The sequence below is a fragment of the Limnohabitans sp. Rim11 genome (assembly GCF_001269365.1).
Classification (GTDB): Bacteria; Pseudomonadota; Gammaproteobacteria; order Burkholderiales; family Burkholderiaceae_C; genus Limnohabitans_A.
The window spans coordinates 286,637-400,733 of sequence record NZ_CXOM01000003.1; the positions used below are offsets into that span (position 1 = coordinate 286,637).

Sequence of the window (114,097 nt, forward strand, 5' to 3'; positions counted from 1 at the left end):
GAGCGTCAACGCATTTCCATTGCACGTGCATTGCTCATCAACCCCCGCATATTGATTTTGGACGAAGCCACTTCGGCGGTAGATACCGAAACTGAAAAAGAAATTCAAAACGCATTGGACAACTTAGTCCGCGGCAGAACCACCATCGCCATTGCACACCGATTGTCCACGCTGCGCAAAGCAGACCGCCTGGTGGTCATGGACAAAGGCTTGATTGTGGAAGAGGGCACGCACGATGTGCTGATTGAAAGCAAGGGCGCTTACTGGCGTTTGTACAAGGCCCAGCAAAGGCAGGCTGAGTCTGAAGGCGCTGTCTTAAGAGAAACGGCGACAGCATGAGTGCCGAAGCTTTAAATATTCAATTTGATCAAAGCCCATCGGGTCGGTGGTTTTATGTCTCTGCTGAAGGTGTTCGTCACGATCACGTTTTGGCTGTTCGTTCTTTTCCGGTGGCTGCGCCCGATGAGGGCATTGCTTTGGTGGACGTCGATGGCAAAGAGTTGCTTTGGATTCCGCAACTCAGTCACGTCGCCGAACAAGCGCGAGCCAACATTCAAAAAGCCATCATGCAGCGTGAGTTCATGCCGCAAATTCTCAAGTTGTATGGCGTCAGCAGTTTTGTGACGCCCAGTACATGGGACATCGAAACAGACCGCGGACGCACTTCATTGCTGCTGAAAGGCGAAGAGGATATTCGCCGTTTGTCCGGGACTGTTTTGCTGGTGACTGATGGTCATGGCGTGCAATTTCTCATTCGAGATTTGGCGCAAATGGACCGCTTCTCTAGAAAGCTCTTAGACCGCTTTTTATGACTTGCTTCGGCAGTCGGCGTGCACATCCAGTTTGGCTTGGTACACCTCGGTGCTGACGCCCATTAAGCCCAGCACGGAGTGAAAATAGTTGTCGTGTGTCAGTGGGGTTTCTGTCTTGTTTTTTAAGCAAGCACGTTGCAGTCCTGTTTGTTTTTCAAACGTGGGCGACCACCAGGTGATCCAAGGCACACGCTTTTGTACATCGGGCGCCACGCGGTAGGGTAGGCCGTGTAAATACAGGTTGTTTTCTCCCAATGACTCGCCATGGTCAGACACATACAACATGGCCGTTGCAGATTGGGACTCCGATTTTTTGAGCCACTGAATGGCTTGCGCTAAAAAGTGATCGGTATAAAGAATGGTGTTGTCAAAAGAGTTGACCACTTGTTCGCGCGAACATTCTTGAAGCGCGTTGCTCTTGCATTCGGGCTGAAATTTTTTGAAATTGTCAGGCACACGCTTGTAGTACGCAGGGCCATGGCTGCCCATTTGGTGCATGACCACTACCACGCCTTTGGCTCGGCGATCGGCTGGCAAAGCCTGAATGCGTTCGTCCAATTGATGCAGCATGATTTCGTCAAAACACTCGCCACCCCTGCACAAGGAAGGATGTTGGAGCTCTTTGGTCAGGGCTTGCGGTACGCGTTCGCAAACGCCTTTGCAGCCCGCTTGATTGTCAATCCACAGCACAGCCAGGCCGGCATGATGGAGGATATCAATGAGACTTTCGTAATTGTTTTTGCGAGACTCAAAGTCCTCTTTGCCCAAGTGAGAAAACATACAGGGGACAGAAGTCGCGGTACTGGTGCCACATGACATGACGCTGCGCAAGCTCACAATGTTTTCTTTGGCCAGCTCTGGCGTGGTGTTGCGTTCGTAGCCATTGACGCCAAAATTGCCCATCCTAGCGGTTTCCCCCAAGACTAACAAAAGCATAGGTGGCTTCTCGGTGGGTTTTAAAGTAGCCAACTTGGCATCTTGACCCACAGGCAGCACAGTCTTGTTGTCGCGCTGGAAGGGCTTGGCGGCAACCAAGCCGATGGCATAGTAACTGTTGAGCGGATTGATCAAGTAGCGCAACTGGGTGTGGTTGCGCATGACGGACGAGAAGTCCTGAAAAATTGCCAGCAAGGAGGCTACAAGGACCGCAAGTGAGGCAACGAACAAGAGGGCGTTGCCAATCAACTGCTGACCCAAGCGAAGCGATTTGATGGGTGTTTTCCAAAGTGCCCAGCTAGGCAAGACGCCCAAGATTGCAAAGCTCACCAACATGCGCCAATTGAACAAGTCCAAGGCTTCATGGGTATCCGTTTGAATCACGTTGGTAATCATGGTGCTGTCAATCACGATGCCATAGCTCATCATGAAATAAGCGCCACTGGCTGCACTTAAGAAGAAAACAGTGAGGACTGGTTTTAGGAACTTGCCCCAGTTGAACAGACTCAGCAGGGTGGTTAGCGCGGCAATGATGATGACGCCAAAGCCAATGGCAAAGCCCAGACCTCGAAGACCATTCACTTCAGGCAGTTGGTGTACTTGCTGCCACAGGGCGTAGTTGCCAGCGGTGGCAAGCCACAGACTGCCCAATAGCGCTACCCAAGCGGGATGCCATGCATTGGATTTGGAGGATTGAGATCTTTGGCGTTTGGATGTCATAGCCTGAAGTTTATCGCTTCAAACGCTCATCCTGGCCAAACAGAGGCATGCTCAGGCACCACAGCACGCATTTTGAGTTCTCTCTCAATTCGCTGGCGCAGGGCATCTGAGGCTTCACGCTCGCCATGAACCACATAAACTTGCGCTGGCGCTTGTGGCATTCTTTTCAACCAGGCCAAGAGTTGACTGCAATCGGCGTGGGCCGAAGCCGAACTCAGTTGAACAATTTCTGCTGCCACAGGCAGGTCTTTACCATGCAGTCGAATGGTGGCTGCACCACTGGCTAATGTTGCCCCGCGCGTGCCAGGCGACTGAAAGCCGGTCAGGATGACCATGTTGCGATGGTTGCCTACATGGTTGCCCAAATGATGCAACACGCGCCCACCCGTAGCCATGCCACTGGCTGACAAGATCACCATGGGGCCGTGTCGTTTAACCAAAGCTTTTGACTGTTCGGGTGTTGCGATCAGGGTCGCCACACGGTCCATGGCTTGCACTTCAGCTGCGTTCAGTCGGTGCTCCCCCATGTGGCGCTTGAACAGGGCCGTGGTGTGAATGGCCATGGGGCTGTCAAGGAAAATGGGCAAGCCATGAGGAATTGCACCTTGCGCTTTGAGTTGTGCAATGCTGTGCAAAATGGCTTGTGCCCGACCCACTGCAAATACGGGAACCACTGCCACACCACCGCGTGCAGAAACTCGCTTTAAGGCTTCCCCCAATTCTTCGTTGACGTTTTCTTCGGGGTGATTGCGATTGCCGTAAGTTGATTCAATTAGCACGGTATCGGCCTGTGGGGGTGCATCGGGAGGATTCATCAAGCTGTCGTCGGGTCGCCCCAAGTCGCCTGAAAAAAGGATGCGCCGACCTGCAACTTCCAGCAACAAACTGGCGGCACCCAAAATGTGTCCTGCGCTGCTGAACTTGGCATTCCACCCCTTGATGGGCTGAAACCATGCGTTGAGTTTTTCCACATGAAACTGTTGCAGGCAGTACTTGGCATCTTGCTTTGTGTACAGCGGCAATGCTGGGCTGTGTTTGGAATAGCCGTGTTTGTTGGCAAAGTAGGCGTCTTCCTCTTGAATGTGCCCACTGTCTGGCAACAAGATGCTGCACAAATCTCGCGTGCCTGACGTGCTGTGAACTTTGCCTTCAAAGCCATTGCGGGCTAGAAGCGGCAAGTAGCCACTGTGGTCCAAGTGGGCGTGCGTCAGAATGACTGCGTTGATATCTTTGGGTGGGGTCGGGCAAGGGTCCCAATTGCGCAAGCGCAATTGTTTGTAGCCCTGAAACAAACCGCAGTCGACCAACAGCTTTTTGCCATCATGCTCTACGCAGTACTTGGAACCCGTGACGGTGTCGGCACCGCCTAAGAAACGAATGTTGAGTGTCATGAATCCATGTTAGGCCGATGGCCCAACATGGACTTGATTTGGATCAAGAGAAGCGATGACTTCGATGCCGACTTAAGCGCCAAACAAACCTTTGAGTTTGTCTGTCCAACTGTTGCCCGTAGGCATGTGCTTGGCGCCGCCTTTTTGCAAAGACTCTTCAAACTCTTTGAGCAGCTTGCGCTGATGCTCTGTCAGTTTGACTGGCGTCTCCACTGTAATGTGACAGTACAAGTCGCCAGGGTAGCTGGAACGCACGCCCTTGATGCCTTTGCCGCGCAAACGGAATTGCTTGCCCGTTTGGGTGCCTTCGGGAATATCGATGGCCGCTTTGCCACTGAGTGTGGGCACATCGATTTCACCGCCCAATGCGGCTTTGCTAAAGCCGATGGGGACAGAGCAATGCAGGTCGTCGCCATCGCGCTCAAAGATGTCGTGCTTCTTGAGGCGAATCTCAATGTACAAGTCGCCAGGCGGTCCGCCGTTGGTGCCGGGCTCACCGTTACCGGTGCTGCGAATGCGCATGCCGTCGTCAATGCCTGCAGGAATTTTGACTTCGAGTGTTTTTTGCTTTTTGAGCTTGCCTTGGCCACTGCACGAAGGGCAGGGGTCGGAGATGATTTTGCCGGAGCCGCGGCAGTGGGGGCAGGTTTGCTGCACACTAAAAAAGCCTTGGCGCATTTGCACAGTTCCCGAACCTTGGCAGGTGCCGCAGGTTTTGGCGCTGGTGCCTTTCTTGGCGCCGGTGCCATCGCAAGGATCGCATTCTTCCCAGCCGGGAATTCGAATTTGCGCGTCTTTACCTGCCGCCGCTTCTTCCAATGTCACTTCCATGGCATAGCTCAAATCGCCGCCACGAAACACTTGACGGCCACCACGGCCCCCGCCGCGTTGCTGACCAAAGATGTCACCAAAGATGTCGCCAAAGGCTTCACCAAAACCGCCAAAGCCCTCTGCACCGCCGCCAGGGCCGCGCATGTTGGGGTCAACACCGGCGTGGCCGTACTGATCGTAGGCAGCGCGTTTTTGCGCGTCCGACAACATCTCGTAGGCCTCTTTGACCTCTTTGAATTTGGCTTCTGCGTCTTTGGCGTCGTCACCCTGATGACGGTCCGGGTGGAACTTCATCGCCAGTTTGCGATACGCCTTTTTGATCTCTTCTTCAGAGGCGTTCTTGGCTACACCCAATACTTCGTAAAAGTCTCTTTTGGCCATCGTTTTTTGCTACTGTTTGAACAAGAACGCCGCGAAAGCGATTTCCTTAAGGATACGCTGACGCGGCGGCTTGGGCTATTGCCCTTGAATGAAAGGCTTAGCCTTTTTTAACTTCTTTCACTTCTGCATCGACCACGTTGTCGTCTGCAGGTTTGGCGTCGGCACCTGGGCCGCCCGCTGCGCCACCGGCAGCCGCTTCTTTGGCTTGCATGTCGGCGTACATTTTTTCGCCCAGCTTTTGGCTGACAGTCATGAGGGTTTCGGTTTTGGCTTCGATGGCTTCTTTGTCTTCGCCCTTCAAAGCTTCTTCCAATTCCTTCACAGCGGCTTCGATTTTTGTTTTTTCGTCGCCTTCAATTTTGTCGCCGTACTCGGTCAAGCTTTTCTTCACGCTGTGAACCGTGGCTTCGCCAGAGTTTTTGGCTTGAACGATTTCGAGTTTCTTCTTGTCGTCTGCAGCGTTCAACTCAGCGTCTTTCACCATCTGTTGAATTTCGTCTTCAGACAAACCAGAGTTGGCTTTGATGGTGATCTTGTTTTCTTTGCCAGTGCCTTTGTCTTTGGCGCCCACGTGCAAGATGCCGTTGGCGTCGATGTCAAAGGACACTTCAATTTGCGGTGTGCCGCGTGCTGCAGGTGGGATGCCTTCGAGGTTGAACTCACCCAGCAACTTGTTGCCAGTGGCCATCTCGCGCTCGCCTTGGTAAACCTTGATGGTCACAGCAGGTTGGTTGTCGTCAGCTGTGGAGAAGGTCTGTGCAAACTTGGTGGGGATGGTGGTGTTCTTGGTGATCATCTTGGTCATCACGCCGCCCAGGGTTTCAATGCCCAAGGACAAAGGTGTCACGTCCAACAACAACACGTCTTTGCGATCGCCCGACAAAACTTGACCTTGAATGGCAGCGCCAACAGCCACAGCTTCGTCTGGGTTCACGTCTTTGCGGGGCTCTTTGCCAAAGAACTCTTTCACCTTCTCTTGCACCTTGGGCATGCGAGACATACCGCCGACCAAAATGATGTCGTCGATATCGGCCACGTTCACGCCGGCGTCTTTGATGGCAGTGCGGCAAGGGGCAATGGTGCGCTCGATCAACTCGTCCACCAAGCTTTCCAATTTCGCGCGGCTGAGTTTGATGTTCAGGTGCTTAGGACCTGTGGCATCGGCGGTGATGTAAGGCAAGTTGATGTCGGTACCAGCTGAGCTGGACAATTCGATCTTGGCTTTTTCAGCGGCTTCTTTCAAGCGCTGCAAGGCCAACACGTCTTTGGACAAATCAACGCCGCTTTCTTTCTTGAACTCAGAAATGATGAAGTCGATGATGCGTTGGTCGAAGTCTTCGCCACCCAAGAAGGTGTCGCCGTTGGTGGACAAGACTTCAAATTGTTTTTCGCCATCGACGTCGGCAATTTCAATGATGGACACGTCAAACGTACCGCCACCCAAGTCATACACCGCAATTTTGCGATCGCCTTTTTCGGTCTTGTCCAAACCGAAAGCCAATGCAGCGGCAGTGGGTTCGTTGATGATGCGCTTCACATCCAAACCAGCGATACGACCTGCATCTTTGGTGGCTTGACGTTGTGCGTCATTGAAGTAAGCAGGTACCGTGATGACGGCTTCTGTCACTTCTTCGCCGAGGTAGTCTTCGGCGGTTTTCTTCATCTTGCGCAAGACTTCTGCGCTGATTTGTGGGGGGGCCAATTTGTTGCCGCGCACTTCAACCCAGGCATCGCCGTTGTCTGCTTTGGCAATGGTGTAAGGCATCAGGTCGATGTCTTTTTGAACTTCTTTTTCGGCGAACTTGCGGCCAATCAAACGCTTCACGGCATACAGCGTGTTGCGGGGGTTGGTGACGGCTTGGCGCTTGGCGGACGCACCGACCAAAATTTCGCCGTCTTCCTGGTAAGCAATGATGGAAGGGGTGGTACGAGCGCCTTCGGCGTTCTCAATCACCTTGGTGGTGTTGCCTTCCATGATGGCCACACACGAGTTGGTGGTGCCCAAGTCAATGCCAATAATTCTTCCCATGTTCTTCTCCGGTAAATCTAAAAAATGCTTGAATGAAACAGAAGTAGGGGCGGTTTGGGAAATTTCAAGGCCGATTTGGCTCAAATTGCGTCTTTTTTGCCCTGATTTGCCCCAATTGAGGCTGTTTTCTACTTCTGCGAGGTTTTATTTAGGGGCGGTTACTGTGACCAAAGCGGGACGCAACACACGATCAGCAATCAAGTACCCTTTTTGCAAAACTGTGACCACGGTGTTGGCCTCTTGCTCAGCAGGCACCACGCTAATGGCTTGGTGGTGATGGGGGTCGAACTTGGTGCCAGCGGCAGGGTTGATCTCAATCACCTTGTTGCGCTCCAGGGCACTTTTGAGTTGACGGAGGGTGGCTTCGGCACCTTCGCGAATTTGCTCAGGCGTGACATTTTGAATTGCCAAGCCGGCTTCCAAGCTGTCCAACACAGGCAGCAGGCTATCGGCAAAACCTTCGACCGCAAACTTGCGAGCCTTAGAAATTTCTTCATCGGCGCGGCGCCGTGCGTTTTGCACGTCAGCTTGGGCGCGAAGGTACTGGTCTGCCAAAGTCGCATTTTGAGCTTTGACGTTGGCCAGTTCGGCTTGGGCGTCAGCCAGAGGATCTAAGGAAGCTGGCGCTTGTGCGGCTTGGGTGTCAGTGCCCATGGCAGCCGCAGCGGCAGCCAAAGCTTCAGCCGCGGGCATGACGCCGGCGGGGTTGGGGTTTTGATGAGAGGTGTTTTGTGAGCTGGAATCAGACATGAAATGCATCCGCAATAAATGACAACGCCCCAAACTTGGGGGCGTTTTGAAAGATTTCAAGACCCTACTGGCAAAGTGCCAAAGGGACCTGAATTAGATCAAGACAGATCGAGCAATTCGACGTCGAACTTGAGTGTGGCGTTGGGGGGAATGACACCACCAGCGCCGCGCGAACCGTAACCTAATTCAGCGGGAATGATCAGGGTGCGAGCGCCCCCAATTTTCATCCCAGCCACGCCTTCGTCCCAGCCGCGAATGACCATGCCAGCGCCCAAACTGAATTGGAAGGGGTCGCGGCGGTCTTTGCTGGAGTCAAATTTGGCGCCTTGCTCGCCATCTTTGTACAACCAACCGGTATAGTGAACGGTGACCGTTTGGCCTTTGGTGGCTTCGGCGCCGTCGCCGACCACGGTGTCTTCGTATTGCAGGCCTGTGGCTGTGGTGATCATGGTGTTTCCTAGAAAAATGTCATAGAAAGGCCGGTACAAGACCGGCCTATGGGTGAATTATGCCAGTGGATGGGCGCTTACCAGGGCGCTAGGTTCAGTGTGAAGACCGCTTGGTCAAGTCTTGCATGAGGGCTCGGATGCCGTAAGTCCATGCTGGCGCTTGGTCTGAGGTGGTCACGCGGTTAAAAAGGGTGCCCAATTGCGGGGTGGTGATAGCCACTGTGTCGCCCACCACATGTGTAAAGCCTTGGCCAGGGCCATGTCGGTCTTGGGTGGGGGCAAACATGGTGCCCAAGAACAGCACCAGGCCATCGGGATATTGATGGTAGGGGCCAATGGCTTGGGCGGCCAAGTCCAAGGGGTCGCGGCTAATTTGGCTGAGCGAACTGCTGCCTTGCATCACAAAGCCTTCGGGGCCATGGACTGCCATGCTGAGGTCTGTGTTGCGAACGCTGTCAATGGTGTACTGGCCATCAAACAATCGAATGAACGGGCCGATGGCACAGCTGGCATTGTTGTCTTTGGCCTTGCCCAAGAGCAGGGCGCTTCGGCCTTCAAAGTCGCGCAAGTTGACATCGTTGCCCATGGCGGCGCCCACAACATGGCCTTTGGAATTGATGACCAAGACAATTTCTGGTTCTGGGTTGTTCCAAGAACTGCCTGGGTGCAGGCCCACATCAAAGCCAGAGCCCACGGCGCTCATGGCTTGTGATTTGGTAAAAATTTCTGCATCGGGGCCAATACCCACCTCCAGGTACTGCGACCAGACGCCTTGGGCGACCAATACTTCTTTGAGTTTCATGGCTTGTGGCGAGCCTGGTTTGACGTTGCGCAGGTTGTCGCCCATGACGTCAATCACGGCTTTGCGAACGCTTTCGGCTTTGGCGGCGTCGCCGCGGGCTTGCTCTTCAATGACGCGCTCTAGCATGCTGGCTACAAAGGTCACGCCAGCAGCTTTAATGGCTTGCAGGTCGGTAGGAGCCAGGAACCAGGCTTGATCTTCGTGACGCTGCTTGGGATCGGTGTTGTTCCAAATGGTTTCGGTTGAGCAAGTTTTGCCGCGGTGTTGCTGCACCCGTGCTGCAGCGTTGTCCATTTCCATTAAGTCACTGCTGGTGAGGGCCAAGCCAGACAAGTCAGTGGTTTCTGTGGCGTTGACTTTGACCAAATAAGGGCCTTCACCAGGCACCCAAACACGGCCAATCAAGACTGCGTGGTCATGGTCGATGGGCAGTGTTTCTGCCAATGAAGGAAAGCTTGAGTGTGACAAGGCCAGGTCTCCCGAGTGAATCTCTTGGCCCAGTTTTTCTGCGCCCTTAGAGGTATATTTTTTGTAGCAATGTGACCAAGGTTTGAACTTGGTTGGGGGTAAGTTTAGACCCAATTTTCATTTCTAGCTCGGAAGCCGTGGCTTCTGCTTGGACCATCAGTTCTTGCCCTTTTTCTGTCGGGTGCAAGCCCATGGCTCGGCCATCGTGCGGGTGGGGCAGGCGCTCAATTAACCCGCGCGACTCAAGCGACTGGACCAAGCCCACCAAATTGGGCGGCAAAATGTTGAGAGCAGCGCACAACTGCCGCGACGTAACGCCTGGGTTGTGCACGATGACAGACATGACCGAAAAATCCACCGGCTTTAAGTCATAGACAGCCATACGTTCTAAAAATTGGGCAATCACAGCCAACGCTGCGCGACGTGCGTTGTAACCAATCAAGGTTTCCAGGTAACTCGTGTCGACGGTATCGACAGAAGCAACAGGATTTTTTAGGCTGCTGCGCATTGCGTCTCGATGATGTGACTGCGCATGGCGAACTCGGGCAAGATCCACTGGCGGAAAGCTTTGGAGGGGGCTTGCCACCGGTCTTTCAAGTTGGGCGTGTCTTCATTCAGCTTGGTATCGATGCGTTGCCAAGCCCACTGCAACATGACCAGCGCCATAGCGCGTAAAAAGTCGTCTGCGACGCGATGACCCAGGCTCGGTTCGAGTTGAGCCGCCGTCAAAATACTTTGCGTCAAATTGCGAAGCTGTGTGGCCTCTGCGGTTTCTGAACCGGACTCTGACTTCATGTCATCGAGCAACTGGTTCAAACTCTGACCGCCATCGGCCATGATTTTGCGAACCAACAAATCAATGGCTTGAATTTCGTTGGTGCCTTCGTAAATCATGGCAACCCGTGCATCCCGAACGATTTGTTCAATGCCCCATTCACGCACATAGCCATGGCCGCCAAACACTTGGAGGCAATCGCTGCCGCCATGAAAGGCTTGATGGGTGAAAGCTGCTTTCATCATGGGTGTGACCAGGGCACACCAGCGTTGTGACTTGGCTGCTGTGTCTTTGTCGGCGTGTTTGATGCGGTCTAACTCTACGGCTGTTTGGTAGGCTAGCACGCGACCGCCATCCACCCAGGCGCGCTGTGTGTCCAAGATGCGCTTGATGGCGGGGTGTTGAATGATGAAGTCGGCTTCGGCGGCAGATTTGGCTTTGGCGTCTTTGCCAGCTGGCGCGCGCATTTGGCGGCGTTCTTTGGCGTAGGCATCTGCTTTTTGCCAAGCGGCATCGAGCAGACCAATGCCTTGCATGGCCACATGCAAACGCGCTGCGTTCATCATGACGAACATGGCGTTCAAACCTTTGCCAGGTTCGCCAATGATTTCTGCCAAGGCATCGTCAAAACGCATGACGCAAGTGGGGCTACCATGCAAGCCCATCTTTTCTTCAATGCGGTCGCAATGCACGGCACTGCGATCGCCATTGGGGTAATACTTGGGGACCAAAAATAGCGACAAACCTTTCGGTCCAGGTGGGGAGTCTGGCAGGCGAGCCAACACCAAGTGCACGATGTTGTCAGTCAGGTCGTGTTCGCCTCCGGAAATAAAAATCTTGGTGCCATTCAAGGCGTAGCGGCCATCCGTTTGGGGCGTGGCTTTGGTGCGTGACAAGCCCAAGTCGCTACCAGCATGGGGCTCCGTTAGGCACATCGTGGCCAACCATTCGCCGGTGCCGACTTTGCTCAGATATGTTTCTTTGAGTGAAGGGCTGGCGTAATGTTTGATGCATTCATAAGCACCATGCAACAAACCGGGTGCCATGGTCCAGCCATGGTTAGCGGCTGACAGCATTTCGTACAGCATGATCTCCCAAACGGTGGGCAAGCCTTGACCACCATCTTCTGCGTCAGCGGACAGGGCTGGCCAGCCTGCTTGCCAAAACATTTGGTAGGCCGCTTGAAAACCAGGGGGCATGGTGACTTTGCCATCTTGCCATTGCGCACCGATTTCATCGCCATTGCGGTTTAAGGGCGCAACCACCTCGCCGACAAATTTGCCAGCTTCTTCCAAGACTTGTTGTGCCAATTCAGCGTCTAACTCTTCAAACACTTGAAGAGATTTGAGCTGATCGGGTGCACTTAAGACTTGTGACAAGACAAATTGCATGTCTTGAACGTTGGGTTGGTAATGGCTCATGGCGAATCAAATGCAAAGTGCTTTAATATCCGCAGGCACGGGAATGGCTTTGATGCGATCGGGGTCATCAGGGTGTTTGATGCAAAAAGCACGCACCTCGGTGCCTTCACACAACACGGTATCGCCGCGCATCACCACGTGTTTGTGGATGAAGGTTTTCTCGCGCCACTCTTGCACACTGGTGTGAATTTGAAGCGTTTCGCCATAGGTGGCTGGGCGACCAAACTTGGTGTTGATTTCTAGCAGCGGGGTGCCAATGATGCCGGTGGTTTTGACCAGCTCGCGCCAAGGTTGAACACCGCACTTCACAAAGAAATTCAAGGACGACGCGTCCATCCATTTGGAGAAGTTAGGAAAGAAGACGATGCCTGCGGGGTCGCAGTCACCGAACATCACTTGTACTTCGTAAACAACTGTTTGACTCATTGAAAACTTTCTTGAAATTAGCGAGGCGCCATGCGCAGCGCACCGTCCAAGCGAATCACTTCGCCGTTCATGTGGCCATTGCTCACGATGTGTGCAGCCAATTGGGCAAACTCTTCAGGCTTGCCAAGGCGAGAAGGGAAGGGAATGCTGGCGGCCAAAGAAGCTTGAACAGGTTCGGGCAATGTTTTTAACAAGGGTGTAGCAAAGATGCCTGGGGCGATGGTGCAAACACGAATGCCGTGTTGGGCCAAATCGCGTGCCATCGGCAGTGTCATGCCGGCCACACCTGCTTTGGAAGCGCTGTAGGCTTGTTGTCCCACTTGGCCGTCGAAGGCAGCTACTGAAGCTGTGAACACCATTGCGCCGCGCTCGCCGTCTTCCATGGGGTCTAGTTTTGCGCAAGCTGCTGCAAACACACGCGCTGCGTTGTAGGTGCCAATCAAATTGACGTTGACCACTTTGGCAAAGTCTTCCAAGGGTGCAGGGTTGCCGTCTTTGCCCACAATGCGTTTGGCGGTACCAATGCCCGCAATTTGCATCAAGATGCGCGCGCCACCTTGGGCTTTGGCAGCTTCGGCCACTGCGTTTTCCATGCTGGCTGCGTTGGTCACATCGCACTGAATGGCAATGCCGCCAATGTCAGCTGCAACTTTTTGGGCGTTCTCGAGGTTCAGGTCGAGTACGGCAACCTTGGCACCCAATCGGGCCAGTTCGCGGGCGGTCGCTTCGCCCAAGCCAGAGCCACCGCCGGTGACCAATGCGCTCATGCCTTGAATGTTCATGATGTCCTCTTGATGGATAGATGTTGATGGATGGATGTCGTTTTAGGCGTTTGGGTTTTCGATCAGCAAGGCAATGCCTTGGCCACCGCCCACACACGCACTGGAAATGCCATAACGCTTGCCACTGCGCGCCAATTCGCGCGCCAAAGTAATTGTGAGACGAACACCGGTTGCAGCCAGTGGATGACCCAAAGCAATGGCGCCGCCATTGACGTTGAGCAAGCTGAGGTCTAAGCCCAATTCACGGCCCACTGCTAAAGTTTGCGCGCCTTGGGCTTCGTTAATTTCAAAGCGGCTGATGTCGGACAGTTTGAGGCCGGTGCGTGCCAACAATAAACGAATAGCAGGCGCTGGGCCAATGCCCATGATTTCGGGGGGCACACCGGCCACAGCTGCAGCGACCACGCGGGCCAGTGGCTTCTTTCCGTTGGCTTTGGCGTAGGCCCCCGAGGTGACCACGCATGCGGCTGCCGCATCGACCAAGGCTGAACTGTTGCCACCTGTTTGCACGCCGCCTTCGTAGACGGGGCGCAATTTGGCCAACACGTCTGCAGGTGAAATGCGGGGATGTGTGTCTTGTGTCACTTCAGTGATCTTGCCCTGCAACTTAATGCCGCGTGGCTTGTAACCATCGAGTTCAAATTTTTCTGTGATGACCGGAACGATTTCGCCCGCCAAGAAACCAGACTGCTGAGCTGCCACAGCTTTGGCAAAAGATTCAGATGCAAAGGCGTCGACTTCTTCCCGTGTGATGCTGTATTTCTTGGCCAAGTTTTCGGCCGTTTGAATCATGTTGATGCCCGCAGCCGGATCTTTCAAGGCTTCCCACATGTAGTCTTTGAAGCCGACAGGAGAGCCCAGTTTGAAACCTGGGCGGTGGTCAAACGCAGCAATTGGATTGCGCGTCATGCTTTCCGTGCCGACCACCAATGCAGCTTCTGCTGCGCCCGATTGGATGTGCTCACCAGCTTGGCGGAACAACTCAAACCCTGTGCCGCAAATACGCTGCGCCATCAGTGCAGGCACTTCAACAGGCACACCTGCATACAGACCAATGTGACGCGGCAAGAAGAATTGATCGAAGTCGCCAGGGGCCATGTTGCCTGTGATGACAGACCCGATGTCTTTGGCAGGAATGTCGGCGCGCTTGAGGGCTTCGCGTGCAGCCTTAATGCCCATGTCGGTGGGAGATATGTGACCCAAAGCGCCACAGTAGTCCACCATGGGAGTGCGAACGCCTTCGTGCATCCACACGTCTTCAAAGGCATTGAAAAATCCGGCTTGACTCATGAAGTAACTTTCAAAATTAAAGGGTGGGCTTCAAGATGAAGTGCAAACGCTCTTCATGCAAAGCGGCCACCGTGTCTGCGCGGTGTGACAACACGGCGCGTTGATTGATCGAGCCTTTGTCGGTGATTTCGCCTTTGTCGATGGTGGGCGGCTCGGACAACAAGCACATGCGCGCAATGCGATTGGCACTTCCGGTCGCACTTTTGGCCAAGTCATTGAGCACTTTTTGGAAGTGCGTCAATACTGCATCGCTGCCCAGCACATCGGCCAAAGGGGCATCGGCTGCCATGCCACTGAGTGCTCGCACCGCAGGAGTTGGGAACACCATGGCGCCCACTTCTTTCAAGTTGATGCCCGTGAGTACCACGTCTTGAATATAGGGTGCACCGGCGGCAATGATCTTGCCGCGCAAGGGTCCAACACTTACAAACGTACCGGTGGCCAACTTGAAATCTTCGGCAATACGGCCATCAAATTTCAAGCCCAAATGCACATCGGTTTCGTCAATCCACTTGACCGCATCGCCAGTACAGAAGAAGCCTTCGTCGTCAAACGATGCTTTGGTTTCTTCTGCGTTACGCCAGTAACCTGGCGTGATGTTGGGGCCGCGGTAACGAACTTCTGTTTTGCCGCCCATGTCGACCAGTTTGAGTTCTAGGCCAGGTGTTGGCACACCCAAGTCGCCAGCGTTGACGTAAGGGTTTGTTACAAAAATACCAAAAGGACCAGACTCGGTCATACCAAGGCCGGTGCCCATCACAATGCGTTCGCCCACTTCGCGCTCTTGCGATTCATACAAGCTGTCCCAAATGGGTTGTGCCAAAGCGGCGCCTGCGTAGAAGAACATTTGCACGCGTGACAGCAAAGTCTTGCGCAGCAAATCGTCTGTTTTCATGGCGAGGGCAATGGCTTCAAAACCCGTCGGCACGTTGAAATAAACGGTCGGTGCAATTTCGCGCAGGTTGCGTAAAGTTTCATGCATGAGGGCCGGCGTGGGCTTGCCATCGTCGATGTACATCGTGCCGCCGTGAAACACCACCATGCCAAAGTTGTGATTGCCACCAAAAGTATGGTTCCATGGCAACCAGTCCACCAGCACCAGAGGCGCCTCAGCCAACACAGGCATAGACTGCGCCATTTGTTGTTGGTTGGCACACCACAAACGCTGTGTGTTGATCACCGCTTTAGGCAACTTGGTGGAGCCACTGGTAAATAAGAATTTGACAATGGTGTCTGGGCCAGTGGCTGCGATGGCCGCATCCACTTGCGCTGTTGCAGGTGTGCTGCACAAGGCTTCAAATGTCGTAACTTGTTTGCCTTCTACGCCACCTTCGTTCATCACAATTTCCATGTCGCTGGAAACTGTGGCGGCAATGGCTTTGGCATAACGCGCGTCACTGGCAAAGACCAAGCCAGGCGTCACGGTGCGCAAAACGTGCTTGAGTTTGTCGTAGTCTTGGCTGATTAAGGAGTAGGGTGGCGAGGTAGGCACAAAGGGAACGCCTGCCACCATACAACCCAGGGCCAATAGGGCATGCTCCAAACTGTTCTCACTCAAGATCACCACAGGGCGCTCTGCGTTCAAGCCGCGGTTGATCAAACCCTGCGCAATGTTGCGTGCGGTCTGCCAGGCTTCTGCGTAGGTCACATGGCGCCAATCCCCCAAGTTGCCATCGGCCAATTTAACGCGCCTTGCAAACAGTGTTTGCGTGGGCTTGATTTGCGCCCAGTGTTGCAGACGGTCAGTCAGGCGATCTGGAAATGCCTGCAAATCTTGATCTGCTTTGAGGTAGTGCGTACCGGGCACACCATCTTTTAAAGTGACACGTGTCACGCCAAAACGCAGGGGTCTAAATTTAGGGGCGCTCATGCTTAGCTCTCAGTAACGGGTGGCGATGTATTTGTTTTTGCGATTGAAAATGGCTGATCAGCTCTTTTGAACTTTGGCAGCCTTGCCTTCCAAGAAAGCCCTGACGCGCGCTTTGGCTTCTGGCGCAGCTTGTGCAATGGAAGAGATCAGGGCTTCTGTCAGGTAACCGTGATCTGCAGGTTGCTCGGAAATGCGGGGCAGGGCATGCATCAATGCGTAGTTGGTTAAAGGTGCGTTGGTGGCAATGCGTTGCGCCAGGTCCAAAGCCTTTTCCAAAGATGTTCCGGTTGGTACGTGGTACTGGGCCAAACCAATGCGCTCGCCATCGACTGCGTTGTAAACACGGCCAGTCAACATCATGTCTGTCATACGGGCCACGCCAATCAATTTAGGAATGCGAACTGAACCGCCGCCGCCAACAAAAATGCCACGTGTGCCTTCAGGCAAAGCATAGAAAGTGCTGTCGTCTGCCACGCGAATGTGACAGGCACTGGCCAATTCCAGACCCCCGCCAACGACTGCGCCATGCAATGCAGCCACAACGGGAACACGGCCCAATTGAACGGCATCTAAAGCCACGTGCCAGCTGCGTGAGTGATACACACCTTGACCCGCATCACGTTCTTTCAGTTCAGACAAATCCAAGCCCGCACAGAAATGGTCACCTTCGCCGTAGACCACAGCTGACTTGGCTTCTTCTGGCAAATTTTGGAAGACATCACGCAGTGCTTCGATCAAACCATCGTTCAGGGCATTGCGTTTGCTGGGGCGGCTTAGGCGCACCATTGCGACCGCGCCGTTCATCTCAAAGTGAATGCCGTTGGTTTCTGCACCTTGCAACAAAGGATGTAAATTTTGAGTCATGATGGAGGGTCCAAAACGGCCTTGCAGGGCTGCAAGGAATTGTTAAAAAGGTTATTATCAATAACTATATTGTCATTCCTTGCGACACTAAAAAAAACAGGGTTTTCCCGTAGATCTGAAAGTACTTATGAACCACCAAGACCTGATCGCCATCGACATTCACACTCACGCAGAGGTGAGTTGCTGGAACCCGTTTGACAACTACGGCGAAGAGTACGACCGCGCTGCTGACAAGTTTTTTGGCAGCAACCGCCGTCCCACCATCGACGAAACGGTGGCGTATTACCGCGAACGAAAAATTGGTTTGGTGATGTTCACGGTCGACAGCGAATCGCAGTTGGGTCGTCGCCGCATTCCCAACGAAGAAATTGCCAAAGCCGCACGCGACAACAGCGACATGATGATTGCGTTTGCCAGTATCGATCCTCACAAAGGCAAGATGGGTGCGCGCGAGGCCGAGCGACTGATCAAGGAAGAGGGCGTCAAGGGTTTCAAGTTTCACCCCACGGTTCAGGGCTATCACCCCTACGACAAAATGGCTTGGCCTATCTATGAGGTGATCAACGCGCACAAGTTGCCTGCCATTTTTCACACGGGTCACAGTGGCATTGGCTCAGGCATGCGCTGCGGCGGTGGTTTGCGTTTGGCCTATAGCAACCCGATGCACCTAGACGATGTGGCCATAGATTTTCCAGACATGCAAATCGTGATGGCCCACCCCAGCTTCCCTTGGCAAGATGAAGCCCTCAGTGTGGCCACCCACAAGCCGAACGTTTGGATTGATTTGTCAGGCTGGAGCCCCAAGTACTTTCCAAAGCAATTGATTCAGTACGCCAATACCTTGCTGAAAGATCGCATCTTGTTTGGCAGTGACTACCCCCTCATCACACCAGAGCGTTGGATGAAGGATTTCGAAGTGGCCGGTTTCAAACCAGAGGTGATGCCTGGCATTTTGAAAGACAACGCCGTGCGTTTGCTGGGTTTGAAATAAGTTGTTGCACTCTTTTAGCCGTTATGACAGTTCTGAAAGAACTTAAAAAACGGCTGTGAGGATCAAGCCCAAGGTGAAGAGGGCGAGCCCAACCAAAGTTCTCACTGCAAATAAACTGATCAAGGGCTTTACCGGAAACACATGTGTTTTTTCGATGGCGGCCCATTTGTGCATGAACTTGTCTGCTTGGTTGGCGCGGGTGGCAAAACGCACAAAGTCGCGGCGGCTTCTGTAGCGCACCATGGCGACGTAGTGCCAGGCGTCGGCGCCTTCGGGCTTGACGAAATCGCCCGATTTGCGGGCAATGAAAATCAGCAAATTGCCATATCGCAACAAATCGCCCATGATGGATTTGCCATATCGCTTGTCGGCTTCCCGAGGATCGTCGCTGAAATGGTAGCCCTCTGGGTAAAGTGCCTTGGGTCTATACCGCACCAGATTTTGCATGACAAACTCTTTGCCATCGTCTGACATCAAGAGCTGGCGAACGTCCTCGATTTCTTCAGAATTGTCGCGAGAGGGATCGGTGCTGCGCAATTTGTGCAGAGACTCTTCAATTTCTTGGGATGACATGGGTCGGCCATTGCCACCGTACCAAAGCCAAAAGACCAAATACAAAAGAGCCAGTGGCACGAAGATGGCAAACATGGTGTTGTTCCTTCAGCAGTAAAAACTTTGGCTGAGCCGTATTTAGATGGATTGAGGGTCATGCTAACAAGCAATCGATTCATTGGAACATAAACCGCTAGGCGATCGATCTATCAGGGAAACACCTAGCCAAATAGACCAAAAAACGCATGAACTCGAGGGCAAATCTCAGCACAATGCCCACACTGCAAAGATATCAGCCAAACTGCAGACACCTTGCGCCTTGTCTCCCAATTTAATTCTTGTCATTTGAAAGTATTCTATGAACTCAAAGTTGATTCTTGATCACGTTTATGGCCATGAAAAATCCCTGGCCAGCCGTGTCTACATGACCCAACCCATTGGTCAAGGCCAAGTCATTGATTACACCTGGCAAGAAACCATGCGCCAAGCGCGTTCGATGGCGGCTTACCTCCAGGCGCAAAATGTTAAGCCCGGTGACCGCGTGGCCATCCTTTCTAAAAACTGTGCGCATTTCATCATGGCGGAGTTGGCCATTTGGTTGGCGGGCGGCACGACCGTTGCCATCTTTCCAACCGAAGCGGGCGAGACCATTCGGTATGTCCTAGATCACAGTGAGGCTAGCTTCCTATTTGTGGGCAAGCTGGACACATGGCCTCTGCAAATGCCATTTGTGCCTGCAAGTTTGCCCTGTATCGCGTTCCCCTTGGCGCCTCAGAACAATTACACAAAATGGGATGATGTTGTCAGTCAAACAGCACCACTCACGGGTGACATTACCCGAGCACCTTCTGACTTGGCCATGATCATGTACACCTCGGGTTCTACTGGCCAGCCCAAAGGTGTGATGCACAACTTTGAGCGTATTTCTTTGGCCACAGACGGCATTGTGAAAACCACCATGGAGAATTTGGGTGACCGTGATGACAACCGCATCCTGTCTTACTTGCCTTTGGCCCACGTATTCGAGCGCGCTTGGGTAGGCGCAAGCTCATTGGTGCATGGCCGGACCCATGTGTATTTTGCAGAATCATTGGATACGTTCATTCAAGACTTGAACCGTGCTAAACCCACCATGTTCATCTCTGTGCCACGCTTGTGGCTCAAATTCCAGCAGGGTGTTTTTAGCAAAATGCCGCCCGCAAAGTTGAATCTGCTGTTAAGCATCCCATTGCTGGGTGGTGTGGTTCGCAAGAAAATTTTGAAAGGCCTGGGGCTCGACAACGTGATTTTGGCCGGCAGTGGTTCTGCGCCTATTCCTGCTGAGCTCATTGTTTGGTATCGCAAGTTAGGCCTCAACCTTTTAGAAGGTTATGCCATGACGGAAGATTTTGCTTACTCCCACAATTCGACCACCCAAATCAATGCGCCTGGTTGTGTGGGCGTACCCCTAGAGGGCGTTCAAGCCAAGATCAGCCCCGAGGGCGAGATTCTGGTGAAATCTCCGGGCCAAATGGTGGGCTATTACAAGCGCCCCGACTTGGACGCTGAAGCCTTCACGGCAGATGGCTTCTTCAAAACAGGCGATCAGGGCTCACAAAGAGCAGATGGTCTTTTAAAAATCACTGGCCGAGTCAAGGAACTTTTCAAAACCTCCAAGGGCAAATATGTGGCGCCAGCCCCCATTGAGAACAAACTCAATGTCCATCCCATGATTGAAATGAGCATTGTGTCTGGCGTTTCCCAGCCCGAGGCCTATGCCTTGGTGGTGCTTGCGGAGGATATTCGACCTAAAATGAATGATCCACAGGTTCGGGCCGATGTTGAAACGCAGTTGGCGCAGCACTTGAAAGATGTGAATGCGGGCTTGGCTGATTACGAAAAACTCCGCATGTTGGTCATCGCCAACGAAGCTTGGTCCATTGAAAATGGCTACCTGACACCTACTATGAAAATCAAGCGCAGCCGAATTGAGGCGGCAGTTGAAAGTCAGGTTGATTCTTGGTATCAAAAGTCGGGAAGCGTTTTTTGGGCGTGAACCCCAAGTTAATCCCCCATCAAAGTCCAATACAAAGTTGAGCCGCCTGTCAATTGAGATAGGAAATTAAAATATATTATAAAAATGCACGCGGCGTGAATTCTCGCAGTGTCTTGTGTTGGTCATAGTCCGATGAAACAGGAGTTTGAAATGAAATTGTGTCGTATTTTTCAGAAGTTTGCGAGTGCAATCTGCTTAGCCTCTTTGGGTTTGACAGTCTTTGCACAAGGTACATATCCAAGCAAACCACTCAAAATTGTCGTGCCCTTTGGCGCGGGTGGTGTGGCTGATCTGACGGCCCGAACAGTGGCCCAAAAGTTAGGCGAAAACTTGGGTCAAAGCATCGTGATTGAAAACAAGCCAGGCGCTGGTGGTGTGGTGGCAACCGACGCCGTTGCCAAATCCTCACCCGATGGCTACACCTTGCTTTTGATGTCAAACGCCACTGCTGTTAGCGCCGGGCTATTCAAAACATTGCCTTACGATGCAGAAAAAGATTTAACCCCACTGTCTATCTTGGGCACTTTTGACATTGCCATTGTGGTCAACAACGATTCAAAATTTGCCACTCTGACTGATCTCTTGAATTTCGCCAAGGCCAACCCTGGCAAATTAAACATTGGCAGTATCAATGTGGGCAGCACACAAAACTTGGCAGCAGAGTTGTTCAAGTCAACTGCGGGAATTGATGCTCAGGTTGTACCTTTCAATGGCACACCCGCTGTTTTGACAGCGCTTCGGGGTGGTCAAATTGATGTTGGTGTAGAAATCTTGGCGCCTGTCTTGCCACAAATTAAAGGGCAGGCCCTGCGGGCGTTGGCTGTCACAGGCGACAAGCGTTCTGCCTCATTGCCGCAAGTACCTACCGCCAAAGAATCTGGCGTTCGTAACTTGTATGCGGCTTCTTGGAATGCTTTGGCTGCACCTGCCAAAACACCTAAAGAGGTGGTTCAAAAATTAAACCAAGAAATTCAGAATGCTTTGAATCATCCGGATGTTCGTAAAAAACTCCAAGACATGAACGTAGAGCCTCAGCCTAGTAGCTTGCAGCAAGCGGCCGACTTGCTCAGCAGCGAGACCAAACGTTGGGGCGAAGTGATTCAACGCGCAGGTATCCCTAAGCAGTAAAAAAAACAGGCAATCAAAGCAGCTAACCAAAACAGCCAACCAAAGCCGGTGAATGTTTGACATCCTAGCCATCACCGTACCCATCTACATCGCAATCGCTTTAGGGTATGGGCTGACGCGCTGGGGTGTTTTTGCCAAAAGCGACATGCGGGTATTTGGTGGCTTCGTTGTGAAGGTGGCCATGCCGGCGTTGTTGTTCAATGCCTTGTCTCAAAGATCGCTGAATGACGTTCTCAACTCAGATTACCTTTCGGCGTATACGGTAGCCTCGCTCATCACTTTATGGCTCGGTATTGCTTGGGCTTTGAAGGTTCTGAAAGAATCTCGCAGCATGAGTGCCTGCATGGCCATGGGAATGACCTGTCCCAACAGTGGCTTTGTGGGGTATCCCATTCTGCTTCTCAGTTTGGGCCCCATAGCCGGCGTGGCACTGGCGCTCAATATGATTGTTGAGAACTTGCTAATCATCCCTCTCTTGTTGGCATGGGCTGAAACGGGCTCAGGCCGTCAACGATGGCATGCCATCTTGATGCAAACTCTTAAAGGCATGTTTCAGAACCCCATGATTTGGGGCATTGTTTTGGGACTTGTATTTTCCTGGTACGGCTGGCAACTGCCTCCCAGTTTAAGTCGCAGTGTTTCTTTGTTTGCGCAAGCCAGTGGGGCCTTGTCTTTGTTTGTGATTGGCGGCAGTTTGGTCGGTTTGCCCGTCAAAGGCATGGGGGCAAAGGTGGCGCCCATAGCACTAGGCAAATTGATCGTTCACCCCTTAATCGTCTGGGCCGTGATCACCTGGTTTGTTCCAATTGAAGATCCCGTTTTAAGGACGGCCGTGTTGCTAACCTGCGCCATGCCCATCATGGGCATCTATCCCATCTTTACGCAGAAGCACGGCCACGATGGCTTGAGTGCCGCGGCCTTGTTGGTCACCACCATGGCTTCTTTTGTCACACTCAATGGAATGCTGTGGTTTCTAAAAACACACAGCATTTAAAGCCATTCGCCTAATTAATCGACCTTGACGCGGCCTGAGGTAATAACAGGACGCCAGCGCTCAATCTCTTGAACGACCAAGTTGCCAAACACTTCAGGCGTTTCTGGCATGGCGACGGCACCTTCGGTATTCAGGCGCTTTTTAAGTTCAGCGCCGTTCAGTGCCAAATTAATTTGTTGATTGAGTTTCATGACGATGTCGCGAGGTGTGCCTGCTGGTGCAACAACGCCATACCATTGGTCTGCTTCAAAGTTCTTGTAGCCTGATTCAGCTATGGTGGGCAGGTCGGGCAGGGCTGCCAATCGTTTGGGACTCGAAACAGCCAGAGCGCGAAGCGTACCGTTCTTGACATGGCCCATGACAGCGGGTGCGCCAGTCAACAAAACTTGAATTTGACCGCCCATCAAATCATTGACGGCGGGTGCAGTGCCGCGATAAGGGATGTGCAACAGAGAGATGTTGCTTTGCATCTTTAAATATTCTGTGGCCAAGTTGGCCGCACTGCCATTGCCACCAGACCCATAACTCAGTTGGCCAGGCTTTGACTTGGCCATCGCCACCAATTCTTGAAGGCTCTTGACGGGCAATTGGGCATTGACCACCAACACATTGGGGACTCGCGCAACCCATGCCACAGGCGCGAAGTCTTTCACGGGTTTGTAGGGCAGCTTGGGGTACAAAGAAGGATTGACAGCCAAGGTGCCGATGTGTCCCATGAGAAGTGTGTACCCGTCAGCAGGCGCTTTAGCGACTTTGTCCGCGCCAATGCTACCGCCTGCACCCGCCACGTTCTCAACCACCACCGGTTGGCCCCATGCTTGTGAAAGTTCTTGGGCGATGGTTCTGCCCAAGATGTCGGCACTGCCGCCTGGTGTAAAGGGAACGACCAGGCGGATGGCTTTGTTGGGATAAGTTGCGCTGGCAGTCTGCGCTAAAGAAACATTGGAAAAATTCAATGCGACCATCCATGTGCCAAGCAAGCGCCATGTGGAAAATGCAGTTTGTTTTTTTGACATGAAAGTAAATGTGAATTTAACGTGAATGTGAAAAAGATGGATTGGCTATCAATTTTCAAACAGATTCCAAAAGTTTCTGAGCTGTTTCTCTAATCAGGCTCAGTGTGGCCTGTTGAGTCAGCGTTGTTGGTCGCAATGAGCTGACAACACTGCATAGTTGAATGCTTAATTGTGGTTCAGAAATAGCCCGCTTAGAAAAGGCCGAAGGATTGATGGAGCGGGTGACGGCATTGCGCGACAAGATGGCTGAGCCTGCGCCATCGGCCACCAACTCCAGAATTGATGTGACACCATCAATTTCGAGTGCAATGTTGGGTCGGCATCCAATGCCCGCCATTTCAGATTCCACATGCATGCGAATGGCGTTGGGTCGACTTGGAATGACCAGTGGCAGCTTGGCTACTTCCTTCAGCCGAATAGGAGGCGGGGGCGGGTCCTCTTGCAGGGCAGACTGCCTAGCCTGTACTAGCCAAAGCTCTTCTTGTACCAGATGAGAGATTTCTAGACCCGCTGTTGCCTTGGCGTTGTAGAGCAAAGCAATGTCAAGTCGGCCATTGAGCAAACTCTCTTGCATGGCCGCTGTGAGTCCCTCGCTGATGGACAAATGTGCATCGGGCATTTTTTCTCTGAATGCGCGCGTGAGGGGCACTGTTAAAACCCGTGCAACACTTGGCGGCATGCCAAGGGCTACCTTGCCGCCTAATTTATTTCTCGCCTGCTCAAGTTCTTCTTGCGCTCTTTCAACTTGATGAAGAATGCCTCGGCCATGCTGTAAGAGCAATTGACCTGCCTCAGTGGGACTGGCGCCACGGCCATTGCGTTTGAGTAAATTTTGGCGCAGCTCCACTTCTAAGAGTCGAATTTGGCGGCTAAGGGCAGGCTGGGCCACATTGAGTGCAGTGGCTGCGCGCGTAAAACTGCCCATTTCGGCCACCCGAACAAAGTACGCCAGTTGTTTGAGGTCCATTTATTTATTTTTCCATAACGGAGATTCTGATATTCTATTTTGTTCTAACAGGTAGTGTCTACTGGCGCTTGGTAGCCAGTGCCATTCCATTGAAAATAGGGCTTGGCTTTAACGTCAAGATAAACCCTTTAAGCACTGGTTCCCATGAAGAAAAGCGCACAAACCGCCATTCCTTGTTTATTGATGAGGGGAGGCACTTCCAAAGGTCCCTTTTTCAATGAAGCAGACTTGCCTCCAGACATTGCCACGCGCGACCGTGTTTTGTTGGCGGCCATGGGATCGCCGGACAAGCGACAAATTGATGGCTTAGGCGGGGCGCATCCCTTGACCAGCAAAGTGGGCATTGTTCGAAAGAGTTCTGTGCCTGGTGTTGACTTGGACTTCTTATTTGCCCAATTGCAACCCGACAAAGACACGGTCGATACCACCCCCAATTGCGGCAACATGTTGGCAGCGGTTGTGCCTTTTGCCCTAGAGACTGGCATGGTCAACCCCCAAGGCGATCAAAGTACTTTTCGTGTGCTGACCTTGAACACAGACATGCAATGCGACATCAGCGTGGATACAAGCGACGGCATGGTCCAATACGAGGGGACTGCGCGAATTGATGGTGCCCCAGGAACTTCTGCGCCGGTGGTCATTAATTTCTTAGACACAGCAGGGTCAGTTTGTGCGGGCTTGTTGCCCACAGGGCAGGTGAGAGACACTTTGACGGTGACAGGTTCGGGGTTTGAGCCTTTTTCTTTGGATGTGACATGCATCGACAACGGCATGCCCTTGGTGATTTTCAAAGCCAGCGACATGGGCCGAACCGGTTATGAGTCCGTGGCCGAGATGAATGCAGACACCGCCCTCAAAGCCAAAATTGAAGCCTTGCGCTTGCAAGTGTCTCTTCTGATGGGCTTGGGCGATGTCAGCCAAAAAAATTATCCGAAGATGACCTTGATTGCACCCCCTCAAAATGGTGGTGCCATCACTACTCGAAGTTTCATTCCCCATGTCTGCCACGATGCCATTGGTGTGCTGGCTGCAGTCACTGTCGGTACGGCTTGTGTGTTGGAAGGCTCTGTGTGTGAAGGCGTGGCTGTGATGCCAACTGGCCTGACCAAAAATGTGTCGGTAGAGCATCCCACGGGCGAGTTCAGTGTGGCCTTGCAAACCGAACCGGCAAGCCATTTGCCTGGCGGTCAACTTGTGAAGCAGGCGGCGTTGCTGCGGACCGCTCGATTGCTGATGAGGGGCGAGGCCATGGTGCCTTCTTCTACATGGCAAGGCAAAGCCTAAAGTCACTTCAGTTATTTATTTTTATTCATTGGAAACATCATGAGTCAACAAAAACCATTGATCATCGACTGTCATGGCCACTACACCACTGCGCCTAAAGCGTTGGAAAACTGGCGCAATGCGCAAATTGCCAACCTGAACACGCCTGAGCTGGGCCCTAAAGTTGCCGATCTCAAAATCAGCGATGACGAATTGCGCGAGTCGATTGAAACCAACCAACTGCGTTTGATGAAAGAGCGCGGCTCCGACCTGACCTTGTTCAGCCCCCGCGCCAGTTTCATGGCTCACCACATTGGCGACTCCAATGTGTCTGCCACATGGGCTGCCATTTGCAACGAGTTGTGCTACCGCGTGAGCCAATTGTTTCCTGACAACTTTGTGCCTGTGGCCATGTTGCCGCAGTCGCCTGGTGTTGATCCTGCCACTTGCATTCCAGAATTAGAAAAGTGCATCAATGAATACGGCAATGTCGGTATCAACTTGAACCCCGATCCATCGGGCGGACACTGGACATCCCCTCCCTTGAGCGACAAGCACTGGTATCCCATTTACGAAAAAATGGTGGAGTACAACATTCCCGCCATGATTCACGTGAGTACCAGCTGCAACAGCTGCTTCCACACCACTGGCGCACACTACCTGAATGCAGACACCACAGCATTCATGCAGTGCTTGACCTCTGATTTGTTCAAAGATTTTCCAACTTTGAAGTTCTTGATTCCTCATGGCGGCGGTGCCGTGCCATACCACTGGGGTCGTTTTCGCGGCTTGGCACAAGAATTGAAAAAGCCCTTGCTGCAAGAACACTTGCTCAACAACATTTTCTTTGACACATGTGTGTATCACCAACCCGGTATTGATTTGTTGACCAAGGTGATTCCCGTTGACAACATTTTGTTTGCCTCAGAAATGATTGGCGCAGTGCGCGGCATTGATCCTGAGACAGGACACTATTTTGACGATACCAAGCGTTACATCCAATCGTCCAATATTTTGAACGACGAGCAGCGCTACAAAATTTACGAAGGCAACACACGCCATGTGTTCCCACGCTTGGATGCACACTTGAAGGCCAAAGGCCTGTAAGTCCTCTTTGCCCAACATCACTACATCTACTGGAATTGTTATGACAGAACTCGGAATTGTGAAACGCAACATCACACGCGCAGACAAAGCAGCCGTTGAAAAATTAGGCCGATTTGGTGTGGCCACTGTGCATGAAGCCATGGGCCGTGTGGGCCTCATGCAAAAATACATGCGTCCCATTTACAGCGGCGCGCCCGTCTCTGGTACAGCGGTCACGGTGCTACTGCACCCCGGCGACAACTGGATGATGCACGTCGTGGCCGAGCAAATACAACCAGGCGACATCGTGGTGGCAGCCCTCAGTGCCGACAACTGCGATGGTTTCTTTGGCGATTTGTTGGCCACTTCATTTATGGCGCGAGGTGCCAAGGCCTTGATCATCGACGCCGGTGTGCGCGATGTCCGCGAACTCACGGCCATGGGTTTCCCGGTTTGGAGTAAGGGCATCAGTGCCAAGGGCACCATCAAATCGACATTGGGTTCAGTCAACATTCCAGTGGTGTGCGCTGGCGTCAATGTGAACCCAGGCGATGCCATTGTTGCCGATGATGACGGAGTAGTGGTGGTGCCTGCTGCATGGGCTCAAAAAGTAGCCGATGCCGCAGAATCCCGCGAAGCCAACGAAGGCGAGAAGCGCGCCAAATTGGCTTCGGGTGTTTTGGGTTTGGACATGTACAACATGCGTGAACCCTTGGCCAAAGCGGGTTTGAAGTACATCGATTAAGTCAACCAATAGAAATGGATTCATGATGGAGTTTCAAAAAACACCCGGCTGGCTAGATTGGTATTCAGGCCCTAGCAAACCCAAATTCAAATTGCCTGCTGGCGCCGTAGACGCTCATTGCCACGTCTTTGGTCCCGGTGCAGAATTTCCTTATGCGCCCGAGCGCAAGTACACGCCTTGCGACGCTTCCAAAGCGCAACTCTATGCCTTGCGTGACCACCTGGGTTTTTCTCGCAATGTGGTGGTGGGTGCAACATGCCACGGCACAGACAATCGCGCCACCGTCGATGCTTTGCTTCATTCCAATGGCAAAGCTCGAGGTGTCGCTTCTGTGAAGCGCACCGTGACAGACGAAGAGTTACAAGCCATGCACGATGCTGGCATACGCGGCGTCCGTTTTAATTTTGTCAAACGCTTGGTTGATTTCACGCCTAAAGAAGAGCTAATGGAAATTGCCACTCGCATTGCCAAGTTGGGTTGGCACGTGGTCATTTACTTTGAAGCGGTTGATTTGCCAGAGTTGTGGGACTTCTTTACAGGCTTGCCCACCATTGTTGTGGTTGATCACATGGGGACACCCGATGTCAAGCTGCCTGTGGACGGACCCCAGTTCCAGTTGTTCTTGAAATTCATGCGTGAGCATCCCAATGTTTGGAGTAAGGTCACATGCCCTGAACGGTTGTCTGCAACGGGTGCGCCTGCGTTGAACGGCGAACAAAACGCCTATCAAGACGTGGTGCCCTTTGCCAAAGCCATTGTGGAAGAGTTTCCCGATCGCGTGTTGTGGGGTACGGATTGGCCGCACCCTAACTTGAAGAAGCATATGCCCGACGATGGCTTGTTGGTGGACTTCATTCCCCACATTGCCAGCACACCTGAACAACAACAAAAATTGTTGGTCGACAATCCCATGCGTTTGTATTGGCCCGAGGAGAAAATTTAATGGCCCTGGATAAACCCTATTTAGATGTACCCGGCACGATTATTTTTGATGCCGAGCAAAGCCGCAAAGGTTATTGGATCAACCAGTTTTGCATGTCGCTCATGAAGGCTGAAAACCGCGCGCGCTTCAAAGCCAATGAACGTTCATACCTAGACGAATGGCCCATGTCAGAAGAGCAAAAGCAAGCCGTCATGGCGCGCGATTTGAACTGGTGCATGCGCACCGGTGGCAACATTTATTTCTTGGCCAAAATTGGTTCTACGGATGGCAAGAGTTTTCAGCAAATGGCGGGCTCTATGACGGGTATGACCGAGGAGGAGTATCGCAACATGATGATCAGTGGCGGTCGCTCCGTAGAGGGCAATCGCTTCATTGGCGAGAATGGCGATGCCCAAGCTCACAATCAACCGCAAGGCGCTGCCGCCAAGAAAGTGAATGGATGATGGCAAAAATTACAGCTTCCGTATTTACATCTCACGTGCCAGCCATTGGCGCAGCGATGGATCTGGGTAAAACTCATGAAGAGTATTGGAAACCCCTTTTTAAGGGCTACGAGTACGGCAAACGATGGATGAAGGATAACAAGCCTGACGTCATCTTCTTGGTGTACAACGATCACGCTACAGCCTTTAGTTTGGATTTCATACCTACTTTTGCCATCGGCACCGCTCCAGAATTTCAACCAGCCGATGAAGGTTGGGGTCCTCGTCCAGTGCCTGTGGTTAAGGGCCATCCTGATTTGGCCTCGCACATTGCGCAGTCGGTAATTCAGCAAGACTTCGACCTCACCATCGTCAACAAAATGGATGTCGACCATGGCTTGAGTGTGCCTTTGTCATTGATGTGTGGTCAACCGCCTGCAGACAATTTTGAGTGGCCTTGTCCCGTCATTCCCTTTGCCGTCAACGTAGTTCAATACCCTGTGCCCAGTGGCCAGCGTTGCTACAACTTAGGCAAGGCCATTCGCAAAGCCATTGAAAGCTACGATCAAGACATCAATGTGCACATTTGGGGTACGGGCGGTATGAGCCATCAACTGCAGGGTGCGCGCGCTGGTCTGATCAACAAAGAATTTGACAACGCGTTTTTAGACAAACTCATCAACGACCCACAAGCCGCTGCAGACATTCCCCACATTGACTATGTGCGCGAAGCGGGCAGTGAAGGCATTGAGTTAGTGATGTGGTTGATAGCACGTGGCGCCATGAATGATGTCAACGGTGGTAAGGCGCCTTTGCTTAAGCAACGTTTTTACCATGTGCCCGCGTCCAATACGGCAGTCGGCCATGTGATCTTAGAAAACCAATTCTGAACTGAGGAAATCAATCATGTCTCAAACCATCAAAGTGGCTTTGGCAGGCGCCGGTGCATTTGGCATCAAGCACCTAGACGGCATTCAAAATATCGATGGCGTCGAAGTTGTGTCGCTGATTGGTCGTGAATTCGACAAGACCAAAGAAGTTGCAGACAAATATGGCATTGGCCATGTCACCACCCATTTGGCAGACAGCTTGGCATTACCAGACGTAGACGCTGTGATCTTGTGCACACCCACTCAAATGCATGCCTCTCAATCCGTTGCTTGTTTAAAAGCCGGCAAGCACGTTCAGGTTGAAATTCCTTTGGCCGACAGCTGGACAGATGCAGAAGAAGTGGTGCAATTGGCCAAAGAAAAAGGCAAGGTTGCGATGTGTGGCCACACACGCCGTTTCAACCCAAGCCATCAATGGGTTAATCACAAAATCAAGGCGGGTGAGTTCAACATTCAGCAAATGGATGTTCAAACCTACTTTTTCCGTCGGACCAACATGAACGCGCTGGGCCAGGCGCGTAGCTGGACCGATCACCTGCTGTGGCACCATGCCGCACATACAGTTGACTTGTTTGCCTACCAAGCAGGTAGCCCCATTGTGAAGGCCAATGCCGTTCAGGGTCCCATTCATCCCGCTCTTGGCATTGCAATGGACATGAGCATTCAATTGCAAGCAGCCAACGGCGCTATCTGCACATTGAGTTTGTCCTTCAACAACGATGGCCCTCTAGGCACTTACTTTCGCTACATTGGCGATACAGGCACCTATTTGGCGCGATATGACGACTTATTCACGGGCAAAGAAGAACAAATTGATGTGTCCAAGGTGGCGGTGTCCATGAACGGCATTGAACTGCAAGACAGAGAGTTTTTTGCGGCCATCAAAGAAGGTCGTGAGCCAAACTCTAGCGTGGCACAAGTTCTGCCTTGCTACAAGGTGTTGCACGATTTGGAACAGCAGTTAAACGCCTGATCACTTCATCTGTCATCTTCAATGAGCTGATCATTGTTCCTTTCAATGATCGGCTCTTGACGTTTGAGTCAGCTTCATTTGATAATTAACCAATTGGTACATTCATCAAATGATAAATTCAGATACAACACCAACGCGCAAAGCTTCCACTCGGACCAACGATCCTGAAAGAACGATGGCTGAGATCTTGAGTGTGGCAACCAAAGAGTTTGCACACAAGGGGTTGGCTGGTGCTCGCATTGATGAAATCGCTGCGGCCACCCGAACCAGCAAACGCATGATTTACTACTATTTCGGTAGCAAAGAAGGCTTGTACGTTTCTGTTTTAGAGGCTGCCTACGGCCGCATGCGAAAAATAGAGGCCAATCTCCATTTGAAGGATCTGGCACCAGCGTTGGCGCTTAAGAACTTGGTTGAATTTACCTACGATCATCACCAAGGCAATGAGGACTTCATTCGTTTGGTCATGAACGAGAATGTGCAGCGGGGCGAGTACTTGGGGCAAAGCAAGGCAATCCAAAAACTCAACGGGTCTGCGCTTGAAACCATCGAAGATCTGTACATGCGAGGCGTGAAGCAGGGGGTCTTTAAAAAGGGCCTTAGTGCCCTTGAAATACATTCCGCCATTTCGGCCTTGACCTTCTTCAATGTTTCCAATCGGCACACCTTTGCTCTCATTTTTGGGGGTAAGTCAGGCCTTGGCAAAGCCCAAACACTCAAAAAATCGCAAGTCGTTGACATGATTACCAGCTACGTGAGCGCATGATTTGCGATATGCCTATTTGTAATATCAGCTAGCCTCATATGGCTTTCTGAGTTTAGGGTAATTACTGACATTTAAAAACTAACTAGTTAGTACATTATCTGTGAGCCGTCAACCCAAGGATATTTTCCATGACCCGTTTCTTTGACATCACTTGCAAAGCCATTGAGTATTTGATTGCTGCCTGTATGGCGTGCATGGTGGTGTTGGTCTTTGGTAACGTCACTTTGCGTTATGGCTTTAATTCAGGCATCACGCTATCCGAAGAATTGTCGCGTTGGTTATTTGTGTGGATGACCTTTTTGGGCGCCATCGTTGCCCTGCGATCGCACGAACACTTGGGCACTGACATGTTGGTGGGCCGCTTAGGTCCAACAGGCAAAAAGATTTGCATGGGCTTGTCCCAATTACTCATGCTCTTTGTCTGTTGGTTGTTGTTGAAAGGGGCATACCAGCAAGCCGTCATTAACTGGACCAGCACCAGCGCGGTGATGGAAGTGTCTTTAAGTTGGGTTTATTTCCCAGGCATTATTTTTGCAGTCCTCGGTGGCCTGCTTATTGCACTTGAGTTTTTCAAATTGATCACGGGTCAACTGCAAGACGAAAACTTGGTGATGTTCCAAGAGTCTGAAGAAGCCCCGCATGGCGATAAACACTAAAGTGAGCGAAGAGAGACTTCAATGACCATTGCCGTATTTATTTTTTCTTTGTTGGGCGCCATGGCCTTGGGCGTACCCATCGCATTTTCATTGTTGCTGTGTGGTGTGGCTTTGATGGTTCACCTCAACATGTTTGATGCTCAAATCCTGGCTCAAAATCTGATTGAAGGCTCGAACAGCTTTCCGCTGCTAGCCGTACCATTCTTCATGTTGGCGGGTGAAATCATGAATGCGGGCGGTTTGTCACGACGCATTGTTAATTTTGCCATGGCCTGCGTCGGCCATATCAAGGGAGGACTTGGATACGTCACCATCATGGCTGCGGTCATCATGGCCGCATTGTCTGGCTCTGCTGTGGCAGATGCTGCAGCCTTAGCTTCTTTGTTGTTGCCCATGATGGTTGCTGCCGGACACGATCGTGCGCGCTCTGCGGGACTCATTGCTTCTGCGGGCATCATCGCGCCTGTGATTCCACCCAGTATTGGGTTTGTAATTTTTGGCGTCGCTGGCAACGTCTCTATCTCCAAACTTTTTATGGCGGGAATTGTTCCTGGCATCATGCTCGGCGCCGCTTTGTGGGTCACCTGGTGGTGGTTGGCTCGAAGTGAACAAGTCAGCGTACCACCTCGTAAATCGATGGGTGAAATTGGTCAAGCCATGCGTGAAGCAACCTGGGCTTTGGTGTTGCCATTGATTGTTGTGTTTGGTCTTAAGTTTGGCGTCTTCACACCCACTGAGGCAGCGGTAGTCGCGGCAGTTTATGCCTTGGCCATTTCAACATTTGTCTACAAAGAACTCAATTTAAAAAGCTTGCTGCCCTTGTTTGTGACAGCTGCAAAGACGAGTGCCATTGTGATGTTCTTGGTGGCAGCGGCGATGGTTTCTGCGTGGTTGATTACGGTGGCAAACCTGCCTGCTCAATTGATTGCCTTGTTGCAGCCTTTGTTAGACAGCCCCCGCCTTTTGATGTTGACAATCATGATCATCACCATGATTGTGGGCACTGCACTTGACATGACGCCCACCATTTTGTTGCTCACACCCGTGTTGATGCCTGTCGTCAAAGCTGCAGGCATTGACCCTGTTTATTTTGGTGTCTTGTTCATTATCAACAACGCCATTGGTTTAATCACCCCCCCAGTCGGCACCGTACTCAATGCGGTGGCTGGTGTGGGCAAGATCAGTATGGACGAGGTGACCAAAGGGGTCATGCCATTTATGGTCGCGCAGTTCATCATCATGTTTGCCATGGTGGCATTTCCAGCGTTGGTCATGGTGCCGGCGCGTTGGTTCTATTGATTCAATTTTTCCTTTCCACCGTTTTTCGGGTACGCAAAACGGTGGATTCCTTGTTCGGCGTACGACCATTATTTTCATCAGGAGACACTGACATGAAACGTGTTTTTATCAAGACTGTTTTGGCCACTGTGGCTTTGGCTGCAATGGGTTTGGCTTCCGCTCAAGACAAGACCATTAAGTTTGCTAATCAAAATGCTGTTGGACACCCTGTTGTTCAAGGTATGGAAAAATTCAAAGAGATTGTTGAAAAACAATCGGGCGGAAAAATCAAAGTGAACGTTTTCCCAGGTGGCGCTTTGGGCAGCGACCAAGCCAATGTGTCCGCTATTCAAGGCGGTACTTTGGAAATGGCTTCTATGAACTCAGGTATTTTTGCCAGCCAAGTGAAAGACTTCGCCGTTTTTGATTTCCCCTTCATGTTCGGCAGCGGTAAAGAAGCCGACGCTGTGGTGGACGGCGCATTCGGTAAAAAAATGCATGCCAAATTGGAGGAAAAAGGCTTGGTCGGTTTAGGTTATTACGAGCTTGGCTTTCGCCACATGACCAACAGCAAGCGGGCCATCAACAAAGTTTCAGACATTGAAGGTTTGAAATTGCGCGTGATTCCTAACCCCATTAACGTTGATTGGGTTAAAGCTTTGGGTGCAAATCCTACGCCACTGCCTTTCCCGGAGTTATATGCGGCATTGGAGCAAAAAGCGGTTGACGGACAGGAAAACCCTGTCGCCACCATCAACGGTGCCAAACTCTATGAAGTTCAAAAACATTTGACTTTGACCGGACACCAATACAACCCACAGTCAGTAGTGATCAGTAAGAAATTTTGGGACACTTTAAGTGCAGCCGAAAAGAAAATTATTGGTGATGCAGTTGCTGAATCTGCCAAGTTTCAGCGTACTACCGCACGCGCTTTGGAAGCCGGTACTCTGGAAGGCCTGAAAAAGAACGGTGTAGCAGTGAGCTCATTGTCTGATGCAGAGATGAACATCTTGCGCGACAAAATGAAGCCTGTGATTGCTAAGTTTGGCGAGCCTATTGCCGCGACTGTGGCTGAATTGCAAGCTGAACTGGCCAAATTGCGCAAGTAATTAAAGCCTAAATCAGGTCTTTAATATGACCTTTAGGAAAAGTGTTTAGGACTATTGCGAAGTCTCCAAGAGGGTTTTGGGGCTTCGCTTTTTTATATTTCAATCATGAACATTGACGGCAATACCGAGTTGATCGCCCACATTGGCTACCCAACGCACAGCTTTAAATCGCCCCTGATTTACAACCCTTACTTTGAAAAAGAGGGCATCAATGCGTTGGTGGTGCCCATGGGATGTCAGTCAGATCACTACCCTGAATTTCTGAAATCAGTGTTCACACTCACCAACATTCGGGGTGCTCTGATTACCATGCCTCACAAAGTGACCACGGTTGATTTATTGGATGAAGTCACGCCAACAGTGAAGGTGGCAGGCGCTTGTAATGCCGTGCGGCGAGATGAAAAGGGCCGATTGGTAGGCGACATGTTTGATGGCGCTGGCTTTGTCCGCGGCGTCATGCGCAAAGGGTTTAATTTACAAGGGAAGCGTGTCTTGGTTGTCGGTACGGGTGGCGTTGGCTCGGCCATTGCGGCATCCTTGGCAGCAGAAAAAATTTCAACGATCAGCCTGTTTGATGTGAATGCGAATTCTTGCGATGCTCTGGCACAGCGCTTGCAATTGGAATACCCACAGATTAAAGTCAACACTGGATCGAATGACCCTGAAGGACACGAATTGGTTGTAAACGCAACCCCCATGGGCATGAATGAAGGCGATCCCATGCCTATGGACGTCTCGCGCATTGCCCCAGAAACCTTTGTGGGAGAAGTGGTGATGCGCCATGAGATGACGGCCTTTTTGCAATCCGCAAAGAAGCGAGGCTGTCAAATTCAGGTAGGCTCAGACATGTTGTTTGAGCAAATCCCTGCTTATCTAGAGTACTTTGGGTTCAAGACAACGACTGCTGAAGTACTTCGCAGTGTGGCCCGCTTGGCTTAATGGACATTGGAGTTTTTAAAATGAATATGCGTGCTGTAAATCGTGAAGCTGTTCCTGAAATGCCCAATCGTTTGGGCATTCAAGGCATTGAGTTTATTGAATACGCTACGAATCGGCCGCAGGCCTTGGGGCAAGTCTTGGAGTCGATGGGTTTTAGGCCCATCGCGCGTCACCGTTCACGAGAAGTGACGCTTTACCGTCAAGGTGATATGAATCTGGTGGTCAATGCCAACCCAGATGACACCCGTGTTGCTGCGACGGCGGATGGTCAAGCAGAAATTGCAGCCGTGGCATTTCGTGTACAAGATGCACTCAAGGCTCATACGCGTTGCATTGATTTGGGTGCTTGGTCTGTGACCAGTCATGCCCAAGCCATGGAGTTGCACATTCCTGCGATTCACGGCCCGGGAGGCACACGCTATTATTTCGTCGACCGTTGGCAAGAGTTCTCAATTTACGACATCGATTTCAAACCGATCCCTACTGTGGATCAGCACCCAGCTGCCGTTGACGGCATGAGTTATTTTGGCCTGGTTCAATACATTGGCGCTGCTAGAAGCGAAGATTGGATGGCCTATTACGAGCACATGTTTGACTTTAGCGTCATACCTGATGAAGAACGCTATGGTATCTTGCCTAAAGGCAAATTGATGAAGAGCCCTTGCGGCAAATTTTTATGGCAATTGATTGAGCCCGATCCTTGGATGGAAAGTGATGAGTCCCCTGAATCACTCAAACGAATTGGTTTTGGTGTCAAGGATGTTGCCAAGGCTGTACAAACGCTCAAAACCAATGGCGTTGAATTTGTGGAGTCCAAAGAATTGCACCCAGAAGATCGCGGAGCTTTGACGCGCAGTGCACTAGGCTCGGTGTCTTTCGAGTTGGTTCACCAAAACGCTTAAGGACAGCCATGAACTTACTCGACGGTTATGGCATGGACACCATCACAATGGCAGGGCCACTAGAGGCCAAGTTGGAGGCCATGAAGGGCGCAGGATTCTCTCAGGTGATGCTCATGGCCAGAGATTTGGTGGGGCATCCTGGGGGTGTTAAAGCCGCGGTCAAGGCAGTCAAAGAGAGTGGCCTTCGACCTACCGGTTTTCAAGTGTTAAGAGACTTTGAAGGTTTGTCGGGTCACTTGCACAGTTACAAAGTTGACATTGCCAAATCCATGTTGGAAATGTGTGCAGCGACCGGCAGCAAGGTGTTGCTGGCCTGTTCCTCAACGTCACGTCACGCCACCGACGATTTGAGTTTGATCGCCAAGGATCTTAAAAAATTGGCCATGATGGCCATTCCTTTGGGTATCAAGGTGGCATATGAGGGACTTTCTTGGGGGCGAACCGTTAACGAATTCACCACGGCTTGGGATGTTGTCTGCCGTGCCGATTGCCCCAATTTAGGCATAGGCATCGATTCCTTCCATATTTTTGCGGCCAACTCATCTTTAGATGACATTGAAGATATTGATGCCGATCGCATTTTCTTGGCACAGTTGTCCGACTTCATGTGGCACGAAACTCCCACCTTTGAAGAGCGTATGACCACGGCTCGCACGTTTCGGGTTTTTCCTGGTGAGGGCGTTCACAGCGAGCAACTAGCCGAATTGGTGTTGCGCATGGAGCGCATTGGCTATCGGGGCGACTACAGCTTTGAAGTATTCAACGACGACTATCAGCAATTGCCACTAGAGACTGTGGCTGAGCGTGCACGCAAAAGCGCGATGTGGTTGCATCAAGATGTCTTGCATCGTTCGGCGCCTCTGCCAAAATGGACGAATCAAGTTCGCAATTAAGACACAAAGGTTGGCCATGAAAAACAGAAAATTGGGTCCGTTTCAAGTCAGTGAAATTGGCTTGGGTTGTATGAACCTCAGCCATGCCTATGGCGCCCCCGTATCGTTTGAACAAGCTGAAAAAGTTCTCTTAACAGCCTTCGATCAAGGTGTGACCTTATTTGATACGGCTGCTTTGTATGGTTTTGGTACCAATGAAACTTTGGTGGGCCAGGTTCTTAAAAAACATCGCCAAAAATTCACATTGGCCAGCAAATGCGGCATGACCGGCGTGGATGTCAAAGGCGATGGCAAATTGGTGCGCGTCATTGATGGCCGCCCAGAAACCATTCGCAGTACCTGCGAGGCTGCTTTGAAGCGCCTACAGACCGATGTCATTGACCTTTACTATTTGCACCGCTGGGACAAAAAAGTGCCCATTGAAGACAGTGTGGGTGCTTTGAGCGATTTGGTTCGTCAAGGCAAAATTCAAACCATTGGCTTGTCTGAAGTTTCGGCTTCAACTTTGCGCAAAGCCCACGCCGTTCACCCCATCACTGCCGTTCAAACCGAATATTCACTGTGGACCCGCAACCCCGAAATTGCAGTCTTAAAGGCTTGTCAAGAATTAGGCACAGCCTTTGTTGCGTTCAGTCCTGTTGCGCGCGGTTTTTTGTGCGGTGAATTAGACCTTGGTGCGTTTGATGCGAAGGACATTCGCAAAGCGATGCCGCGTTTTACGCCAGATAACTACGCTGCCAATTTGAAATTATTTGGCCCCTACCAACAATTGGCTAAGGAAGCAGGCTGCTCACCCGCACAATTGGCTTTGGCTTGGCTCTTGCACAAAGACGCACATATCATTCCTATTCCTGGTACCACCAGCGTTGCGCACCTCTTGGATGATTTGGGTTCAGCCCAGGTCAAACTGGGTGCCGATCTGATTGCCAAGCTCAACGAGCTGATCAATGAAAACACAGTGGTGGGTGATCGCTATAACGATCAAGCCAATTCTGAAGTCGACACAGAAGTTTTTAATTAAATAGCCAAGCCCCATCCTGTCGCAACAATCTTTGCATGGGGTTGGGCTAGCGTCTTAAAGATGGCCCATCTAGGAGCATTCCCTCGGCGCGCATTTTTAAAAACAATTCGAGCTGCCGCAGTTCTCGACTGCCGGGTTTCGGTATTTCTGCTTGAACGCCGGAGTAACAAGCACGGATTCGGCGATCAATGCTGCCCACGCTTTGCCAGCTCATTTTAAAAATTGGAAAACCAGTAGGGTGGCCTGGAGAAATGATGTCTGCCTGCATTCTTTTACCAACGTTTTGATCGTGGCAATGGGTACACGCCAGATTCATTCGCCCCATGCGTTGTGTAAAAAGTTGAGCGCCTTCATTGAGTTCCCTCTGCCATTGTTCTTTGTGCGAGTCGTGGGGCTTGAGCTGGATGGCTTGATTTTGACTTTGTTGATTTAGAAGGGCGCTCAAGGCCAGAACATTGGCATCCTCTAAACTTTGATACGGTTGCGAAGTTCTTTGTGAGCATTCCACAATTTGATCTTCTAGGTTGATCAACTTTTTAAATTTTAAAGACCATTTTGGAAATTGATTGGCATGCGCCTTGTTGTTTTCGATGGGGCCATGGCACTGCGCACACGATGCCTGCCGATTTGCGCCAGTCCACAACGCAGTCCCTTTGTCCAGCCATAGGCTGATGGGGTTGGCCATGGGGTCTTTTTGCATGGCCTGCATCGAAGCACTCAAAAAAGCATTGCCACTTTGAGCTTGTATCGGTTGACGCTCATTGGCCTTGCTTGTTGAATTTAAAGTTGCTGCTATGGCCAAGCCAACCCAAAACAGACGCATGATATTGGATACCGTCATTGGAACGACTGCCAAGTCAGGAGTGTTTCGACAACTTTTTGAATTTGCGCATCGGTCAAGAGTGGTTGTTGATGGCTCAACTTGTTCAAACCGGTTGTGCTTCCAAAAGGTGGCATCAGTGTGTTGGGTTGAAGAGTTCGGGCATCCTTCACCCAATGGGTGAGTGTTTCCCGGGTCATTCTTGTGCCCACACCCTTTAAAGAGGGACCTAAATTACTGGTGACATTTTGAACGCCAGGTATTTCATGACAGGCGACACAATTGCCCAGTTGTTTTTGGACGATGATCTCCAGCCCTTCATCTTGAGAGTGGATTCCTTGTGCCCCCGAGCTATGTGGCACCAAGGTCATCAGTATCAAAAGCACGATCTGCTGCATGGATGCCATTGTGTCATTCCAGAATTTTTTCTTGAATTTAACTGCATGTACGGGTTATCCCGTATTTGGATATGTCGCATCGAAACCCATAAACATGCATAATATTTCCAGTCTGAGCGGTCGGTTAATTCCTAGGCGGTATTAGCGCTGCTCTTTTTTCAGAGCTCTAAGGCCCGTCAGGGTCCAAATCACATGACCACAGTTCTCCAAAGTTTCGTCGCCGGCCGCTGGATCGGTCTGCAAGCTGCCCAAGCCCTTCACAGCGCCATCAATGGCCAAGAAGTGGCATTTGCCCATGCCGAGTCACTCGACTTTGCAGAGGCCCTCGCATACGGCCGAACCACGGGCCTAGAGGGTATGTTGGCCATGGATTTTCAACAACGCGCTGCCGCTTTGCGCGCTTTGGCCAAATATTTAGGCGAACGCAAAGAAGAGCTCTACGCCATTTCAGCCCACACGGGTGCGACCCGCATCGACTCCTGGGTAGACATTGAAGGCGGCACAGGCACTTTGTTTGCCTATGCCGGTATGGCCGCCAGTGAATTGCCAAGTGGCAATTTGATTCATGAAGGCCCGGTGGCTTCTTTGGGCAAGAAAAATACTTTTGCGGGCACCCATATTTTGGTACCCCGTGGTGGTGTGGCTGTGCACATCAATGCTTTTAACTTTCCTGTGTGGGGCTTGTTGGAAAAATTCGCGCCCACCTTCTTGGCCGGTATGCCTTGTATCGGCAAACCAGCAACCGCCACCAGCTACCTCACGGAAGCTTTGGTGCGCATGATTGACCAATCGGGCATCTTGCCCAAGGGCGCCTTGCAATTGGTCATTGGCAGCACCGGAGATTTGTTAGATCGCTTGGAGGTAGAAGATGTGGTCACCTTCACGGGCTCAGCAGACACGGCAGCCAAGTTGCGCGTCAATGCTAACTTGGTTCGCAACAGCATTCCATTCAATGCAGAAGCCGACTCTTTGAACTGCGCCATCTTGGCCGATGACGTCACACCCGATGACGAAGAATTTGATTTGTTCGTCAAAGAAGTGGTGCGAGAAATGACGGTCAAGGCCGGTCAAAAATGCACCGCCATTCGCCGCGCTATCGTGCCGCGCAAACACCTAGACGCAGTGGCAGAAAAAATCAAAGCCCGCTTGTCGAAAGTGGTGGTGGGCGATCCTTCCGTTGAAGGCGTCAAGATGGGTGCCTTGGCTTCCAAGTCACAACAAGCAGACGTTGCTGAGCGTGTGGCCATGCTGCGCCAAAGTGCCGAGTTGGTTTGCGGTGGTGATGCCAATTTCAGCCTGGTGGGCGAGGGCGTGGCCAATGGCGCGTTCTTCCAACCTACTTTGCTTTTGTGCCAAAAACCCATGAGCACCGACAGCGTTCACGACCTTGAAGCCTTTGGTCCAGTCAGCACGCTGATGCCCTACGACAACATGGAAGAAGCCATGGCTTTGGCCAAGCGCGGCAAAGGCAGCTTGGTGGGATCCTTGATGACTAAAACCCCAGAAGTTGCAGCCCAAGTGGTACCCCGCCTGGCAGCCAACCACGGCCGATTGCATGTGCTTGACCGTGAATCTGCGGGTGAATCAACAGGCCATGGCTCACCTTTGCCATCTTTGAAACACGGCGGTCCCGGCCGTGCAGGCGGGGGTGAAGAGTTGGGCGGTATTCGCGCAGTCACACACATGATGCAACGCGCTGCGGTGCAGGGTTCTCCCACCATGCTGACCGCCATCACGCGTGAATATGCACGCGGTGCCAAGGTCATTGAAACAGGCACTCACCCCTTCAAACTTTACTTTGAAGAGCTACAAATTGGCGAGTCCTTATTGACCGCCTCCAAGGTTATTGGCGAAGCCGACGTCAAAGCCTTTGGTGAACTCACGGGTGACATGTTCTACATGCACTTTGACGACGAGGCGGCCAAGGCTTCTGCCTTTGGCAAACGCATTGCACACGGCTATTTGGTTTTGTCAGATGCCGCCGGTTTGTTTGTGGTGGCCGAACCGGGCCCTGTGTTGGCCAACTACGGCTTGGATACTTTGCGATTCGTCAAGCCAGTTGGCTTGGGTGACAGCATTCAAGTTCGCCTGACTTGCAAACGCAAAATTGATCGCAACAAAAAGGACGCCAACGGGCAAGGGCAGGGCGTTGTGGCATGGGATGTCGAAGTGACCAACCAAGACAAAGAACTGGTGGCCAGTTACGACATCCTGACTTTGGTTGCCAAAAAGCGTTAAGCCAAGTTGACACTAAATCCCCACGATTCTTAAGCCTAATTGGCAGGCAGCTTGGCAAATCAAGCCGCTTCATTTCTAATAGGCGCATCGTTGGGGAGTAGCTAAATTCCTTTGTGTTCAGTGAAAAGCGCGGATTCATTTCCGGCAGCACGAAGGAATCAACAAATCGTCATTACGGAGTATTTACTCTCGGTTTGTTGGGCATATAACTGATTCATAACAAGCAAAGCAAGACCTTCGATCTCTCGTGCCACAAGTGCGTCTAAAGCATTTGTGACTTGTTCGGATCGTTATTGAAGGTCTTTCATGGAATTGTTTTCAGTGCCATGGTGGTCAGCGTTGTTGGCCATCATTCTCATCGACTTGGTTTTAGCTGGCGACAACGCCATCGTCATTGCGCTTGCTGCGCGCAACCTCCCACCTGAACATCAAAACAAAGCCATCGTCTGGGGAACCGTCGGTGCCATTGTGGTTCGCTCTGCCATGACGGTGGGCGTGGTGTGGCTGCTCAAAATACCTGGCCTCATGCTGGTCGGCGGCTTGGGCCTCTTGTGGATCGCCTACAAGCTCATCTCAGACACTTCTGAAGACGAGCATCAAGGTGTGGGTGCTACCACATTCTGGGGCGCTATGAAAACCATCATCGTGGCAGATGCGCTCATGGGCGTCGACAACGTGTTGGGTGTCGCAGGTGCAGCCAATGGTTCTTTTGACTTGGTGGTCATTGGTTTGCTGATTAGCATTCCGATCGTGGTGTTAGGTAGCAAGTTGGTGTTGCGCTTGGTCGAAAAATGGCCCGTGATCATTCACCTTGGTGCCGCTGTTTTGGCTTTCACTGCTGCGCAAATGATCATCAATGAAAAGTTACTCGATCCTGTGTTTGATGGCGGCGAAACCATCAACAACTTGGCTCGTGGCGCCACTTACATCGTGGCTGTCGCTGGTGTCTTGGCAACAGGCTGGTGGGCGACCCGCAAACAGGTGCAAGAAGAATCAGAGACGCAATCCATCTAATCAATTTTTTAACCAGGAGAAAAATAATGGAAACATTTATTGTTTACATAGACGACAAGCAATATGCACTCCAACAAGTTATACCAATGCTGCCAGCGAGTGAACAAACACCGCAGGCTGCAAATTGGATTTTGATTGGATGCCCGCCTCGCTTGAATCGACATACAGGTCGTTGGTTGACTCATACTGCACAAAAAAAATGGCGCCAAGAGTGGACGCAAGAAACGACCGCTGAATTGGCTCAAAAACTTGAAGGTGGTGGCAACACTGTCAGCGTTCGAGTTGCGCACGGTGCTTTGTCGGAGTTGACCAAACAGATCAAGGGTGAAGTGGGCCTCGCGCGCGTCATTGATGCTCGCCGCCCCAAGCTATCTGTTAATTTGGATCCTGTTACCGCAGAGCAACCACAAGAAAAGTCCACGTGGGCTTTACCCAGTGGTGTCTTGGCAATGAGTGCTGCCATTGTGATGGCCAGCGAATAAGTTATTTAGGCGCCCACAAAAAAGCCCCTCAAGCGTTTGCTTGAGGGGCTTTTTTCATGGAATCAAGATTGCAATGATGCAATCTTGTGTGCTTACATCGTATCGATGAAGCTGCGAAGCTTGTCGCTGCGGCTTGGGTGCTTCAACTTGCGAAGTGCTTTGGCCTCTATTTGACGAATGCGCTCGCGCGTCACATCAAACTGTTTGCCCACTTCTTCCAAGGTGTGGTCGGTTGACATTTCAATGCCAAAACGCATGCGCAGCACTTTGGCTTCGCGTGGTGTGAGGCTGTCCAAGATGTCTTTGACCACATCGCGCAAACCAGCTTGCATGGCGGCATCGATAGGCGCCGTGTTGGCGCTGTCTTCGATAAAGTCACCCAAGTGGCTGTCGTCGTCGTCACCGATGGGCGTTTCCATGGAGATCGGCTCTTTGGCAATCTTCATGATCTTGCGAATCTTGTCTTCAGGGATTTCCATCTTCTCGGCCAAGATGCTGGCATCGGGCTCAAAGCCAAATTCCTGCAAATGCTGACGCGAAATACGGTTCATCTTGTTGATCGTCTCGATCATGTGAACGGGAATACGGATGGTGCGGGCCTGGTCCGCAATAGAGCGGGTGATGGCCTGACGAATCCACCATGTGGCATAAGTGGAGAACTTATAACCACGGCGGTATTCGAACTTGTCCACGGCCTTCATCAAACCGATGTTGCCTTCTTGAATTAAATCAAGGAACTGCAAACCGCGGTTGGTGTACTTCTTTGCAATGGAGATGACCAAGCGCAAGTTGGCTTCGATCATTTCTTTCTTGGCGTGACGTGAGGCACGTTCGCCAGCGTTCATGCGCTTGTTGATGTCCTTGAGTTCGTCCAAAGGCACCACCACGCTGGTTTGCAAGTCTGTCAGCTTTTGCTGCAAGTCTTGCACAGGTGGAATGTTTCGGCCCATGACGGCACTCCAAGGCTTGCCAGCTGCCGCTTGTTTTTCAATCCATTTCAGATCAAGCAAGTGGGAGGCAATGCGTTGGTTATTCTTGTCACGACCGCTGAATTCGGCAATGAACATCTCTTGGGGGTATCCGCACTTGTCCACAATGATGCGACGCAATTCGCGTTCTTTTTTACGGACATCGTCCACATGGCCACGCACCATGTCGCACAGCTTCTCAATGGTTTTGGCTGTGAAACGAATGGTCATCAGTTCGTCAGACAATTCCTTCTGGGCTTTTTGGTAGGCAGGAGTGCCCCAGCCTTCTTTGGCAGAAATTTTGTGAACTTTTTCGAAGAGTTCAGTGATGCGGTCAAAGCGTTCCAAGGCTTGGTTCTTCAGTTCTTCCAATTTCTTGGTGAGGGCTTTGGAGCCGCCTTTGCCGTCGTCGTCATCCGACTCGTCAAATTCGTCGAAGTCTTCCTCGGCCACATAGTCGTCGGCTTCGTTGATGTTGGAGAAACCATCGACAACGGTGGAGATGACGATTTTGCCTTCGCGAATTTCACCAGCCAAACGCAAGATTTCTGCAATGGTGGCGGGCGATGCGCTGATGGCGGTCATCATGTCCATCAAGCCGCCTTCGATGCGCTTGGCAATTTCAATTTCGCCTTCGCGTGTCAGCAACTCGACGGTGCCCATTTCGCGCATGTACATGCGAACGGGGTCTGTGGTGCGGCCGAACTCACTGTCGACTGTAGACAAAGCGGCTTCAGCGGCTTCTTCGGCTTCTTCTTCCGTAGAACCTGTGGGCGCGTTGTCTGTGATGATCAGTGTTTCGGCATCGGGTGTTTGTTCGTAAACAGCCACACCCAAATCGTTCAGGGTTGCAATCACCACCTCAAGAGTTTCTGCGTCGACCAACTTGTCGGGCAAGTGATCGGAAATTTCGCCGTGGGTCAGGTAGCCACGAGTTTTGCCCAACTTGATCAATGCCTTCAGGCGTTGACGGCGTTTGGCCATGTCTTCTTCGGACAAAACCGTTTCGTCCAATCCAAATTCTTTCATCAAGGCGCGTTCTTTGGCCTTGCTGATCTTCATGCGCAGGGGTTTGACTTTTTCAGTGGACTCTGGAACGGGCTCACCAGCCAAATCGTCTTCGATGTCACTGAGGTCTTCTTCTAGGGGCGCAGCACTTTCGGCCTTGGGCTTGCGGCCGCGTTTGGCACCCGTTGACTTAGCGGGGTCAGGTACGCTTGTTTTGCTAGGCTTGGCTTCGGGAGCGGCCTTGGCAGCGTCTTTGGCCTTGATTTTTTCTTCTGCTAGTGGGGCTTTTTTGTCAGCCTTCTTATCCACTGGTTTAGCGACTGGCTTAACAACAGCTTTAACAACAGGTTTAGCAGCAGACTTGGCTGCTGCCTTGGTCGCTACGGGCGCTGCTGCCTTAGCCGCAACTTGCACGGCTGGTTTTTTGGCGGCGACAGGTGCTGCCTTTGCATTGGTTTTGACAGGGGGCTTGGAAGGCGTCGATTTTTTTGAAACGGGCACTGAACTGACTTTCTTGGCCGGCGCAGATTTGACAACGGGCTTGGCAGCAGGTTTGGCGGGTGCTTTGGCAACTGGCTTTGCAGGTGCTTTGACGATTGCCTTGCTGGGTGTTTTGACCGGTGTCTTGGCTTTGGCTGGACTTGTTTTTCCGTTTGTTTTGGCAACGGGCTTGGCCATGGGCTTAGCCGATGGTTTAGCAGGTGCTTTGACAGCGGGCTTGGCTGATTTTTTGCCAGAGGCGGCTTGTGCTTTGACGGGCTTCTTCGGCTTTTGAGCGGGCATGATGGACCTCAATACTTCAAACTGGCTAGGAAACAAACGCTGCGCCACAAACTTCTGGCGCGAGAGGAAATGCAAACAAAGACCTGCGAACAGATCACATGAGGTGCATTGGTTTTAGAGGCAAGATGTCTGGGCGAACATTTGGAGTGCAGTCCTTGCGGTAATTTGGCCGTCCCTGGAGGGGAGTTGCGCTGAGGCTTTGGCCGGGTCCGGAGGTGCTGCTGTCGCTCTTGCCTGAGGGGTGGATTATACCCAAAACCCCCCAGCAAACTCAATGAATTTATGAATTCATCAGGGTGCGGCGTCTCTGCTGCAGGGCACGCCACCTGTTCAAGGCCTCAGGGTCTTGACTGGTTTCGACGGCTTTCAAGGCCTCGGTTTCAAGTTCTTTAAGGCGGTCCATCAGCATCATGTTGAGCAATAAACGCAGTTCTTGATGGGCCTCTCCTGGCTCAAAGTCTGGGTTGGTGCCGGGTTCTGAGGGAACGTGTTCTGCCATGAGTTTTTGGGCAAAACTTGAAAAATCTTGGGATTTGATTTCTTCTTGCAAGGTGCCCCAAGCAAGTGGACCATGGTCATGAAACTGGCTTTCAAGCCAACGCATCAATTGACCGTGTTGGCCCGGTAAATCGCACAACATGCCATGGTCTTCAGCCGACAGACTGTCCCACAAAGCCATGTTGGACAAAACCAGCCGAATAGCATGGTCGGCCCTGCTTGCAGGTTGCGTTCTGGGACCTAGAGAAGCACCACTCGAATCGTTTGTGCCTCCCACTAAGCGCCATTTGCCTTGGGCGTCTTGCTGCCAGGTTTTGCCATCTGGCCGTGCCCTGCGGCCAGAGCCGTTGCTGTACGCATTGCGATTGGGTTGATAAGGGGAGGGCGAAGCCTCTGGGTCATAAATTGCGTTGGTGTTGGCAGACGCACCCATCGGGGGAGTCCCAGACGTGGCTTGAAATCCGCCAGCGGGACGGCTATTGGGCGCATTGCGTGGCTGGCTTCGGGCTGCTTGCGCTTCAGCTTGTTGCAGCCACAAACCGGCCAATTCTGCAGGATCGAGTTGGATGAGTTGCGCCAATTCGGACAGCAACTGGCGTTTCAGGGCCCCATCTGGCAAGGCGCGCCACAAAGGGCTGGCGTTGCTAGAGAGGTGGGCTCGGCCTTCGGCAGATTGAAGGTCGCAGTCTTCTGAGGCCACTTCAATTAAAAACTTAGACAGAGGTGTGGCCTGTGCCACACAACTTGAAAAAGCCTCAGAGCCCTTTTCACGAATGTAGCTGTCGGGGTCGTGTTCCTGAGGGAGAAACAAAAACTTGATGCTGCGCACATCAGAGGCGTAACTGAGGGCGCCGTCTAAGGCTTTTCTGGCGGCACGTCTGCCAGCGTTATCGCCATCAAAACTAAAAACAACCGAGTCCGTGAAGCGGAACAATTTTTGGACATGGTCTGGCGTACAAGCCGTGCCCAAGGTGGCCACTGCATTGGGAAAACCCCATTGCGCCAAGGCCACCACATCCATGTAGCCTTCGGTGACCAGTACATAGCCTTCGGCATGAATGCTGTCCCTGGCTTCAAACAAGCCATAAAGTTCCCGGCCTTTGTGAAAAACGGGCGTTTCGGGGGAGTTTAAATATTTGGGCGTGCCGTCTCCCATGACGCGGCCACCGAAACCAATACATTCGCCCTTGATATTTCGAATGGGAAACATCACACGGTCTCTAAACCGATCGTAGCGTTTGTCATCGTCTTCATTCACGATGACCAGCCCAGTTTCAACCAGCAGGGGGTCGTCGTAATTTGGAAAAACACTGGCCAAGCTGCGCCAACCCTCAGGGGCATAGCCAAGGCCAAAGCGTTTGGCTATTTGACCCGATAGCCCACGCCCTTTGAGATAGGCCACAGCTTGCGGCGCGCTTTTCAGGTGTTGGCGATAAGATTCACCCGCTTTTTCAAGCATGTCGCTTAGGGTGGTTTGCTTTTGTTTTTGCTCAGCCGCTTTGGCGCGGTCTTGAGGTGACACATCGTCTTCTGGCACGGTCATGCCTGTTTGTTGCGCCAAGTCTTTCACGGCTTCAATGAAGGTCATGCCTGCATGCTCCATTAAAAAACCAAGGGCATTGCCGTTTTTGCCACACCCAAAACAATGAAAAAATTGCTTGGTCGGACTGACGGTAAAGCTAGGAGATTTTTCACCATGGAACGGGCACAAGCCCATGAAATTGGCGCCGCCTTTTTTCAGTTGGACATAGCGTCCCACCACCTCCACAACATCAACGCGGGAAAGTAATTCTTGAATGAAAGACTGAGGAATGGCCACAGGTCTATTTTCACTCAAGTTCAGCCTGACTTGGCCAAAAAAAAGCCCCGCATTGCAGGGCTTTTTCTCGAAATTCAAAAATCAAGGAGATTTCTTTTTGGCCTTTGGTTTTTTCTTTTTGGCAGTTTTCTTGGCGGCCTTGGGGGCCTCAGCGGCAGGCTTGCTTGCGGGTGCAGCAGCAGGTGCTACTGCAGGCGTTGGGGATGGGGCAGCGGCGGGTGCGGCTGGCACAACAGGTGCAGTAGGTGCTGCAGTTTGAGCGACAGAAACCAAAGCCAAAGTGCTAAGAGCACTGGCAACGATGAATTGATGCATGAAACTTCCTTCAAAAAACATGACCTTTTGAGGATACAACGAATCAGAAGCAGTTCAGTCTGATCTCAGTCAATATTAAAGGCATGAACATCAAATTTCCCTGATTTTCGATCCTCAAAATAATGCTTTAAAGTTTCTTGGACGGTTCGGAATGCAAGTTCATCCCAAGGAATTTCTGCCTCAGAAAACATTCTGGCTTCTTGCGTTTCAAAGCCAGGATTAAATTCTTCGTTCAGCAGTTCAGCCAAATAGTAAAGGTGAACCTGACCCACGCGGGGAACGCTCATGACGGTGAACAAATTGCCCACTGTGAAATTGGCGCCAGCTTCCTCGGTCGTTTCGCGCGCTGCGCCTTGTGCCGTACTTTCTCCCAATTCCATAAATCCAGCAGGCAAGGTCCACTTGCCTTTTCGAGGTTCAATGTTTCTTTTGCACAGTAAGACTCGTTGGCCTAAATAGGGCACGGTACCCACCACGTTGAGTGGATTTTCGTAATGGACCAAATGACACGCGCTACAAACAGCGCGCTCTTTGGTATCGCCATCATCGGGAAGTCGATACAAAACTGCCGAGCCACAGGCTCGGCAGTGTTTGATCAATTGGCGCTGATAGCTCAAGCTTTCTTGGCCGGTGACTTGGCCGCAGGTGCTTTGGAATGTTTTTCAATCAAAGCGCGGGCCGTGTCCAACAATTTGCGGCCATCGAAGCCACGCTTGTTCATGTCCTCGATCCACTCCACTTCAAGCGCGCGTGATTTGCGACGGAACTCTTGCGCTTCTTGTGTGCCCACCGTAAAGATGGTGTTGTTGCGGTCGGTGGCTGACTTGCGGCCTGGAATGTCACCTTCTTGTTGGACTTTGCCTAGCCAGCCAGATGTTTCAAGACCCGAGTTGTTGTCGATGATCTTCTTTAAATCGGCTGGCAGTGAGTTGTACTTGGCCTTGTTCATGGTCATCACAAACGTGGTGGTGTACAAGCAGCCACCTGCAGGGTCAAATTCTGCGTGGAACTTGGTCAGTTCGTTGACCTTGACTGCAGGCACCACTTCCCAAGGAATGACGGCGCCATTGATGGTGCCTTTTGACAATGCGTCGGGAATACCAGGCAAGGGCATGCCCACTGGAATGGCGCCCAGGGCGCCAAGCAATTTGGTGACTTGACGCGTAGGGGCGCGCATTTTCAGACCCTTCAAATCCGCCACAGTTTTGACGGGCTTGTCTACGGTGTGAATGGCACCGGGACCATGAACGTGCAATGCAATGATTTGCGTTTCTTTGAACTCATCGGGAGCCATTGTTTGGACATATTCCCAGTACGCTTTAGAGGCGGCTTCGGCATTGGTCATCATGAAGGGCAATTCAAACACTTCAATGCGTGGGAAGCGGCCTGCTGTATTGCCGGGAAGGGTCCAAACGATGTCAACCACACCGTCGCGTGCCTGATCGTAAAGTTGAACGGGTGTACCGCCCAATTGCATTGCGGGATAGGCTTCAAACTTGATGCGGCCACCGGATTCTTTTTCAACCTTGTTCATCCATGCTTTGTGCATGTTGAGCCACACATTGGATTGAGGGGCCATGAAAGTGTGAAACTTCAAGGTGACGGTTTGCTGAGCAAAGCCAGTAATGGCGGGGGCGGCAATGGCAGCTGCAGCGCCTGTCTTGAGAAGTGAACGACGTTTGATCATGGAAATCTCCAAATAATTATGAAGTGAATGTTAACGGATGATTGATTGAAATTCTGAAATCAGCTTAGGCAACGTATTGAATCAACCATAGGGAAATCCCGGGGAAAAACAGCAACAACAGAGTCCGGATGGTGTCGCTGATTAGGAATGGCGTGACGCCTTTGTAGCTTTCAGAGATAGGCACATCTTTGGCCATGCTGTTGACCACATAGACATTGAGCCCCACCGGCGGTGCCAACAAGCCAAAGCCGACAGTCATCAAAACCATGATGCCAAACCAAATGGCGGTGAGCTCTTTGCTCATGCCAAAGTCCAAGCCCATGATCATGGGAAAGAAAATTGGGATGGTGAGCAAAATCATGCTGAGCTCATCCATCACGGCACCCAGAATGACGTAGAACAGCAGAATGGCAGCGACCACCATCAAAGGTGCAAGCCCCCAGCTGTTGACCACCGCCGCCAATTGATTGGGTACTTGGGTGAGTGCCAAAGATGAATTCATGACATCGGCGCCAATGAAGATCATGAAGATCATGGCCGAACTTTCAGCCGTGGCATAGAAGCAAGTTTTGAATTTGGCCCATGTTATTTCGCGCTTGATAAGGGCAGCAATAAAGGTCGATGCGGCACCAACGCCTGCCCCCTCAGTGGGTGTGAAAAAGCCACCGTAAATGCCGCCAAAGACAATCACGAAAACGCTGGCAATGGGCGCTACGCCTTTCAATGCAGCGATCGAAAACTTTTCAATGTTGTCATCGACTTCGGGTGCTTGACCTGGCACCAAGCGAACATAAATGGCTATGGCAATCATGTAACCCAGCATGGCAATGATGCCAGGCACCATGGCGGCTGCAAACAATTTGGCAATGTTTTGCTCAGTCAGAATGGCATAGATCACCAGCGGCACAGAAGGCGGAATCAAAATGCCGAGCGTGCCACCGGCTGCCAAAGTGCCGGTAGACAATCGACCTGAATAACCGTGCCGCTTCATCTCTGGCAACGCAACACCTGTGATGGTCGCTGCAGTTGCAACAGAAGAGCCGCAAATAGAACCAAAGGCAGCGCTGGCCAAAACGGCCGCCATGGCCAAGCCGCCTTTGAAGCGACCCATGACGCTGGCCGCAAATTGAAACAAGGCCTTACTGATTCCCCCTTGCGTGGCAAAGTGCCCCATCAAAATAAACAGGGGAATGACTGACAAGTCATAGCTGGCAAACCGAGCAAACGCCAAGTTGTTGAGAAAGTTGGAATAAGGTCCCCAGCCGGTTTGGATGAGGTAGCCCAAAGTGCCTGCAGAAAACATGGCCACAGCAATGGGCACACGAATGGCCATGAGGACCAGCATCGCGCCAAAAATAATGAGACACAAATTAAGGGCGCTCATGCGGATCCCCCTTCACTGATCGAAAACTTCTCGCCCATGATGGCTTGCGTTAGAGCAATGACGGCGCTCAAGGCCAATGGGGGTGTCATGGCGGCATAAACAATCCACTCTGGAAACCCCAACATCATGGAGCCAGATTGTGAGGCCCATGCATTCATGCCGCCCAGGTAGGTGCGCCAGGTCAGAAGCGCAAAGGCTGCCGCCATGAAAAGTGCGCCCAGCCTGTCCAATTGCGCCACGGTTTGTTCACTGGCCTTGGCTGTGAAGAAGTCAACAATGATGTTGGCTTTTTTAAGTTGGCACAGAGGCATGAACAAAGCGATGGCGGCGCCGGTTGCAACGCCAGTGAGCTCAAAGTCGCCGGTGATGGTGTCGCCTGTGGTGTTTCGGCCTATCAGGCTGTAGCAGGTCATCAGGGTAATGAATGTGAGCAATGCACCGGACAAAATGCTACAGAGCTTGGCCAGTTGTTCAAGAATTTTCAATGAGAGTCTCCTAATCGCAAAACAGATGGGCTGAGTCACAGCCCATCTTTTGCACGGCCTTATTTGGCCGGATTGACCTTGACAGTCAAAGTACCCAAGCCAGCAACTTTGCCTACCAATACATCGCCTGCAACCACCGCGGCAACACCTTCTGGCGTACCTGTATAAATGAGGTCCCCAGCTTGTAATTCCCAAGCGCTGGACAAATGTTCAATGGTTTCTGCCACGTTCCAAATGAGTTTGGATACATTGCTTGACTGACGCACAGCACCATTGACTGAAACATCGATGTCTGCGTGATTGACATCGCCAGCCAGTGCTTTGGGCGTGATGGGACCTATGGGCGCTGACTCGTCAAAGGCCTTGCCAATGCACCAAGGGCGACCTTGTTTTTTCATGTCGTTTTGTAAATCGCGACGCGTCATGTCCAAGCCCACTGCGTAGCCATAAATGTGCTTTTCTGCATCGGCTGCTTTGATGTTGCGACCACCCGTGCCAATGGCCACCACCAATTCGATTTCATGGTGGAAGTTTTGAGTCAGGCTAGGGTAGGCCATCTGACCCGTTTCGTCTTCGTTCACCACGACCAATGCATCAGCTGGTTTCAAAAAGAAAAATGGGGGTTCACGGCCTGTGAAACCCATCTCTTTGGCATGCTCTTCGTAATTGCGACCCACGCAATAAATGCGTCTGACTGGAAAACGTTCAGCCTGACCTAGAACGGGCACAGAGGGTGTTGGTGCAAGTTGAAAAACAAAACTCATGGGAACCTTTCTAAGTTTGAACAGTTATCGGTTGAAACGATGGTTTTCGTAAGTATACTTATTAACGGAGGCACTTTCCCAAAAGTATTGAATGTAACGCCTATGACTCAAAGTTTTGATTTTGCTCAGGCCCCTGGACATCTTGTCAGAAGAACCCATCAAATTGCGGTGGCGCTCTTTATGTCAGAGTTAAGTGGCGAAGATGTCACGCCGGTTCAATTTGCCATTTTGAATGCTGTGATGGACACACCCGGTGTCGACCAAGTAACCTTGGCTGGCAGGGTTGCATTTGATGCGGCTACATCAGGGTCTGTGATTGGTCGCTTGGAAACCAAGGGCTGGATTCGACGTGAAGCAGATCAGGCCGACAGGCGCCGCAAAATATTGTGGTTAACGCCTGCAGGTCAAGAGGCAACAGTTCAAATGAAACAAGCCGTTGAGCGAGTGCAGAGCAAATTGTTGTCGCCGCTGAGCGAGGACGAAGCACAAACCCTGACAGCTTTGTTGGCCAAAGTGGTGGCCAGCCATGATGTTTGATCAGCTTTTGTAAGTTAATTCAAAGTGCTCGACTGAAGGCGGTGCTGCAAAGAAGGGGCCCACAATGGCGCGCCATTCTGTGAACAAGGGAGACTCCCTAAAGCCAATGGTGTGATCTTCCAGCGTGTCCCAGAAAATTTGCAAGACATAACGGTCTGGACTTTCAATGCCATGATTGACCTTGGCACCCTGAAAGCCTTTGGCACGAGCGATGACAGTTTTGAGGCCCATTTCAATTGCTTGTTCAAATTCAGTCTGTTGGCCTGGCTTGATGCGAATGTCAGCAAGTTCGAGAATCATGATTTACTTTCTAGGTTGAGATGTTGAGATGCTCACTGGGCTATTTTAGTGGGGGGTCAAGCAGACATTTCAACTCTGCGCTGTTTGGCCGACCATAAAACCAAAGAGACAAAAGCCACGCTGACCAGTCCGAGTGCAAAACTGCTGGTGGTCCAAAAAGTGACCACCTCTGGCCTTGCTGGCCATCCCGCAAAGCCTTGGTAAGCCCAAACATAAGCACCGTAGAGCCCCACGCCCCAAAGCATGAAGCAGTAAATGATGAGTGGCAAGACCGTCATTTTGTAGCATCGCAATATAAAGACACTGACTGCTTGTAAGGCGTCCATCAAATGGTAGAAAGCGACCCACACTAAAACCACCGAAGCACTTGCGACAACAGCCGTATCTGTCGAAAAAAGTTCGGCCAGTGCTTGGCTGAAATAGGCCAGCGTGGCACTGCACGCAAGGGCCAACAACAATGCCAATTTCAGTCCCGTGTGCGCGGCCTGCTCGGCAAACCTGGTTTGTTGTGCACCCATCCAGAAACCAACACGGGCACTGCTGGCAATGCCCAAAGACAAGGGCACCATGTACAAAACAGTGGCCAAGCTGGTGGCGATTTGATGGCTGGCCGCAGCCACAACACCTTGCCGAGATATGAACAAGGCCATCATTGTGAAGGCTGTCACTTCCACCATCAATGACAGGGCAGACGGTATGCCCAACTTCAAAAATTGTCGGATCGTTGACCAATTCGGCGGTTCTATGCGCTTCCAAATTTGATAGTCAACATAAAGCGGTAGATGACGCAGATAAAAAATACCCATGCACATCAGCCAAACATTCACAATCAAAGTGGCCCAAGCGCAACCCACAACACCTTGCGCAGGGATGTCCCAGAAGCCTAAGGTCAGGGCAATTGAGAGAGGGATCTTCAGGCCCAAAGCGGCAATTTGCAGGCCTGTGACCCACATTGGTTTTCCCAAACTTTGGTTCAAAGTGGCGTACATCCTAAACAACAAGGAGGGGCCCACCGCTGCGGCCAAGATTTGCAAATAGGCGCGGACATCCGCTTGAAGTTCAGGCGGAACTTGGGTGTATTCCAACCATGGATCTGGATAACACAGCGCCAAGGTGCCCACCAAACTCACAAATGCACACAAATACAAGGCTTGTCGGACAGACCTGCCCAATGCTTTGTGATCACCTGCTCCGCGAAGTTCTGACCAAACTGGAAGAAGGGCTTGCATCAGGCCATTCAGCGCCACATAAATGCTGATGTAAATGGACGATCCGACCGATAAAGCCGCTAATGCAGAGGCGGCATACCTGCCTGCAATCAGGGTGTCAGCAATGCCGAAAGCCATCACAGCCAGTTGCCCCACTAAAACCGTTGAGGCGTGACGAAGAATGGTCCGAGCTTCAAACATTCAAAGGCTTAGTCTTATTGGACAACAATTGGAGACGCAATGGGAGCAATAAGAGGCTCAGTGGGTTTTTTTCTGTACAAAACGATGTCTTCGTTGTTGTCTGTGGGGCGACGTACAGTGGCATGCTGAACCCAAAGAGAAAGGTCCACATCCTTGGGCAGCGCCGAAATAGATTGCGTATCGACAATCAACCATGGGCATTCTGATGTGGGGGTTGTGGTTGTTGCTTGCTTAAGGGGGGCAGGCATCAATTTCATTTGGCCATGAAATTCAAAAGCTGCACCTTGGGCCCGTGTCAAACCATAGAAATGCACGCATTGTGTTTCGCCCATCATGCTGCCGACCTTGGCCACCAGGGGGGCATAGCTTCTTGCAAAATCAAGCACGGGCAACCAAAGTGTCATGATCAAAAGCCAGCACAAAGTTGCGCCGCCCGCTGGCAAGGCCATGCTTTTCCACAGCACGGGTTGGTGGCGTCCTGTGCGCCATTTGACCAAGTTGGCCCAAGCAAAAGTTGCCAACAGGGCAATGCCCAATGCAATGGCAGAAAACTCTGGAACAAAGCCCGGCGCAAGTCGACTGACGTTGATAGCTGGTTGCGCGGGTACACCAGTGTGCATAGACAACCAAACCGTCCAAATGATGATGGCGCCAGCGCTGAAAAATAGCAGCGTGAACCAATCAAGAAAAGCGGCCACACTTCTTTGGAGTGTGGGTAAGGCAAAGGCGGCTAGTGTGGCCAGGGCAGGCAGTGCCAAAAGCAAAGATCGATCATTCAAGCCCGAAAGTAAAGTGCTACCGATGGCCACCACCGCGAACCAAAGTGGCAGGGATAAATGCGGGTTGGCAAAAATATTTTTGAGTTGGTATCGCCACCGCCACAAGGTCCAAATTGCAAGTGGCCAAGCAGGCCATGTAAACCAGAGCATCAGGCGCATCATGGATTTAATTTCAAGCATTTGCGAGAAGTTCAAACGCCACCGCCAAAGTCCTAGTGCACTGACAACCGCAGCGCAGGCCAAACAAATCAGAATGATCCAGGCAACGTCGATGCGCCGCACTCTTAAGGAAGATGGTTTCTCGGCATCCAGCGCCATGATCAAGGCACCGCCGACACCCAATACCATGGCCAATGCGGGTGCGCCTGACAGCGCCATTCCGAGGATGGCAAAACAGGCGCTGCACAAACCGATCAGTCTTTTGCGACTTAAATTTGCCAAGGCAAAAAAGAGCAAAGTCGCAAAGGAAAGTTGAGCCAAAGCTGGCGTGGCTTCGTGGGACAGTCGCGCCAAACCCAAACACGCCAACAAGGCCAACAAACCACCATCGGCAACGGCTCGGGCGTAGTCAGCGGGCCGAGCCTCACCGCCAAATGCAAAGGCAACAGGTTGTGCGGCAGGGCTTCGTGCCAAGGCATAAACGGCGTACCAAGTTGCCGCCAAGCTAAGAGCCAATAGGCCCATGAAGGGCAAATGGGCGGCCACATCCAGAGGTACGCCAGGCGGTGCAAGTTGGATGGCCCATGCACCCAACCAATAGGGCAGCAGTGCAGCGCTAGGATCGATTTGCTGAAGCAAGGACGGCTTCAACCAGGAGACAGCTTCGGGTCCATACGCTTGAGCCAAATGCAACATGAAGCCAAAAGCTTCCATGTCGTCTGCTTTCCATGGCGTCCGTCCGACAAAGCCAGGCAGGATGTAAGCCAAACACAGTGTCAACAAGACCCAACGAGGCAGGCGCCTGACGGCACTTTGCGCCACGATAGCGGGGTTTGAACTTGAATTGGGGGTAAGGCTTGTCACAACTTGAAAGATAGCAGAGAAACGCAAAAAAATGGCAAGTTCATGGCCACCAAAAAACAAGGGCAGGCCGGTTGCCCGGGCTGCCCTGTTGGGTCACGATGTGACGTAATCCGAAATTACTTGGCCACAGGCGTTTTGCCGAAACGGTTGCGGAATTTCTCGACGCGGCCGCCCATGTTGTCGACAGATTTTTGGGTGCCTGTGTAGAAGGGGTGTGATTCGCTGGAGGTATCCAGTTTGAACAAAGGCAACTCGCGGCCGTCGTCCATTTTCACCATTTCTTTGGCATTGACGCAAGAACGTGTAACGAACTTGAAGCCGTTTGACAAATCCAAGAAGCAAACTTCTCGGTAGTTGGGGTGAATGCCTTCTTTCATGATCTTTTCCTTGAGGTCAGTTGCGACAGCCGCCCATGGACCATTCCAGGGTACTTTTCGCGAAAAACGAGATTATGGCATGAAATCAATGACTTGCATGCCAAATTGAGCTTGTAAAACCTGCTTTTAGCCGCCGCGACGCATCATGTCGAAGAATTCGACGTTGCTCTTTGTGGCTTTCATGCTCTTGAGCACCATTTCCATCGCTTCGATTTCGTCCATGTTGTACATGAACTGGCGCAGGATGCGGGTCTTTTGCAGGACTTCGGGTTGCAACAACATTTCTTCGCGGCGTGTACCGCTGCGGTTCAAGTTGATGGCTGGGAACACGCGCTTTTCGTACAAGCGGCGTTCCAAATGGATCTCGCAATTGCCGGTGCCTTTGAATTCTTCAAAGATCACCTCGTCCATCCGGCTACCGGTATCGACCAAAGCGGTTGCGATGATGGTCAAGCTACCACCTTCTTCCACATTGCGAGCCGCACCAAAGAATCGCTTGGGGCGTTGTAATGCGTTGGCATCCACTCCACCTGTCAAGACCTTGCCTGAGCTGGGCACCACGTTGTTGTAGGCGCGTGCCAAACGAGTGATGGAGTCGAGCAAGATGACCACGTCTTTTTTGAGTTCAACCAAACGCTTGGCGCGCTCGATGACCATCTCGGCCACGTGCACGTGACGGGCTGCGGGTTCATCAAAGGTGGAGGCAATCACTTCGCCGCGCACCGTACGCTGCATTTCGGTCACTTCTTCGGGGCGCTCATCAACGAGCAACACCATGAGGTGAACGTCTGGATTGTTGGCAGTGATGGCGTGAGCGATGTGCTGCATCATCACGGTTTTGCCTGACTTGGGCTGGGCCACGATCAGGGCGCGTTGGCCTTTGCCTATAGGCGCAATGATGTCGATCACACGGCTGGTGATGTTCTCTTCGGCTTTGATGTCGCGCTCAAGACGCATCTGAATGTTGGGGAACAAGGGGGTCAAGTTCTCAAACATGATCTTGTGCTTGTTGTTCTCTGGCAAATCGCCATTGACCTTGTCAAGCTTGGTGAGGGCAAAGTAGCGCTCGCCGTCTTTGGGAATGCGAACTTCACCTTCAATCATGTCGCCGGTGTGCAGATTGAATCGGCGCACTTGGCTAGGGCTGATGTAGATGTCGTCGGTGCTAGCGGTGTAACTGGTATCGGGGCTGCGCAAGAAGCCAAAGCCGTCTGGCAAGATTTCCAAGACGCCATCTGCAAAGACTTGTTCGCCTGCGCGAGCGCGCTTTTTAATGATGGCAAACATCAATTCTTGTTTGCGCATGCGGCCCGTATTTTCAATCTCAAGAGCGTCGGCTTGCTTGAGGACTTCAGACACGTGCAGTGCCTTGAGTTCGTTTAAGTGCATGGATTTACCTGCGTAAAACAACCCTGGTGGGTTGATGTCAAAAAAACTGGGGGAGGAGGAAACCGAAATTTCAAACGTCTAGAAACCAAAGCCTGGAAAGATGCGTCAGAGGGGATAAGCAGACGCTGGGGGCTTTTCTAAGTTTCTATCTTGAAACTGTGATGTACCCTTTTGGGAGACATCGGAGCGGATTATGACAGGAAATTAGACCTCAGGAGGAGATTGTTGGCTCGTCCTGAGGTGGGTTTGTCAGACTTAGGCCAATTGCTGATCAATGAAGGCTGTCAATTGAGCTTTGCTCATGGCGCCCACTTTGGTGGCAGCCAGTTGACCGTCTTTGAAGATCATCAGTGTTGGGATGCCGCGAATGCCATACTTGGCAGGGATGTCTCGGTTTTCATCCACATTCATTTTGGTGATTTGCAATTTACCTTGGTAGGCGCCTGCCACATCGTCCAAAATGGGCGCAATCATTTTGCAAGGGCCACACCATTCAGCCCAAAAATCAACCACCACAGGCGTTGCAGACTTGATAACGTCGGCGTCAAATGTGGCATCAGAAGTGTGTTTGATCAAATCGCTGGCCATGGCCTTATCCTTGTTTGAATGTGAATTGCAATGAGTCTGCCTGAGTAAACTCTGCGTATTTTGACAGAAACCCATTAGCCGCTCAGCCTAAAGGGCGATCTTTTCACATTTGTAGAGCCTTGCCTAGTCCATGAATTCAATCTCAACAGTGCCATTGGCTTCTTCGGTTTTAGATGTGGCCATTGTGGGCGGGGGACCGGCTGGCTTGATGGCCGCCGAGATGTTGTCCAGTTGGGGCCGCAAAGTGCACCTGTTCGATGCCATGCCCTCTGTCGGCCGCAAATTTCTTTTGGCCGGTCGTGGCGGCCTGAACCTGACACATTCAGAAGACGCCCAATTGTTTGAGGGTCGGTATGGCGCGCAACGCCCTCACTTGGCACCAATGCTCCAGGCGTGGGGCGCCAAAGAACTTCAAGAATGGGCTCACGGTCTTGGCATCGATACTTTTGTGGGGACCTCAGGTCGCGTCTTTCCAACAGAGATGAAAGCGGCGCCCTTGCTGCGGGCTTGGTTGCAACGTCTGCGTCACCCCGAAAGTGGCGTTCCAGTTCAATTTCACATGCGTCACAAGTTGACGGAATTGAGTTCAAGCTTGGTTGAAAAGGGCGCTCAAACTGCCATGACTTTTGTTGTGCAGGATGTGTCAACGGGGCATGCCCGCACCAGTCATGTGCTTGCCAAGTCGGTCATTTTGGCTTTAGGCGGTGGTAGCTGGGCACGCCTGGGCTCTGATGGCGCTTGGGTACCCGTGCTCCAATCGCTGGGTGTGCCGGTCAAGCCATTGCAAGCCTCCAATTGTGGTTTTCATGTGGCCGGGCGAACAGGAACAGGATGGACGCCCTTTTTTGAATCGCGCTTTGCTGGCCATCCCCTCAAATCCGTGGCTTTGTCATGGCAAGCCCAAACCGGAGAAATGCTCAAAAGGCAAGGCGAATTTGTGGCCACCACGTATGGTGTGGAAGGCAGTTTGATTTATACGGCATCTGCTGATTTGCGAGAGCAGATCAACCAACAGGGCCATGCTGAATTTCATATGGATTTGCTGCCAGATCGCCCCTTGGCTCATGTCATCCAAGAGGTGTCACATCCCCGTGGCACGCGAAGTTTGTCGTCGCACCTCAAAAGTCGCTTGGGCTTGGAAGGCGTCAAGATGGGTTTGCTCAACGAGTTGTTACCGGCGGGGGACATGCAAGATCCCCTGAAACTGGCGCAGGCCATTAAAGGCTTGGGTGTCAAAGTATCTGCCACTCGGCCAATTGATGAAGCCATTAGTTCGGCAGGTGGCGTGGCTTGGGAGGGGCTGGGGCCGAACTTCGAAGTCAAAGCTTTGCCAGGTGTCTTTTGCGCGGGCGAAATGTTGGATTGGGAAGCCCCAACAGGCGGCTATTTGCTAACAGCCAGCATGGCCACGGGAGTGAGTGCAGCCAAGGCGCTGCACCAAAAAATGAAAGGTGACGAGCCTTGACCCCGGCACTGGCGCCACAGTTAGAGCTGCTTGGTTCCCCACCTGACTCGGTTGGCCGCTTTACCATGCGGGAAGGCCCGTCGGGGGCTATTGTAAGACACCGATAGAATGAGCACATGTCTTATTTAGTACTGGCACGAAAATACCGTCCTCGCAACTTCACCGAAATGGTGGGGCAAGAGCACGTGGTGCAAGCCTTGACCAATGCCTTGATTCAGCAAAGGCTGCATCACGCCTATTTGTTTACGGGCACCCGAGGCGTGGGAAAGACCACCGTCTCTCGTATATTGGCCAAATCACTCAACTGCCAAGGCATTGATGGCCAGGGTGGCATCACGGCCGAACCTTGTGGCGTTTGTCAGGCCTGCCAAGACATCGATTCAGGTCGCTTTGTAGACTACACCGAGTTAGACGCCGCGTCCAATAGGGGCGTGGACGAAGTGCAAAGCTTATTAGAGCAAGCGGTTTACAAACCCGTGCAAGGGCGCTTCAAAGTCTTCATGATTGACGAGGTTCACATGCTGACCAACACGGCTTTCAATGCCATGTTGAAAACCTTGGAAGAGCCGCCTGAGTATTTGAAATTTGTCTTGGCCACCACCGATCCGCAAAAGGTGCCCGTCACGGTGTTGTCACGCTGCCTGCAATTTAATTTGCGGCCCATGGCCCCTGAAACTGTGTATGAGCATCTGACCAAGGTGCTAGTGCAAGAGAATTTGCCTGCCGAACCCATGGCACTCAAACTGCTGGCGCGTGCCGCTCGGGGTTCTATGCGCGATGCACTCAGCTTAACGGACCAAGCCATTGCATTTGGCAGTGGTCAATTGCAAGAGGGCACCGTTCGCTTGATGTTGGGTGCCGTTGATCAAAGTCACGTGTTGGGTTTGATTGATGCGTTGGCGCGCGGCGATGGCGCCGAAGTGGTTCGCATTGCCGAAACATTGCGCGTCAATGGCTTATCGGCAGCTTCTGCTTTAGAAGACATGTCCGTGGCCTTGCAACGCATGGCGGTTTTGCAAGCGGTGCCACAAGCGGCATCAGAATCTGACGATCCAGATCATCTTGAAATGGTGCGTTTGTCGCAAGCCATGCCAGCCGACGAAACTCAATTGCTCTACAGCATGTGCCTGCACGGCCGTGGTGAATTGGGACTGGCACCCGATGAATACGCGGCTTTGACCATGGTGCTACTGCGCTTGCTGGCATTCAAGCCAAAACAAGCCAATTCGGCAACAGGCAGTGCGCCTGCGGCTGAAAAAAAAACTTCAATAACAGCGCAAACGCCTAAAGAGCCCGACGTGGTCGCAAGGCCTCAAGTGCAAACTTTGCAAGTAAGGCAGGCCACTGAGCCCACAGAAAGAACCACACCCCGAGCCTTGGTGGCCACCGAAGAGGGCGATTTTTGGACGCACACAGTGCGCCAATTGATTCAGGCGGATGCCATCAGTGCCTTGGTTAGAGAGTTGGCCTTGCAGTCGCAATTGATCGCTCGCGATACCGACCAGTGGCATTTGAGGATTGAAAGCGAATCACTCAATCAAGGCGTTGCGCGTGAACGTTTGCAGGCGGCATTGCACGAGGCGGGACATGCCGTGAAATTGGTGGTTGAAATTGGTAAAGTATCCGATTCACCCGCTCAAAGAAATGCGACTGCCTTGGCAGAAAAACAAAAAGCGGCAGAAGAACTGATTCATTCAGATCCCTTGGTTCAAGCCATGGTGCAAGATTTTGGCGCCAAAATTGTGCCGGGCAGCATCAAACTTATTTCTTAATCTATTGAAGGAAAAACATGTTTAACAAAGGTCAGCTCGCAGGTTTGATGAAGCAAGCGCAAGCCATGCAAGACAATCTGAAAAAAGCACAAGATGAATTGGCATTTGTCGAAGTGGAAGGCAGTTCAGGCAGTGGCATGGTGAAGGTCTTGATGACTTGCAAACATGTTGTCAAACGCGTCACCATTGACCCTAGTTTGTTGACGGATGACAAGGACATGTTGGAAGATTTGATTGCAGCAGCCTTTAACGATGCGGTGCGTCAAGCAGAAGAAGTGTCACAACAAAAAATGGGCAAACTCACCGCTGGCTTACCGCCCGGCATGAAGTTGCCTTTCTAATTGAATTCAACTGCCAAGCGCATCAGTTCACATCATGCAAAAGCCAACGCCGCACGCACTCGACACGCTAATTCAAGCGCTGCGCGTGTTGCCTGGCGTGGGGGCTAAGTCAGCCTCTCGCATGGCGTTTCATTTGATGCAACACGAACGTGGCGGGGCCATTCAGTTGGCTAAGGCTTTGGAGCATGCCTGCGACCACGTCAGGCATTGCGTCACTTGCCACACCCTCACTGAAACCGAAGTTTGCACCATGTGTGCCGATCCAGAGCGCGATCGCACGCAGCTGTGTGTGGTGGAAACGCCAGCTGACCAGGCCGCCATTGAAAGAACATCTACCTTCAGAGGTTTGTACTTTGTTCTGATGGGCAAGCTCAGTCCTTTAGATGGCATTGGCCCTAACGACCTGGGCTTTGCCAAGTTGTCAGAGCGCTGCAGCGATGGGCTGGTGCAAGAAGTGATCTTGGCTACAAACTTCACAGGTGAAGGCGAGGCTACAGCTCACGTCATTGCCGAAATGCTCAAAAAACGGGGGGTGCGTGTGACCCGTTTGGCCCGCGGTGTTCCTGCCGGCAGTGAACTTGAATACGTCGATTTGGGCACCATTGCGCATGCACTGGTCGATCGTCGCTAGTTCAATCGTTCTACTTAGTGTTCCTCATTACGTAATAACCCGCTTGGGATGTTTCCCAATGCGTTAGCACTGATACCTTTGTATGCTGAAACCTTGATTCATGGGAACTAATCAAGGGGTATTAAGGTGCATGACAGGCGAGGGCGACGCAATTTCACGGCAATGGCTGCAGCAACGTTGTTGAGCGCGCCTGTGGCCTCCTTTGCGGCTGTTTCGCCTCAGCGTATCAGCATTGCCTTGGCAGCGCGCAGCACGCTTTATCACTTGCCTTTGGTGTTGGCCGATCAGTTAGGTTATCTGCGCAACGAAGGACTTCAAGTCGATTGGGTTGACTGCGATTCTGGCAGCCAAGCCGTGCAGATGTCCATGAGCGGTCAGGCTGACATTGTTTCGGGTGCTTTTGAACATGCTCTGGACTTGCAATCGCCTGGTTCTGCTTACCGTGCATTTGTGTTGATGTCACGAGCCCCCCAACTTAGCTTGGGCTTGACCAGTCGCAAAGCGGCAGGCGTGAAACAGCTTGCCGAATTGAAATCATTGAAACTGGGCATTTCAGCCATGGGTTCTGCAACGCATTGGATGGCCCAACATTGGATTCGGCAAGTGGGCTTGCCTGCAGATGTGGTGCAGTTTGTTGAATTGGGTGGCAGTACATCCAACGTCATGGAGGCCATGCGCGCAGGCGCTGTGGATGCTCTGTGTCATGTCGATCCTATTCTGCATTACTTAGAGCAAAAAAATGAGCTTCGGATAGTGACCGAAGTTCGAACCCTTTCCAATTCGCAGCGCATGTTTGGTGGCAGCCTAGCGTCTGCTTGCCTTTATGCCAAGAACGAATTCTTGCAACGAAGGCCTGATGCCGCCCAAGCCTTGACCTCGGGTGTTGTTAGGGCATTGGGTTGGCTTAAAACGGCTGGGCCAACAGACATTTTGAGATCTGTTCCTTCGTACCATTGGATGGGCGATCGCGCCATGTATTTGGGCGCCTTAGAAAAGGTCAGGGACAGCTACAGTTTGGATGGCGTGTTTGGTAACGAAGCGCTTCAAACAGCATGGCGCGCACGGGCTCTCAGGCTCGGCTCAGACGTCGGAAATATTCTCACTTTGGACCGCAGCTTTACCAATCAATTTGCGTTGCTGGCCAAACGCAAATTGCATGTGTAAATTAGCGCGCAGGGGTCTTGGCTTTGGCGCTTTGTTTTTTGACCGCATTGGCGCGAGGCGCTTGTTTTGCCCCTTTGCTCGTGTTGTTCTTTTTGGTAGTTACTTTGCTGCCCTTGGAACTAGACGTGGTCGGCACCAAAATCGCAATGGATTGACCGGGCTTCAGCGCAACAGGCATCTTCAACTTGTTCCAAGCAGCAATGCTGGTTGGGGTGACATCGTGTCGGTTGGCCAAGCTGACCAAGGTGTCGCCTTTTAAAACCTTCACCATGATTCGGCGCAGAACAACTTCAGGGGCAAATGAAAGTTGGGCATTGTCGGCCAGGTGTTCGGTGACGTCGCTGTCTAAAGCGCCTTGACGCGCTACCAACAGGGTGGAGCCTTGCTTGAGCTGCATGCCATTGGGAATGGGGTTGATGCTTCGCAGTTCAGCTTCGGTCATGTTGACCAATTTGCTGGCTTCAGAAACCTTCATGGTTTTGGGAACAGTCCATGCCGTCCAGCTGGCCAAAGGCTTGTTGGCATGCTCTTCTAGGCGTTTCAAAAACTTGTCGGCATTGTCCCAGGGCAACAAAATTTCGGGTGTGCCTGCAGCCAAAATGACGGGGCGACTCATAGAGGGATTGAGCGCTTTGAAGTCATTCAAACTGATGCCCGCAAAATTGGCCGCCAATTTGACATCAATGTCGCGGGTGATGTTGACGCTTTTAAAATAAGGGTGGTTTTGAATCAGAGGCAATCTTGCGTTAAAGCTCTCGGGCTGCGAGATGATATTTTTAACCGCCTGAAGCTTGGGAACGTAATAACGTGTTTCATTGGGCATGCTCAAATCTGAGTAACTCAAACCCAAGCCTGCCGCTTTGTTTTTGGCCAGTGCTCGGCCGACACTGCCTTCACCCCAGTTGTAGGCGGCCAGCGCCAAATGCCAGTCTCCAAACATGCCATGAAGCTTTTGGAGATAGTCGAGAGCCGCTCGTGTGGATTCGATCACCCCTCGTCGTTCATCGCGAAAAATATTTTGCTTGAGATCAAAGTACTTGCCTGTGGCGGGCATGAATTGCCACATGCCAGCCGCTTTGGCAGAGGAGACCGCCTCTGGGTTAAATGCTGATTCGATGAATGGCAACAAAGCCAATTCAGTGGGCATGTTTCTTCGCTCGAGTTCTTCGACGATGTGAAACAAGTATTTGCGCGAACGCTCTGTCATGCGCAGGATGTAATCGGGTCTGGACGAATACCAATCCTCGCGATCCTTGACGAGATCATTTTCCAGGTCTGGCATGGCAAAACCTTGACGAATGCGCACCCAAATGTCTGCAGGTGGTTCGGTGTGAATGACTGATTTAGATGGTGGTTTAGTCGCTTGGACGGTCTGAACAACAGCAGGGCCCGTCGCTGTTGCGGGCGGCGATTCAGGCTCCGCGACCGTCGCCGATGTGGCGCCGGCAGCGTCCACGGTTTTGCCTAAGTTGACACAACCCGTCAGTGCCAATGCCAAAACCGTCAGACCAGTCCAACGCGTGATTGAGTGAAAAGAGAGGTGGTTCATTTGAAGTCGTTTTTCCAAGCTCGCAAGTTGGCAAAGATGTCAACTTCTTGGTTGGATGTATGGGGTGCAAAGGCCTTCACGGCTTGAATGACAGCAGGGTGTCGGCTGCGCAAAAAGGGGTTGATGTTCAATTCATTGGCCAATTGAGCTGGCAATGTGGGTAAGTTTTGCGACCGCAGTTGTTGGCAAAGTTGCACATGCTTCTGAAGCGCCACGTTGTCAGGTTCAACGGCTGTGGCGAATTTCAAATTGCTCAACGTGTATTCATGGGCGCAGCATACGCGAGTGTTGCCAGGCAGGGCGGCCAAGGTGTCCATGGCTTTCAGCATTTGGGCAGGCGTGCCTTCAAATATTCTGCCGCAGCCCCCTGAAAACAAAGTGTCTCCACAAAACAAGATGGGTTCTTGATTGGCAATTTGGGTCCAGTATGCAATGTGGCCTGCTGTGTGACCTGGCACGTCCAGGGTTTGAAAATGCAGACCCATCCAGCTAAAGATGCTATCTTGTTGCATGGCCCTGAACTCGAAGGGCAAAGGCTCTGTGGCGGGGCCATAAACTTGTGCGCCCGTCATTTTTTGGAGTGCGGCAACACCACCCGTGTGGTCACCGTGGTGATGGGTGACTAAAATGACGTCAAGCTGATGCTTGTTTTCAGTCAGCCAATGCCTCACGGGGTCTGCATCGCCCGGGTCAACCACCAAGGCATGTCCTTGGTGTTGCAACAACCAAATGTAGTTATCAGAAAATGCGGGCAACGGAATTAGGTTCATGACTCATCCTATTATAAAAGGCGGCTCCTTGATGCTTGATTGGCATGAATGGTTGAGCTCGCCTGCAGGAAGTTATTTACTGCAATGGGAGCAGGCCCAACTGGATAACATGGTGGCTGATATTTTTGGCTACCATGCCGTGCAACTGGGCATGCCCGAATTGGAAGCGCTTAGAACCAACCGCATGCCCCATCAATGGCTCGCTTCCTCTGAGCTTGAGCCTGCGTCAGAAACCAAGCCTTCTAACTTTGCAGCACACAGTGTGGCGCTTCCTTTTCAAGCGGACAGTCTGGATTTGTTGGTCATGCCCCACACCTTGGAGCTCAGTTTGGATGCGCACATTAGTTTGCGCGAAGCCCAGCGCGTCTTGGTCCCAGAAGGGCATTTGGTCATTACAGGTTTAAACCCCACCAGCCTTTGGGGCTGGCGACACAAACGGGCTCAGTGGTATCAAAAGTGGGGATATGAAGGGCTGAGTGCACCGCCCTGTGAAGAAATGATCGGTTACTGGCGACTCAGAGACTGGTTGAGATTGCTGGGTTTTGAAGTTCGAGTCAGTCAATTTGGTTGTTGGCGACCCGCTTTAGAAAAAGCCAAGTGGTTCCAACGATGGGCTTGGATGGACCGCGTGGGCGCTCAGTGGTGGCCTATTTTGGGCGGTGCTTATGTCATCGTGGCTGTCAAGAAAGTTCATGGTGGCCGAATTTTGGGTGCGCGTTGGAAAACACAGCGGGCCCAATCTAAGGCAGCCATTGGTGTTGCGCAAAGGCATATCAAGGCCTCTGGCGACAACAGCCTACAAAGAAAGAATGAATGTGAATCACGTTGAAATACACACCGACGGCGCTTGCAAGGGCAATCCAGGGCCAGGGGGCTGGGGTGCCTTGATGCGATCGGGCGAGAATGTTCGCGAAATATTTGGCGGTGAACTTGACACCACCAACAACCGGATGGAGCTGACAGCCGTCATTGAGGCCTTCTTGGCGCTCAAAAGACCATGCAAAGTCACCCTTTACTTGGACAGCGAGTACGTCCGCAAGGGCATTACGGAGTGGATACACGGCTGGAAGGCAAAGGGTTGGCGAACCGCGGCCAAACAACCCGTCAAAAATGCTGATTTATGGCAAAAATTGGATGCCTTGGTAGCCAACTCGGGTCACCAAATTGAATGGCGCTGGGTCAAAGGTCACGCGGGAGACCCGGGCAATGAAAGGGCTGATGCCCTTGCCAATCGGGGTGTTGAGAAAGCTTTAGGCCATTAATCAGGTTTTTGCCGATGCGGGACAACCCCAAGTACTGTTACATTTCAGAACTGTTTTGGTCTCGCTCGGAAACATTGATGTCCTTCAAAAAACCTTATCTCGCGATTGCATTGGTTGGTGTCGCTGCGGCCTCTGGCGCAGCATGGTGGCTCCAAAATAAACCCACCCAGCCTGCGGAGATGGTTGCGAAACCCGCCGGTAGTTCTGGACCCTCAACGGGTGCTCCGGGTGCCGCGGGCGGCCCAGGTGCAGGTGGTCCTGCAAGACCCACTGCCGTCGAAGTGGCCCAGGTCGAAAAAGCCATGTTGGTCGACGAAACCCAATCTGTTGGCAGTTTGAAGTCCAATCAAGGTGTGGTGCTTCGCCCAGAAGTGGGTGGGCGCGTCAGCCAAGTGCTGTTCAGAGATGGACAGCGTGTCAAAAAAGGCCAGTTGTTGGTTCAATTTGATGATCAATTGCCTGCTGCGCAAGTGATGCAAGCAACAGCCGAATTGTCCATTGCCCAAGCCAATCACAAACGCAATCAAGAGTTGGTCGCGCAAAACTTCATCAGCAAACGTTCTCTGGATGAGAGCGATGCTGCATTGCAGGTGGCGCAGGCCAAGCTGGCTTTGGCACAAGCCACTTTGCAGCGGTTGAAGGTTTATGCGCCCTTTGATGGCGTTGCGGGTCTTCGTCAAATCAACGTCGGTGATTATTTAAAAGACGGCGCTGACATGGTCAACATCGAGGACATTGAAGCCGTCTTGCTTGATTTCCGTTTGGCTGAACGCTTCCAATCCAAAGTCAAACCCGGCCAAAAAGCGCAAGTCACATTGGATGCGCTGCCAGGTCGCAAATTCACAGCCATGATTCAAGCCATTGACCCCTTGATTGATGCCAATGGTCGATCTGTGGGTGTGAGGGGCTGTATCGACAATCGTCAAATGCAATTGCGCCCAGGCATGTTTGCCCGCGTCAATGCCGTGTTTGGAGAGAGAGCCGATGCAATGGTGATTCCTGAAGAGGCCATCGTGCCTCAAGGCGGCCGTTCCTTTGTGGTCAAAGTGGTGCCAGGCCCCAACAAAGACGAGCTGATTTCTGAGCGCGTCACAGTCAAGGTGGGTTTGCGTCAGCCTGGCAAGGTTGAAATTTTGGAAGGCTTGTCAGTCGGTGATTCAGTAGTCATTGCTGGACAGCAGCGCTTGCAAAAGGATGGCACTTTGGTTCGCATTGTTGACCCTTCCAAGGGGCAAACAGGCGGCCCCAATGCAGCAGGCCCTGCGCCCGGCAATGCGGCCGCTGCACCTGGTGCTGGCAAACCCGCTGAGGTGGCTCAAGCCAAAGGTGCCGAAAAAAGTAAACCTAAAATGCCGCCTGTTGCTGGCGAGAACCCCTGCCTAAGAGGTCTGAATGCAGCTCGCTGAAACCTCTATCCGCCGGCCGGTCTTCGCGACCGTGCTGTCGCTGCTCATTTTGCTGATTGGTGCGGTCAGCTTCAATCGCCTGTCCCTGCGTGAATATCCCAAGATCGATGAGCCTACAGTTACCGTCAGTGTGAAGTACCCGGGTGCCTCCGCCGAGGTGATTGAGTCTCAAGTGACTAAGCCTTTAGAAGACTCTATTGCAGGTATTGATGCGGTCGACGTCATCACGTCCATCAGCCGTGCAGATCAAGCGCAAATCACGGTTCGCTTTCGCTTAGAAAAAGACGCCGATACGGCGGCGGCTGAGGTTCGAGACAGAACCTCTCGTATTCGCGGCCGCTTGCCCCAAGCCATCGAAGAGCCGGTCATTGCCAAAGTGGAGGCCGATGCGTTTCCAGTCATTTGGTTGGCTTTCTCCAGTGACACTTTGTCGCCATTGCAAATCAATGATTTGATCAATCGGGTGGTCAAGCCTCGGTTGCAAACGGTCACGGGCGTGGCAGACGTTCGAATTTTTGGTGAACGCAAATACGCAATGCGCGTTTGGTTGGATGCGGGCCGCATGGCCGCTTACCGATTAACTGCGCAAGATGTGGAAGATGCCATTCGGCGCAGTAACCTGGAGTTGCCTGCTGGACGCATTGAGTCTCAATTGCGTGAATTCAGCGTGACCTCACAAACCGACCTGGTCAAGCCTGGACAGTTTGGCGACATCACCATCCGAAATGTCAACGGTTTTCCCGTCAAAATTCGCGATGTTGCTAAAGTAGAAGAAGACACCGCAGATGACCGAAGCCGTGTTCGTCTGAATGGCAAACCGGCGATCTCTGCTGGTGTGATTAGGCAAGCAACAGCGAATCCATTGGAGCTGTCTAAAGGCGTGCGAGAAATGCTACCTCGCTTGAAACAAGATATGCCCGCCGATTTGGCCATCAGTGTGGCCAATGACAACTCTGTCTTCATTGACAAGTCCATCAAGAGCGTGTTCAAAACCATTGTGGAAGCGGTGATTTTGGTGGCCTTGGTTATTTTCGTTTTCCTAAGAACTTTTCGCGCCTCGATCATTCCTATCATCACCATTCCCGTCAGTTTGATTGGGACGTTTGCCATCATGGCGTTGGCTGGTTTCACCATCAATACCTTGACATTGTTGGCCTTGGTGCTGGCCATTGGTCTGGTGGTGGACGATGCCATTGTGATGTTAGAGAACATCTACCGACACATTGAAGAGGGCTTGGACCCATTCTCAGCAGCCATCAAGGGCGCTAGAGAAATTGGTTTTGCCATTGTGGCCATGTCATTGACCTTGGCTGCGGTGTTTGCACCGCTGGCATTCACGCCTGGCCGCACAGGCAAACTGTTCAGTGAGTTTGCTTTGGCATTGGCTGGCGCAGTGTTGGTTTCTGGCTTGGTAGCGCTGACCTTGTCACCCATGATGAGTTCGCTGCTCTTGCGTCACAACCCCAATCCCAATCGGTTTGATCGCTTTATGGAAGCAATCCTCACTGGCTTGTCCAGTGGCTATGAAAAACTCCTCCGTTGGGTCTTGAAGAAAGCGCGTTGGGTAGTGGTTTTGATCATGGCTTCGTGTGGTGTGGGCATCGCGTTGGTCTATCCCACCATGAAACAAGAGTTGTCGCCATTAGAAGATCGAGGCACCATATTGGCTACCGTCAATGCGCCAGACGGATCTACCTTGGATTACACCGATAAATACGCCAAAGCCCTAGAAAAGATTGGTAGCGCTTATCCAGAGTTTGACCGTATCTTTGCCAATTTGGGCAATCCGACTGTGGCGCAAGGCAGTGTCATTTATCGCGCTGTTGACTGGGACGAGCGCAAGCGAACCACCCTTGAAATTGCGCGTGAACTTCAAGCCAAGTTCAATGGTGTGGCAGGTGTCAATGCTTTCCCCATCACGCCGCCCTCCTTAGGCCAAGGCTTCCGCGAGCGACCTGTCAATTTCGTGATTCAAACCTCTGACAGCTACCAAAATTTGAATGCGGTGACGCGTCAAATGCTGGACGCCATCGCCAAAAATCCTGGTTTCATTTCGCCTGACGTCGACCTCCGACTCAATAAACCAGAGCTTCGAATTGATGTCGATCGCGTCAAGGCCGCGGAGCTGGGCATCGGTGTCGATGTGGTGGCGCGCGCTGTGGAAACCATGTTGGGTGGCCGCACCGTGACGCGCTACAAGCGCGATGCCGAACAATACGATGTGATTGTTCAAACGCAAGACAGTGGACGCAATACGCCTGATGACATTGACAACATCTATGTGCGTGGCCGCAACGACACCGTCATTCCTTTGTCCGCTTTGGTCAAAGTGAGGGAGAGCGTATCGCCGCGTGAATTGAATCACTTTGGTCAGCGCCGATCAGTCACCATCACGTCCAATTTGGCGCCTGATTATGCTTTGGGTGAAGCGTTGAATTTTTTGGACACCACCGCTGCAGGCATTTTGAAGACAGGCTACACCACCGAATTGAACGGTACCTCGCGTGAATTCCGTAGCTCGCAGGGGGCTCTGGTCATTGTGTTTGTGCTGGCATTGTTCTTTATTTTCTTGGTGTTGGCAGCTCAGTTTGAAAGTTTCATTGATCCCTTTGTGATCATGCTGTCTGTGCCGCTCTCTATGTTTGGCGCCCTCATGACTTTGAAGTTGACAGGGGGAACGCTCAATGTTTATTCGCAAATTGGCTTGATCACGTTGGTGGGCTTGATTACCAAGCACGGCATTTTGATCGTTGAATTTACCAACCAGTTGCGAGAGCAGGGCGTTGACACTTTCGATGCCATCGTGAAGGCATCTGGCCAGCGTTTGCGTCCTATTTTGATGACAACCGGTGCGATGGTGTTGGGTGCGTTGCCATTAGCGCTAGCCACAGGTGCAGGTGCAGAAAGTCGCATTCAAATTGGTTGGGTCATTGTGGGCGGTATGTCTTTTGGAACGCTGCTAACGGTGTTTGTGGTGCCCACCATGTACAGCCTGTTTGCTCGCAAATCTGTACCCGGCCCCAACAAAAAAGAAGCGCAAGACACACCCTCTGAGGCGGGTCACGCGCACCCTTAATTCAAAGCATCAACACATCCACCCAATCTCCTACTTGCGCGGTAGATTGGGTGTGTGCCAACACAATCAAGCAGTTGGCTTGCACCATAGAGCTCAAAACACCAGAGCCTTGGTTGCCTGTGGTGCGGACTTCTAGTTCACCCAGTTGGTTGCGTGTGACGATGCCGCGTTGATATTCGGTGCGGCCTGGTTTTTTTCGCATCACTTCTTGAGAGCGGGCTCGCATCAGCGGTGGGGGTGTCTCTGTGATACCCATCATTTGTTGCAATGCAGGCTTAACGAACGCCAAGAAGGTGACCATGACAGCCACAGGATTGCCGGGTAGGCCAAACAGCACCGCAGAATGATTGCCTTGCGTTAGGCGTCCAACCGCCATGGGGCGTCCAGGGCGCATGGCAATTTTCCAAAAGACCACATCGCCTAACTTTTTCATCATGGCTTTGGTGAAGTCGGCTTCACCCACGCTGACGCCGCCACTGGTGATCACAGCGTCTGCTTCTTTGGCCGCTTTAGAAAATGCAGCCTCTAGTAAAACGGGATCGTCGCGCACCACGCCCATATCGATCATTTCACAGCCCAGGTTTTGTAGCATGCCAAACACGGTGTACCGGTTGCTGTCGTAGACAGCGCCTTCGCGCGGTGCTTCGCCCAAACTCAGGATTTCATCGCCAGTGGAAAAGTAAGCTACTTTCAGTCGTCGCATCACTTTGACGGTTGGCAGCCCCAGGCTGGCCAACAAGCCCACAGCTGCAGGCGTGACAAAAGTCCCTTTGCGCACAGCAGGGCTGTCTTTGTTTAAATCCTCGCCGCGCAGGCGTCGGTTATCACCCGCCTTGAGCATATTGGCAGGGATGCGAACCCCCTCAGCAAGCACTTCACACAGCTCTTGCGGTGCCACCGTGTCCAGCCCCAAGGGCATGATGGCGCCAGTCATAATTTTGACGCATTCCCCGGCCTTCACGGTGCCTTGCCAAGCTTTGCCAGCCAGTGCGGTGCCAACCACCTTCAGGGGCAGCGTTTGACCTGGTTGAAGCTCGGCCCCGTTGAATGCAAAGCCATCCATGGCAGAGTTGTCGTGCGGTGGCACATCGATCGGGCTGATCACATCCTGTGCAATGACACGGTTGAGTGCTTCAAAAATAGGGACGTCTTGAGTGTCGTGAATGACGGTGACCAAATGCGCAAGAAAGTTCAAAACTTCCTGCGCGGGCAGGGCTTGTGGGTCGTAGCCTTGAAGATGGGCAGCAATCTCTGCCAGGGACTTAGGATGTGTCATGCGCTTTGTTCGAGGCGATGCAGTTCTTCTAGGGTATTGGCATTGAAAAACGCACGCGGATCTGTGTCGGGCGAGTCAAAGGGCACCACAACGCAAGCGTGCTGGCTTGTCCATGCGTCAATTTTGCGGCCGCCAGATTGCATGAATTTGACCAAGCTCTCGAGCAGGCTGGTGCGCATCAAGCAAAAAACTGGTTGGGGCCTCATGTTGCCATCTTCTTCTCGGGCTGCAGCAACTGCAATGTCAGCATTTTCTTGAACCAAGGCATCTTGCAGTTTTTGAACAAGATCAAAAGGGAAGAGTGGACTGTCACAAGGCACGGTGAGCAGAAACTCTGACTCGCATCGCTCCATGCCTGTTAAGAACCCAGCCAATGGGCCTGCAAAACCATCGGTGCTGTCGGGCCAGACTTGCACGCCTAAGGATTCGTAGGCCGACAGGTTGCGATTGGCCACAATCATGATGTCACTCAGTGGGCTTCCCTCTTGCATTTGAAGTCGCATCAGGGCGTGCAGGGTCAAGGGGGTGCCGTTGAAGTTTTGCAGCCCTTTGTCGATGCCGCCCATGCGAGCGCCTTTGCCGCCAGCCAAAATTAAACCGGTAATGCTGTGATCGTTCATTGGATGCTTATAGAAGATGGAGGGCAGTCTTTAAGACCTTAGCCGCCGATGTAACTCATTTCGACCTTGCGTCGCTTGTTCGCAGCGCCTTCATCGTTGGTTGAAACGTCAGGTTCTTGTTGGCGCAATTCTGAATACCTGTCGGTTCGCTGAGACCAAATGGCTGCGATGGCTTGGGTCAATGCCTCGGGTTCTTGGCCGCTGCGGATGAGTGGCTTCAGGTCGTAGCCTTGGCTGGCAAACAAACACAAATAAAGCTGACCTTCGGTGGTCAATCGCGCACGATTGCAATCGCTACAAAAGGCTTTGGTCACACTGCTGATAAAACCAATTTCACCCAAGCTGGTATCGTGCACGCCTTGTTCATTGAGGTAGCCCCAACGTTCTGCTGTTTCACCTTGTTGAGATGCCGACAAGGGCGTGAGGGAAAGTTCGGTTTGTAAAATTTGCAAAACCTCTGCGCTGGGCAACACTTCGTTCATGCGCCAACCATTGGTCGCACCGACGTCCATGTACTCAATGAATCGAAGCGCAATGCCTGTACCTTTGAAGTAACGCGCCATGGGCAATATTTCTTGCTCATTGGTGCCGCGCTTGACCACCATGTTGACTTTGATGGGGCCAAGGCCTGCTTTGCGTGCAGCCTCAATGCCTTCGAGAACATCGCTGACCGGAAAGTCCACATCGTTCATGCGTTTGAAGACTTCGTCGTCCAAGCCGTCCAAACTGACTGTGACCCGCTTCAGCCCAGCGGCCTTCAGGGTTTCTGCTTTACGAGCCAACAAAGAGCCGTTGGTGGTCAGTGTCAGATCCAAGGGTTTGCCGTTCAGCGTTTGAAGTTCTGCCAATTGACTGATCAAAATTTCTAAGTTTTTTCGCAGCAGAGGCTCACCGCCAGTTAATCGAATTTTCTCGACGCCCAATGTGATGAAACTTTTCGCTGTTTGAGTGATCTCTTCAAACGACAGCAACGAGCTTTGCGGTAAGTATTGGTAGTTGTTGTCAAACACTTCCTTGGGCATGCAATAGCTGCATCGGAAGTTGCATCGATCCGTGACACTGATTCGCAAATCGTGCAAAGGGCGGCTCAGGGCGTCCTTCAAGGTCAGCCCATTTTGCCAAGCTGTGTTTGGACCTGATTGGGGAATGGCCAAATTGCCCAAAGGCTGGGTGATGATGGGGATGACGCGTTCAGACACGGCGCTCACCGCTGATTTGATTTGACATCGAGTAAGTAAATTCCATGTGCGTATTTTGCGCGTAAAAAAGCCTGCTTATGTTGCCATAGGCAGGCTTTGTTTGGCTTGGGTGTGCTTAACACACCCTCATGGTTAGCCGTGGAATTGCATGACCAAAGGCACAATCAGCAAAGCCACAATGTTGATGATCTTGATCAACGGGTTGATGGCGGGGCCAGCGGTGTCTTTGTAGGGGTCGCCTACGGTGTCGCCAGTCACGGCAGCTTTGTGCGCTTCTGAGCCTTTGCCGCCGTGATGGCCGTCTTCGATGTACTTCTTGGCATTGTCCCAAGCGCCGCCGCCAGTACACATGGAGATGGCCACAAACAGGCCCGTCACAATGGTTCCCATCAGCAAGCCGCCGAGGGCTTTGGGGCCAAGCAGCAAACCCACCACAATGGGCACCACCACGGGCAACAAGCTGGGAATCACCATCTCTTTGATGGCAGCGGTGGTCAGCATGTCTACTGCGCGTCCGTATTCGGGCTTGGCAGTACCTTCCATGATGCCCTTGATTTCGCTAAATTGGCGACGCACTTCAACCACCACAGCGCCCGCTGCGCGGCCTACGGCTTCCATGGCCATGGCACCGAACAGGTAGGGGATGAGGCCGCCAATGAACAAGCCCACAATGACCAGGGGGTCGGACAAGTCAAAGGTGATGGCCTTGCCGTAGGTTTCCAGTTTGTGGGTGTAGTCTGCAAACAAAACCAATGAAGCCAAACCCGCAGAACCGATGGCGTAGCCTTTGGTCACTGCTTTGGTGGTGTTGCCCACAGCATCTAGCGGGTCGGTAATGTCACGCACGCTGCTGGGCAGTTCGGCCATTTCGGCAATACCGCCAGCGTTGTCTGTGATGGGGCCATAAGCGTCCAAGGCCACCACAATGCCCGCCATGGAGAGCATGGACATGGCGGCAACCGCAATGCCGTACAAGCCAGCCAAACTGTACGAAGCAATGATGGCCATACACACAAAAATCACAGGCCAAGCTGTGGAGCGCATTGAAACGCCCAAGCCAGCAATGATGTTGGTGCCGTGACCGGTTGTGGAGGCCTGCGCAATGTGCTGCACGGGGCTGTATTGGGTGCCTGTGTAGAACTCAGTAATCCAGACCAAGGCGGCCGTGAGTACCAAGCCCACTGCGCAAGCACCGAATAGTTTCAATTGGCTGCCGGTGGCTGTGATGGCGTTGTCCGGCATGATCCACATCGTGACGAAGTAGAAAGCAATGAGGGATAAAACGCCCGCAATGGCCAGGCCTTTGTACAAGGCTGGCATCACATTGGTCATGCCGGGCGAGGCCTTCACAAAGAAGCAACCAATGATGGAAGCCACAATGGACACGGCGCCCAATGCCAAGGGGTACATCACCGCACTGCCAGGGGCACTGGCCACTAGCAGCGAGCCCAACACCATGGTGGCAATCAGGGTGACGGCATAGGTTTCAAACAAGTCGGCTGCCATACCGGCACAGTCACCGACGTTATCGCCCACGTTGTCTGCAATGACCGCAGGGTTGCGGGGGTCGTCTTCTGGAATGCCCGCTTCAACCTTACCAACCAAGTCGGCGCCCACGTCTGCACCTTTGGTGAAGATGCCGCCGCCCAAACGGGCGAAGATGGAGATCAGGGAAGAACCAAAGGCAAATCCAATGAGAGGGTTCAGGATGACAGACAGTTTCACGTTGGGTGTGAGGTTGCCATTGCCCGCCAAAAACCAGTAGAAGCCTGTGACGCCCAAAAGGCCCAAGCCCACCACCAGCATGCCGGTAATCGCACCGCCGCGAAAGGCGACATCGAGGGCAGGGCCAATGCCTTTGGTGGCGGCTTGTGCCGTGCGGACGTTGGCTCGAACAGAGACGTTCATGCCGATGAAACCGCAAGCACCCGAAAGCACCGCACCAATGACGAAGCCAATGGCCGTGGTCATGTCGAGGAAAACGCCCATCAAAATGGCCAAAACCACGCCCACGACTGCAATTGTTTTGTATTGTCTTGAAAGGTAAGCCGCTGCTCCGGCTTGAATCGCGGCTGCAATTTCTTGCATTCGCTCATTGCCAGGGTCTTGGGCCAAGATCCAGCCACGTGCCCAAACCCCGTAAATTACGGCGATCAGCCCGCAAACTAGCGCCAAAATCAACGCTGAATTGCCTGTCATAAATCATTCTCCTTAGTTGTTACCGCTGAAAGGAGGTGCAACGCTCGAGGAACACCTCCCGGCGTTGCTTCCTCGCTCCCAGAAGGAGTCGATTGGCCAACAAGCTCATTAAAAGGGCATTGTTCTGAAATCGCAAGCCCTGTGAAAGTAAAATCGGGGTTAATCCTAAGGTTCTTAGATTTACTTCAACTCTTTAAATTTTCAGAAAAATGTCCCTAGACAACGTCACCCCAGGCAGCAAAGTCCCCGAACAATTCAACGTCATCATCGAAATTCCGATGAATGCCGATCCCGTGAAATACGAAGTGGACAAGGAAACAGGCGCTATTTTTGTCGACCGTTTCATGAGCACGGCCATGCATTACCCCACCAATTACGGGTACGTGCCCAAAACCATTAGTGGTGACGGCGACCCTGTCGATGTGTTGGTCATCACCCCTGTGCCACTCATTCCCGGCGTGGTGGTGCCTTGCCGCGCCATTGGTATTTTGAAAATGGAAGATGAAGCCGGCGAAGACGGCAAAGTGTTGGCCGTGCCCACCGACAAAATCTTGTCCATCTACACACAATGGCAAAAGCCTGAAGATTTGAACCCTTTGCGTTTGAAAACCATCGCCCATTTTTTTGAGCACTACAAGGACTTAGAAGTTGGTAAATGGGTCAAGATTTTGGGTTGGGAAGGCCCAGAGTCAGCCAAGAAAGAAATCTTGGACGGCATTGCCAATTACCAAAAGGCCAACGCCTAATTTCGCTTCAAACAGCCGATCACTTCTCTTTGAGGGGTGATCGCGCTTCGAGATTTTCCAAATAGGCCTCAATGCCGTGGCCTTCACGCTCAAGATATTTTTCAACAGCGTCTGCAAAGCTAGGGTGCGCCAGCCAGTGCGCACTGCTGGCCTTGATGGGCATGAGTGCTCTGGCCATTTTGTGCTCGCCTTGTGCACCCCCTTCAAACCGCTCAATGCCATTTTGAATGCACCATTCAATGGGTTGGTAGTAGCACGCTTCAAAATGCAAACAGTCAACGCGTTCTAAGGCTCCCCAATAGCGGCCGTAAGCCACTTTGTTGTCGACACCAATCAAACTACAGGCCATGCGTTGGCCGTCTTTTTCTGCAATGAACAAGACCCAGTTGTGCGGCATGTTGTGTTGCATGCGCTGAAAAAAGTCGCGATTTAAATAGGGCGCATTGCCATGTTCAAAATAGGTTTGGGCATAGCATTTGTAAAAGAAATCCCAGTCGGCAGATTGAATGTTTTCACCTGCCAGGGCATGAAAGCGAACGCCTGCGTCATTCACTTTTCGGCGCTCTTGTTTGATTTTTTTCCGTTTTTCTTGATTCAAGGTTTGAAGGAATTGGTCAAAGTCTTGAAAGCTTTTGTTGTGCCAATGAAACTGAACGGTATGGCGGCTGAGCCAGCCTGCAGATTCTGTGGCTTGCTTGTCTGAGGCAGACAAAAACAACACATGCAATGACGACCAAGCTTCCTGTTTGGCCACTGCGACTGCAGCTTCCAAAAGGGCAGCCCGACTGACGTCGCTATCGGCCAAAAGTCTGGTACCGGGCACGGGCGTAAAAGGCACTGCTGTCACCGCCTTGGGGTAGTAGTTCAGGCCATGTCGCTGATAGGCATCGGCCCAAGCCCAGTCAAAGACGTACTCTCCATAGGAGTGGGGCTTGATGTACAAAACCATGGCGCCTGCCAATTGACCAGCCTTACGTGGCTGTTGGGCAGGCTCAACAGTTTGTTCCGTGTCCGGGATGTCGCCATGACGCAGCGTCAAGACCTGCAGTTGCCAACCTGTATCGGGCGTGGCTGAGCCGCTTTCTTCCATGGCCAACAGATAAGCGTGGCGCATAAATGGGGTAGGCTCGGTTTGTTGCGCCAAAAGGTCGTCCCAATCCTGCGCCAAAATGTCTCGCATCGAACCGAGCAGCTCAATGACATAATTGTTGGAATTGAATTCCTTCACCCGTATGACCCTTCAAATTTGTATTGCCCAACTTAACTTTGTCGTTGGTGACATGGCGGGCAATGCTCGCAAAATCATCGACTCAGCGCGCAAGGCCTATGAACAGGGCGCTCGCGTCTTGGTCACGCCCGAATTGGCCATTTGTGGCTACGCCGCAGAAGACTTGCTTTTGAGGCCCGCTTTTATCGACGCCTGTGATGATGCCCTGAAAACAGTGGTCCTTGAGTTGGCTGGGCTAAAAGGCATGCACGTTGTGGTGGGACACCCCGAGGGCGGCGGTATTCAAAGTCGCAGCGTTTCAGTCACCCAACGTTTCAACCGGGCCAGTGTTGTGTGTGAGGGGCAGGTCATTGCCACCTATGCCAAACAAGAACTTCCCAATTACCAAGTCTTTGATGAACGCCGTTATTTCACACCGGGCCACGAGGCTTGTGTGTTTGAAGTGGCGGGCGTCAAGTTGGGCTTGCTCATTTGCGAAGATGCGTGGTTTGAATCGCCCGCGCAAAAAGCCCGACATGCTGGCGCCCAAATGCTTTTGGTTTTGAATGCCTCCCCATTTCACGTGGGCAAAGGGCTGGAGCGAGAAGTTCAAATGGCTCAGCGCGTCAAAGAAAGTGGTTTGCCCCTTGTTTATGCACATCTAGTTGGCGGACAAGATGAGGTTATTTTTGAAGGTCGCTCTTTTACTCTAAACGATCAGGGCCAAGTGGTCGCCAGGGCACCAGCGTTTCAAGAGTGTTTGCAAACCATTGAGGTTCAAGCAGAAAAGGGGCAATCTGGTTTAAGCATCCGTGGGCAGCAAATTTCGCCTGAAAGCTCTTGGCAAGAAGATCTTTGGCATGCGTTGGTCTTGGGCATCAAAGACTACTTGGGCAAAAACGGTTTTCCAGGCGCCATCTTGGGCCTCTCGGGCGGCATTGACTCTGCCTTGGTGTTGGCCCTGGCGGTCGATGCCATTGGTGCTGACAAAATTCATGCGGTCATGATGCCGTCGCCCTACACGGCCGACATCAGTTGGTTGGATGCCCGCGAGATGGCGCAGCGTATGAGCGTGAGGTACGACGAAATTTCGATTGCGCCATTATTTGAAGGCTTCAAAGCGTCTTTGGCTGAACAGTTCAAGGGCTTGGCGGAAGACACGACGGAAGAAAATATTCAGGCACGTGTACGCGGCACGCTGTTGATGGCCATGTCGAACAAGACGGGCTCGATTGTATTGACCACTGGCAACAAGAGTGAAATGGCCACGGGTTATTGCACCCTTTACGGCGACATGGCCGGCGGCTTTGCGGTCATCAAGGACGTGGTCAAGACACAGGTTTTCAAGCTGGCCGAGTGGCGCAACCAACACGATCCTTACGGCACGGGCCAAAACCCGATTCCAGAGCGCATCATCACGCGGCCGCCCAGTGCCGAATTGCGAGCAGACCAAAAAGACCAAGACAGTTTGCCGCCTTATGAGGTTTTGGACGCCATTGTGCAGCGCTATATGGAGAACGATGAGGGCATCAATGCCTTGGTGGCCGATGGGTTTGATCGCGCTGATGTGGAAAAGGTCACGCGTTTGATTAAACTTAACGAGTACAAGCGACGTCAATCGCCTGTGGGAATTCGCGTCACACATCGCAGTTTTGGCAAAGATTGGCGTTATCCTATTACCAATCGTTTTCGAGCTTAATTTTTTTCGACTGGACATCACTCATGAAACAAATCACAGCCATCATCAAGCCCTTCAAACTAGAAGAAGTGCGTGAAAGCCTTGCTGAATGCGGCGTGACAGGCCTCACAGTGACCGAAGTCAAAGGCTTTGGCCGTCAAAAAGGGCACACCGAGTTGTACCGAGGCGCCGAGTATGTGGTCGATTTTTTGCCTAAGGTGAAAGTCGAAGTGGCGGTCAAAGACGGCGATGTGGAGCGCTGTGTGGACGCCATTGTCAAAGCCGCGCGCACTGGCAAAATTGGTGATGGCAAAATTTTCATCACATCCGTCGAGCGCGTCATTCGCATTCGCACAGGTGAATTGGACGACGACGCTGTTTAAGTTGCATTTAAAGTTGCATACGTCACCAGAAAAAACGCCGCAATTTGCGGCGTTTTTGTTTAGATGGCTTGGCTTTGAAACTTGATGGGCAATCCTGCCGCTTGGACCAGGCTGGGCAGCAGAACTGACAAGTCGTCATGGGACTGAATCAGGTCCATTTGCCATTCACCCATGAACTCGTGTTGAACCACACTCTTTAGAAAACTCAGCATGGGTTCATAGTAGTGGTTGACATTGAGCAAACCGATGGGCTTGTTGTGATAGCCCAGCTGGCGCCAAGTCCAAACTTCATAGAACTCTTCAAAGGTGCCAATACCGCCGGGCAAAGCCACAAAAGCATCGGCCTTTTCGGCCATCATTTGTTTGCGTTCGTGCATGGTTTCAACCACATGCAATTCGGTGCAGCCGGTATGCGCCCATTCTTTTTCGACCAGGGCTCGTGGAATGACGCCAATCACACGGCCTCCTGCAGCCATGGTGGCGTCGGCCACAATGCCCATCAAACCATTTCGGCCGCCGCCATAAACCAGTTGTCCGCCATGTTGGCCAATCCATGTGCCCAGTTGAATGGCTGCTTGGGTAAATGCGGGGTCAGTGCCGGGTTTGGAGCCGCAATAGACGCAGACCGAAAAGCTGGGTTCAGTCATGGAAAAGTTTCCAAAGGGCTGCCATCCAAATGCCCATGCACAGCAACAAACTGAGAAGCACGGCCGCACTGCCCATGTCTTTGGCGCGCTTGGAGAGGGCGTGCCATTCGGTGCCAATTCGGTCAATGGCGGTTTCAATGCCTGTGTTGAGCAACTCAACCACCATGACCAAAATGACGGAGCCAACCAAGAGGGCAACCTCGACCCACGTTTGACCCAACCAAAAAGCAGCGGGTACCAAGATGATTGACAGAATGGCTTCTTGCCGAAAGGCTGTCTCACCCCAGCCAGCCTTTAACCCGGCCAGCGAATAACCGCCTGCATGCAAGATGCGAGAGAGACCTTTTCTGGCCTTTTGGGGGTTAACGATTTCTGAGTTCATGGCAGGCACAAGTTGAAATTTCAGGGCTTTTTTTGAACATCAACCAACTGAGTTCCTGCCCAAACGTCATGCCAGTATTGTCTACGGGATTGAAAGCGGCTTAAAAGCGCCCAAACAAGAACCCAACCAAACACCAAAACTGCCACCTCGGCCGCGGGCAAGTTGAAGGGCCATGCGATCACCATGGGCGGCAAAAACCAGACCCAGCTGAGAGCATACCTTGCCAAGGCTCGCGCTTGACTCACAGGCAGGCCGTCTTTGTCCAAAATGCGGATGTGCCAAGTTTTCATGGCCAGGGTTTGGCCTTTTGACCAAAGCCAGGTGAAGTAAATGGCAAACACCAAAAATAAAAAAGCTTGCAGGCCGTGCCGGTTGTTCATAGCGTGCTTGGTCTGGCTGAGGGTGCCAAACAAATAGCCTGCAATGAACACAACGCCAAACAACAACATACCCTCGTACAGCCAGCAAGCCATGCGCTTGCGCAAGGAGGGAGTGCGCAAAATTGGATCTTGGCTATTGCCGTCTTGCGGACCTACTGAGGCATCGGCGTTTGATTGAGCCGACGCATCGGGTTGATTCTCGTCGCTCAATTTAAGTACCCTCAGGAATGATGACAGTGATTGGCAAAAGGGTTTTTTTGTCGATCACTGTACCCGTACTTAATTTGGCTTTGTCAGACGAAGGTGTCGATTTGCCTGGTAAACGCATGACTTTGTGAGGGGGTGGGGCTTTGGAGGCGGTAGCGGCGCCCTGAATGCCAGTGGTTTTCTGGGCTGCCAATTTCTTTTTGTCTGCCGAACTCAGGGCTTGGTAGGCTTCCCATTGCGTTTTCTTTGCGTCGGCGTCCAAGCCCTTTGTTTCATTGAATGAGAGTCGGGCTAGGGCGCGTTGCTGGGGACTTAAAGAAGCCCATTCGGCCATTCTTTCATGAAGGACAGCCTGCTCTTTGGCGGACAACTTGTCAAAGGTGGCTGAAATGGCCAGCCATTTTTTTTTCTGTGCCGAATTGAGCTGTGCCCAGTAGGGGGCTAAAGGCGACAATGCTTTTCTTTGTAAAACAGTGAGTGTTTGCCAGGAAGAGTTGGCTGGCAAAGCAGCAGATTGGTTGGCGGAAGCAACTGCTGCAGATTTTGAATCGCCTGGGGCATGAGGGCCAACTTGCGCCCAAGCGACCGTAGCCGCACCACTGAGTGCGGCGGTCAAGATGCATGTTCTAACGCTCAAAAAACTCAATCCGATTCCTTGACTTGGGCGGTGGGTGACTTGAGAAACACCAAGAAACCGGGGTCGGTGTAAGCGGCGGGCGGCAAGTCATCGATCAAGAGTTCTGTGTCGAGCGATGCCAATTCATCGGTACGCGTTTCGTTTTGAAACACATGAATGGTGGCCAGGCCAAATAACATAGCAATGAGTGGCAGGGCAGAGGCTAAGCGGCTCCACAGGTTGAGACCTTCGCCCAATGAGCCGAGTGAGGGGCCGCCCGCAGTAGCCAATTCTGGGGCTAAAACTCGGACGGGTTCACGTTTGCGCTGGGCCAAAGCCTGCATTCGTGCGACGCGCAATCTTTCTGAAATATCGTGGGGCAGGTCTGCGGCATGCTCGTTTAAACGGCGCGCGTAAGCCTGACCCAGCCGGTCAACATGGTTCATGTCGATGGTCGATGCTTGCTTTTTCATGTGTTAAATCCTTTGGCGCGAAGTGCTTTACCCAGCGCCTGAACAGCCCTCGAGCAGTGAGTTTTGACACTGCCTTCCGTGCAGCCCATGGCCACTGCCGTTTCGGAAAGGTTCATCTCCTCCCAATAACGCAGCAGGAAGGCTTCACGTTGACGTGGCGGCAATTCTTGTATTTCCGCCTCTATTTGGTGAAAAACTTGCTTTCTGTGGGTTTGGTCTTCGGCACTTTCGCCCAAACCGGGGTCGCTCAGCCCCCCCAAGTTCTCTAAAAAGTCGAAATCTTCGCCATCTGCATCGGCTCCAAAATCGCCCATGTTCGAGAAAAGGGCGTTCCGAGTTTTTTGGCGTCGGAACCAATCTAGGGTGGTGTTGGACAAAATCCGCTGAAAAAGCATGGGCAATTCGGCGGCCGGCTTGTCGCCGTAATGGGTGGCCAGCTTGATCATGCTATCTTGCAAGATGTCCAAGGCAGACTCCTCGTTGCGCACGTGATACAGCGTGCGTTTGAAGGCGCGCTTCTCCGTGTTTTTGAGGAAATCTGAAAGTTCTTGTTCGGTAGCCACAGCTTGCACCTGTTTTGTGCGAGTTGGATTATGGCATTCTGGGGCCTATAATGCCGGGTTGCAATTGAAAAAACGCAAACGGATCACCATCCGGCCAAGGCACTTACATGTGCAGGTTTATGTTGGTGGTCTTAAGTTCTGATGCGACTTCACAAGAGTCCCGCAAATGAGCACCCAAGGTTTTTCGTTAGAGAAATTCACAAAGGTTGAATATGGAAATCTCCAAAGCTGAAATGGCCAATGCGGCCAACGTTGCTGCTGCTGCAGCTTCCTCGTCCCCCGTCGAACTGCGCGGTGGCGAAATCCTCGTTAAAGCGCTCCAAGCCGAAAACGTCAAATACATCTGGGGTTACCCAGGTGGTGCCGTTTTGCACATCTACGACGCTTTCTTCAAACAAGACACCATTCAGCACGTGCTGGTTCGCCACGAACAAGCTGCAGTCCATGCAGCCGATGGCTATGCACGTGCAACAGGCGATGTCGGTGTGGCCTTGGTCACATCAGGTCCAGGTTTGACCAATGCCGTGACCGGCATTGCCACTGCCTACATGGACAGCATTCCCATGGTCATCATCAGTGGTCAAGTGCCCACTGCAGCCATTGGCCTCGATGCTTTCCAAGAGTGCGACACTGTGGGCATTACGCGTCCCATCGTTAAACACAACTTCTTGGTCAAAGACGCCCGCGACATGGCTGAGGTCATGAAAAAGGCCTTCCACATTGCGCGCAGCGGCCGTCCTGGTCCCGTGGTGGTCGACATTCCAAAAGACGTCTCTTTCAACAAGGTGCCTTACACCGGCTACCCCGAAACCGTTGAAATGCGTTCTTACAACCCTGTGCGCAAAGGCCACAGCGGACAAATTCGCAAAGCCCTTCAGTTGTTGATGGCGGCCAAGCGTCCTTACATCTACACCGGCGGCGGTGTGTTGCTCAGCAATGCCTCAGCAGAATTGCGCCAATTGGTTGAGATGTTGGGTTACCCAGTGACCAACACCCTCATGGGCTTGGGCGCATTCCCAGCCACCAATCCCAAGTTTTTGGGCATGCTGGGCATGCACGGCACATGGGAAGCCAACAACGCCATGCAGCACTGCGACGTGTTGCTGGCCGTGGGTGCCCGCTTTGACGACCGCGTCATTGGCAACCCCAAACACTTTGCTCAAAACGAACGCAAGATCGTTCACATCGACATCGATCCTTCCAGCATTTCAAAGCGCGTGAAGGTTGATGTGCCTATCGTGGGCGATGTCAAAGATGTGTTGACCGAACTGATTGCAATGATCAAAGAGTCTGGCCTCAAGCCCGACAACAATGCATTGGGAGCCTGGTGGTCCACCATCGACGGCTGGCGCCAACGCAATTGCATGAAGTACGACAGCGAGAACACGCAAGTCATCAAGCCCCAAAAAGTCATTGAGACTTTGTACGGCATGACCAAAGACGCCGATGCTTACATTACATCTGACGTAGGTCAGCACCAAATGTGGGCTGCCCAGTACTACAAGTTTGACGAACCCCGTCGCTGGATCAACTCCGGTGGTTTGGGCACCATGGGTGTGGGCATTCCTTACGCCATGGGCATTAAATTGGCCAAGCCTGATTCAGAAGTGTTCTGTGTCACGGGCGAAGGTTCTGTGCAGATGTGTATTCAAGAACTCTCCACTTGCTTGCAATACAACACGCCCATCAAAATTTTGTCATTGAACAACCGCTATTTGGGCATGGTTCGTCAGTGGCAACAAATTGAATATTCGGGTCGTTACAGCCACAGCTACATGGACGCCTTGCCCGACTTCGTGAAGTTGGCCGAAGCTTATGGTCACGTGGGCATGCTCATTGAGCGTCCTGAAGATGTCGAGCCTGCATTGCGTGAAGCGCGCAAGCTCAAAGATCGCACGGTGTTCATGGACTTCCGTACCGACCCCACAGAAAACGTGTTCCCCATGGTTCAAGCTGGCAAGGGCATTACAGAAATGTTGCTCAGCCCCGAAGACCTCTGAGCCACGTCCATCATTTGAATTAACTTTAGAAGAATCTATTGACCGCCAAGCCTGCACATTACCGTGTGCAGGGGAGGGCGGCGAAAAGAGGAATCGCACATGAAACACATCATCGCAGTTTTACTTGAAAACGAACCCGGCGCTTTGTCGCGTGTGGTTGGCTTGTTCTCCGCTCGTGGTTACAACATTGAGTCCCTCAGCGTTGCACCCACCGAAGATCCCAGCCTGTCACGCATGACCATTCAAACCACGGGTTCGGACGACGTCATTGAACAAATTACCAAGCACCTGAACCGCCTCATTGAAGTGGTCAAAGTGGTTGACTTAACCGAGGGTGCCTACACCGAACGCGAACTGATGCTGGTCAAAGTTCGCGCCGTGGGTAAAGAACGTGAAGAGATGAAGCGCATGGCCGACATCTTCCGGGGTCGCGTGATTGATGTCACCGACAAAAGCTACACCGTGGAACTGACGGGCGATCAATCCAAAAACGATGCGTTTTTGGAAGCCATCGACCGCAGCGCCATTCTCGAAACAGTCCGCACCGGTGCCTGTGGCATTGGTCGGGGTGAGCGCATTCTGCGCGTCTAACTCAGCGCGTATTTCCGCGTTTGACTCATTTATTTTTTGAACGATTTTTGAAGGAGAGAACCCATGAAAGTGTTTTACGACAAAGACTGTGACCTCAGCGTCATCAAAGGCAAAACAGTGGCCATCATTGGCTACGGCTCACAAGGCCACGCACACGCACAAAACTTGAACGACAGTGGCGTGAAAGTGGTTGTGGGTTTGCGCAAAAACGGCGCGAGCTGGCCCAAAGTTGAAAAAGCTGGCCTGACAGTCATGGAAGTGGCCGATGCAGTCAAAGCTGCAGACGTGGTCATGATTTTGTTGCCCGACGAACAAATCGCCGACGTGTACCGCAACGATGTTGAACCCAACATCAAAAAGGGTGCTTCTTTGGCTTTTGCACACGGCTTCAATGTTCACTACAACCAAGTGGTGCCCCGTGAAGACCTCGACGTTTGGATGGTAGCGCCTAAGGCCCCCGGCCACACCGTTCGCAACACTTACACACAAGGCGGCGGCGTGCCCCACCTGGTGGCTGTGCACCAAGACAAGAGCGGCAAAGCAAGTGCATTGGCACTGAGCTACGCCATGGCCAACGGTGGCGGCAAAGCCGGCATCATTGAAACCAACTTCAAAGAAGAAACAGAAACCGACTTGTTCGGCGAACAAGCTGTTTTGTGCGGCGGCGCCGTCGAACTCATCAAGATGGGTTACGAGACTTTGGTTGAAGCTGGCTACGCCCCCGAAATGGCTTACTTCGAGTGCTTGCACGAGTTGAAGCTCATTGTCGACCTGATCTATGAAGGCGGCATCGGCAACATGAACTACTCCATCTCTAACAACGCAGAGTATGGCGAGTACGTGACAGGCCCCGAAGTCATCAACGAGCAGTCACGCGAAGCCATGCGCAACGCGTTGAAGCGCATCCAAACCGGTGAGTACGCCAAGATGTTCATTTTGGAAGGCCGCACCAACTATCCAAGCATGACAGCCCGTCGTCGCTTAACATCAGAGCATTCCATTGAAGTGGTCGGCGCACAATTGCGTTCCATGATGCCTTGGATTGCTAAAAACAAATTGGTCGACAAATCACGCAACTGATTTTGCAACTGAGTTTGTCTGCCACTTAACCAGAAAGAACTGTCGCATGCACGATGGCACTGAAACCCCCGACGACGCCGAGCAGGCGGGTCAAGTTCGTAAACCCCGCAAGGGCATTTACGTCTTGCCCAACTTGTTCACGTTGGCAGCCCTGTTCGGTGGCTTTTACGCCATCGTGATGGCCATGAATGGCCGCTTTGACATGGCAGCCATTGGGGTGTTTTGCGCCATGGTGCTCGACAGTTTGGACGGCCGAGTGGCCCGCATGACCAACACGCAAAGCGCTTTTGGAGAACAGATGGACTCTTTGTCCGACATGGTCTCCTTTGGCGCTGCGCCTGCACTCATTGCTTATGAGTGGTCCCTCAAAGGTTTAGGCCGTTGGGGTTGGATTGCTGCTTTCGTTTATTGCGCATGCGCTGCATTGCGGTTGGCGCGTTTCAATGTCAACACGGCGGTTGTTGATAAGAGATTTTTTCAGGGCCTGCCTTCGCCGGCAGCTGCAGCCCTTGTGATGGGATTTATTGCCATCATGTCCGATGCAGAAGTGGCGCCAGCCAGCATGGCCTGGCCCATGTTCGTGGTGGCCTTGTTTTCGGGTCTCACCATGGTCACCAATGTGCCGTTTTACAGTTTCAAAGACGTCAGCATGAAGCAAAGTGTGCCCTTTGCGGTCATTGTGCTTATTGCTTTGGGCATTGCTGCCGTCAATATTCACCCGCCCATGGTCTTGTTTGGCTTGTTCGTTTTGTATGGTTTAAGCGGCTACGCCCTCTATGCATGGCGCCGCTTTAAGGGCGAGCCCACCAGCGTCATCAGCACGTCGACAGAAGACCCAGATGAACGCGGTCTTCATCAGTGATGAAATTTTTGAAAAGTTGTGATACAGTATTTCCATGAAAACGAATTTGCTAGCTCTACTGCTGACGCCTCACGGGCGGGATGTATAGCGCGCGCTGTTCAGTTTCCCATCTAGCCCGTATGCCAAAAGCAACGGGCTTTTTTGTTTTTGAAGTTTGCTTTTTGAATTTGGAATTTTGATTTTTTTACCAGGAGTGAAACATGGCCGATAAATTGATTATTTTTGACACGACATTGCGTGATGGCGAGCAGTCGCCAGGTGCATCCATGACCCGTGACGAAAAGCTGCGCATTGCGCGTCAATTGGAACGATTGCGCGTCGACGTGATCGAAGCCGGATTTGCCGCTAGCTCCAATGGTGATTTTGAAGCTGTACAGGCTATTGCCAATGCCATCAAAGACTCCACCATCTGCTCTTTGTCGCGTGCCAATGATCGCGATATTTCCAGAGCGGCTGAAGCTTTGAAGGGCGCCAACAGCGGCCGCATTCACACCTTCATTGCCACGTCGCCTTTGCACATGGAAAAGAAGCTTCGCATGACGCCCGATCAGGTACTCGAGCAAGCCAAACAATCGGTGCGCTTTGCGCGCAACTTGGTGGCCGATGTTGAGTTCAGCCCAGAAGACGGTTACCGCAGCGACATGGACTTCTTGTGCAAAGTATTGGAAGCTGTCATTGCAGAAGGCGCCACCACCATCAACGTGCCCGACACCGTGGGTTATGCCGTGCCAGAGCTGTACGGTCAGTTCATCAAAACCTTGCGTGAACGCATTCCCAACTCTGACAAGGCCGTATGGTCTGTGCACTGCCACAACGACTTGGGCATGGCAGTGGCCAACAGTTTGGCAGGTGTCAAATTGGGCGGTGCTCGCCAAGTCGAGTGCACCATCAACGGCTTGGGCGAGCGCGCAGGCAATTGCTCATTGGAAGAAATTGTCATGGCGGTTAAAACGCGCAAAGACTATTTCGGTCTCGAGATGAACATTGATCCCATTCACATCGTGGCGGCCAGCCGCATGGTCAGCCAAACCACGGGCTTTGTGGTGCAACCCAACAAAGCGGTGGTGGGTGCCAACGCCTTTGCACACGCTTCAGGCATTCACCAAGACGGCGTGCTCAAAGCGCGCGACACCTACGAGATCATGCGCGCAGAAGATGTGGGCTGGTCGGCCAACAAAATTGTGTTGGGCAAATTGAGCGGCCGCAACGCCTTCAAGCAACGCATGCAAGAGTTGGGCGTGGTGCTCGAAAGCGAAACCGAGTTGAATGCGGCCTTCACACGATTCAAGGAATTGGCCGATCGCAAGAGTGAGATTTTTGATGAAGACATCTTGGCCTTGGTCAGCGAGGAAAGCGTGACACAAGACAAAGAGCAATATGCTTTTGTCTCCTTGTCACAACACAGTGAAACAGGCGAGCGTCCTCAAGCTGCTGTTGTGTTTACGGTAGCCGGCAAAGAAGTTCATGGCAAGTCCGATGGCAATGGCCCCGTCGATGCTTCCTTAAAAGCCATCGAATCGATCGTTGAAAGCGGTGCAGAAATGGTGCTTTATTCCGTCAATGCCATCAGTGGATCTACCGAAAGCCAAGGCGAAGTTACAGTTCGCTTGCAAAACAGTGGGCGAGTGGTCAATGGCGTTGGGTCCGACCCCGACATCATCGTGGCTTCAGCCAAGGCTTACTTGAGTGCCCTCAACAAGCTGCAAAGCAAAGCCGAAAGGTTGGCAGCCCAGGGTTAATGAGGGTTTTGCCGAAGGCTCAAAAAGGTCTTCAAGAAGGTCGCGCAAGGTGTTGATCTTGCGCGACTTTTTTTATTTATGTACACTACGTCAAGTTTTTATTACACTTGCCAAATTCTGTTGAATTTTGGCCTTAGAAAGTACCGCTTTGACGACATCCAAACGCCCGTTTTTACGCCGACTTCTCAATTCATGTTTGGCGATGTGTTTGATGGCTGCCATGCCACTTGCCAGCTACGCCAATGACAAAGAAGCTGCTCGAAAAGCTAACTCTGACAAAAAGCCTACCGCACAACAGACAGCAAATAACAAAGTTAAAACAGCGGCCAAATCAACAGCCAAACCGACAGCCAAAGTTCGCAAGGTCGCAAAAAACAACGCCACAGACACTCGTGCATCTTTTGGCCGCGCGGCCGGCCTGCATCAAAGTGCCGATGCCCTCGACTTACGTTCAAGCGTGGCTTTGGTCATTGACCAAGATACGCACGAAGTTTTGCTCAGAAAAAATGACCTGGCTGTTCTGCCGATTGCGTCTCTGACCAAACTCATGACAGGCTTGGTCATCAGTGATGCCAACTTGTCTTCTGATGAAATGATCACCATCACGCAAGAAGACGTGGACACCGAAAAAGGCAGTACATCCAGACTGGCAGTGGGTTCTGTGTTGAGCCGTGGCGACTTGTTGCATTTGGCACTCATGTCCAGTGAAAACCGCGCTGCTCATGCTTTGGGCCGGACCTATCCCAATGGTTTGTCAGCCTTTATCAAAGCCATGAACGATCGTGCCACTGGCCTTGGCATGCGCTCTACGCATTTTGTCGAACCAACCGGTCTGTCTAGTAAAAATCAATCCAGTGCCACCGACTTGGCGGTTTTGGTGGGAGCGGCTTACAACGTGCCAGTGCTCCGTGAGTTGTCAACGTCACATGGCCGGGAAGTGGCTGTGGGTCGTCGTACCCTGCAATACAACACAACCAACCGCTTGGTCAAAAGCCCCAACTGGGACATCGGTTTGCAAAAAACCGGTTACATCTCTGAAGCGGGTCAGTGCTTGGTCATGCAAACCAAAGTGGCGGGTCGCAAATTGATCATGGTGTTTTTGGATTCAGCAGGCAAATTGAGCCGCATTGCCGATGCTGAGAGGGTACGCCGTTGGGTTGAGACCAACAACGCGCGTAGCGCCATGGCAGCTGCCAGCCCGGCCGGCTAATTCGATCGCCAGTCTAGCTGGCTGTTTAAATCATTAGGCCTTGTAGCCGAGTGCTTGCGAAATGCCCTCGGCTGTTGCCTGCAACTTAGGCAACCAGGCTTCGTCCAAACGATCTGCAGGGGCCGAGATAGAAAGTCCGGCCAACAACTTGCCTTGATCGTCGTAGATGCCCGCTGCAATACAACGAACGCCCAACTCCAACTCCTCGTTGTCTCGCGCAATGCCGTACTGACGCACCCTAGAGAGCTCGCGCTCTAAGACGGGCAATTGTGTGATGCTGTTTTTGGTATGACCGCTGAGGCCTGTGCGGGTTGCATAGCTGCGAACCTTCATGGGCTCATCGACCGACAAAAATAACTTGCCCACTGAGGTGAGGTGCAAGGGGGCTCTGCCGCCAATGGCGCGGACGACTTGCATGCCAGAGCGTTCGCTGTAAGCGCGTTCGATATAAACAATTTCATCGCCTTGGCGCATGCTCAAGTTGACAGGCTGTTGGATCAATTTGTGCAAATCACGCATGGGTGCCAGTGCTGCATCGCGCACATTGAGTCTGGCCTTGACCATGTTGCCCAGCTCTAGCAAACGCATACCCAAGCGATAACTGCCAGGCTCAGGCCGATCGACAAATCGCCCAATGGTCAGGTCGTTCAAGATGCGGTGTGCCGTGGAGGGGTGAAGTCCCGTTTTTTCGCTGATTTCTTTCAAAGAAATAGCGTCCTCCCTTGAGGCCAGCACATCCATGAGCGAGAACAATCGTTCAATGACTTGAATGGTGGGGGCGACCGGCGTGGGTGCTTCAGCTTTTCTCATGGGACTTAACCTTGGTCTTATGAAAGCGAAGGGTCTTCCGCTGGAAGACTTTGCGAAATTCTATTTTACAAGATGAAATTAGCTTTGCACAGCCACATGGGGCAAGATCGTCACATGGGGCTGCCAAGTGCCTTTTTGCAAGCTTTCACAGGGGCTAAATCGTTCTTTGTATTGCATTTTGGGGCTGGCACCAATCCAGTAGCCCATGTAAACATAAGAAAGACCCAATTCGCGGGCTTGGTTAATTTGCCAAAGAACCCCATAGGTGCCGTAGCTGCAACGGTCTTCGGGGTCGTAAAAAGTGTAGACCGCCGAAAGCCCATCGTTGAGGACATCGACAATGCTGATCATTTTGAGCCTGCCGGGCTGGCCGTCAACGTCGGGTTGACGAAACTCCACCAGTCTGGAGTTGACGCGGCTTTGAAGTAAAAATTGTTTGTATTGCTCAACGCTGTCTTGGTCCATACCGCCACCTGAATGGCGGCTGTTTTGGTAACGCAAATACAAATCGTAATGTTCGCTTTCGAAGCCCAATCTGGAGACGCGGGCAATCAGGTTGCTGTGTTGCTTGTACGCACGTCGTTGGCTTTTGTTGGGCTTGAATTCTTGGCACAACACTCTCAGAGGAATGCAAGCATTGCAACCATCGCAGTAGGGTCGGTAGGTAAATAAGCCGCTGCGCCTAAAGCCTCGTTCAACCAACTCTGAATAAACGTCGTTTTGAATGAGGTGACTGGGCGTAGCCACTTGAGAGCGTGCTTCTCGATCGGCCAAGTAGCTGCAGGGGTAAGACGCAGTGGCGTAAAACTGCAGCGTACTGAAGGGAAGGTCTTTGAGGTGCGTCATGCCGCACCTTGCGAACGCCAAGCGTCCCAATCAACTTGTTGGTTTTGCCAATTGATGCTTTCAAGACCGAGCGCCGGTTGCATGATGTTTAAAAATTCTTTTCGAGCCATTTCTTTGGCCCCCATCGACGCTAAGTGCGCTGTGTTTTGTTGGCAATCGATGGCTTGAATGCCGTGTTGATCGCACACATTGACCAACGCAGCCAAAGCCATTTTGGAGCCATCGCTCAGGGTACTGAACATCGACTCACCAAAGACAGCCTGGCCAATGCAGACAAAGTAGAGGCCCGCCACCAGCTGGCCATCCAGCCAAGTTTCTGCACTGTGGGCATAGCCGGCTTGGTGCAAAGCTTTGTAGGCTTCGACCATTTGCGGCACGATCCAAGTGCCTTTTTGGCCCTCACGCGGACTTTGAGCGCAGGCCTCAATGACGCGATCAAAAGCCTTGTCAAAGCACAATTCAAACTGGGGGTGCGAGGCGTAGCGAGAAAGTGTTTTTCTGAGGGAACGGTGTAATTTGAAGTTGGCCGTTTGCAGAACCATGCGGGGGTCGGGGCTCCACCACAATACGGGCTGATCTGGGTTGAACCATGGAAAAATGCCATGGGAGTAAGCCTCGAGCAGACGCTCCACGCCCAAGTCTGCGCCTGCGGCCAAGAGGCCGGGCGCGTCGGAGTCGGGGCCCCAAGCCGCGTCCACGGAGGGAAGCGGGCTTTGACTTTCGACCCAAGACAGGGGTGTTTGAGGGGTGCCTTCTGACATGTTTACAGTTTATGCTTGCGCCTATGAAACTTTACAACTACTTCCGCTCTTCCGCGTCATTTCGCGTTCGGATAGCCCTTCACTTGAAAGGCTTGCCCTACGAATATATCGCAGTCCATCTGGCCAAAGGTGAACATAAGTTACCCGCCTACAGTGAGGTTGCCGCAGACAACTTGGTGCCCAATTTGGTCATTGAAGGAGAACACCTCAGCCAATCGATGGCCATCATTGAGTATTTGGACGAGACCCACCCTGAACCCGCCTTGCTGCCCAAAGAGCCGATGGCACGCGCCCGTGTCAGGGCCTTGGCACAGTCCATTTCTTGTGAAATTCACCCCATCAACAATTTACGCGTATTGAAGTATTTGACGGCCACCCTGGGTTTAAGTGAGGATCAAAAGAACACCTGGTACCGCCATTGGGTGCGTGAAGGCTTAGAGTCCTTTGAGCGTCAATTGGCGCAAGGCCCTCAATCAACTTATTGCTATGGCGATACGCCTAGCTTGGCCGATTGCTGTTTGGTGCCCCAAATTTTCAATGCTCAACGCTTTGATGTGAATCTGGAAGGCTTGCCCTTGACCATGCGGGCCTTCGAGTCCTGCATGAAGTTGGACGCATTCCAAAAAGCGAAGCCTTCTGCTTGCCCAGACGCTGAGTAAGCAATTGATTGGTTTTAAACCCGAATGGCCGGCGCCGTCCTATGTTGGCGCCCTGATGACCACCCGCCATGGCGGCGTATCCAGTGCGCCTTGGGACTCGCTTAACTTGGGCGACCATGTGGGCGACAATTTAGAAAACGTTACAGCCAATCGGACCCGGGTCGCTCAGCAAATACAGACACCGGCCATCTATTTGCGACAAGTTCATGGTGTTCAGGGTGTGGCCATCGACACCCAAACCCCTGCCAACACCGAGGCCGACCTGGCTTGGACCCGTCAAGTCGGTGTGGCTTGCACCATGATGGTGGCCGATTGCTTGCCTATTTTGGTGTGTCATCCGCAGCAAAAATGGGTGGCTTCCGCGCACGCTGGGTGGCGTGGGTTGGCAGGCTCTCAAGGTTTGGGTGTGGTGGAAAGTCTGGCGTCCGTGATCCACGCACAGGGGCTTTCAACCCAAGATTGTCTGGTTTGGTTGGGCCCCTGCATTGGGCCCACAGCGTTTGAGGTGGGGCCTGAAGTCTTGGCCGCTTTTCAGAAATACAAGGATCAGGATACGAGCAAAAGCCATTTCGTGCCCTCTGTGGGGGGGAAGTACATGGCCGACTTAGCCGGTTTGGCTCGGAGTCGTTTGCTAATGGCAGGCTTTCAATATTTGTTCGGCAATGACAGCACACAAGCTTGGTGCACGTTCAGTCAGCCCAATCAGTACCACTCGCACCGCCGCGACGCTGCTTTGTTGGGAAGTGCAGGGCGCATGGCAGCTTACATTTGGATTACGGCCTAGGCGTCGGCGTTTCAGATTGCGTTTCGTCACCGTTTTGTAACGGTTTCTCCTCTGAAGCAGCCTTCTCTAATGCTAATCTGGCACGCTTGCGTTGGGGCGTTCCCATGATGTAAATAATTATGGCAGTTGGAAGGATCCCGTAAAGAATGAAGGTCACAATGCCTCCTAATACGGTTCCATTTGTGTTGGTGGCCTCGGCCACGCTCATCATGAGCGCTACATAAATCCAAGCAATTGCAACGATGTACATGCGTATAAAGTTAAAAAAAGAGGGGAGAAAAGCACATGACCAATTCCACCAATGAATTTTGGACACGCGCCAGTGAAGAGTTTCAACAAAGCCTCACCAAAAGCTGGGGTCAGGCTATGCAAACCTTTCAAACCATGGACCTTGGCGGTATTGTGCCCTCTGCCGACAAAACTGTCCCTCAACTCACCTTTTCTCAGGACAAGCTGAAGGAAATACAAGCGGCATATTTGGAAGAAGCCACAGCGCTTTGGAACCATGGCCTAGAGTCCAAGCACGAGATCAAAGACCGACGTTTTTCGACCGATGCCTGGACTGGCAACCCTATGGCTGCTTTTACCGCAGGTGCCTATTTGCTCAATGCCAAAACTCTGATGGGTTTGGCAGAAGCCGTTGAGGCCGACGAGCACACACAAAACAAAATCAAATTTGCGGTGGAGCAATGGGTGGCGGCTTCAGCCCCCAGCAACTTCTTAGCCTTCAATGCCGAAGCGCAAAAGAAGGCGATTGAAACCAAAGGCGAAAGTTTGGCCAAAGGCATTCAAAACTTGTTGCACGACATGCAGCAAGGCCATGTGTCCATGACCGACGAAAGCAAGTTTGTGGTGGGTGAAAACGTTGCAACCACTGAGGGTGCCGTGGTTTTTGAAAATGAATATTTTCAATTGATTGAGTACAAACCTCTCACCACCAAGGTTTATGAAAAACCTTTCTTGTTGGTGCCACCATGCATCAACAAGTTTTATATTTTGGACTTGCAGCCCAACAACTCCTTCATTCGGTATGCGGTCAGTCAAGGACACCGCACGTTTGTGGTTAGCTGGCGCAACCCCGATGAATCAATGGCCAAGAAATCTTGGGACGACTACATTGAGAATGCAGCCATCAAGGCCATTGCGCAAGTGCAAGACATCACAGGCGCCAAGCAAATCAATGCATTGGGTTTCTGCGTGGGCGGTACCATCTTGAGCAACGCTCTAGCAGTGTTGGCGGCACGTGGCGAGAAGCCTGTGGCCAGTGCCACCTTCTTAACCACCTTGATCGACTTCACCGACACAGGCGTGTTGGATGTGTTCATCGACGAAAACTTTGTGAAGTTCCGTGAAATGCAAATGGGCAAGGGCGGTTTGCTCAAAGGCCAAGACTTGGCCTCTACCTTCAGCTTCCTGCGACCCAACGATTTGGTTTGGAACTATGTGGTGGGCAACTACCTCAAAGGTGAATCACCACCGCCTTTCGATTTGCTTTACTGGAACAGCGACTCCACCAATTTGCCAGGTCCGTTCTACGCTTGGTACTTGCGCAATACCTACCTGGAAAACAAATTTGTCACACCAGGCGCCGTCACAGTGTGTGGTGAAAAAATCGATTTGAGCAAAGTTAACATTCCCGTCTACATCTACGGCTCACGCGAAGACCATATCGTGCCGATTGGCGGCGCCTATGCGTCAACCCAACACTTGCCAGGCAAGAAGCGTTTTGTCATGGGTGCATCGGGCCACATTGCAGGCGTGATCAATCCACCCACCGCTAACAAACGCAGCCACTGGTTGCGTGAAGATGGCAAGTTCCCTGCTACTGCAGATGCGTGGATTGCCGGCGCCACTGAGTTGCCTGGCAGCTGGTGGACTGACTGGTCCAATTGGCTGAAGTCACATGCCGGCAAACAAATTGCTGCCCCCAAACACTATGGCAAAGATACCAAGTTCAAAACCATTGAAGCTGCGCCAGGCCGATACGTCAAAGCCCGTGCTTGATTTTTAAATTCATTCATTCATAAAAAAGGAAGACATCATGGAAGATATCGTCATTGTTTCGGCAGCTCGCACTGCCGTTGGTAAATTTGGTGGTTCATTGGCCAAAGTTGCGGCCCCAGAATTGGGCAGCATTGCCATTCGCGAAGCCATTGCGCGCGCGGGTCTCAGCATGGATCAAATTGGCGAAGTCATCATGGGCCAAGTGTTGGCTGCTGGCGCAGGTCAAAATCCTGCACGCCAAGCCATGATGAAGGCTGGCGTCGCCAAAGAAACACCGGCCCTCACTATCAACGCCGTTTGCGGCTCTGGTTTGAAAGCCGTCATGTTGGCCGCGCAAGCTGTCGCTTGGGGCGACAGCGAGATTGTGGTGGCCGGTGGTCAAGAAAACATGAGCGCATCACCCCACGTGTTGATGGGTTCACGCGATGGCCAACGCATGGGCAACTGGAACATGGTTGATACCATGATTGTCGATGGCCTGTGGGACGTTTATAACCAATACCACATGGGCATCACAGCCGAGAACGTGGCCAAGGCGCATAACATTTCTCGCGACATGCAAGATGCATTGGCCTTGGGCAGCCAACAAAAAGCCAGCGCGGCACAAGACGCTGGCAAGTTCAAAGACGAAATTGTCGATGTGCTCATTCCTCAGCGCAAAGGCGATGCCTTGGTGTTCAACACCGATGAATTCATCAACAAGAAAACCAATGCAGAAGCTTTGGCAGGTTTGCGTCCAGCCTTTGACAAAGCAGGTTCTGTGACTGCCGGTAACGCTTCAGGTATCAATGACGGCGCAGCGGCCGTGGTGGTCATGTCTGCCAAGAAAGCTGCCGCCTTAGGTTTAACACCTTTGGCACGCATCGCTGCGTTTGGTACCAGTGGTTTAGATCCTGCCACCATGGGCATGGGCCCAGTGCCAGCATCGCAAAAAGCTTTGCAGCGCGCAGGTTGGAAAGCCAGCGATGTTGATTTGTTTGAATTGAACGAAGCCTTTGCGGCCCAAGCTTGCGCGGTTAATAAAGCTTTGGACATTGACCCTGCACGGGTCAACGTCAATGGTGGCGCCATTGCCATCGGTCACCCCATCGGTGCGTCTGGTTGCCGTATCTTGGTGACCTTGTTGCACGAAATGCAGCGTCAAAATGCCAAAAAAGGCTTGGCTGCACTTTGCATCGGCGGTGGCATGGGCGTGTCATTGGCCCTCGAACGTTAATTTTTCAGAAACTATCAAACTCATTTTTAAGGAGACAAACCATGAGTCAAAAAGTAGCATACGTCACAGGTGGTATGGGTGGCATTGGTACCGCCATTTGTCAGCGCCTTCACAAAGAAGGTTTCAAGGTGATTGCGGGTTGCGGCCCTACACGTGATTTCACAAAGTGGCTCGATGAGCAAAAAGCTTTGGGTTACACCTTCTACGCATCCGTCGGCAACGTGGGTGATTGGAATTCAACCGTTGAAGCTTTCACCAAAGCCAAAGCCGAACACGGCACCATCGACGTGTTGGTCAACAACGCTGGCATTACCAAAGATCGCATGTTCTTAAAAATGTCGCGTGAAGATTGGGACGCCGTCATTGAAACCAACCTCAACTCCATGTTCAACGTGACCAAGCAAGTGGTAGCCGACATGGTTGAAAAAGGTTGGGGCCGCATTGTCAACATTTCATCGGTGAACGGTGAAAAGGGTCAAGCAGGTCAAACCAATTACTCGGCTGCCAAAGCGGGCATGCACGGTTTCTCGATGGCTTTGGCCCAAGAGTTGGCCACCAAAGGCGTGACCGTTAACACCGTGAGCCCTGGCTACATTGGTACCGACATGGTCAAGGCCATTCGTCCTGATGTGCTGGAAAAAATCGTGGCCACAGTGCCTGTGAAGCGTTTGGGCGAGCCAAGCGAAATTGCTTCCATCATTGCTTGGTTGGCGTCTGAAGAAGGTGGCTATGCCACAGGTGCAGATTTCTCCGTTAATGGCGGTTTGCACATGGGTTAATTCCCCTGCGTGGCACTTGCTGTCATGTTGCAGAACCCCGCCTTGGCGGGGTTTTTTTTATGTCTGTGTCAGTTCGCTTTGGCCGACGACTTGGGCCAGCACTGCCTTCGCTTGGCTGGCATCGTTGCCGCGCCAAGCCACGATTTGGTCTGGCCGAATTAAGACCATGGGTGCTTCGTAAAGACTCAAAATTTCTGGGCCTGTTTGATGAACCACTTTCAAGTCTATGCCAGTCAATGCAGCCTCGCGTTCATACGCGCTTGTCTCAACGGCGTCTGGCCCCAACACCAACAAGGTCCATTCTGTGTGGAAGGTGTCGAACAGCGAACGACCATCTGCCAGCCATGCGTGTGGCGGTCTACCGCCCGGTGTGGCACATGCCACATAACTGTTGGCGGTATCGGGTGGCGCACTGGTGCCATCACCAACAATGATGGGGCTGTTGTCGTAACGCCCGCCAAATGTGACGCCTGGAATGTTGAATTCGCGGCGCACGTGGCCATTCAAATAGTCCGACGCCAGCGCGCGAGCTTGATCACCTTCGGGTGTTGAATCTTCAAGTTCGGGGGCAGCTTCAAACAAGCCAATGGAGTCGGCAAATTGACGCGCATAACCGGTGTTGCGCACGGCAAGCGGATGACGCTCTAGGTGGTAGCTGTCAAGCAGTGAAGCAGGGGCTTGGCCCTTCAGCACACTGGCCAGTTTCCAGCTTAAGTTGACTGCATCTTCAACTGCAGTGTTGTAGCCCAGTCCACCAGTAGGTGTGAACAAGTGCGCTGCATCGCCCCCTAAAAAGACGCGACCCTGTTGAAAGGATTCGGCCACCAGTGCGTGGCCCGCCATCCATGTGGCCATGGAGAGAATTTCGATGTCGAGGTGCTGGCCAAAGGCCTTCGAAAACCAATGCCGTGCATCGGCCTCGGTCAAAGCTTCAGTGGCTTCGTCGTCGCCCATTTGAATGTGGAAGGCAAACTCGCTCACGCCGTCGACTGACATGATGAAGGCTCTGAGCTCCGGGTTGACCACCACATACATCCAAGCGCGGTCGTTGGCATTGAGCCGATAAAAGTCAGGGGCCTTGAGGTAGACCGCTAGCATCTTGCCGCCCATGAACTTGCGCTTGAAGCCAGTGGCGCCGCCCCAGTTGATGCCCAGTTGGTTGCGAACAAAACTGCGTGCACCGTCAGCGCCCACCAAATAATCGGCTTTGACTTGGAGGCTTTGTTGGCCATCTACGGAAGCCACTACGGCCTCAATACCATCAACCGTGTCGGTAAATTGTTTGAGTTGCCAGCCGTAGCGCATCTCAACGCTGGCTTGTTGCTGTGCATGCCGATGCAGACAGACTTCGACATACTTTTGTGACACGCGGTGCGGTAGCTCTGCGGCACTCCAAGAGCCCGACATGTTCTTGATGGCTTGTGGTGCGGCTGCCGCAGTGGGCAGCCTCAGACGCGCCAGCTCGGTACCGCCAAAGCGGGTGAGGTAGGCGATGTCAGTGGGGTGATCTGGCGGCAGACCCATGCTGCGAATTTCGTGCGCAAAACCCAAACGCCGAAAATGCTCCATGGTTCGCGCTTGAGTGGCATTGGCTTGCGGGTTGAATGCGGTACCTGATTTGGCATCGACCAGTAGGCAAGAAATATGGCGCCTTCCAAGTTCATTGGCAAGCATTAAGCCGCAAGGGCCACCGCCCGCAATTAGGACTTGAACCTTCTGTGTGTTCGTCATGGATAAGAAACTCTCAAGAGGTGCTGCAGTGCGTTTGTGCGTTAGTGATTTAGTCTGCACGTGCTAGCGCAATTGGCAGGTCTACCTTGAGGTAGTGAGCCGGTAGGCCCAGGCGCTTGGCTGTTGCTTCGTCGGTGGTGGGGGTGAACGGTCGAACCAGTGAGGCGCGAACACCAAATACGGCGTCTTTTTCAACCCAAGGATCGGCGTCATCAAAGACTTCTGTAATTAAGCTGCGGTAGCCGGGTGCTTCCACAATGATGTGAAAGTGTGCGGGTCGCCAGGCATCACGGTGCGACACACGCAACAATTCGCCAACGGGTCCATCGGTGGGCACCAGATAAGGGCGAGGGCGAATGGTGGCCAGCTCGAAATGACCATCGGCATCCACCTTGATTTGGCATCTCAGATTGTCTTGAGGTTGGCTGTCGTCCATTTGCCAATACATGCCGTTGTCGGCGTTTTGCCAAAAATCGATGGTGGCGTTGGCCAGGGGCTTTCCTTCAATATCGGTCACGCGGCCTTGAAGCAATACGACCTCACCAGCGTTGTCACGCACAAGGTTGGCACCGTTGCCTACCCACGGTGAGCCTCGGGTATGGAAGGGGCCCAGCACACTTCCTTCTGTTGCGCCTGGTCTGGCGGCCATGAGGTCAACCAGAGACGACAAGCCCAGCACATCAGACATCAATGTGAATTCACTGCGCGAGGCATCGCTGATCTCTGCCGCGCGGTGCATAAACGCAATGCCTTCGCGCCATTCATCATGGGTCAACTTCGTTTCTGTTGCAAAGGCATGCAGGTGATGCACGAGCCGATTGACCAAGTGCTTGAGCCTTTCATCATCGATGTTTGAAAAGCTACTTTTGACGGTATCGGTCAGGTTGCTTCGGGTAATGTTTTTCATGACTAGGCTGCCATCAGGCCAACTTGGTTGCTCAGAATGCCGATACCTTCCACTTCGATTTCGATGGTGTCGCCAGGCTGCATCCAGACAGGTGGTTTGCGCGCATAACCCACGCCAGCGGGGGTGCCCATCACAATCACGTCGCCAGGTTCTAGTGTCATGCAGGCAGACATCATGGCAATGGTGGGAGCCACATGAAACACCATGTCGGTGGTTGACGCACTTTGCATCACTTTGCCATTCAGGCGCGATTCGATGTGCAGGCCCACGCAGCCAGGCGGCAGTTCGTCTGCAGTGACCAAGTGGGGGCCAAAGCCGCCGGTTTGGTCAAAGTTTTTGCCCACTGTCCATTGGGTGGTTTTGCGCTGGTAATCACGGAAGGTTGCGTCGTTGAAGCACGCGTAGGCAAACACCGAGTCAAGGGCTTCCGCTTCGCTGACGTTGCGTGTGGTTTTGCCAATGACCAAGGCCAGCTCTGCTTCGAAATCAAGCGATGTAGAGATGGGTGGAATGGGGATGGTGCCTTTGTGCGCAAGCAGCGAGGAAGGACCCCGATAAAAGATGGTGGGGTAATCGGCGACCTTGTTGCCACCTTCGGCTGCATGGTCGTGATAGTTCACACCCAAACAAATAATTTTGCTAGGACGGGGCACGCAGGGCAGCAAATTGACTTGGTCTAGCGACAAGTGCGGGGCCGATTCAGCGCGCTGGGCGATGCTGGCTATCAGCGTCTTGTTGCTGTGGACATGTGCAAAAAAGTCATTGATGCTGGCAGGGGCGTTGTCCATGCAGTGGCGCATGTCGGCCACACCTTGCGCTACTAAGACGCCGTAGCGGACGACTTCTTGGTGTGTGTAACTGATGAGTTTCATAGTGAGTTGCTTGTATTTAAAAAACTTGATTGTGACTTGAAGTCTAGGTGATCTTGGAGTTCTCAAAGAGAGGGCAAAATATGCTCTCTGATTACAAAATGAGAACGCTTAAATGAAACTCAACCAATTGCGTGATCTGGTTGCCATCGTAGAGCGGGGCAGCTTGCGGGGCGCCGCGCGGTACTTGGACGTCGCTCAGTCTGGCCTCACCCGCAGCATTCGGAATTTAGAACGTGAGCTAGGACATCCCATGTTTGAGCGCGAGGCGCGAGGCATGGTCTTAACGCCTATGGGTCGGCTTTTTTACCAGCGGGCCAGTTCGGTGATCAACGAGCTCAGAAGAGCTGACGAAGAAATGGCGCAGGCGCAAGGTGGCGCCATGGGAACGGTGGTGGCCGGCCTGTCCATCATGCCCCACTTGGGCATGTTGCCCGCCGCGCTGGGGCCTTTTCGGGAACGCTATCCTGGCGTAACACTCAAGGTGATTGAGGGGCTGTACCCTGCCATTGAGCCCGGTCTGCGCAATGGCAGCATCGATTTTTATCTGGGCGCTGCTTCGCAGGCAGCACCCGCGCCAGGTTTGATCGTAGAAACTCTTTTTGAAAATACGCGCATAGTGGTGGGTCGCAAGGGGCATCCCTTGGCGGCAGCCAGAACCCTGAAGGCATTGAGCTTGGCCGATTGGGCCACCCCTTCTTTGGATGTCAATGCCACTGAAGACCTGAACGAGGTTTTTTCACGCTTTAAATTGGGGCCGCCGCAGATTAGATTGCAGGCAAATTCGGCCATGTCGCTATTGGTGGCGTTGGCACACTCGGACTTGCTCACCATGCTGCCGCGTCAGTGGGCCGAATTTGCCCTGACACAGCATGCACTGCAAGTGATACCCGTGCGCGAAAGCTTGGCTGCACCGCCCATTGTTTTTTTAAGAAGAGGCGACTTGCCTCTGACGCCGGCTGCTGAATACTTGAGTGATTTATTGAAGCGGTATGCCTGACTTTTTGCAGCGCACGACCTAACGAATTTGGCCAAAGGAGTTTGTTGGAATATCCAATGAACAGCGCGCCGTTCCAGACCAAATTGAATTACAAGTTAATGCAGGTTTGAAAGTTTGATTCTTTGAAAGAATTGTTGCGTGTCTTATAAGTTTGGCAACTTGTTGTTGGTTGGCGGGTGTTGTGACTCAATTAATGTCCGACGTTTTTGCCTGTGTTGACCATTTGCATGGCTGAGGCAATGAGGGAAGACACTTCGGTCATGTTGCCCGGCACAATGAGGGTGGTCTTGGCATCTTGTGCGACTTTGCCGTAGGCCAACACAGCTTGCTCGGCAACCTTCAGTTGAACCGCTTGCTCGCCGCCAGGCTTCTGAATGGCAGCCGCAATGCGTTCAATGGCTTGGGCTGTGGCATCGGCCACGGCCATGATGGACGCAGCATCACCCTCGGCTTTGTTGATGACGGCTTGCTTTTCGCCTTCTGAGCGCGCAATGAATGCCTCGCGCTCACCGGTAGCGATGTTGATTTGCTCTTGGCGTCGGCCCTCTGAGGCTGCAATCAAGGCACGCTTTTCGCGTTCAGCTGTAATTTGAGATTGCATGGCGTGCAAAATTTCTGCGGGCGGTGTGAGGTCTTTGATTTCGTAACGCAGCACTTTGACCCCCCAGTTGAGGGCGGCTTCGTCAATGGCGGCCACCACTTGTGCGTTGATGATGTCGCGTTCTTCAAATGTTTTGTCGAGTTCTAGTTTGCCTATGACACTGCGCAAACTGGTTTGAGCTAATTGTGTAACGGCCACAATGTAGTTGGACGAACCGTAGCTGGCCAACTTAGGGTCCGTCACTTGGAAGTACAAAATGCCATCTACTTGCAATTGCGTGTTGTCGCGCGTGATGCAAACCTGGCTAGGCACATCGAGCGGAATTTCTTTGAGGCTGTGCTTTTGAATGACTTGGTCGATGAAGGGCACAACAAAGTTAAGGCCCGGTGTGAGACTGCTGTGAAATTTACCAAGCCTCTCCACCACCCATGCATTTTGCTGAGGCACCACCTTGACGGTTTTGATGATGAACAAGACCGCAATGGCCAAGATGACGATGGCTATTTCCATGATTTTCCTTTTGAGTGATTCGATGTGCGTTTGGGGTGTGCGTTGTTAGTATTGATTTATGCACTCTGTGGTCTGACGTGACTCAACACCAAGGTGTTGCCTTGGATGTCTGCAATTTGGTAGGTGCCGATTTCTTGAGATTGCCCCTCGGCGCAAATGGCACGCCAAGCGGCACCGCGGTGTTGAACTTGCGCAACCCCTTGATCGTTCCATGCGGCGACCTGAACTTTTTCGCCAATGTCTAAGTGTTGACTGGCGTGTTCTTGGGGATGCGATTTGGCCAGTTGATTTTGGTAAAGACGCCAGAGCACAACCGCCAGACCACCCACAACAGAGCCGACAACAATTTGCGTAGTTAGCGTAGCTTGCATGTGGGCCGTGAGAGCGGCAGCGCTAGCGCCAATGGCTAGCATCAATAAATAAAACGTACCCGTGGCCAGCTCGGCTGCCACCAGTGCGCCTGCCAGTAGCCACCAAATTGTGGATTCGTTCATTTCAATTTCCTGTTCGTAGAAGCTTTCATGCTGTCATTGTGTACGAATGCGATGGGTTTAAGTATTTGCCTTATTTCTTGAAGGCAATTGCAAGCTTGAAATTTTGATTCGTTGAAAGAATGAATGAATAGATTTTGACATGAGTCACTTTGGGTTGGTTGTCGATTGACAACTAACTTTAATTCAATTATTCTGGAGCCTTATTTGAAACGCGCAAAACATCCCACCAAAGAAATTGAAGCGGCCTTGAGATTTGCAGAGTCTGAAAAATGGCGGGTCGATGTGGGTGGATCGCATGCGTGGGGGAAGATGTTTTGCCCATTTAATCAAGAGACTTGCCGTTGTGGTGAGTTTTGTATTACCTCCATTTGGAATACGCCCCGAGATGCCGAAAACCATGCACGGGCTTTAAAGAGAGTTGTCGAAAAATGCGAGGTGCGTGTCTCAAACATGCGACGTTTGATTCAGCAGTTCATCAAGATTGAAAAGAACTAATCATGGAATACAACTTCACTTTGAAATATCAAATCAGCCACGGTGATGATGGCGGAGACGATGTTGCAGAACGGCTTGGTGGCGGGAGTTGTGATGATGCATTGTTAGGCTTGGGTCAGCCTGGTCGCATTGCACTCAATTTTTCTCGCAATGCAAATTCAGCAGAACTTGCGCTTTTGAGTGCCTTGGCTGATGTTCGACAGGCTTTGCCAGAAGCTGTGCTCATTGAAGCTGCCCCTGATTTTGTAGGCTTGTCTGACGTTGCCGATTCGGTCGGGGTTACCCGCCAGAACTTGCGCAAGCTCATGCTGCAGCATTACCCTACATTTCCAGCACCAGTTCATGAAGGAAAAGCCGTCATGTGGCATTTGGCCGATCTGCTGACCTGGTTGCGTGAAAAAATGGCATATCAAGTCAATGAATCCGAATTTCAAATGGCTCAGCTCACCAAGCAGCTTAATTTAGCCAAATCCTTGCCTAATTTAAATAAGCAATTGCTCAAGGACATGAAGCCTTTCATTTATTAATTATCATTGGGCGGTGAATGATTCTTCTACAAATTCAATGAGTCCTTGGCGCCTCTCTGTCGCGCCCATGATGGACTGGACCGACCGCCACTGCCGGTTCTTTCATCGCTTGCTGTCGCAACACACCTTGTTGTACACCGAGATGGTCACCACCGGTGCTTTGCGGCATGGCAGCGTAGAGCGTCATTTGCGCTTCAACGCTGAAGAGCACCCTGTGGCCTTGCAACTTGGCGGCAGTGACGCAGCCGATTTGGCCTTTGCGGCCAAGCTAGGCGAGCAATGGGGCTACAACGAAATCAATCTCAACTGTGGTTGCCCCAGCGACCGCGTCCAGCGCGGTGCGTTTGGTGCGTGCCTCATGAACGAGCCGCAGTTGGTGGCCGATGGTGTCAAGGCCATGGTTGATGTGGTGTCTGTGCCTGTTACGGTTAAGCATCGCATCGGCATAGATCAAATAGAAAGTTACGACTTTGTTCGTGACTTTGTGGGCACTGTAAAAGAAGCGGGCTGCAATGTGTTCATCGTGCATGCACGTAATGCCTGGTTGCAAGGTTTGTCGCCTAAAGAGAATCGTGAAATTCCGCCATTGCGTTATGAGTTGGCGTACCAGCTTAAAAAAGATTTTCCGGAACTCACCATTGCCATCAATGGTGGCATTACGCGCAATGATCAAATTGCCGATCACCTGAAAGAAGTTGATGGCGTGATGATTGGCCGTGAGGCTTATTACAACCCTTGGCTTTTAACCACGTGGGATGAAGCTTTCTTCAATTCAGCTGAATCAAGCGTCTCGCGCGAAGCGGTGGAAGAAGCCATGGTGACATACATGGAGCGCGCCAACAAAGAAGACGGTTGTCCTTGGTATGCCATAGCGCGTCACATGCTGGGTCTTTACCATGGCCAAAGGGGAGGGCGCTTGTGGCGTCAGGTTTGGAGCAATCACAAACTCAAGCCTATGCCACCACGCGAGGTAATGGCCATTGCGCGCGAAGCGCTGGCCAGAGGCGCTGAAGTTCCTGCTTAATTGCAGGTCATCCAACTTTCGAATGTCTATTGATTAGGCTGGCGTTGGGCTGGCTGCCATCAGCCCATTGGCAAAGTGCTCGCGCATGCGCGCGGCGGTAGCCCCTGGGTCTTTGGCGTTGATTGCGGCCATGATGGCCTGATGCTCGGCCAAGGACTCGGTAATTCGGCCTGTTTTAAACAACGAGTTGTGCCTGTTGAGCTTCATCACTTTGCGCAAGTCGGCCACCATTTGATCGCGCCATTTGTTTTGCGATAGTTCGAGCAAGCACATGTGAAATGCTTCGTTCACTTCAAAGAACTTGTCGTGCTTTTCTTTGCCGGGTTTGCCTGCAGCTTCTAGTTCTGAATGGAGGGATTGCAGTTTCTTCAGGTCAGCAGGGGAGGCGGTTTGGGCCACCACAGCAGCGGCATCGCTCTCTAAAAGACTCAGAAGGTGATAAACATCACGCAGGTCTTTTTCAGAAACCTCAGTCACGTACGCACCGCGGCGCACCTTCATGGTGACCAAGCCTTCTGCGGCCAATACCTTCAAGGCCTCCCTCAAAGGTGTACGGCTGATGCCATAGGCCTTGGCAATTTGAAGCTCGTCAATCCAGCTGCCAGGTTCTAGCTCGCGGCTGAAGATGCGCTGCCGAATCAGTTCGGCAACTTCTTCATACAGCGCGCGGGGCGCTAAGGACGGGACAGCGGACAAGGCAGACATGGTTGATAAATCGAGAAAATTGACCTAAATTGGGTCGTTTGGCGGATTGTAAGGCAAGTACAATATTTTGCATCAATAATTATGAATCATATTGAGGACCCCGCGACATGACCCAGCCCAAGAACGAATTTAAGAACGCCCAACTAGAAGATTGGATGCGTGCCGCACAAAAGTCTGCGCCCGGTGGCAACGTCGACGCCCTCAATTGGAAAACGCCGGATGGCATTTCGGTCAAGCCTTTGTACACAGCCGAAGACACCGCCGCTTTGCCTTACGCCAACACCTTGCCAGGCTTTGAGCCTTTCTTGCGAGGCCCTCAAGCCACCATGTATTCCGTGCGTCCTTGGACCATTCGTCAGTACGCTGGTTTTTCTACGGCCGAAGAATCCAATGAGTTCTATCGCAAGGCTTTGGCAGCCGGCGGTCAAGGCGTGTCAGTGGCCTTCGACTTGGCCACGCACCGCGGTTACGACTCCGACCATCCCCGTGTCACGGGCGACGTGGGCAAGGCTGGTGTGGCCATCGACTCTGTTGAAGACATGAAGATTTTGTTTGACCAGATTCCCCTCGACAAGGTGTCTGTGTCCATGACCATGAACGGCGCTGTGTTGCCCGTGTTGGCCGGCTACGTGGTGGCCGCCGAAGAACAGGGCGTGAGCCAAGACAAATTGTCGGGCACCATTCAGAACGACATTCTGAAAGAGTTCATGGTGCGCAACACCTACATTTACCCGCCCGAGCCGTCGATGAAAATCATTGGCGACATCATTGAGTACACGGCCAAGAACATGCCGAAGTTCAACTCAATTTCCATTTCGGGTTATCACATGCAAGAGGCCGGTGCCAATCAGGCGCTTGAGATGGCCTTTACCTTGGCCGACGGCAAAGAGTATGTCAAAACCGCCATTGCCAAAGGCATGGACGTAGACGACTTTGCAGGACGCTTGTCCTTCTTCTGGGCCGTGGGCATGAATTTCTATTTGGAAATTGCCAAGATGCGCGCAGCCCGTTTGCTGTGGTGTCGCATCATGAAGGGCTTTGAGGCCAAGAACCCCAAGAGCCTCATGCTGCGCACGCACAGCCAAACTTCTGGCTGGTCACTGACCGAGCAAGACCCGTACAACAATGTGGTGCGCACCACCATTGAAGCTATGGCTGCTGTGTTTGGCGGCACACAGTCTTTGCACACCAACAGTTTTGACGAAGCCATTGCGTTGCCCACCGAGTTCAGCTCGCGCATTGCGCGCAATACGCAGCTGATCATCCAGGAAGAAACCCACATCACCAACGTGATCGACCCCTGGGCCGGTAGCTACATGATGGAATCGCTCACACAAGAAATGGCCGACAAAGCTTGGGCCATCATTGAAGAAGTAGAAGCCATGGGCGGCATGACCAAGGCCGTGGACAGCGGCTGGGCCAAACTCAAAATTGAAGCCGCCGCGGCCGAGAAACAAGCACGCATTGACTCTGGCAAAGACGTCATTGTGGGTGTGAACAAATACAAGCTGGCCAAAGAAGATCCCATCGACATCTTGGCCATCGACAACGTCAAAGTGCGCGATGGTCAAATTGATCGACTCAAGAAAATTCGTGCATCGCGCGACACAGCCAAAGTGCAAGCTGCACTGGATGCGCTAACAGCCTCCGCCGAAAGTGGTCAAGGTAATTTGCTCGAACTCAGCATTCAAGCCATTCGCTTGCGCGCTACAGTGGGTGAAGTGTCCGATGCACTTGAGAAAGTTTTTGGGCGCCACCGCGCCGATACACAAAAGGTGACCGGTGTGTACGCTGCTGCTTACGACTCAGCCGAAGGTTGGGACCAACTGAAAAAAGAAATCAACGAATTTGCCGACTCCAAAGGCCGTCGTCCTCGCGTCATGATCAGCAAGTTGGGCCAAGACGGTCACGACCGCGGCGCCAAAGTGGTGGCCACCGCCTTTGCCGATCTGGGCTTTGACGTGGACATGGGCCCCTTGTTCCAAACGCCTGAAGAGTGCGCACGGCAGGCCATCGAAAACGACGTGCACGCAGTGGGCGTTTCCACTTTGGCGGCAGGTCACAAAACTTTGGTACCCGCCATCATTGCCGAATTGAAGAAGCAGGGCGCCGACGACATCATCGTGTTTGTGGGCGGCGTTATTCCACGTCAAGACTACGACTTCTTGTACGAAGCCGGCGTGAAGGGCATCTACGGCCCCGGCACCCCCATCCCAGCCAGCGCCAAAGATGTTTTGGAGCAAATTAAAAAGGCCTTAGGTTGACCCCTCAAGACCTCATGCAAGGTGTGTTGCAGGGCCTGCCCGCGGTTCAACGCCGCGCCATGGCCAAGTCCATCACCTTGCTCGAGTCCACTCTGCCTGCACACCGCGTGCAGGCGGATGAATTGCTCACGGGTTTGTTGCCGCATTCAGGCAAGTCATTTCGCTTGGGCATCAGTGGCGTACCCGGTGTGGGCAAATCGACTTTCATTGAAGCACTGGGCTTGTTCTTAATTGCGCAAGGTCATCGCGTGGCGGTATTGGCCATCGACCCTTCGTCAACGGTTTCAGGCGGCTCTATCTTGGGCGACAAGACGCGCATGGAGCATCTCAGCGTTCACGAGAAAGCCTACATTCGCCCCAGCCCCTCTAGCGGCACCCTGGGCGGCGTGGCGGAAAAAACCCGCGAAGCCATGTTGGTCTGTGAAGCTGCAGGCTACGACGTGGTCATTGTGGAAACAGTGGGCGTAGGACAGAGCGAAACCGCAGTGGCCAACATGACCGACATGTTTGTGTTGATGCAATTGCCGAACGCTGGTGACGATTTACAGGCCATTAAAAAAGGCGTGATGGAATTGGCCGATTTGGTGGTCATCAACAAAGCAGACATTGATACCTCTGCAGCCACACGCGCAGAGGCACAAATTACCAGTGCTTTGCGATTGTTAGGTTTGCATGGCAACCCAGACAACGCGCATCACAACGAAGAGCTGTGGCACCCCGAGGTCTTACAAATTAGTGCCTTGCTTAATAAAGGTGTCGACAGTTTTTGGCATCGCGTGCAAAAGTTCAAGCGTCTCCAGCAAGCCAATCAAAAATTTGTTCAGCGCAGACAACAACAAGCCCAAGCCTGGATGTGGGAACGCATCGATGCTGGCTTGAAACAAAATTTCCGAGCTCAGGTCAGTGTGAAAGCGCTGTTACCTGAACTCACGCAAAAGGTAATCTCAGGTCAAGTGCCTGCATCCACCGCCGCAAGACAACTGCTGGCTGCTTATCAAGCAACTGGCTTTCCCAGAAATTGAAATATCCCGTATTGGAGTGAAGAAAGTAAATCATGCAAGACATCATTCAACAACTCGAAACCAAACGCGCCGCAGCCCGCATGGGTGGTGGCCAAAAGCGCATTGACGCACAACACGCCAAAGGCAAACTCACCGCGCGTGAGCGTCTTGAAGTGCTGCTAGACGAAGGCACCTTCGAAGAGTGGGACATGTTTGTGGAGCACCGCTGCACAGACTTTGGCATGCAAGACAACAAAATTCCTGGCGACGGTGTGGTCACAGGCTACGGCATGATCAATGGCCGTTTGGTGTTTGTGTACAGCCAAGACTTCACGGTGTTTGGTGGTGCCTTGTCTGAGTCACATGCCGAGAAAATTTGCAAAATCATGGACCAAGCCATGAAAGTCGGTGCCCCGGTCATTGGCTTGAACGATTCGGGCGGTGCGCGTATTCAAGAGGGCGTGGCCTCCTTGGGCGGTTATGCCGAAGTGTTCCAGCGCAATGCCATGGCCAGCGGCGTGATTCCCCAAATCAGCATGATCATGGGCCCTTCAGCCGGTGGTGCGGTGTATTCACCCGCCATGACCGATTTCATCTTCATGGTCAAAGACAGTTCGTACATGTTCGTGACAGGGCCAGAAGTGGTCAAAACCGTCACGCATGAAGAAGTCACAGCTGAAGAATTGGGCGGCGCTTTAACGCACACTACTAAGAGCGGTGTGGCCGACATGGCGTTTGAAAACGACGTGGAAGCCTTGCTGATGCTGCGCCGCTTGTACAACTACTTGCCCTTGAACAACCGCGAAAAATCGCCGGTTCGCGCCAGTGGCGACCCCACAGACCGTCAAGACATCAGCTTGGACACTTTGGTGCCCATGAACGCCAACCAAGCGTACGACATGAAAGAGCTCATCATGAAGACCGTTGACGACGGCGACTTCTTTGAACTCCAACCCGACTACGCCAAAAACATCCTCATTGGTTT

The 114,097-nt window shown here is 52.2% G+C and carries 113 protein-coding genes and 1 other RNA gene (2 of these 114 cut by a window edge); 56 read left to right on the plus strand and 58 right to left on the minus strand.

The window, feature by feature from the left end; translation table 11 throughout:
* Together AMM03_RS10390 and AMM03_RS10395 are read left to right on the plus strand one after the other, a co-directional pair.
* Positions 1-339: the final stretch of a cyanophycin metabolism-associated ABC transporter gene (locus AMM03_RS10390; RefSeq protein WP_090131301.1), read on the plus strand. The gene continues 1,998 nt to the left of window position 1, outside the view; the window shows 339 of its 2,337 coding nt (coding positions 1,999-2,337); its start codon lies beyond the left edge, outside the window; the stop codon is at positions 337-339.
* Positions 336-812: a cyanophycin metabolism-associated DUF1854 family protein gene (locus AMM03_RS10395; protein WP_090131303.1), complete on the plus strand. Its 477-nt coding sequence runs from the start codon at positions 336-338 to the stop codon at positions 810-812. The genes AMM03_RS10390 and AMM03_RS10395 overlap by 4 nt, the downstream gene beginning before the upstream one ends.
* On the opposite strand, the gene AMM03_RS10400 is transcribed toward AMM03_RS10395, so the two are convergent.
* From AMM03_RS10400 to AMM03_RS10465, 14 genes are all read right to left on the minus strand, one after another.
* Positions 807-2,468 carry a phosphoethanolamine transferase gene (locus AMM03_RS10400; RefSeq protein ID WP_090131305.1) on the minus strand — a complete coding sequence of 554 codons (1,662 nt, stop codon included), beginning with the start codon at positions 2,466-2,468 and terminating at the stop codon, positions 807-809. The two genes, AMM03_RS10395 and AMM03_RS10400, sit on opposite strands and share 6 nt — an antisense overlap.
* 26 nt (positions 2,469-2,494) lie before the next feature.
* Positions 2,495-3,859 (minus strand): MBL fold metallo-hydrolase RNA specificity domain-containing protein, encoded by a 1,365-nt coding sequence (locus AMM03_RS10405; RefSeq protein ID WP_090131307.1) that lies wholly within the window; start codon positions 3,857-3,859, stop codon positions 2,495-2,497.
* 72 nt (positions 3,860-3,931) lie between these two features.
* Complete coding sequence (gene dnaJ, locus AMM03_RS10410; RefSeq protein ID WP_090131309.1) at positions 3,932-5,071, minus strand: molecular chaperone DnaJ; 1,140 nt, start codon at positions 5,069-5,071, stop codon at positions 3,932-3,934.
* Positions 5,072-5,168: 97 nt separating this feature from the next.
* Positions 5,169-7,100, minus strand: coding sequence for a molecular chaperone DnaK (gene dnaK, locus AMM03_RS10415; protein ID WP_090131311.1), 1,932 nt, complete (start codon positions 7,098-7,100; stop codon positions 5,169-5,171).
* 144 nt (positions 7,101-7,244) lie between these two features.
* Positions 7,245-7,850 carry a nucleotide exchange factor GrpE gene (gene grpE / locus AMM03_RS10420; protein ID WP_369793694.1) on the minus strand — a complete coding sequence of 202 codons (606 nt, stop codon included), beginning with the start codon at positions 7,848-7,850 and terminating at the stop codon, positions 7,245-7,247.
* Between the two features lie 98 nt (positions 7,851-7,948).
* A complete protein-coding gene (locus tag AMM03_RS10425; RefSeq protein WP_090131313.1) occupies positions 7,949-8,299 on the minus strand; it encodes an FKBP-type peptidyl-prolyl cis-trans isomerase in 351 nt (116 codons plus the stop codon).
* 94 nt (positions 8,300-8,393) lie between these two features.
* A complete protein-coding gene (locus AMM03_RS10430) occupies positions 8,394-9,569 on the minus strand; it encodes a fumarylacetoacetate hydrolase family protein (protein ID WP_090131315.1) in 1,176 nt (391 codons plus the stop codon).
* Between the two features lie 46 nt (positions 9,570-9,615).
* Positions 9,616-10,077, minus strand: coding sequence for a MarR family winged helix-turn-helix transcriptional regulator (locus AMM03_RS10435; RefSeq protein WP_090131317.1), 462 nt, complete (start codon positions 10,075-10,077; stop codon positions 9,616-9,618).
* Entirely contained in the window at positions 10,062-11,765 is a 1,704-nt protein-coding gene (locus AMM03_RS10440; protein WP_090131319.1) for an acyl-CoA dehydrogenase family protein, read from the minus strand. The genes AMM03_RS10435 and AMM03_RS10440 overlap by 16 nt, the downstream gene beginning before the upstream one ends.
* Before the next feature lie 6 nt (positions 11,766-11,771).
* Positions 11,772-12,191 (minus strand): acyl-CoA thioesterase, encoded by a 420-nt coding sequence (locus AMM03_RS10445; protein WP_090131321.1) that lies wholly within the window; start codon positions 12,189-12,191, stop codon positions 11,772-11,774.
* A gap of 17 nt (positions 12,192-12,208) precedes the next feature.
* Complete coding sequence (locus tag AMM03_RS10450) at positions 12,209-12,973, minus strand: SDR family NAD(P)-dependent oxidoreductase (protein ID WP_090131323.1); 765 nt, start codon at positions 12,971-12,973, stop codon at positions 12,209-12,211.
* Between the two features lie 42 nt (positions 12,974-13,015).
* Positions 13,016-14,263, minus strand: a complete 1,248-nt coding sequence (locus AMM03_RS10455) for a thiolase family protein (protein ID WP_090131325.1) — start codon at positions 14,261-14,263, stop codon at positions 13,016-13,018.
* A 16-nt stretch (positions 14,264-14,279) separates the two neighbouring features.
* Positions 14,280-16,133 carry a feruloyl-CoA synthase gene (locus AMM03_RS10460; RefSeq protein WP_090131327.1) on the minus strand — a complete coding sequence of 618 codons (1,854 nt, stop codon included), beginning with the start codon at positions 16,131-16,133 and terminating at the stop codon, positions 14,280-14,282.
* A gap of 57 nt (positions 16,134-16,190) precedes the next feature.
* A complete protein-coding gene (locus AMM03_RS10465) occupies positions 16,191-16,937 on the minus strand; it encodes a crotonase/enoyl-CoA hydratase family protein (RefSeq protein ID WP_228764666.1) in 747 nt (248 codons plus the stop codon).
* Between the two features lie 187 nt (positions 16,938-17,124).
* Between AMM03_RS10465 and AMM03_RS10470 the strand changes: the two genes are divergently transcribed.
* Positions 17,125-17,988, plus strand: coding sequence for an amidohydrolase family protein (locus tag AMM03_RS10470; RefSeq protein ID WP_090131331.1), 864 nt, complete (start codon positions 17,125-17,127; stop codon positions 17,986-17,988).
* Positions 17,989-18,030: 42 nt separating this feature from the next.
* Here the strand turns inward: AMM03_RS10470 and AMM03_RS10475 are convergent, their stop codons facing one another.
* Positions 18,031-18,636: a hypothetical protein gene (locus tag AMM03_RS10475; RefSeq protein WP_090131333.1), complete on the minus strand. Its 606-nt coding sequence runs from the start codon at positions 18,634-18,636 to the stop codon at positions 18,031-18,033.
* Between the two features lie 262 nt (positions 18,637-18,898).
* On the opposite strand from AMM03_RS10475, the gene AMM03_RS10480 reads away from it, so the two are divergent.
* From AMM03_RS10480 to AMM03_RS10490, 3 genes are all read left to right on the plus strand, one after another.
* Positions 18,899-20,575: an AMP-binding protein gene (locus AMM03_RS10480; protein WP_090131335.1), complete on the plus strand. Its 1,677-nt coding sequence runs from the start codon at positions 18,899-18,901 to the stop codon at positions 20,573-20,575.
* A gap of 150 nt (positions 20,576-20,725) precedes the next feature.
* On the plus strand, positions 20,726-21,703 hold the full coding sequence (locus AMM03_RS10485; protein WP_090131336.1) for a Bug family tripartite tricarboxylate transporter substrate binding protein: 978 nt from the start codon (positions 20,726-20,728) through the stop codon (positions 21,701-21,703).
* A gap of 52 nt (positions 21,704-21,755) precedes the next feature.
* Positions 21,756-22,697 carry an AEC family transporter gene (locus AMM03_RS10490; RefSeq protein ID WP_090131340.1) on the plus strand — a complete coding sequence of 314 codons (942 nt, stop codon included), beginning with the start codon at positions 21,756-21,758 and terminating at the stop codon, positions 22,695-22,697.
* Positions 22,698-22,711: 14 nt separating this feature from the next.
* On the opposite strand, the gene AMM03_RS10495 is transcribed toward AMM03_RS10490, so the two are convergent.
* Together AMM03_RS10495 and AMM03_RS10500 are read right to left on the minus strand one after the other, a co-directional pair.
* Positions 22,712-23,713, minus strand: coding sequence for a Bug family tripartite tricarboxylate transporter substrate binding protein (locus AMM03_RS10495; RefSeq protein ID WP_090131342.1), 1,002 nt, complete (start codon positions 23,711-23,713; stop codon positions 22,712-22,714).
* Between the two features lie 55 nt (positions 23,714-23,768).
* The gene (locus AMM03_RS10500; RefSeq protein WP_090131345.1) at positions 23,769-24,680 is read right to left on the minus strand and encodes a LysR substrate-binding domain-containing protein; all 912 of its coding nucleotides are present in this window, start codon (positions 24,678-24,680) and stop codon (positions 23,769-23,771) included.
* A 144-nt stretch (positions 24,681-24,824) separates the two neighbouring features.
* Here AMM03_RS10500 and AMM03_RS10505 point away from each other — a divergent pair, with 144 nt between their 5' ends.
* The 15 genes from AMM03_RS10505 (at position 24,825) to AMM03_RS10575 (ending at position 38,566) form a co-directional block, all read left to right on the plus strand.
* Positions 24,825-25,964, plus strand: coding sequence for a 4-oxalomesaconate tautomerase (locus AMM03_RS10505; protein ID WP_090131347.1), 1,140 nt, complete (start codon positions 24,825-24,827; stop codon positions 25,962-25,964).
* 57 nt (positions 25,965-26,021) lie between these two features.
* Complete coding sequence (locus AMM03_RS10510; protein ID WP_090131588.1) at positions 26,022-27,050, plus strand: amidohydrolase family protein; 1,029 nt, start codon at positions 26,022-26,024, stop codon at positions 27,048-27,050.
* A gap of 40 nt (positions 27,051-27,090) precedes the next feature.
* Positions 27,091-27,774, plus strand: coding sequence for a 4-carboxy-4-hydroxy-2-oxoadipate aldolase/oxaloacetate decarboxylase (gene ligK, locus AMM03_RS10515; RefSeq protein ID WP_090131354.1), 684 nt, complete (start codon positions 27,091-27,093; stop codon positions 27,772-27,774).
* A gap of 22 nt (positions 27,775-27,796) precedes the next feature.
* Positions 27,797-28,717 (plus strand): amidohydrolase family protein, encoded by a 921-nt coding sequence (locus AMM03_RS10520; protein ID WP_228764652.1) that lies wholly within the window; start codon positions 27,797-27,799, stop codon positions 28,715-28,717.
* Positions 28,717-29,160: a protocatechuate 4,5-dioxygenase subunit alpha gene (gene ligA / locus AMM03_RS10525; protein WP_090131358.1), complete on the plus strand. Its 444-nt coding sequence runs from the start codon at positions 28,717-28,719 to the stop codon at positions 29,158-29,160. Before AMM03_RS10520 ends, ligA begins: the two co-directional genes overlap by 1 nt.
* Complete coding sequence (locus AMM03_RS10530) at positions 29,160-30,029, plus strand: class III extradiol dioxygenase subunit beta (protein WP_090131592.1); 870 nt, start codon at positions 29,160-29,162, stop codon at positions 30,027-30,029. The genes ligA and AMM03_RS10530 overlap by 1 nt, the downstream gene beginning before the upstream one ends.
* A 16-nt stretch (positions 30,030-30,045) precedes the next feature.
* Positions 30,046-31,002 (plus strand): Gfo/Idh/MocA family oxidoreductase, encoded by a 957-nt coding sequence (locus AMM03_RS10535; RefSeq protein WP_194942852.1) that lies wholly within the window; start codon positions 30,046-30,048, stop codon positions 31,000-31,002.
* Positions 31,003-31,111: 109 nt separating this feature from the next.
* Positions 31,112-31,768 carry a TetR/AcrR family transcriptional regulator gene (locus AMM03_RS10540; RefSeq protein ID WP_194942853.1) on the plus strand — a complete coding sequence of 219 codons (657 nt, stop codon included), beginning with the start codon at positions 31,112-31,114 and terminating at the stop codon, positions 31,766-31,768.
* Between the two features lie 128 nt (positions 31,769-31,896).
* On the plus strand, positions 31,897-32,424 hold the full coding sequence (locus AMM03_RS10545; protein ID WP_090131362.1) for a TRAP transporter small permease: 528 nt from the start codon (positions 31,897-31,899) through the stop codon (positions 32,422-32,424).
* A 21-nt stretch (positions 32,425-32,445) separates the two neighbouring features.
* Positions 32,446-33,723, plus strand: a complete 1,278-nt coding sequence (locus AMM03_RS10550; protein ID WP_090131363.1) for a TRAP transporter large permease subunit — start codon at positions 32,446-32,448, stop codon at positions 33,721-33,723.
* A 92-nt stretch (positions 33,724-33,815) separates the two neighbouring features.
* Positions 33,816-34,811: a TRAP transporter substrate-binding protein gene (locus tag AMM03_RS10555; RefSeq protein WP_090131365.1), complete on the plus strand. Its 996-nt coding sequence runs from the start codon at positions 33,816-33,818 to the stop codon at positions 34,809-34,811.
* A 105-nt stretch (positions 34,812-34,916) separates the two neighbouring features.
* Positions 34,917-35,750, plus strand: coding sequence for a shikimate dehydrogenase family protein (locus AMM03_RS10560; protein ID WP_090131367.1), 834 nt, complete (start codon positions 34,917-34,919; stop codon positions 35,748-35,750).
* Positions 35,751-35,776: 26 nt separating this feature from the next.
* Positions 35,777-36,652: a 4-hydroxyphenylpyruvate dioxygenase gene (locus AMM03_RS10565; protein WP_369793697.1), complete on the plus strand. Its 876-nt coding sequence runs from the start codon at positions 35,777-35,779 to the stop codon at positions 36,650-36,652.
* Positions 36,653-36,660: 8 nt separating this feature from the next.
* Positions 36,661-37,545: a sugar phosphate isomerase/epimerase family protein gene (locus tag AMM03_RS10570; protein WP_090131371.1), complete on the plus strand. Its 885-nt coding sequence runs from the start codon at positions 36,661-36,663 to the stop codon at positions 37,543-37,545.
* Between the two features lie 16 nt (positions 37,546-37,561).
* Complete coding sequence (locus AMM03_RS10575; protein ID WP_090131373.1) at positions 37,562-38,566, plus strand: aldo/keto reductase; 1,005 nt, start codon at positions 37,562-37,564, stop codon at positions 38,564-38,566.
* A gap of 46 nt (positions 38,567-38,612) precedes the next feature.
* On the opposite strand, the gene soxA is transcribed toward AMM03_RS10575, so the two are convergent.
* Entirely contained in the window at positions 38,613-39,407 is a 795-nt protein-coding gene (gene soxA / locus AMM03_RS10580; protein WP_090131375.1) for a sulfur oxidation c-type cytochrome SoxA, read from the minus strand.
* Entirely contained in the window at positions 39,404-39,793 is a 390-nt protein-coding gene (gene soxX, locus AMM03_RS10585; RefSeq protein WP_090131377.1) for a sulfur oxidation c-type cytochrome SoxX, read from the minus strand. The genes soxA and soxX overlap by 4 nt, the downstream gene beginning before the upstream one ends.
* A 183-nt stretch (positions 39,794-39,976) precedes the next feature.
* On the opposite strand from soxX, the gene paaZ reads away from it, so the two are divergent.
* From paaZ to AMM03_RS10600, 3 genes are all read left to right on the plus strand, one after another.
* Entirely contained in the window at positions 39,977-42,022 is a 2,046-nt protein-coding gene (paaZ, locus tag AMM03_RS10590) for a phenylacetic acid degradation bifunctional protein PaaZ (protein ID WP_090131379.1), read from the plus strand.
* A gap of 306 nt (positions 42,023-42,328) precedes the next feature.
* Positions 42,329-43,036 carry a TerC family protein gene (locus AMM03_RS10595; protein WP_090131381.1) on the plus strand — a complete coding sequence of 236 codons (708 nt, stop codon included), beginning with the start codon at positions 42,329-42,331 and terminating at the stop codon, positions 43,034-43,036.
* 26 nt (positions 43,037-43,062) lie between these two features.
* Positions 43,063-43,518 carry a hypothetical protein gene (locus AMM03_RS10600; protein ID WP_090131383.1) on the plus strand — a complete coding sequence of 152 codons (456 nt, stop codon included), beginning with the start codon at positions 43,063-43,065 and terminating at the stop codon, positions 43,516-43,518.
* Between the two features lie 92 nt (positions 43,519-43,610).
* On the opposite strand, the gene rpoD is transcribed toward AMM03_RS10600, so the two are convergent.
* Complete coding sequence (gene rpoD / locus AMM03_RS10605; protein ID WP_228764653.1) at positions 43,611-45,803, minus strand: RNA polymerase sigma factor RpoD; 2,193 nt, start codon at positions 45,801-45,803, stop codon at positions 43,611-43,613.
* On the opposite strand from rpoD, the gene AMM03_RS14310 reads away from it, so the two are divergent.
* Positions 45,784-46,269 (plus strand): hypothetical protein, encoded by a 486-nt coding sequence (locus AMM03_RS14310; RefSeq protein WP_228764654.1) that lies wholly within the window; start codon positions 45,784-45,786, stop codon positions 46,267-46,269. The two genes, rpoD and AMM03_RS14310, sit on opposite strands and share 20 nt — an antisense overlap.
* 288 nt (positions 46,270-46,557) lie before the next feature.
* Here AMM03_RS14310 and dnaG read toward each other — a convergent pair whose 3' ends face one another.
* The 7 genes from dnaG to AMM03_RS10640 all read right to left on the minus strand — a co-directional run bounded on the left by dnaG (position 46,558) and on the right by AMM03_RS10640 (position 53,229).
* Complete coding sequence (gene dnaG / locus AMM03_RS10610; RefSeq protein ID WP_090131597.1) at positions 46,558-48,594, minus strand: DNA primase; 2,037 nt, start codon at positions 48,592-48,594, stop codon at positions 46,558-46,560.
* Between the two features lie 81 nt (positions 48,595-48,675).
* Positions 48,676-48,909, minus strand: a complete 234-nt coding sequence (locus AMM03_RS10615) for a hypothetical protein (protein WP_090131599.1) — start codon at positions 48,907-48,909, stop codon at positions 48,676-48,678.
* 65 nt (positions 48,910-48,974) lie between these two features.
* Positions 48,975-49,526 carry an NUDIX hydrolase gene (locus AMM03_RS10620; protein ID WP_090131385.1) on the minus strand — a complete coding sequence of 184 codons (552 nt, stop codon included), beginning with the start codon at positions 49,524-49,526 and terminating at the stop codon, positions 48,975-48,977.
* Entirely contained in the window at positions 49,523-50,596 is a 1,074-nt protein-coding gene (locus tag AMM03_RS10625; protein WP_090131386.1) for a TRAP transporter substrate-binding protein, read from the minus strand. The genes AMM03_RS10620 and AMM03_RS10625 overlap by 4 nt, the downstream gene beginning before the upstream one ends.
* A 64-nt stretch (positions 50,597-50,660) precedes the next feature.
* Positions 50,661-51,980: a TRAP transporter large permease gene (locus AMM03_RS10630; RefSeq protein WP_090131389.1), complete on the minus strand. Its 1,320-nt coding sequence runs from the start codon at positions 51,978-51,980 to the stop codon at positions 50,661-50,663.
* Positions 51,977-52,465 carry a TRAP transporter small permease gene (locus tag AMM03_RS10635; protein ID WP_090131391.1) on the minus strand — a complete coding sequence of 163 codons (489 nt, stop codon included), beginning with the start codon at positions 52,463-52,465 and terminating at the stop codon, positions 51,977-51,979. Before AMM03_RS10635 ends, AMM03_RS10630 begins: the two co-directional genes overlap by 4 nt.
* Before the next feature lie 59 nt (positions 52,466-52,524).
* Positions 52,525-53,229, minus strand: a complete 705-nt coding sequence (locus AMM03_RS10640; RefSeq protein WP_090131393.1) for a fumarylacetoacetate hydrolase family protein — start codon at positions 53,227-53,229, stop codon at positions 52,525-52,527.
* A 180-nt stretch (positions 53,230-53,409) separates the two neighbouring features.
* Between AMM03_RS10640 and AMM03_RS10645 the strand changes: the two genes are divergently transcribed.
* Complete coding sequence (locus AMM03_RS10645; protein WP_228764655.1) at positions 53,410-53,766, plus strand: MarR family winged helix-turn-helix transcriptional regulator; 357 nt, start codon at positions 53,410-53,412, stop codon at positions 53,764-53,766.
* On the opposite strand, the gene AMM03_RS10650 is transcribed toward AMM03_RS10645, so the two are convergent.
* The 6 genes from AMM03_RS10650 to trxA form a co-directional block, all read right to left on the minus strand.
* Entirely contained in the window at positions 53,767-54,066 is a 300-nt protein-coding gene (locus AMM03_RS10650) for an antibiotic biosynthesis monooxygenase family protein (RefSeq protein ID WP_090131396.1), read from the minus strand.
* Between the two features lie 56 nt (positions 54,067-54,122).
* On the minus strand, positions 54,123-55,475 hold the full coding sequence (locus tag AMM03_RS10655) for an MATE family efflux transporter (RefSeq protein WP_090131398.1): 1,353 nt from the start codon (positions 55,473-55,475) through the stop codon (positions 54,123-54,125).
* A 14-nt stretch (positions 55,476-55,489) separates the two neighbouring features.
* Positions 55,490-57,277, minus strand: coding sequence for a hypothetical protein (locus tag AMM03_RS10660; protein WP_194942854.1), 1,788 nt, complete (start codon positions 57,275-57,277; stop codon positions 55,490-55,492).
* 116 nt (positions 57,278-57,393) lie between these two features.
* Positions 57,394-57,654 carry a type B 50S ribosomal protein L31 gene (locus AMM03_RS10665; protein WP_090131401.1) on the minus strand — a complete coding sequence of 87 codons (261 nt, stop codon included), beginning with the start codon at positions 57,652-57,654 and terminating at the stop codon, positions 57,394-57,396.
* Between the two features lie 126 nt (positions 57,655-57,780).
* The gene (gene rho / locus AMM03_RS10670) at positions 57,781-59,043 is read right to left on the minus strand and encodes a transcription termination factor Rho (RefSeq protein WP_090131404.1); all 1,263 of its coding nucleotides are present in this window, start codon (positions 59,041-59,043) and stop codon (positions 57,781-57,783) included.
* A 255-nt stretch (positions 59,044-59,298) separates the two neighbouring features.
* The gene (trxA, locus tag AMM03_RS10675; protein WP_055360481.1) at positions 59,299-59,631 is read right to left on the minus strand and encodes a thioredoxin TrxA; all 333 of its coding nucleotides are present in this window, start codon (positions 59,629-59,631) and stop codon (positions 59,299-59,301) included.
* A 130-nt stretch (positions 59,632-59,761) separates the two neighbouring features.
* Here trxA and AMM03_RS10680 point away from each other — a divergent pair, with 130 nt between their 5' ends.
* Positions 59,762-61,096, plus strand: a complete 1,335-nt coding sequence (locus AMM03_RS10680) for a TIGR03862 family flavoprotein (RefSeq protein ID WP_090131407.1) — start codon at positions 59,762-59,764, stop codon at positions 61,094-61,096.
* Here AMM03_RS10680 and ffs read toward each other — a convergent pair.
* An RNA gene (gene ffs, locus AMM03_RS10685) (signal recognition particle sRNA small type) lies at positions 61,082-61,178 on the minus strand. The two genes, AMM03_RS10680 and ffs, sit on opposite strands and share 15 nt — an antisense overlap.
* Before the next feature lie 34 nt (positions 61,179-61,212).
* Here ffs and dnaX point away from each other — a divergent pair.
* The 4 genes from dnaX to AMM03_RS10705 all read left to right on the plus strand — a co-directional run bounded on the left by dnaX (position 61,213) and on the right by AMM03_RS10705 (position 65,004).
* A complete protein-coding gene (dnaX, locus tag AMM03_RS10690) occupies positions 61,213-62,868 on the plus strand; it encodes a DNA polymerase III subunit gamma/tau (protein ID WP_090131411.1) in 1,656 nt (551 codons plus the stop codon).
* 17 nt (positions 62,869-62,885) lie between these two features.
* Complete coding sequence (locus AMM03_RS10695; RefSeq protein WP_090131414.1) at positions 62,886-63,209, plus strand: YbaB/EbfC family nucleoid-associated protein; 324 nt, start codon at positions 62,886-62,888, stop codon at positions 63,207-63,209.
* A gap of 34 nt (positions 63,210-63,243) precedes the next feature.
* On the plus strand, positions 63,244-63,840 hold the full coding sequence (recR, locus tag AMM03_RS10700) for a recombination mediator RecR (RefSeq protein ID WP_090131416.1): 597 nt from the start codon (positions 63,244-63,246) through the stop codon (positions 63,838-63,840).
* A 162-nt stretch (positions 63,841-64,002) separates the two neighbouring features.
* Positions 64,003-65,004 carry an ABC transporter substrate-binding protein gene (locus AMM03_RS10705; RefSeq protein WP_090131418.1) on the plus strand — a complete coding sequence of 334 codons (1,002 nt, stop codon included), beginning with the start codon at positions 64,003-64,005 and terminating at the stop codon, positions 65,002-65,004.
* A 1-nt stretch (position 65,005) separates the two neighbouring features.
* On the opposite strand, the gene AMM03_RS10710 is transcribed toward AMM03_RS10705, so the two are convergent.
* Positions 65,006-66,553 (minus strand): transglycosylase SLT domain-containing protein, encoded by a 1,548-nt coding sequence (locus AMM03_RS10710; RefSeq protein ID WP_090131420.1) that lies wholly within the window; start codon positions 66,551-66,553, stop codon positions 65,006-65,008.
* Positions 66,550-67,323 (minus strand): hydroxyacylglutathione hydrolase, encoded by a 774-nt coding sequence (gene gloB, locus AMM03_RS10715; protein ID WP_090131422.1) that lies wholly within the window; start codon positions 67,321-67,323, stop codon positions 66,550-66,552. Before gloB ends, AMM03_RS10710 begins: the two co-directional genes overlap by 4 nt.
* On the opposite strand from gloB, the gene AMM03_RS10720 reads away from it, so the two are divergent.
* From AMM03_RS10720 to AMM03_RS10735, 4 genes are all read left to right on the plus strand, one after another.
* A complete protein-coding gene (locus AMM03_RS10720; RefSeq protein WP_228764656.1) occupies positions 67,322-68,152 on the plus strand; it encodes a class I SAM-dependent methyltransferase in 831 nt (276 codons plus the stop codon). The two genes, gloB and AMM03_RS10720, sit on opposite strands and share 2 nt — an antisense overlap.
* Entirely contained in the window at positions 68,139-68,585 is a 447-nt protein-coding gene (gene rnhA, locus AMM03_RS10725; RefSeq protein WP_090131603.1) for a ribonuclease HI, read from the plus strand. The genes AMM03_RS10720 and rnhA overlap by 14 nt, the downstream gene beginning before the upstream one ends.
* Positions 68,586-68,662: 77 nt before the next feature.
* Positions 68,663-69,991 carry an efflux RND transporter periplasmic adaptor subunit gene (locus AMM03_RS10730; protein WP_090131605.1) on the plus strand — a complete coding sequence of 443 codons (1,329 nt, stop codon included), beginning with the start codon at positions 68,663-68,665 and terminating at the stop codon, positions 69,989-69,991.
* A complete protein-coding gene (locus AMM03_RS10735; protein ID WP_090131426.1) occupies positions 69,978-73,067 on the plus strand; it encodes an efflux RND transporter permease subunit in 3,090 nt (1,029 codons plus the stop codon). The genes AMM03_RS10730 and AMM03_RS10735 overlap by 14 nt, the downstream gene beginning before the upstream one ends.
* A 1-nt stretch (position 73,068) precedes the next feature.
* On the opposite strand, the gene glp is transcribed toward AMM03_RS10735, so the two are convergent.
* The 4 genes from glp to AMM03_RS10755 all read right to left on the minus strand — a co-directional run bounded on the left by glp (position 73,069) and on the right by AMM03_RS10755 (position 78,361).
* Entirely contained in the window at positions 73,069-74,343 is a 1,275-nt protein-coding gene (glp, locus tag AMM03_RS10740) for a molybdopterin molybdotransferase MoeA (protein WP_090131428.1), read from the minus strand.
* Positions 74,340-74,963 (minus strand): molybdenum cofactor guanylyltransferase MobA, encoded by a 624-nt coding sequence (gene mobA, locus AMM03_RS10745; RefSeq protein WP_090131430.1) that lies wholly within the window; start codon positions 74,961-74,963, stop codon positions 74,340-74,342. Before mobA ends, glp begins: the two co-directional genes overlap by 4 nt.
* A 38-nt stretch (positions 74,964-75,001) precedes the next feature.
* Positions 75,002-76,162 (minus strand): GTP 3',8-cyclase MoaA, encoded by a 1,161-nt coding sequence (gene moaA, locus AMM03_RS10750; RefSeq protein ID WP_090131606.1) that lies wholly within the window; start codon positions 76,160-76,162, stop codon positions 75,002-75,004.
* 132 nt (positions 76,163-76,294) lie between these two features.
* Positions 76,295-78,361 (minus strand): sodium-translocating pyrophosphatase, encoded by a 2,067-nt coding sequence (locus tag AMM03_RS10755; RefSeq protein WP_090131432.1) that lies wholly within the window; start codon positions 78,359-78,361, stop codon positions 76,295-76,297.
* 209 nt (positions 78,362-78,570) lie between these two features.
* On the opposite strand from AMM03_RS10755, the gene ppa reads away from it, so the two are divergent.
* Positions 78,571-79,107 (plus strand): inorganic diphosphatase, encoded by a 537-nt coding sequence (ppa, locus tag AMM03_RS10760; RefSeq protein WP_090131434.1) that lies wholly within the window; start codon positions 78,571-78,573, stop codon positions 79,105-79,107.
* Positions 79,108-79,126: 19 nt separating this feature from the next.
* Here ppa and AMM03_RS10765 read toward each other — a convergent pair whose 3' ends face one another.
* Complete coding sequence (locus AMM03_RS10765; protein WP_090131608.1) at positions 79,127-80,287, minus strand: GNAT family N-acetyltransferase; 1,161 nt, start codon at positions 80,285-80,287, stop codon at positions 79,127-79,129.
* Between the two features lie 52 nt (positions 80,288-80,339).
* Here AMM03_RS10765 and AMM03_RS10770 point away from each other — a divergent pair, with 52 nt between their 5' ends.
* Positions 80,340-82,013, plus strand: coding sequence for an NAD+ synthase (locus AMM03_RS10770; protein WP_090131436.1), 1,674 nt, complete (start codon positions 80,340-80,342; stop codon positions 82,011-82,013).
* 23 nt (positions 82,014-82,036) lie between these two features.
* Positions 82,037-82,375, plus strand: coding sequence for a P-II family nitrogen regulator (locus AMM03_RS10775; protein WP_090131438.1), 339 nt, complete (start codon positions 82,037-82,039; stop codon positions 82,373-82,375).
* A 59-nt stretch (positions 82,376-82,434) separates the two neighbouring features.
* Here the strand turns inward: AMM03_RS10775 and AMM03_RS10780 are convergent, their stop codons facing one another.
* The 6 genes from AMM03_RS10780 to AMM03_RS10805 form a co-directional block, all read right to left on the minus strand.
* Entirely contained in the window at positions 82,435-83,022 is a 588-nt protein-coding gene (locus AMM03_RS10780; protein WP_090131440.1) for an LOG family protein, read from the minus strand.
* The gene (locus tag AMM03_RS10785; protein WP_090131442.1) at positions 83,015-83,404 is read right to left on the minus strand and encodes a diacylglycerol kinase; all 390 of its coding nucleotides are present in this window, start codon (positions 83,402-83,404) and stop codon (positions 83,015-83,017) included. The genes AMM03_RS10780 and AMM03_RS10785 overlap by 8 nt, the downstream gene beginning before the upstream one ends.
* Positions 83,405-83,424: 20 nt before the next feature.
* Positions 83,425-83,907: an RDD family protein gene (locus AMM03_RS10790; protein WP_255349625.1), complete on the minus strand. Its 483-nt coding sequence runs from the start codon at positions 83,905-83,907 to the stop codon at positions 83,425-83,427.
* Between the two features lie 88 nt (positions 83,908-83,995).
* Entirely contained in the window at positions 83,996-84,607 is a 612-nt protein-coding gene (locus tag AMM03_RS10795) for a DUF3106 domain-containing protein (RefSeq protein ID WP_194942855.1), read from the minus strand.
* A gap of 26 nt (positions 84,608-84,633) precedes the next feature.
* Positions 84,634-85,080 carry a DUF3619 family protein gene (locus tag AMM03_RS10800; RefSeq protein WP_090131448.1) on the minus strand — a complete coding sequence of 149 codons (447 nt, stop codon included), beginning with the start codon at positions 85,078-85,080 and terminating at the stop codon, positions 84,634-84,636.
* Positions 85,077-85,652 carry an RNA polymerase sigma factor gene (locus tag AMM03_RS10805; protein ID WP_255349623.1) on the minus strand — a complete coding sequence of 192 codons (576 nt, stop codon included), beginning with the start codon at positions 85,650-85,652 and terminating at the stop codon, positions 85,077-85,079. Before AMM03_RS10805 ends, AMM03_RS10800 begins: the two co-directional genes overlap by 4 nt.
* 203 nt (positions 85,653-85,855) lie before the next feature.
* On the opposite strand from AMM03_RS10805, the gene AMM03_RS10810 reads away from it, so the two are divergent.
* The 5 genes from AMM03_RS10810 (at position 85,856) to AMM03_RS10830 (ending at position 91,915) form a co-directional block, all read left to right on the plus strand.
* Positions 85,856-87,643, plus strand: coding sequence for an acetolactate synthase 3 catalytic subunit (locus AMM03_RS10810; protein WP_090131450.1), 1,788 nt, complete (start codon positions 85,856-85,858; stop codon positions 87,641-87,643).
* 99 nt (positions 87,644-87,742) lie between these two features.
* Complete coding sequence (ilvN, locus tag AMM03_RS10815; RefSeq protein ID WP_090131453.1) at positions 87,743-88,234, plus strand: acetolactate synthase small subunit; 492 nt, start codon at positions 87,743-87,745, stop codon at positions 88,232-88,234.
* A 63-nt stretch (positions 88,235-88,297) separates the two neighbouring features.
* Positions 88,298-89,314, plus strand: coding sequence for a ketol-acid reductoisomerase (ilvC, locus tag AMM03_RS10820; RefSeq protein WP_090131457.1), 1,017 nt, complete (start codon positions 88,298-88,300; stop codon positions 89,312-89,314).
* A 46-nt stretch (positions 89,315-89,360) separates the two neighbouring features.
* On the plus strand, positions 89,361-90,176 hold the full coding sequence (gene pssA / locus AMM03_RS10825; RefSeq protein WP_090131459.1) for a CDP-diacylglycerol--serine O-phosphatidyltransferase: 816 nt from the start codon (positions 89,361-89,363) through the stop codon (positions 90,174-90,176).
* A gap of 200 nt (positions 90,177-90,376) precedes the next feature.
* A complete protein-coding gene (locus tag AMM03_RS10830) occupies positions 90,377-91,915 on the plus strand; it encodes a 2-isopropylmalate synthase (RefSeq protein ID WP_090131461.1) in 1,539 nt (512 codons plus the stop codon).
* Positions 91,916-92,005: 90 nt separating this feature from the next.
* Here AMM03_RS10830 and AMM03_RS14345 read toward each other — a convergent pair whose 3' ends face one another.
* Entirely contained in the window at positions 92,006-92,137 is a 132-nt protein-coding gene (locus AMM03_RS14345) for a hypothetical protein (protein ID WP_255349626.1), read from the minus strand.
* Between AMM03_RS14345 and AMM03_RS10835 the strand changes: the two genes are divergently transcribed.
* Positions 92,136-93,125, plus strand: coding sequence for a serine hydrolase (locus AMM03_RS10835; RefSeq protein ID WP_369793698.1), 990 nt, complete (start codon positions 92,136-92,138; stop codon positions 93,123-93,125). The genes AMM03_RS14345 and AMM03_RS10835 overlap by 2 nt on opposite strands.
* Before the next feature lie 33 nt (positions 93,126-93,158).
* Here AMM03_RS10835 and AMM03_RS10840 read toward each other — a convergent pair whose 3' ends face one another.
* The 3 genes from AMM03_RS10840 to aat form a co-directional block, all read right to left on the minus strand.
* Positions 93,159-93,935 carry an IclR family transcriptional regulator gene (locus AMM03_RS10840; protein WP_090131463.1) on the minus strand — a complete coding sequence of 259 codons (777 nt, stop codon included), beginning with the start codon at positions 93,933-93,935 and terminating at the stop codon, positions 93,159-93,161.
* Between the two features lie 78 nt (positions 93,936-94,013).
* Positions 94,014-94,781, minus strand: a complete 768-nt coding sequence (locus tag AMM03_RS10845) for an arginyltransferase (protein ID WP_090131465.1) — start codon at positions 94,779-94,781, stop codon at positions 94,014-94,016.
* On the minus strand, positions 94,778-95,542 hold the full coding sequence (gene aat, locus AMM03_RS10850) for a leucyl/phenylalanyl-tRNA--protein transferase (RefSeq protein ID WP_090131467.1): 765 nt from the start codon (positions 95,540-95,542) through the stop codon (positions 94,778-94,780). The genes AMM03_RS10845 and aat overlap by 4 nt, the downstream gene beginning before the upstream one ends.
* Before the next feature lie 23 nt (positions 95,543-95,565).
* On the opposite strand from aat, the gene maiA reads away from it, so the two are divergent.
* The gene (maiA, locus tag AMM03_RS10855) at positions 95,566-96,201 is read left to right on the plus strand and encodes a maleylacetoacetate isomerase (RefSeq protein WP_090131614.1); all 636 of its coding nucleotides are present in this window, start codon (positions 95,566-95,568) and stop codon (positions 96,199-96,201) included.
* A gap of 4 nt (positions 96,202-96,205) precedes the next feature.
* Positions 96,206-96,985 carry a peptidoglycan editing factor PgeF gene (gene pgeF / locus AMM03_RS10860; RefSeq protein WP_228764657.1) on the plus strand — a complete coding sequence of 260 codons (780 nt, stop codon included), beginning with the start codon at positions 96,206-96,208 and terminating at the stop codon, positions 96,983-96,985.
* Here pgeF and AMM03_RS10865 read toward each other — a convergent pair.
* A complete protein-coding gene (locus AMM03_RS10865) occupies positions 96,975-97,235 on the minus strand; it encodes a hypothetical protein (RefSeq protein ID WP_090131469.1) in 261 nt (86 codons plus the stop codon). The genes pgeF and AMM03_RS10865 overlap by 11 nt on opposite strands.
* A 35-nt stretch (positions 97,236-97,270) precedes the next feature.
* Between AMM03_RS10865 and AMM03_RS10870 the strand changes: the two genes are divergently transcribed.
* The 3 genes from AMM03_RS10870 to phbB are packed head-to-tail and all read left to right on the plus strand — an operon-like array spanning position 97,271 to position 100,984.
* A complete protein-coding gene (locus AMM03_RS10870; RefSeq protein ID WP_090131471.1) occupies positions 97,271-98,989 on the plus strand; it encodes a PHA/PHB synthase family protein in 1,719 nt (572 codons plus the stop codon).
* A gap of 37 nt (positions 98,990-99,026) precedes the next feature.
* On the plus strand, positions 99,027-100,205 hold the full coding sequence (locus AMM03_RS10875) for an acetyl-CoA C-acetyltransferase (protein ID WP_090131473.1): 1,179 nt from the start codon (positions 99,027-99,029) through the stop codon (positions 100,203-100,205).
* A 41-nt stretch (positions 100,206-100,246) separates the two neighbouring features.
* On the plus strand, positions 100,247-100,984 hold the full coding sequence (gene phbB / locus AMM03_RS10880) for an acetoacetyl-CoA reductase (RefSeq protein WP_090131475.1): 738 nt from the start codon (positions 100,247-100,249) through the stop codon (positions 100,982-100,984).
* Between the two features lie 57 nt (positions 100,985-101,041).
* On the opposite strand, the gene AMM03_RS10885 is transcribed toward phbB, so the two are convergent.
* The 3 genes from AMM03_RS10885 to AMM03_RS10895 are packed head-to-tail and all read right to left on the minus strand — an operon-like array spanning position 101,042 to position 104,494.
* Entirely contained in the window at positions 101,042-102,715 is a 1,674-nt protein-coding gene (locus tag AMM03_RS10885; RefSeq protein ID WP_090131477.1) for an FAD-dependent oxidoreductase, read from the minus strand.
* A gap of 49 nt (positions 102,716-102,764) precedes the next feature.
* Complete coding sequence (locus AMM03_RS10890; protein WP_090131479.1) at positions 102,765-103,622, minus strand: dioxygenase family protein; 858 nt, start codon at positions 103,620-103,622, stop codon at positions 102,765-102,767.
* A gap of 2 nt (positions 103,623-103,624) precedes the next feature.
* Positions 103,625-104,494, minus strand: a complete 870-nt coding sequence (locus tag AMM03_RS10895) for a fumarylacetoacetate hydrolase family protein (protein ID WP_090131481.1) — start codon at positions 104,492-104,494, stop codon at positions 103,625-103,627.
* Positions 104,495-104,606: 112 nt separating this feature from the next.
* On the opposite strand from AMM03_RS10895, the gene AMM03_RS10900 reads away from it, so the two are divergent.
* Positions 104,607-105,491, plus strand: a complete 885-nt coding sequence (locus AMM03_RS10900) for a LysR substrate-binding domain-containing protein (RefSeq protein WP_090131483.1) — start codon at positions 104,607-104,609, stop codon at positions 105,489-105,491.
* A 190-nt stretch (positions 105,492-105,681) separates the two neighbouring features.
* Here AMM03_RS10900 and AMM03_RS10905 read toward each other — a convergent pair whose 3' ends face one another.
* Positions 105,682-106,602, minus strand: coding sequence for an SPFH domain-containing protein (locus AMM03_RS10905; protein ID WP_090131485.1), 921 nt, complete (start codon positions 106,600-106,602; stop codon positions 105,682-105,684).
* A gap of 56 nt (positions 106,603-106,658) precedes the next feature.
* Entirely contained in the window at positions 106,659-107,096 is a 438-nt protein-coding gene (locus AMM03_RS10910; protein WP_090131487.1) for an NfeD family protein, read from the minus strand.
* A 204-nt stretch (positions 107,097-107,300) separates the two neighbouring features.
* On the opposite strand from AMM03_RS10910, the gene AMM03_RS10915 reads away from it, so the two are divergent.
* From AMM03_RS10915 to dusA, 3 genes are read left to right on the plus strand one after another with little or no spacing between them, the layout of a single operon-like run.
* Positions 107,301-107,591: a hypothetical protein gene (locus tag AMM03_RS10915; protein WP_228764658.1), complete on the plus strand. Its 291-nt coding sequence runs from the start codon at positions 107,301-107,303 to the stop codon at positions 107,589-107,591.
* A gap of 2 nt (positions 107,592-107,593) precedes the next feature.
* Complete coding sequence (locus AMM03_RS10920) at positions 107,594-108,118, plus strand: helix-turn-helix transcriptional regulator (protein WP_090131489.1); 525 nt, start codon at positions 107,594-107,596, stop codon at positions 108,116-108,118.
* A 13-nt stretch (positions 108,119-108,131) separates the two neighbouring features.
* Positions 108,132-109,142 (plus strand): tRNA dihydrouridine(20/20a) synthase DusA, encoded by a 1,011-nt coding sequence (dusA, locus tag AMM03_RS10925; protein ID WP_255349624.1) that lies wholly within the window; start codon positions 108,132-108,134, stop codon positions 109,140-109,142.
* A 33-nt stretch (positions 109,143-109,175) separates the two neighbouring features.
* Here dusA and AMM03_RS10930 read toward each other — a convergent pair whose 3' ends face one another.
* Positions 109,176-109,847: a GntR family transcriptional regulator gene (locus AMM03_RS10930; protein WP_090131494.1), complete on the minus strand. Its 672-nt coding sequence runs from the start codon at positions 109,845-109,847 to the stop codon at positions 109,176-109,178.
* 107 nt (positions 109,848-109,954) lie between these two features.
* Here AMM03_RS10930 and scpA point away from each other — a divergent pair, with 107 nt between their 5' ends.
* The 3 genes in view from scpA to AMM03_RS10945 are tightly spaced (at most 32 nt apart) and all read left to right on the plus strand, a layout consistent with a single transcriptional unit that may run on beyond the window.
* Positions 109,955-112,111, plus strand: a complete 2,157-nt coding sequence (scpA, locus tag AMM03_RS10935; protein WP_090131496.1) for a methylmalonyl-CoA mutase — start codon at positions 109,955-109,957, stop codon at positions 112,109-112,111.
* Positions 112,112-112,125: 14 nt separating this feature from the next.
* Positions 112,126-113,133 (plus strand): methylmalonyl Co-A mutase-associated GTPase MeaB, encoded by a 1,008-nt coding sequence (meaB, locus tag AMM03_RS10940; protein ID WP_090131618.1) that lies wholly within the window; start codon positions 112,126-112,128, stop codon positions 113,131-113,133.
* A 32-nt stretch (positions 113,134-113,165) separates the two neighbouring features.
* A protein-coding gene (locus tag AMM03_RS10945) for an acyl-CoA carboxylase subunit beta (protein WP_090131498.1) crosses the window boundary here: on the plus strand, positions 113,166-114,097 show its 5' portion. 601 nt of this gene lie beyond the right edge of the window; only the first 932 of its 1,533 coding nucleotides appear in the window; the start codon lies at positions 113,166-113,168; the stop codon falls past the right edge of the window.

Bases quoted from the DNA above. Each gene is read 5' to 3' on its own strand.
- AMM03_RS10395 (WP_090131303.1), top strand. From the start codon at position 336: ATGAGTGCCGAAGCTTTAAATATTCAATTTGATCAAAGCCCATCGGGT.
- AMM03_RS10400 (WP_090131305.1), bottom strand. From the start codon at position 2,468: ATGACATCCAAACGCCAAAGATCTCAATCCTCCAAATCCAATGCATGG.
- AMM03_RS10405 (WP_090131307.1), bottom strand. From the start codon at position 3,859: ATGACACTCAACATTCGTTTCTTAGGCGGTGCCGACACCGTCACGGGT.
- dnaJ (WP_090131309.1), bottom strand. From the start codon at position 5,071: ATGGCCAAAAGAGACTTTTACGAAGTATTGGGTGTAGCCAAGAACGCC.
- dnaK (WP_090131311.1), bottom strand. From the start codon at position 7,100: ATGGGAAGAATTATTGGCATTGACTTGGGCACCACCAACTCGTGTGTG.
- grpE (WP_369793694.1), bottom strand. From the start codon at position 7,850: ATGTCTGATTCCAGCTCACAAAACACCTCTCATCAAAACCCCAACCCC.
- AMM03_RS10425 (WP_090131313.1), bottom strand. From the start codon at position 8,299: ATGATCACCACAGCCACAGGCCTGCAATACGAAGACACCGTGGTCGGC.
- AMM03_RS10435 (WP_090131317.1), bottom strand. From the start codon at position 10,077: ATGCGCAGCAGCCTAAAAAATCCTGTTGCTTCTGTCGATACCGTCGAC.
- AMM03_RS10440 (WP_090131319.1), bottom strand. From the start codon at position 11,765: ATGAGCCATTACCAACCCAACGTTCAAGACATGCAATTTGTCTTGTCA.
- AMM03_RS10445 (WP_090131321.1), bottom strand. From the start codon at position 12,191: ATGAGTCAAACAGTTGTTTACGAAGTACAAGTGATGTTCGGTGACTGC.
- AMM03_RS10450 (WP_090131323.1), bottom strand. From the start codon at position 12,973: ATGAACATTCAAGGCATGAGCGCATTGGTCACCGGCGGTGGCTCTGGC.
- AMM03_RS10455 (WP_090131325.1), bottom strand. From the start codon at position 14,263: ATGAGTCAAGCCGGATTTTTCAATGCCTTTGAAGACGTGTGGATGCAC.
- AMM03_RS10460 (WP_090131327.1), bottom strand. From the start codon at position 16,133: ATGAGCGCCCCTAAATTTAGACCCCTGCGTTTTGGCGTGACACGTGTC.
- AMM03_RS10465 (WP_228764666.1), bottom strand. From the start codon at position 16,937: ATGAACGGCGCGGTCGCAATGGTGCGCCTAAGCCGCCCCAGCAAACGC.
- AMM03_RS10470 (WP_090131331.1), top strand. From the start codon at position 17,125: ATGAACCACCAAGACCTGATCGCCATCGACATTCACACTCACGCAGAG.
- AMM03_RS10475 (WP_090131333.1), bottom strand. From the start codon at position 18,636: ATGTTTGCCATCTTCGTGCCACTGGCTCTTTTGTATTTGGTCTTTTGG.
- AMM03_RS10480 (WP_090131335.1), top strand. From the start codon at position 18,899: ATGAACTCAAAGTTGATTCTTGATCACGTTTATGGCCATGAAAAATCC.
- AMM03_RS10485 (WP_090131336.1), top strand. From the start codon at position 20,726: ATGAAATTGTGTCGTATTTTTCAGAAGTTTGCGAGTGCAATCTGCTTA.
- AMM03_RS10490 (WP_090131340.1), top strand. From the start codon at position 21,756: ATGTTTGACATCCTAGCCATCACCGTACCCATCTACATCGCAATCGCT.
- AMM03_RS10495 (WP_090131342.1), bottom strand. From the start codon at position 23,713: ATGTCAAAAAAACAAACTGCATTTTCCACATGGCGCTTGCTTGGCACA.
- AMM03_RS10500 (WP_090131345.1), bottom strand. From the start codon at position 24,680: ATGGACCTCAAACAACTGGCGTACTTTGTTCGGGTGGCCGAAATGGGC.
- AMM03_RS10505 (WP_090131347.1), top strand. From the start codon at position 24,825: ATGAAGAAAAGCGCACAAACCGCCATTCCTTGTTTATTGATGAGGGGA.
- ligK (WP_090131354.1), top strand. From the start codon at position 27,091: ATGACAGAACTCGGAATTGTGAAACGCAACATCACACGCGCAGACAAA.
- AMM03_RS10520 (WP_228764652.1), top strand. From the start codon at position 27,797: ATGATGGAGTTTCAAAAAACACCCGGCTGGCTAGATTGGTATTCAGGC.
- ligA (WP_090131358.1), top strand. From the start codon at position 28,717: ATGGCCCTGGATAAACCCTATTTAGATGTACCCGGCACGATTATTTTT.
- AMM03_RS10530 (WP_090131592.1), top strand. From the start codon at position 29,160: ATGGCAAAAATTACAGCTTCCGTATTTACATCTCACGTGCCAGCCATT.
- AMM03_RS10535 (WP_194942852.1), top strand. From the start codon at position 30,046: ATGTCTCAAACCATCAAAGTGGCTTTGGCAGGCGCCGGTGCATTTGGC.
- AMM03_RS10540 (WP_194942853.1), top strand. From the start codon at position 31,112: ATGATAAATTCAGATACAACACCAACGCGCAAAGCTTCCACTCGGACC.
- AMM03_RS10545 (WP_090131362.1), top strand. From the start codon at position 31,897: ATGACCCGTTTCTTTGACATCACTTGCAAAGCCATTGAGTATTTGATT.
- AMM03_RS10550 (WP_090131363.1), top strand. From the start codon at position 32,446: ATGACCATTGCCGTATTTATTTTTTCTTTGTTGGGCGCCATGGCCTTG.
- AMM03_RS10555 (WP_090131365.1), top strand. From the start codon at position 33,816: ATGAAACGTGTTTTTATCAAGACTGTTTTGGCCACTGTGGCTTTGGCT.
- AMM03_RS10560 (WP_090131367.1), top strand. From the start codon at position 34,917: ATGAACATTGACGGCAATACCGAGTTGATCGCCCACATTGGCTACCCA.
- AMM03_RS10565 (WP_369793697.1), top strand. From the start codon at position 35,777: ATGCGTGCTGTAAATCGTGAAGCTGTTCCTGAAATGCCCAATCGTTTG.
- AMM03_RS10570 (WP_090131371.1), top strand. From the start codon at position 36,661: ATGAACTTACTCGACGGTTATGGCATGGACACCATCACAATGGCAGGG.
- AMM03_RS10575 (WP_090131373.1), top strand. From the start codon at position 37,562: ATGAAAAACAGAAAATTGGGTCCGTTTCAAGTCAGTGAAATTGGCTTG.
- soxA (WP_090131375.1), bottom strand. From the start codon at position 39,407: ATGACGGTATCCAATATCATGCGTCTGTTTTGGGTTGGCTTGGCCATA.
- soxX (WP_090131377.1), bottom strand. From the start codon at position 39,793: ATGGCATCCATGCAGCAGATCGTGCTTTTGATACTGATGACCTTGGTG.
- paaZ (WP_090131379.1), top strand. From the start codon at position 39,977: ATGACCACAGTTCTCCAAAGTTTCGTCGCCGGCCGCTGGATCGGTCTG.
- AMM03_RS10595 (WP_090131381.1), top strand. From the start codon at position 42,329: ATGGAATTGTTTTCAGTGCCATGGTGGTCAGCGTTGTTGGCCATCATT.
- AMM03_RS10600 (WP_090131383.1), top strand. From the start codon at position 43,063: ATGGAAACATTTATTGTTTACATAGACGACAAGCAATATGCACTCCAA.
- AMM03_RS10615 (WP_090131599.1), bottom strand. From the start codon at position 48,909: ATGCATCAATTCATCGTTGCCAGTGCTCTTAGCACTTTGGCTTTGGTT.
- AMM03_RS10625 (WP_090131386.1), bottom strand. From the start codon at position 50,596: ATGATCAAACGTCGTTCACTTCTCAAGACAGGCGCTGCAGCTGCCATT.
- AMM03_RS10630 (WP_090131389.1), bottom strand. From the start codon at position 51,980: ATGAGCGCCCTTAATTTGTGTCTCATTATTTTTGGCGCGATGCTGGTC.
- AMM03_RS10640 (WP_090131393.1), bottom strand. From the start codon at position 53,229: ATGAGTTTTGTTTTTCAACTTGCACCAACACCCTCTGTGCCCGTTCTA.
- AMM03_RS10645 (WP_228764655.1), top strand. From the start codon at position 53,410: ATGTCAGAGTTAAGTGGCGAAGATGTCACGCCGGTTCAATTTGCCATT.
- AMM03_RS10650 (WP_090131396.1), bottom strand. From the start codon at position 54,066: ATGATTCTCGAACTTGCTGACATTCGCATCAAGCCAGGCCAACAGACT.
- AMM03_RS10655 (WP_090131398.1), bottom strand. From the start codon at position 55,475: ATGTTTGAAGCTCGGACCATTCTTCGTCACGCCTCAACGGTTTTAGTG.
- AMM03_RS10665 (WP_090131401.1), bottom strand. From the start codon at position 57,654: ATGAAAGAAGGCATTCACCCCAACTACCGAGAAGTTTGCTTCTTGGAT.
- rho (WP_090131404.1), bottom strand. From the start codon at position 59,043: ATGCACTTAAACGAACTCAAGGCACTGCACGTGTCTGAAGTCCTCAAG.
- trxA (WP_055360481.1), bottom strand. From the start codon at position 59,631: ATGGCCAGCGATTTGATCAAACACACTTCTGATGCCACATTTGACGCC.
- AMM03_RS10680 (WP_090131407.1), top strand. From the start codon at position 59,762: ATGAATTCAATCTCAACAGTGCCATTGGCTTCTTCGGTTTTAGATGTG.
- dnaX (WP_090131411.1), top strand. From the start codon at position 61,213: ATGTCTTATTTAGTACTGGCACGAAAATACCGTCCTCGCAACTTCACC.
- AMM03_RS10695 (WP_090131414.1), top strand. From the start codon at position 62,886: ATGTTTAACAAAGGTCAGCTCGCAGGTTTGATGAAGCAAGCGCAAGCC.
- recR (WP_090131416.1), top strand. From the start codon at position 63,244: ATGCAAAAGCCAACGCCGCACGCACTCGACACGCTAATTCAAGCGCTG.
- AMM03_RS10705 (WP_090131418.1), top strand. From the start codon at position 64,003: ATGGCTGCAGCAACGTTGTTGAGCGCGCCTGTGGCCTCCTTTGCGGCT.
- AMM03_RS10710 (WP_090131420.1), bottom strand. From the start codon at position 66,553: ATGAACCACCTCTCTTTTCACTCAATCACGCGTTGGACTGGTCTGACG.
- AMM03_RS10720 (WP_228764656.1), top strand. From the start codon at position 67,322: ATGACTCATCCTATTATAAAAGGCGGCTCCTTGATGCTTGATTGGCAT.
- gloB (WP_090131422.1), bottom strand. From the start codon at position 67,323: ATGAACCTAATTCCGTTGCCCGCATTTTCTGATAACTACATTTGGTTG.
- AMM03_RS10730 (WP_090131605.1), top strand. From the start codon at position 68,663: ATGTCCTTCAAAAAACCTTATCTCGCGATTGCATTGGTTGGTGTCGCT.
- AMM03_RS10735 (WP_090131426.1), top strand. From the start codon at position 69,978: ATGCAGCTCGCTGAAACCTCTATCCGCCGGCCGGTCTTCGCGACCGTG.
- glp (WP_090131428.1), bottom strand. From the start codon at position 74,343: ATGACACATCCTAAGTCCCTGGCAGAGATTGCTGCCCATCTTCAAGGC.
- mobA (WP_090131430.1), bottom strand. From the start codon at position 74,963: ATGAACGATCACAGCATTACCGGTTTAATTTTGGCTGGCGGCAAAGGC.
- AMM03_RS10755 (WP_090131432.1), bottom strand. From the start codon at position 78,361: ATGACAGGCAATTCAGCGTTGATTTTGGCGCTAGTTTGCGGGCTGATC.
- ppa (WP_090131434.1), top strand. From the start codon at position 78,571: ATGTCCCTAGACAACGTCACCCCAGGCAGCAAAGTCCCCGAACAATTC.
- AMM03_RS10765 (WP_090131608.1), bottom strand. From the start codon at position 80,287: ATGCGAGACATTTTGGCGCAGGATTGGGACGACCTTTTGGCGCAACAA.
- AMM03_RS10770 (WP_090131436.1), top strand. From the start codon at position 80,340: ATGACCCTTCAAATTTGTATTGCCCAACTTAACTTTGTCGTTGGTGAC.
- AMM03_RS10775 (WP_090131438.1), top strand. From the start codon at position 82,037: ATGAAACAAATCACAGCCATCATCAAGCCCTTCAAACTAGAAGAAGTG.
- AMM03_RS10780 (WP_090131440.1), bottom strand. From the start codon at position 83,022: ATGACTGAACCCAGCTTTTCGGTCTGCGTCTATTGCGGCTCCAAACCC.
- AMM03_RS10785 (WP_090131442.1), bottom strand. From the start codon at position 83,404: ATGAACTCAGAAATCGTTAACCCCCAAAAGGCCAGAAAAGGTCTCTCT.
- AMM03_RS10800 (WP_090131448.1), bottom strand. From the start codon at position 85,080: ATGAAAAAGCAAGCATCGACCATCGACATGAACCATGTTGACCGGCTG.
- AMM03_RS10810 (WP_090131450.1), top strand. From the start codon at position 85,856: ATGGAAATCTCCAAAGCTGAAATGGCCAATGCGGCCAACGTTGCTGCT.
- ilvN (WP_090131453.1), top strand. From the start codon at position 87,743: ATGAAACACATCATCGCAGTTTTACTTGAAAACGAACCCGGCGCTTTG.
- ilvC (WP_090131457.1), top strand. From the start codon at position 88,298: ATGAAAGTGTTTTACGACAAAGACTGTGACCTCAGCGTCATCAAAGGC.
- pssA (WP_090131459.1), top strand. From the start codon at position 89,361: ATGCACGATGGCACTGAAACCCCCGACGACGCCGAGCAGGCGGGTCAA.
- AMM03_RS10830 (WP_090131461.1), top strand. From the start codon at position 90,377: ATGGCCGATAAATTGATTATTTTTGACACGACATTGCGTGATGGCGAG.
- AMM03_RS10835 (WP_369793698.1), top strand. From the start codon at position 92,136: ATGCCACTTGCCAGCTACGCCAATGACAAAGAAGCTGCTCGAAAAGCT.
- AMM03_RS14345 (WP_255349626.1), bottom strand. From the start codon at position 92,137: ATGGCAGCCATCAAACACATCGCCAAACATGAATTGAGAAGTCGGCGT.
- AMM03_RS10840 (WP_090131463.1), bottom strand. From the start codon at position 93,935: ATGAGAAAAGCTGAAGCACCCACGCCGGTCGCCCCCACCATTCAAGTC.
- AMM03_RS10845 (WP_090131465.1), bottom strand. From the start codon at position 94,781: ATGACGCACCTCAAAGACCTTCCCTTCAGTACGCTGCAGTTTTACGCC.
- aat (WP_090131467.1), bottom strand. From the start codon at position 95,542: ATGTCAGAAGGCACCCCTCAAACACCCCTGTCTTGGGTCGAAAGTCAA.
- maiA (WP_090131614.1), top strand. From the start codon at position 95,566: ATGAAACTTTACAACTACTTCCGCTCTTCCGCGTCATTTCGCGTTCGG.
- AMM03_RS10865 (WP_090131469.1), bottom strand. From the start codon at position 97,235: ATGTACATCGTTGCAATTGCTTGGATTTATGTAGCGCTCATGATGAGC.
- AMM03_RS10870 (WP_090131471.1), top strand. From the start codon at position 97,271: ATGACCAATTCCACCAATGAATTTTGGACACGCGCCAGTGAAGAGTTT.
- AMM03_RS10875 (WP_090131473.1), top strand. From the start codon at position 99,027: ATGGAAGATATCGTCATTGTTTCGGCAGCTCGCACTGCCGTTGGTAAA.
- phbB (WP_090131475.1), top strand. From the start codon at position 100,247: ATGAGTCAAAAAGTAGCATACGTCACAGGTGGTATGGGTGGCATTGGT.
- AMM03_RS10885 (WP_090131477.1), bottom strand. From the start codon at position 102,715: ATGACGAACACACAGAAGGTTCAAGTCCTAATTGCGGGCGGTGGCCCT.
- AMM03_RS10890 (WP_090131479.1), bottom strand. From the start codon at position 103,622: ATGAAAAACATTACCCGAAGCAACCTGACCGATACCGTCAAAAGTAGC.
- AMM03_RS10895 (WP_090131481.1), bottom strand. From the start codon at position 104,494: ATGAAACTCATCAGTTACACACACCAAGAAGTCGTCCGCTACGGCGTC.
- AMM03_RS10900 (WP_090131483.1), top strand. From the start codon at position 104,607: ATGAAACTCAACCAATTGCGTGATCTGGTTGCCATCGTAGAGCGGGGC.
- AMM03_RS10905 (WP_090131485.1), bottom strand. From the start codon at position 106,602: ATGGAAATAGCCATCGTCATCTTGGCCATTGCGGTCTTGTTCATCATC.
- AMM03_RS10910 (WP_090131487.1), bottom strand. From the start codon at position 107,096: ATGAACGAATCCACAATTTGGTGGCTACTGGCAGGCGCACTGGTGGCA.
- AMM03_RS10920 (WP_090131489.1), top strand. From the start codon at position 107,594: ATGGAATACAACTTCACTTTGAAATATCAAATCAGCCACGGTGATGAT.
- AMM03_RS10930 (WP_090131494.1), bottom strand. From the start codon at position 109,847: ATGTCTGCCTTGTCCGCTGTCCCGTCCTTAGCGCCCCGCGCGCTGTAT.
- scpA (WP_090131496.1), top strand. From the start codon at position 109,955: ATGACCCAGCCCAAGAACGAATTTAAGAACGCCCAACTAGAAGATTGG.
- meaB (WP_090131618.1), top strand. From the start codon at position 112,126: ATGCAAGGTGTGTTGCAGGGCCTGCCCGCGGTTCAACGCCGCGCCATG.